The 113,590-nt window shown below is 64.7% G+C and carries 103 protein-coding genes and 5 tRNA genes (3 of these 108 only partly in view); 76 read left to right on the forward strand and 32 right to left on the reverse strand.

Going from position 1 to position 113,590, the window contains the following annotated elements; genetic code table 11:
- A protein-coding gene (locus E1956_RS07785; RefSeq protein WP_134748086.1) for a DNA recombination protein RmuC crosses the window boundary here: on the forward strand, nt 1-347 show its end. Its footprint begins 1,195 nt before the window's first position; the window shows 347 of its 1,542 coding nt (coding positions 1,196-1,542); its start codon lies off the left edge, out of view; its stop codon occupies nt 345-347.
- Between the two features lie 96 nt (nt 348-443).
- Here the strand turns inward: E1956_RS07785 and E1956_RS07790 are convergent, their stop codons facing one another.
- From E1956_RS07790 to E1956_RS07820, 7 genes are all read right to left on the reverse strand, one after another.
- The gene (locus tag E1956_RS07790; RefSeq protein WP_134748087.1) at nt 444-941 is read right to left on the reverse strand and encodes a GNAT family N-acetyltransferase; all 498 of its coding nucleotides are present in this window, start codon (nt 939-941) and stop codon (nt 444-446) included.
- Nucleotides 941-1,216, reverse strand: coding sequence for a DUF3566 domain-containing protein (locus tag E1956_RS07795; RefSeq protein ID WP_027817320.1), 276 nt, complete (start codon nt 1,214-1,216; stop codon nt 941-943). Before E1956_RS07795 ends, E1956_RS07790 begins: the two co-directional genes overlap by 1 nt.
- 85 nt (nt 1,217-1,301) lie before the next feature.
- Entirely contained in the window at nt 1,302-2,672 is a 1,371-nt protein-coding gene (moeA, locus tag E1956_RS07800) for a molybdopterin molybdotransferase MoeA (RefSeq protein WP_134748088.1), read from the reverse strand.
- A 102-nt stretch (nt 2,673-2,774) separates the two neighbouring features.
- Complete coding sequence (gene mobA / locus E1956_RS07805; RefSeq protein WP_134748089.1) at nt 2,775-3,410, reverse strand: molybdenum cofactor guanylyltransferase MobA; 636 nt, start codon at nt 3,408-3,410, stop codon at nt 2,775-2,777.
- A gap of 7 nt (nt 3,411-3,417) precedes the next feature.
- The gene (gene moaA, locus E1956_RS07810) at nt 3,418-4,530 is read right to left on the reverse strand and encodes a GTP 3',8-cyclase MoaA (protein ID WP_134748090.1); all 1,113 of its coding nucleotides are present in this window, start codon (nt 4,528-4,530) and stop codon (nt 3,418-3,420) included.
- Between the two features lie 151 nt (nt 4,531-4,681).
- Nucleotides 4,682-5,449: a L,D-transpeptidase gene (locus E1956_RS07815; RefSeq protein ID WP_167759983.1), complete on the reverse strand. Its 768-nt coding sequence runs from the start codon at nt 5,447-5,449 to the stop codon at nt 4,682-4,684.
- Between the two features lie 434 nt (nt 5,450-5,883).
- Complete coding sequence (locus tag E1956_RS07820; protein WP_134748092.1) at nt 5,884-9,213, reverse strand: Rne/Rng family ribonuclease; 3,330 nt, start codon at nt 9,211-9,213, stop codon at nt 5,884-5,886.
- An 896-nt stretch (nt 9,214-10,109) separates the two neighbouring features.
- On the opposite strand from E1956_RS07820, the gene E1956_RS07825 reads away from it, so the two are divergent.
- The 4 genes from E1956_RS07825 to E1956_RS07840 all read left to right on the forward strand — a co-directional run bounded on the left by E1956_RS07825 (nt 10,110) and on the right by E1956_RS07840 (nt 13,415).
- Nucleotides 10,110-11,147: an RluA family pseudouridine synthase gene (locus tag E1956_RS07825; RefSeq protein ID WP_134748093.1), complete on the forward strand. Its 1,038-nt coding sequence runs from the start codon at nt 10,110-10,112 to the stop codon at nt 11,145-11,147.
- 156 nt (nt 11,148-11,303) lie between these two features.
- Entirely contained in the window at nt 11,304-11,963 is a 660-nt protein-coding gene (locus E1956_RS07830) for an HAD-IIIA family hydrolase (protein WP_134748094.1), read from the forward strand.
- Nucleotides 11,960-12,373 (forward strand): Rieske (2Fe-2S) protein, encoded by a 414-nt coding sequence (locus E1956_RS07835; protein ID WP_134748095.1) that lies wholly within the window; start codon nt 11,960-11,962, stop codon nt 12,371-12,373. The genes E1956_RS07830 and E1956_RS07835 overlap by 4 nt, the downstream gene beginning before the upstream one ends.
- Before the next feature lie 16 nt (nt 12,374-12,389).
- Complete coding sequence (locus E1956_RS07840) at nt 12,390-13,415, forward strand: S49 family peptidase (RefSeq protein ID WP_134748096.1); 1,026 nt, start codon at nt 12,390-12,392, stop codon at nt 13,413-13,415.
- Nucleotides 13,416-13,520: 105 nt separating this feature from the next.
- Here the strand turns inward: E1956_RS07840 and E1956_RS07845 are convergent, their stop codons facing one another.
- Together E1956_RS07845 and E1956_RS07850 are read right to left on the reverse strand one after the other, a co-directional pair.
- Nucleotides 13,521-14,243, reverse strand: coding sequence for an SAM-dependent methyltransferase (locus tag E1956_RS07845; RefSeq protein WP_134748097.1), 723 nt, complete (start codon nt 14,241-14,243; stop codon nt 13,521-13,523).
- Entirely contained in the window at nt 14,240-14,887 is a 648-nt protein-coding gene (locus E1956_RS07850; RefSeq protein WP_134748098.1) for a Maf-like protein, read from the reverse strand. The genes E1956_RS07845 and E1956_RS07850 overlap by 4 nt, the downstream gene beginning before the upstream one ends.
- A 458-nt stretch (nt 14,888-15,345) precedes the next feature.
- Between E1956_RS07850 and E1956_RS07855 the strand changes: the two genes are divergently transcribed.
- The 22 genes from E1956_RS07855 to nagZ all read left to right on the forward strand — a co-directional run bounded on the left by E1956_RS07855 (nt 15,346) and on the right by nagZ (nt 35,999).
- Complete coding sequence (locus E1956_RS07855; protein WP_134748099.1) at nt 15,346-16,017, forward strand: YceD family protein; 672 nt, start codon at nt 15,346-15,348, stop codon at nt 16,015-16,017.
- A 132-nt stretch (nt 16,018-16,149) separates the two neighbouring features.
- On the forward strand, nt 16,150-16,329 hold the full coding sequence (gene rpmF / locus E1956_RS07860) for a 50S ribosomal protein L32 (protein WP_018441573.1): 180 nt from the start codon (nt 16,150-16,152) through the stop codon (nt 16,327-16,329).
- Nucleotides 16,330-16,476: 147 nt separating this feature from the next.
- The gene (plsX, locus tag E1956_RS07865; protein ID WP_134748100.1) at nt 16,477-17,622 is read left to right on the forward strand and encodes a phosphate acyltransferase PlsX; all 1,146 of its coding nucleotides are present in this window, start codon (nt 16,477-16,479) and stop codon (nt 17,620-17,622) included.
- Entirely contained in the window at nt 17,622-18,611 is a 990-nt protein-coding gene (locus E1956_RS07870; protein WP_134748101.1) for a beta-ketoacyl-ACP synthase III, read from the forward strand. The genes plsX and E1956_RS07870 overlap by 1 nt, the downstream gene beginning before the upstream one ends.
- Before the next feature lie 122 nt (nt 18,612-18,733).
- Nucleotides 18,734-19,672: an ACP S-malonyltransferase gene (gene fabD, locus E1956_RS07875; protein ID WP_134748102.1), complete on the forward strand. Its 939-nt coding sequence runs from the start codon at nt 18,734-18,736 to the stop codon at nt 19,670-19,672.
- 41 nt (nt 19,673-19,713) lie between these two features.
- Entirely contained in the window at nt 19,714-20,463 is a 750-nt protein-coding gene (gene fabG / locus E1956_RS07880; RefSeq protein ID WP_134748103.1) for a 3-oxoacyl-ACP reductase FabG, read from the forward strand.
- Between the two features lie 168 nt (nt 20,464-20,631).
- Nucleotides 20,632-20,871 (forward strand): acyl carrier protein, encoded by a 240-nt coding sequence (acpP, locus tag E1956_RS07885; protein WP_004197638.1) that lies wholly within the window; start codon nt 20,632-20,634, stop codon nt 20,869-20,871.
- A 195-nt stretch (nt 20,872-21,066) separates the two neighbouring features.
- A complete protein-coding gene (gene fabF / locus E1956_RS07890) occupies nt 21,067-22,308 on the forward strand; it encodes a beta-ketoacyl-ACP synthase II (protein ID WP_134748104.1) in 1,242 nt (413 codons plus the stop codon).
- Between the two features lie 25 nt (nt 22,309-22,333).
- A complete protein-coding gene (locus E1956_RS07895; protein WP_134748105.1) occupies nt 22,334-22,837 on the forward strand; it encodes a protein YgfX in 504 nt (167 codons plus the stop codon).
- Between the two features lie 237 nt (nt 22,838-23,074).
- A complete protein-coding gene (gene rpoE, locus E1956_RS07900; RefSeq protein ID WP_028215987.1) occupies nt 23,075-23,674 on the forward strand; it encodes an RNA polymerase sigma factor RpoE in 600 nt (199 codons plus the stop codon).
- Between the two features lie 88 nt (nt 23,675-23,762).
- The gene (locus tag E1956_RS07905; RefSeq protein ID WP_134748106.1) at nt 23,763-24,416 is read left to right on the forward strand and encodes a sigma-E factor negative regulatory protein; all 654 of its coding nucleotides are present in this window, start codon (nt 23,763-23,765) and stop codon (nt 24,414-24,416) included.
- Between the two features lie 5 nt (nt 24,417-24,421).
- A complete protein-coding gene (locus tag E1956_RS07910) occupies nt 24,422-25,492 on the forward strand; it encodes a MucB/RseB C-terminal domain-containing protein (RefSeq protein ID WP_134748107.1) in 1,071 nt (356 codons plus the stop codon).
- Between the two features lie 25 nt (nt 25,493-25,517).
- Nucleotides 25,518-27,053: a DegQ family serine endoprotease gene (locus E1956_RS07915; RefSeq protein ID WP_134748108.1), complete on the forward strand. Its 1,536-nt coding sequence runs from the start codon at nt 25,518-25,520 to the stop codon at nt 27,051-27,053.
- Nucleotides 27,054-27,058: 5 nt separating this feature from the next.
- Nucleotides 27,059-27,403, forward strand: coding sequence for a glutaredoxin family protein (locus E1956_RS07920; RefSeq protein ID WP_134748109.1), 345 nt, complete (start codon nt 27,059-27,061; stop codon nt 27,401-27,403).
- Nucleotides 27,404-27,577: 174 nt separating this feature from the next.
- The gene (lepA, locus tag E1956_RS07925) at nt 27,578-29,371 is read left to right on the forward strand and encodes a translation elongation factor 4 (protein ID WP_134748110.1); all 1,794 of its coding nucleotides are present in this window, start codon (nt 27,578-27,580) and stop codon (nt 29,369-29,371) included.
- A 21-nt stretch (nt 29,372-29,392) separates the two neighbouring features.
- Nucleotides 29,393-30,286, forward strand: a complete 894-nt coding sequence (gene lepB, locus E1956_RS07930) for a signal peptidase I (RefSeq protein ID WP_134748111.1) — start codon at nt 29,393-29,395, stop codon at nt 30,284-30,286.
- Between the two features lie 141 nt (nt 30,287-30,427).
- A complete protein-coding gene (gene rnc / locus E1956_RS07935) occupies nt 30,428-31,714 on the forward strand; it encodes a ribonuclease III (protein WP_134748112.1) in 1,287 nt (428 codons plus the stop codon).
- A gap of 61 nt (nt 31,715-31,775) precedes the next feature.
- Complete coding sequence (era, locus tag E1956_RS07940) at nt 31,776-32,681, forward strand: GTPase Era (RefSeq protein WP_134748113.1); 906 nt, start codon at nt 31,776-31,778, stop codon at nt 32,679-32,681.
- 18 nt (nt 32,682-32,699) lie between these two features.
- On the forward strand, nt 32,700-33,686 hold the full coding sequence (gene recO / locus E1956_RS07945; RefSeq protein ID WP_418789212.1) for a DNA repair protein RecO: 987 nt from the start codon (nt 32,700-32,702) through the stop codon (nt 33,684-33,686).
- Nucleotides 33,683-34,450, forward strand: coding sequence for a pyridoxine 5'-phosphate synthase (pdxJ, locus tag E1956_RS07950; protein WP_134748114.1), 768 nt, complete (start codon nt 33,683-33,685; stop codon nt 34,448-34,450). The genes recO and pdxJ overlap by 4 nt, the downstream gene beginning before the upstream one ends.
- 22 nt (nt 34,451-34,472) lie before the next feature.
- Nucleotides 34,473-34,880 (forward strand): holo-ACP synthase, encoded by a 408-nt coding sequence (gene acpS / locus E1956_RS07955; protein WP_134748115.1) that lies wholly within the window; start codon nt 34,473-34,475, stop codon nt 34,878-34,880.
- A gap of 78 nt (nt 34,881-34,958) precedes the next feature.
- On the forward strand, nt 34,959-35,999 hold the full coding sequence (nagZ, locus tag E1956_RS07960; RefSeq protein ID WP_134748116.1) for a beta-N-acetylhexosaminidase: 1,041 nt from the start codon (nt 34,959-34,961) through the stop codon (nt 35,997-35,999).
- 119 nt (nt 36,000-36,118) lie between these two features.
- Here the strand turns inward: nagZ and E1956_RS07965 are convergent, their stop codons facing one another.
- The 4 genes from E1956_RS07965 to earP form a co-directional block, all read right to left on the reverse strand.
- Nucleotides 36,119-37,504, reverse strand: coding sequence for a sigma-54-dependent transcriptional regulator (locus E1956_RS07965; RefSeq protein ID WP_134748117.1), 1,386 nt, complete (start codon nt 37,502-37,504; stop codon nt 36,119-36,121).
- Between the two features lie 434 nt (nt 37,505-37,938).
- On the reverse strand, nt 37,939-38,148 hold the full coding sequence (locus E1956_RS07970) for a CsbD family protein (protein ID WP_134748118.1): 210 nt from the start codon (nt 38,146-38,148) through the stop codon (nt 37,939-37,941).
- A 312-nt stretch (nt 38,149-38,460) separates the two neighbouring features.
- Nucleotides 38,461-39,018, reverse strand: a complete 558-nt coding sequence (efp, locus tag E1956_RS07975; RefSeq protein ID WP_133194717.1) for an elongation factor P — start codon at nt 39,016-39,018, stop codon at nt 38,461-38,463.
- Nucleotides 39,019-39,158: 140 nt separating this feature from the next.
- Nucleotides 39,159-40,436, reverse strand: a complete 1,278-nt coding sequence (earP, locus tag E1956_RS07980) for an elongation factor P maturation arginine rhamnosyltransferase EarP (protein ID WP_134748119.1) — start codon at nt 40,434-40,436, stop codon at nt 39,159-39,161.
- A gap of 196 nt (nt 40,437-40,632) precedes the next feature.
- Between earP and uvrC the strand changes: the two genes are divergently transcribed.
- The 5 genes from uvrC (at nt 40,633) to E1956_RS08005 (ending at nt 44,271) form a co-directional block, all read left to right on the forward strand.
- On the forward strand, nt 40,633-42,963 hold the full coding sequence (gene uvrC, locus E1956_RS07985; protein WP_134748120.1) for an excinuclease ABC subunit UvrC: 2,331 nt from the start codon (nt 40,633-40,635) through the stop codon (nt 42,961-42,963).
- Nucleotides 42,964-43,078: 115 nt separating this feature from the next.
- Nucleotides 43,079-43,669: a CDP-diacylglycerol--glycerol-3-phosphate 3-phosphatidyltransferase gene (gene pgsA / locus E1956_RS07990; protein WP_134748121.1), complete on the forward strand. Its 591-nt coding sequence runs from the start codon at nt 43,079-43,081 to the stop codon at nt 43,667-43,669.
- Nucleotides 43,670-43,847: 178 nt separating this feature from the next.
- A tRNA-Gly gene (locus E1956_RS07995) sits at nt 43,848-43,923 on the forward strand.
- A 74-nt stretch (nt 43,924-43,997) separates the two neighbouring features.
- Nucleotides 43,998-44,073 (forward strand) — tRNA-Gly (locus E1956_RS08000).
- Nucleotides 44,074-44,197: 124 nt separating this feature from the next.
- A tRNA-Cys gene (locus tag E1956_RS08005) sits at nt 44,198-44,271 on the forward strand.
- Nucleotides 44,272-44,353: 82 nt separating this feature from the next.
- On the opposite strand, the gene E1956_RS46645 is transcribed toward E1956_RS08005, so the two are convergent.
- Complete coding sequence (locus E1956_RS46645) at nt 44,354-45,367, reverse strand: conjugal transfer protein TraN (RefSeq protein WP_197732775.1); 1,014 nt, start codon at nt 45,365-45,367, stop codon at nt 44,354-44,356.
- 132 nt (nt 45,368-45,499) lie between these two features.
- On the opposite strand from E1956_RS46645, the gene E1956_RS08015 reads away from it, so the two are divergent.
- Entirely contained in the window at nt 45,500-45,772 is a 273-nt protein-coding gene (locus tag E1956_RS08015) for a DUF2164 domain-containing protein (RefSeq protein ID WP_134748122.1), read from the forward strand.
- An 82-nt stretch (nt 45,773-45,854) separates the two neighbouring features.
- Nucleotides 45,855-46,343: a GNAT family N-acetyltransferase gene (locus E1956_RS08020; protein ID WP_134748123.1), complete on the forward strand. Its 489-nt coding sequence runs from the start codon at nt 45,855-45,857 to the stop codon at nt 46,341-46,343.
- Between the two features lie 52 nt (nt 46,344-46,395).
- Here the strand turns inward: E1956_RS08020 and E1956_RS08025 are convergent, their stop codons facing one another.
- From E1956_RS08025 to E1956_RS08035, 3 genes are all read right to left on the reverse strand, one after another.
- Nucleotides 46,396-47,271 (reverse strand): cytochrome c oxidase assembly protein, encoded by an 876-nt coding sequence (locus tag E1956_RS08025; protein WP_134748124.1) that lies wholly within the window; start codon nt 47,269-47,271, stop codon nt 46,396-46,398.
- 167 nt (nt 47,272-47,438) lie between these two features.
- Nucleotides 47,439-47,897 (reverse strand): copper chaperone PCu(A)C, encoded by a 459-nt coding sequence (locus E1956_RS08030; RefSeq protein ID WP_232071054.1) that lies wholly within the window; start codon nt 47,895-47,897, stop codon nt 47,439-47,441.
- 119 nt (nt 47,898-48,016) lie between these two features.
- Nucleotides 48,017-48,619: an SCO family protein gene (locus E1956_RS08035; RefSeq protein ID WP_418789251.1), complete on the reverse strand. Its 603-nt coding sequence runs from the start codon at nt 48,617-48,619 to the stop codon at nt 48,017-48,019.
- 448 nt (nt 48,620-49,067) lie between these two features.
- On the opposite strand from E1956_RS08035, the gene otsB reads away from it, so the two are divergent.
- Together otsB and otsA are read left to right on the forward strand one after the other, a co-directional pair.
- The gene (gene otsB / locus E1956_RS08040) at nt 49,068-49,817 is read left to right on the forward strand and encodes a trehalose-phosphatase (RefSeq protein WP_134748126.1); all 750 of its coding nucleotides are present in this window, start codon (nt 49,068-49,070) and stop codon (nt 49,815-49,817) included.
- A gap of 108 nt (nt 49,818-49,925) precedes the next feature.
- Nucleotides 49,926-51,359 carry an alpha,alpha-trehalose-phosphate synthase (UDP-forming) gene (gene otsA, locus E1956_RS08045; protein ID WP_134748127.1) on the forward strand — a complete coding sequence of 478 codons (1,434 nt, stop codon included), beginning with the start codon at nt 49,926-49,928 and terminating at the stop codon, nt 51,357-51,359.
- 129 nt (nt 51,360-51,488) lie between these two features.
- Here otsA and E1956_RS08050 read toward each other — a convergent pair whose 3' ends face one another.
- Nucleotides 51,489-53,324 carry an ABC transporter ATP-binding protein gene (locus tag E1956_RS08050; RefSeq protein WP_134748128.1) on the reverse strand — a complete coding sequence of 612 codons (1,836 nt, stop codon included), beginning with the start codon at nt 53,322-53,324 and terminating at the stop codon, nt 51,489-51,491.
- A gap of 755 nt (nt 53,325-54,079) precedes the next feature.
- On the opposite strand from E1956_RS08050, the gene E1956_RS08055 reads away from it, so the two are divergent.
- The 4 genes from E1956_RS08055 (at nt 54,080) to E1956_RS08070 (ending at nt 60,189) form a co-directional block, all read left to right on the forward strand.
- Complete coding sequence (locus E1956_RS08055) at nt 54,080-55,144, forward strand: glycosyltransferase family 4 protein (RefSeq protein WP_134748129.1); 1,065 nt, start codon at nt 54,080-54,082, stop codon at nt 55,142-55,144.
- Nucleotides 55,145-55,454: 310 nt separating this feature from the next.
- Nucleotides 55,455-56,405, forward strand: a complete 951-nt coding sequence (locus E1956_RS08060) for a hypothetical protein (protein ID WP_134748130.1) — start codon at nt 55,455-55,457, stop codon at nt 56,403-56,405.
- A 107-nt stretch (nt 56,406-56,512) separates the two neighbouring features.
- The gene (locus E1956_RS08065) at nt 56,513-56,977 is read left to right on the forward strand and encodes a DUF2214 family protein (RefSeq protein ID WP_134748131.1); all 465 of its coding nucleotides are present in this window, start codon (nt 56,513-56,515) and stop codon (nt 56,975-56,977) included.
- A gap of 296 nt (nt 56,978-57,273) precedes the next feature.
- Nucleotides 57,274-60,189, forward strand: a complete 2,916-nt coding sequence (locus tag E1956_RS08070) for a CHAT domain-containing protein (RefSeq protein ID WP_134748132.1) — start codon at nt 57,274-57,276, stop codon at nt 60,187-60,189.
- 110 nt (nt 60,190-60,299) lie between these two features.
- Here the strand turns inward: E1956_RS08070 and E1956_RS08075 are convergent.
- From E1956_RS08075 to E1956_RS08090, 4 genes are all read right to left on the reverse strand, one after another.
- A tRNA-Val gene (locus E1956_RS08075) sits at nt 60,300-60,374 on the reverse strand.
- Nucleotides 60,375-60,423: 49 nt separating this feature from the next.
- On the reverse strand, nt 60,424-61,170 hold the full coding sequence (gene dnaQ / locus E1956_RS08080; RefSeq protein ID WP_134748133.1) for a DNA polymerase III subunit epsilon: 747 nt from the start codon (nt 61,168-61,170) through the stop codon (nt 60,424-60,426).
- A 73-nt stretch (nt 61,171-61,243) separates the two neighbouring features.
- A complete protein-coding gene (gene rnhA / locus E1956_RS08085; RefSeq protein WP_134748134.1) occupies nt 61,244-61,687 on the reverse strand; it encodes a ribonuclease HI in 444 nt (147 codons plus the stop codon).
- Nucleotides 61,684-62,517 carry a class I SAM-dependent methyltransferase gene (locus E1956_RS08090; RefSeq protein WP_134748135.1) on the reverse strand — a complete coding sequence of 278 codons (834 nt, stop codon included), beginning with the start codon at nt 62,515-62,517 and terminating at the stop codon, nt 61,684-61,686. The genes rnhA and E1956_RS08090 overlap by 4 nt, the downstream gene beginning before the upstream one ends.
- Nucleotides 62,518-62,538: 21 nt before the next feature.
- Here E1956_RS08090 and gloB point away from each other — a divergent pair, with 21 nt between their 5' ends.
- The 6 genes from gloB to E1956_RS08120 all read left to right on the forward strand — a co-directional run bounded on the left by gloB (nt 62,539) and on the right by E1956_RS08120 (nt 71,628).
- The gene (gene gloB, locus E1956_RS08095) at nt 62,539-63,381 is read left to right on the forward strand and encodes a hydroxyacylglutathione hydrolase (RefSeq protein WP_134748136.1); all 843 of its coding nucleotides are present in this window, start codon (nt 62,539-62,541) and stop codon (nt 63,379-63,381) included.
- 154 nt (nt 63,382-63,535) lie between these two features.
- Entirely contained in the window at nt 63,536-65,188 is a 1,653-nt protein-coding gene (locus tag E1956_RS08100; RefSeq protein ID WP_134748137.1) for a transglycosylase SLT domain-containing protein, read from the forward strand.
- Between the two features lie 631 nt (nt 65,189-65,819).
- Nucleotides 65,820-66,962, forward strand: coding sequence for a glutamine-hydrolyzing carbamoyl-phosphate synthase small subunit (gene carA, locus E1956_RS08105; RefSeq protein ID WP_134748138.1), 1,143 nt, complete (start codon nt 65,820-65,822; stop codon nt 66,960-66,962).
- 153 nt (nt 66,963-67,115) lie between these two features.
- Entirely contained in the window at nt 67,116-70,370 is a 3,255-nt protein-coding gene (carB, locus tag E1956_RS08110) for a carbamoyl-phosphate synthase large subunit (protein WP_134748139.1), read from the forward strand.
- A gap of 221 nt (nt 70,371-70,591) precedes the next feature.
- Nucleotides 70,592-71,068, forward strand: coding sequence for a transcription elongation factor GreA (greA, locus tag E1956_RS08115; RefSeq protein ID WP_134748140.1), 477 nt, complete (start codon nt 70,592-70,594; stop codon nt 71,066-71,068).
- Nucleotides 71,069-71,154: 86 nt separating this feature from the next.
- A complete protein-coding gene (locus E1956_RS08120) occupies nt 71,155-71,628 on the forward strand; it encodes a DUF4149 domain-containing protein (protein WP_134750448.1) in 474 nt (157 codons plus the stop codon).
- A 117-nt stretch (nt 71,629-71,745) separates the two neighbouring features.
- On the opposite strand, the gene E1956_RS08125 is transcribed toward E1956_RS08120, so the two are convergent.
- A complete protein-coding gene (locus tag E1956_RS08125) occupies nt 71,746-72,291 on the reverse strand; it encodes a YhbY family RNA-binding protein (protein WP_134748141.1) in 546 nt (181 codons plus the stop codon).
- 266 nt (nt 72,292-72,557) lie between these two features.
- Between E1956_RS08125 and E1956_RS08130 the strand changes: the two genes are divergently transcribed.
- The 11 genes from E1956_RS08130 (at nt 72,558) to phoR (ending at nt 85,230) form a co-directional block, all read left to right on the forward strand.
- Nucleotides 72,558-73,220: an RlmE family RNA methyltransferase gene (locus E1956_RS08130; protein ID WP_134748142.1), complete on the forward strand. Its 663-nt coding sequence runs from the start codon at nt 72,558-72,560 to the stop codon at nt 73,218-73,220.
- A 236-nt stretch (nt 73,221-73,456) separates the two neighbouring features.
- Nucleotides 73,457-75,346 (forward strand): ATP-dependent zinc metalloprotease FtsH, encoded by a 1,890-nt coding sequence (gene ftsH, locus E1956_RS08135; protein WP_028216028.1) that lies wholly within the window; start codon nt 73,457-73,459, stop codon nt 75,344-75,346.
- Between the two features lie 165 nt (nt 75,347-75,511).
- The gene (gene folP, locus E1956_RS08140) at nt 75,512-76,402 is read left to right on the forward strand and encodes a dihydropteroate synthase (protein WP_232071381.1); all 891 of its coding nucleotides are present in this window, start codon (nt 75,512-75,514) and stop codon (nt 76,400-76,402) included.
- Nucleotides 76,403-76,472: 70 nt separating this feature from the next.
- On the forward strand, nt 76,473-77,825 hold the full coding sequence (glmM, locus tag E1956_RS08145) for a phosphoglucosamine mutase (protein WP_134748143.1): 1,353 nt from the start codon (nt 76,473-76,475) through the stop codon (nt 77,823-77,825).
- A 443-nt stretch (nt 77,826-78,268) separates the two neighbouring features.
- A complete protein-coding gene (gene pstS, locus E1956_RS08150) occupies nt 78,269-79,300 on the forward strand; it encodes a phosphate ABC transporter substrate-binding protein PstS (RefSeq protein WP_134748144.1) in 1,032 nt (343 codons plus the stop codon).
- 254 nt (nt 79,301-79,554) lie between these two features.
- Nucleotides 79,555-80,541: a phosphate ABC transporter permease PstC gene (gene pstC / locus E1956_RS08155; RefSeq protein WP_134748145.1), complete on the forward strand. Its 987-nt coding sequence runs from the start codon at nt 79,555-79,557 to the stop codon at nt 80,539-80,541.
- A complete protein-coding gene (pstA, locus tag E1956_RS08160; RefSeq protein WP_134748146.1) occupies nt 80,538-81,434 on the forward strand; it encodes a phosphate ABC transporter permease PstA in 897 nt (298 codons plus the stop codon). Before pstC ends, pstA begins: the two co-directional genes overlap by 4 nt.
- Nucleotides 81,435-81,449: 15 nt before the next feature.
- On the forward strand, nt 81,450-82,286 hold the full coding sequence (gene pstB / locus E1956_RS08165; protein WP_028216034.1) for a phosphate ABC transporter ATP-binding protein PstB: 837 nt from the start codon (nt 81,450-81,452) through the stop codon (nt 82,284-82,286).
- Nucleotides 82,287-82,312: 26 nt separating this feature from the next.
- Complete coding sequence (gene phoU, locus E1956_RS08170) at nt 82,313-83,017, forward strand: phosphate signaling complex protein PhoU (RefSeq protein ID WP_134748147.1); 705 nt, start codon at nt 82,313-82,315, stop codon at nt 83,015-83,017.
- A gap of 82 nt (nt 83,018-83,099) precedes the next feature.
- A complete protein-coding gene (phoB, locus tag E1956_RS08175) occupies nt 83,100-83,801 on the forward strand; it encodes a phosphate regulon transcriptional regulator PhoB (protein WP_027817258.1) in 702 nt (233 codons plus the stop codon).
- Nucleotides 83,802-83,916: 115 nt separating this feature from the next.
- The gene (gene phoR, locus E1956_RS08180) at nt 83,917-85,230 is read left to right on the forward strand and encodes a phosphate regulon sensor histidine kinase PhoR (protein ID WP_134748148.1); all 1,314 of its coding nucleotides are present in this window, start codon (nt 83,917-83,919) and stop codon (nt 85,228-85,230) included.
- Nucleotides 85,231-85,325: 95 nt separating this feature from the next.
- Here the strand turns inward: phoR and ppk1 are convergent, their stop codons facing one another.
- Nucleotides 85,326-87,389, reverse strand: a complete 2,064-nt coding sequence (gene ppk1 / locus E1956_RS08185; protein WP_134748149.1) for a polyphosphate kinase 1 — start codon at nt 87,387-87,389, stop codon at nt 85,326-85,328.
- Between the two features lie 238 nt (nt 87,390-87,627).
- On the opposite strand from ppk1, the gene ppx reads away from it, so the two are divergent.
- The 4 genes from ppx to E1956_RS08205 all read left to right on the forward strand — a co-directional run bounded on the left by ppx (nt 87,628) and on the right by E1956_RS08205 (nt 93,735).
- Nucleotides 87,628-89,220, forward strand: coding sequence for an exopolyphosphatase (gene ppx, locus E1956_RS08190; RefSeq protein WP_197732776.1), 1,593 nt, complete (start codon nt 87,628-87,630; stop codon nt 89,218-89,220).
- Nucleotides 89,221-89,619: 399 nt separating this feature from the next.
- Nucleotides 89,620-90,846, forward strand: a complete 1,227-nt coding sequence (locus E1956_RS08195; RefSeq protein ID WP_134748151.1) for an SfnB family sulfur acquisition oxidoreductase — start codon at nt 89,620-89,622, stop codon at nt 90,844-90,846.
- A gap of 4 nt (nt 90,847-90,850) precedes the next feature.
- Entirely contained in the window at nt 90,851-92,212 is a 1,362-nt protein-coding gene (locus tag E1956_RS08200; RefSeq protein ID WP_134748152.1) for an LLM class flavin-dependent oxidoreductase, read from the forward strand.
- Between the two features lie 77 nt (nt 92,213-92,289).
- Complete coding sequence (locus tag E1956_RS08205) at nt 92,290-93,735, forward strand: APC family permease (protein ID WP_134748153.1); 1,446 nt, start codon at nt 92,290-92,292, stop codon at nt 93,733-93,735.
- 92 nt (nt 93,736-93,827) lie between these two features.
- Here the strand turns inward: E1956_RS08205 and E1956_RS08210 are convergent, their stop codons facing one another.
- Together E1956_RS08210 and sixA are read right to left on the reverse strand one after the other, a co-directional pair.
- Nucleotides 93,828-94,646, reverse strand: coding sequence for a GNAT family N-acetyltransferase (locus E1956_RS08210; RefSeq protein WP_134748154.1), 819 nt, complete (start codon nt 94,644-94,646; stop codon nt 93,828-93,830).
- Between the two features lie 284 nt (nt 94,647-94,930).
- Entirely contained in the window at nt 94,931-95,395 is a 465-nt protein-coding gene (gene sixA / locus E1956_RS08215) for a phosphohistidine phosphatase SixA (RefSeq protein WP_134748155.1), read from the reverse strand.
- Nucleotides 95,396-95,667: 272 nt separating this feature from the next.
- On the opposite strand from sixA, the gene E1956_RS08220 reads away from it, so the two are divergent.
- The 3 genes from E1956_RS08220 (at nt 95,668) to tmpB (ending at nt 97,671) form a co-directional block, all read left to right on the forward strand.
- Nucleotides 95,668-95,805, forward strand: a complete 138-nt coding sequence (locus E1956_RS08220) for a LuxR C-terminal-related transcriptional regulator (protein WP_167759984.1) — start codon at nt 95,668-95,670, stop codon at nt 95,803-95,805.
- Nucleotides 95,806-95,938: 133 nt separating this feature from the next.
- Nucleotides 95,939-97,081, forward strand: coding sequence for a 2-trimethylaminoethylphosphonate dioxygenase (gene tmpA / locus E1956_RS08225; protein WP_197732777.1), 1,143 nt, complete (start codon nt 95,939-95,941; stop codon nt 97,079-97,081).
- Nucleotides 97,078-97,671 (forward strand): (R)-1-hydroxy-2-trimethylaminoethylphosphonate oxygenase, encoded by a 594-nt coding sequence (gene tmpB / locus E1956_RS08230; RefSeq protein WP_134748158.1) that lies wholly within the window; start codon nt 97,078-97,080, stop codon nt 97,669-97,671. The genes tmpA and tmpB overlap by 4 nt, the downstream gene beginning before the upstream one ends.
- Nucleotides 97,672-97,799: 128 nt before the next feature.
- Here tmpB and E1956_RS08235 read toward each other — a convergent pair whose 3' ends face one another.
- Entirely contained in the window at nt 97,800-98,108 is a 309-nt protein-coding gene (locus E1956_RS08235) for a hypothetical protein (protein ID WP_134748159.1), read from the reverse strand.
- 175 nt (nt 98,109-98,283) lie between these two features.
- On the opposite strand from E1956_RS08235, the gene E1956_RS08240 reads away from it, so the two are divergent.
- From E1956_RS08240 to E1956_RS08265, 6 genes are all read left to right on the forward strand, one after another.
- The gene (locus E1956_RS08240; RefSeq protein WP_134750452.1) at nt 98,284-99,120 is read left to right on the forward strand and encodes an ABC transporter permease; all 837 of its coding nucleotides are present in this window, start codon (nt 98,284-98,286) and stop codon (nt 99,118-99,120) included.
- On the forward strand, nt 99,117-99,908 hold the full coding sequence (locus E1956_RS08245) for an ABC transporter permease (RefSeq protein ID WP_134748160.1): 792 nt from the start codon (nt 99,117-99,119) through the stop codon (nt 99,906-99,908). Before E1956_RS08240 ends, E1956_RS08245 begins: the two co-directional genes overlap by 4 nt.
- A gap of 19 nt (nt 99,909-99,927) precedes the next feature.
- Nucleotides 99,928-100,995 (forward strand): ABC transporter ATP-binding protein, encoded by a 1,068-nt coding sequence (locus E1956_RS08250; RefSeq protein ID WP_134748161.1) that lies wholly within the window; start codon nt 99,928-99,930, stop codon nt 100,993-100,995.
- Between the two features lie 223 nt (nt 100,996-101,218).
- Nucleotides 101,219-102,352 carry a porin gene (locus E1956_RS08255; RefSeq protein ID WP_134748162.1) on the forward strand — a complete coding sequence of 378 codons (1,134 nt, stop codon included), beginning with the start codon at nt 101,219-101,221 and terminating at the stop codon, nt 102,350-102,352.
- An 81-nt stretch (nt 102,353-102,433) separates the two neighbouring features.
- Entirely contained in the window at nt 102,434-103,543 is a 1,110-nt protein-coding gene (locus E1956_RS08260; RefSeq protein WP_134750454.1) for an ABC transporter substrate-binding protein, read from the forward strand.
- A gap of 202 nt (nt 103,544-103,745) precedes the next feature.
- A complete protein-coding gene (locus tag E1956_RS08265) occupies nt 103,746-104,612 on the forward strand; it encodes a LysR family transcriptional regulator (protein ID WP_134748163.1) in 867 nt (288 codons plus the stop codon).
- Between the two features lie 103 nt (nt 104,613-104,715).
- On the opposite strand, the gene E1956_RS08270 is transcribed toward E1956_RS08265, so the two are convergent.
- Nucleotides 104,716-105,321, reverse strand: a complete 606-nt coding sequence (locus E1956_RS08270) for a TetR/AcrR family transcriptional regulator (protein WP_167759985.1) — start codon at nt 105,319-105,321, stop codon at nt 104,716-104,718.
- A 265-nt stretch (nt 105,322-105,586) separates the two neighbouring features.
- Here E1956_RS08270 and E1956_RS08275 point away from each other — a divergent pair, with 265 nt between their 5' ends.
- Both E1956_RS08275 and E1956_RS08280 read left to right on the forward strand, forming a co-directional pair.
- Complete coding sequence (locus E1956_RS08275; RefSeq protein WP_134748165.1) at nt 105,587-106,711, forward strand: Rieske 2Fe-2S domain-containing protein; 1,125 nt, start codon at nt 105,587-105,589, stop codon at nt 106,709-106,711.
- A gap of 13 nt (nt 106,712-106,724) precedes the next feature.
- Nucleotides 106,725-108,461 (forward strand): FAD-binding protein, encoded by a 1,737-nt coding sequence (locus tag E1956_RS08280; protein ID WP_134748166.1) that lies wholly within the window; start codon nt 106,725-106,727, stop codon nt 108,459-108,461.
- A gap of 320 nt (nt 108,462-108,781) precedes the next feature.
- Here the strand turns inward: E1956_RS08280 and E1956_RS08285 are convergent, their stop codons facing one another.
- Together E1956_RS08285 and E1956_RS08290 are read right to left on the reverse strand one after the other, a co-directional pair.
- On the reverse strand, nt 108,782-109,537 hold the full coding sequence (locus tag E1956_RS08285) for an SDR family NAD(P)-dependent oxidoreductase (RefSeq protein WP_134748167.1): 756 nt from the start codon (nt 109,535-109,537) through the stop codon (nt 108,782-108,784).
- A gap of 45 nt (nt 109,538-109,582) precedes the next feature.
- Nucleotides 109,583-110,146 carry a VOC family protein gene (locus E1956_RS08290; protein ID WP_134748168.1) on the reverse strand — a complete coding sequence of 188 codons (564 nt, stop codon included), beginning with the start codon at nt 110,144-110,146 and terminating at the stop codon, nt 109,583-109,585.
- Between the two features lie 241 nt (nt 110,147-110,387).
- Between E1956_RS08290 and E1956_RS08295 the strand changes: the two genes are divergently transcribed.
- A complete protein-coding gene (locus tag E1956_RS08295) occupies nt 110,388-110,630 on the forward strand; it encodes a hypothetical protein (RefSeq protein ID WP_134748169.1) in 243 nt (80 codons plus the stop codon).
- Nucleotides 110,631-110,707: 77 nt separating this feature from the next.
- On the opposite strand, the gene E1956_RS08300 is transcribed toward E1956_RS08295, so the two are convergent.
- A complete protein-coding gene (locus E1956_RS08300; protein WP_134748170.1) occupies nt 110,708-110,920 on the reverse strand; it encodes a hypothetical protein in 213 nt (70 codons plus the stop codon).
- Nucleotides 110,921-111,262: 342 nt separating this feature from the next.
- On the opposite strand from E1956_RS08300, the gene E1956_RS08305 reads away from it, so the two are divergent.
- Nucleotides 111,263-111,895: an AbiU2 domain-containing protein gene (locus tag E1956_RS08305; RefSeq protein WP_167759986.1), complete on the forward strand. Its 633-nt coding sequence runs from the start codon at nt 111,263-111,265 to the stop codon at nt 111,893-111,895.
- 577 nt (nt 111,896-112,472) lie between these two features.
- Here the strand turns inward: E1956_RS08305 and E1956_RS08310 are convergent.
- A tRNA-Pro gene (locus E1956_RS08310) sits at nt 112,473-112,549 on the reverse strand.
- Nucleotides 112,550-112,805: 256 nt separating this feature from the next.
- Between E1956_RS08310 and imuA the strand changes: the two genes are divergently transcribed.
- Nucleotides 112,806-113,590, forward strand: partial view of a translesion DNA synthesis-associated protein ImuA gene (gene imuA / locus E1956_RS08315; protein ID WP_134748172.1) — the 5' portion only. 85 nt of this gene lie beyond the right edge of the window; only the first 785 of its 870 coding nucleotides appear in the window; it begins with the start codon at nt 112,806-112,808; the stop codon falls past the right edge of the window.
- Nucleotides 113,560-113,590 carry the start of a Y-family DNA polymerase gene (locus E1956_RS08320; RefSeq protein ID WP_418789252.1) on the forward strand. The gene runs 1,613 nt beyond the window's last position, so the window shows 31 of its 1,644 coding nt (coding positions 1-31); it begins with the start codon at nt 113,560-113,562; the stop codon falls past the right edge of the window. The genes imuA and E1956_RS08320 overlap by 116 nt, the downstream gene beginning before the upstream one ends.

A 113,590-nucleotide genomic window follows, 5' to 3' on the forward strand; every position in this document is an offset into this window, starting at 1 on the left:
TCACCGACGTCTTGCAGCGAGATTTTCGCGTGAGCGTCGCGGGCCCGACCACGCTGACGGCGCTGCTCAATAGCCTGCAGATGGGCTTTCGCACGCTTGCCATCGAGAAGCGTTCGAGCGAGGTCTGGCAGGTGCTCGGCGCGGTGAAGACGGAGTTCGGCAAGTTCGGCGACGTGCTCGCGCGCACGAAATCGCAGTTGGAGACGGTGACGCGCTCGATCGAAGCCGCCGAAGTCCGCACGCGAGCGATGAGCCGCAAGTTGCGCGACGTCGAGGCCTTGCCCGGGGAGGCGGCGTCGAACCTGCTCGGCGACGTGCTGCACAACGCAGAGAACGGCGACGAGTGACGCAGACGCAGCGCGATTGCGCGAATTGAGCGGGACACAAAAAAACGGGCCGTCCGCAGATTGCTGCGAACGGCCCGTTTTTCTTGCCGCAGGGGCTTAGCTCGCGACCCGCTCGGCCGGTGTCGCAAGCTGGTCGAGCGCGTCGCCGGTCACGCGCACCACGCGCCAGTCGGGCAGGACGGTTGCGCCCATCTTCTCGTAGAAGCGGATGGCCGGCTCGTTCCAGTCGAGCACGGTCCACTCGAAGCGGCCGCACTGGCGCTCGACGGCGATGGCCGCGAGCGCGCGCAGCATGGCCGTGCCGAGTCCCGTGCCGCGCTGCGAAGGCTGCACGTAGAGGTCTTCGAGATAGAGCCCGCGGCGTCCGAGGAAGGTCGAGTAGTTATGGAAGAACAGCGCATAGCCGACGATGAGGCCTGCCTCTTCAGCCACGAGCGCCTCGGCCGACGGCCGCGCGCCGAAGAGCGCGTCGGTGAGCCCCTCGGGCGTGCCGGTGAAGAGGTGCGTGAGCTTTTCGAATTCGGCGAGTTCGTACATCAGCGCGTGCATGGCGCTGACATCGGCGGGCGTGGCTGCGCGGATCGTGGCGCTCATCACGCTTCCTCCGGGACATCGGAGAGATGGATCTCGATGCCGCCGAAGCGCGAGGCGACCCAGTTGTACAGATGGCAGGCGATCCACAGCAGCACGAAGCCGACGATCGCATTGAGGATCAGCGCGCTGAATACGGTGCCGAGCTCGAAGGTGCCGTAGCGGAAGAACGCGACCACCGCGACGAGCAGCACGACCGGCACGCTGAAGGTCAGGTACACGAGGATGAGGGCCTTCGCAGTCTGCCCGGCGGCGATAAACGAGATCTGTTTTTTCATGTGAGTCGGTCCGTAGGTCGATGGGACGTCGCTGATCGACGTTGAATTGTGTTGAACGTTGCGGTGGCTGGCCATGCGCGCCGCGCTAGACGAGACCGTCGAAGAGCATGATGTCGACGGCGTCGCCGGCATCGAGGTCGGCGCTTTCGTGGGCGAGCACGATGAAGCAGTTCGCCTCGCTCATCGTGCTGAGCGCGCCGGAGCTTTGCGAGCCCGTGGGCGCGACGCGCCACTGGCCCTGCGCATCGCGTTCGGCAATGCCGCGCTGGAATTCGGTGCGGCCCGGGCGCTTCCTGATGGGCGCGTCGCAGCGTGCCGGGATGAGCGGCACCGGCTGCGGCGTTGCGCCCGACATCGCGATCAGGGCGGGACGCACGATCTGATAGAACGCGACCATCGTGGCGACGGGGTTGCCTGGCAATCCGAACAGGAGCGCCGCGCGCCCTACGCCCGGGTGGCCGCCCGACCAGATGCGGCCGAACGCGAGCGGGCGGCCCGGGCGCATGGCGAGGCCCCAGAACGACACGTCGCCGAGCGTCTGCAGTTGGGTGCGCGTGAAATCGGCTTCGCCGACCGAGACGCCGCCCGAGGTCAACACGACGTCGGCGCTTTCGGCGGCTGCCTTGAGCGTGGCGGCCAGCGATTCGGGGTCGTCGCGCACCACGCCGAGGTCGATCGGCTCGACGTTCAGGCGCTGGAGCATCGCGCCAAGCGTGTAGCGATTGCTGTCGTAAATGCAGCCGGCGTCGAGCGGCTCGCCGGGCGAGCGCAATTCGTCGCCGGTCGAGAAGTACGCCACGCGCAGGCGCCGCCGCACCGCCACGTCGACGATGCCGAGCGAGGCCAGCAAGCCGATGTCGCTCGCGCGCAGCACGCGGCCCGCACGCAGCGCCGCGTTGCCGCGCGCGAGATCTTCGCCCTTGCGGCGGCGGTTCGCGCCGGGCGTCACGGTGTCGGCGTGGAAAGTAATCGATTCGGTGACGGGTTCAGTGAGCGACTCCGCGGCGGCGGCTGCTCCCTCCGTGCTCCCGCTGCGCTCCACGCGCTCCTGCGGTACGACGGTGTCGCAGCCCGCGGGCATCGGCGCCCCGGTCATGATGCGCACGCACGCGCGCGGCGCGAGGGCGCCCGTGTACGGATGGCCGGCAAATGCCTTGCCTGCCACGTCCAACGTGAGCGTCGCGCCACTGGGTGCGGCATCGTGTAACAGCAGCGACGCGCCGTCGAATGCGTAGCCGTCCATGGCCGAGTTGTCGTGCGCGGGCACGTCGATCGGCGAGATCACGTCCCCGGCGAGCACGCGCGCGAGCGCATCGCGCAACGGCACGCGCTCGCTCTGCACGAGCGGCGTCACCCACTGGAGCACGATGGCCTGGGCGGCGCTGACGGGCAAGGCTTGAGGATCGAACTGGCTAAGGCTTCCTGCGCTACCGGAAATACTGTTAAGCGTGGTCATGGAGTGGAGAAGCGTCGCATCCGCACGATGGGTGCGGCGATCGTCCTGGGGGACGTGCATCAGGCCGGTGGCGGGCGGTGGCGGTCAAGCCGGTGGCGCTCGTCAGGCACGGTCGAGGTCGGCAAGTTCCTGTAAGGAATTGACATTGTAAAACGCACGCTCGTCGGCAAAGGCCACTTCGGCCGCCGTGTGGCGCGCGTACCACGCACGCACCTTGCGCTCGCCCGCGTCCAGAAACGCCGCGAGGTCGCTGGCGAGCGAGGTGTGGACGAGCGCGAAAACGGGGTGCAGGCTCACTTCGCCGGCCGCGTTCGCCGTCGTTGCCGTGGCGATCAGCGTGTCTTGCGCGCGGGCCGCTTCGGCCAGCCTCGCACCGAGGTCGGCAGGCAGCCAGGGCGAGTCGCAGGGTGCGCTCAACAGCCATTCGGTGCGGGCCGCACGCAGGCCGGCAAGCAGTCCCGCGAGCGGGCCGGGGTAGTCGGGCAGCGTATCGGCGATCACCTGCGCCTGCCACGGTGCGCCGAGTTCGGCATAGACATCGCGGTTGCGGTTCGCGCTGATGGCGAGGGCGCCCACCTGAGGCGCCAGGCGCGCCAGCACATGCGCGGCGAGCGGCTTGCCGTGCAGGCGCTGCAGGCCTTTGTCGACGCCGCCCATGCGCTGGCCGCGGCCGCCCGCGAGCACGAGGCCGGTGAGGGCGGCGGCGGGGATGGCGGGGGCAGGCGAGGTCGCGGGCATCGGCGTATCAGCCGCCGATATAGGACATTTCGATGCGGCGCTCTTCGCCCACAGCCGGGGCGGCGTCGCTGCCACGCAACTGCGAATAGCGGTCGGCACGCTGCTCCCAGATCTGCGCGATCGCGGCCGAGATGGCGGCGTCGCTCGCCTCGCCGCGCAGCAACGCGCGCAGGTCGTAGCCCATCGTGGCGAACAGGCACAGATACAGCTTGCCTTCGGTCGAGAGGCGCGCGCGCGTGCAGTCGCCGCAGAACGCACGCGTGACGCTCGAAATCACGCCGATTTCGCCGGCGCCGTCCGAGTAGCCCCAGCGCTGCGCGGTTTCGGCGGCGTTGTGCGCTTCGAGCGGAACGAGCGGGAAGTGCTCGGCGATGCGTGCGACCACGTCGGCCGACGGCAGGACCTCGGTCATGTTCCAGCCGTTCGAGGTGCCCACGTCCATGTACTCGATAAAGCGCAAGGTCACGCCCGAGCCGCGGAAGTGGCGCGCGAGCGGCACGATCTCGCTGTCGTTGGTGCCGCGCTTGACGACCATGTTGACCTTGAGCGGCGAGAGCCCCACGGCTTGCGCGACGGCAATGCCTTCGAGCACGTCGGCGACCGAGAAGTCGGCGTCGTTCATGCGGCGAAAGAGGGCGTCGTCGAGCGCGTCGAGGCTCACCGTGACACGTGTGAGGCCCGCGTCGCGCAATGCGCGCGCCTTGCGTGCGAGCAGCGAGCCATTGGTCGTGAGCGTGAGGTCGAGCGGCTCGCCCGCCGGCGTGCGCAGCTTCGCGAGACGCTCGATCAGGAATTCGATGTTCTTGCGCAGGAGCGGCTCGCCCCCGGTCAGGCGAATCTTGGTGACGCCATGCGCGACGAAAAGCCGCGCAAGACGTTCGATTTCTTCGAGCGAAAGCAGTGCGGAATGCGGCAGGAACGGGTAGTCCTTGTCGAAAACCGCGCGCGGCATGCAGTAGACGCAGCGGAAGTTGCAGCGGTCCGTCACCGAGATGCGCAGGTCGTGCAGCGGTCGCGCGAGGGTGTCGAACAGCTCGCCGGACGGCGCGCGCACGGCCTCCGCGGCCGGGCTGGGCGGCAGCGAACGGACGTCGGCAACAGGGATGATGCGTCGGGACATGGTGGGCTCGTACTCGCGATAGCTCGATTTTAGCCCAACCGCGCTTCGCCCATGACCAATTTGATATATCAGCTGGAGCCTGGTTGTCGGCAGCGATGCTCACGGTTCCCGGCGGCGCATCAACCTCGCGGCGACGCCCTGTCACGCGCCTTCAGGTGCGATAGACGAATACCCGTGTCCCTTTGGGGCTGGTGTCCCAGAGTCGCTTCATGGCGGCTTCGGAACCCACGCCCATACATCCGTGGCTTGCCCCGTAATAGCCTTCCGACTGGAACTGGTATGACAAATGGAAGGCTTCACCGGTGGCGGGGGAGGCGTCCCACGAGATAAACATCGCATACGGCATGGGCGTGCCATAAATGCTGGACACGTGATGACGACTCTTGTGGGTAATCCGGCCGTAGCCTTCGCCCGTCAGATATCGGGGACCCCGCGCGTCCCCCGGACGAATGTAAAACGCCCATTGCGGCTTGCCGCCTTCATACACCGTGGCGGTATAGGTGGTTTTATCGACGCAAACGATCCGCTTTGCCTTGGTGCACTCGCTCGGCGCAGTGGCAGGCGGGCTTGCCGCGCTAAAGTCAAAACCCACCGGAAGGACCGGGGGACCACCGAGCGCGTCGTGCGGCTCTACGGCCGGGTTTGCGGCGAGCGCAATGGTCGCTTGATCCTGGATCATTTTGATCGCGTCGGGCATGGGCGTCCCGGCGGGAGGCAGCGTCACCCGGGCCGGTGTCATAGCTTGGGTCGTGGGCGGCGCAGGGGTGGCCAAGGCATCCGCTGTTGCGATCTTCGAGTTGGTGGGGAGGGCCTCTGCACCAGGCGACGGAGAGGTTGCCGTTACGGCGGGAGGCGTGATGCCAGGGGGTGTCTTGTCGGCGCGATATGCCGCCGGTGAGTTACCGGCACCGATCGCCATGACGGCTACGGCTCCTGTCGCCACGAGCGTACCCGCCACCATGCCCCGACGAATCCATGTGTGCCCCGACATTGAACCTCCAAACGCGGGACTTTCAGCGCCGCATCGTCACTTTTCCAGAAATGGGCGCGTCATGTGACGCTAGCCTCACCAGGCGCCATGGTAGGTGTTTCGACTCGCTTTCACGACCGCATACGAAGGATTGCTGGCTATGTGTCAAGCCAGTTGCAATCCGAGTTGCCCGGATCCTGTGTCACACAGTCGCATTTGGGCTTGCCCGCATTCCAGGCTGTTGTGTCTTTCGCCTGGTTGCTGGTCCGTCCTTCCAATGAAAAACACCCCAAAGGTTGGGCCGATGGCCAACTTTTGGGGTGCAGATCAGCATGGCTGGCTGCCTGCGCCGTCAATCGGCCCAGGCAGCGTTCGCGCGGTGCTTACGGCTGGCGGGTCGTCTCCACCTGTTGCATCGGTGCGCTGTCGGCCGGCGGCAGCGGCTTGCGCTCGCGCGGTACACGCGCGGGCTTCACCACTTGCGCGGCGGCGTCCTGCGCGGCGCGCAGCTTGACGACGTCGGTGTTGACCCACTCGAGGCCAGCCGATTCCAGCATCGGACGCAGCGTGTCGGCCGTGACGGCCGCGCCGGCTTGCGTCTGACGCTGGGTCGCGGTTTCGACAACCACCGTTGCGGTTTCGGCCTGCGCCACAACCGCTTCGACGCGCGTTTCGACCGGCTCGGGTTGAGCGACGACAGCCGGCTCGGCAGCCGGTGCGGCCGGCGCTTCGACGCGGTCTTCGCGAACGGGCAGCGCTTCGGCAGCAGCGCTTTCCACGACGGGCGCCGCAGGCGTTGCGGCTTCGGCCACCGGCGCAGCGACAGGCTGGGCCGGCTCGGCTTCAACCGGCGTGACAGCAGCAACCGGCTCGACGACCGGCGCAACCGGCGCGACAGCAGGCGCCACCGCTTCGGCAGCAGCCTCAGCCTGGGTCTCGACCGGCGCGACCGGCGTGGCCGTCACGGCGACCGACGTTTCGGCGGACGACGTTTCGATCACTTGCGCCGGTTGGGCCGGCTGCTCCGCTTGTGCGGCTTCGGCAGCGGCGGCGGTTGCGACCGGCAGGGTGGTCACGACCACAGCTTCGGCACCGGAAGCGTGAACGACGGCTTCCGGCGCACGGGCTTCAGCCTGGGCTTCGACGTGCTCGGCAGCATGCTCGCCCGCAGGCGCTGCAACAGCCGCTTCGTCGGTGCTTTCGTCGCTGCCTTCATCGGCGTCAGCGGCGCCTTCGAGCCCTTGCGTGCCTTCCGCATCGCGCTCGCGGCGACCACCGCGGCGGCCGCGGCGGCGGCGGCGGCGCTCTTCACCTTGCGGCGTTGCGCCGTCGTCCTCGGCACCGGCGTGGGTCACGCCGTCGGTGAGGGCGGCCTGGGCTGCTTCCGCGGTGTCGGCTTCAGTGCTGGCGGCGTCGAGGCGTGCTTCCTGCGCCTCGGCGGCTTCGGCCGGCTGCTGGCGTCGGCGTTCGCCACGCTCGGCGCGTTCGCCGCGCTCACGGCGCTCGCCTCGCTCCTGGCGCTCGGCGCGCGGAGCGGCTTCTGCGGTCTCGCTGCGTTCCTGACCGCGCTCGACGCGCTCGATGCGCTGCTCGCGCTCGGCGCGGGGCTCGCGGCTTTCGCGTGCCTCACGCGATTCGCGTTGTTCGCGCGGCTCACGGGATTCACGTGCCTCACGTGCCTCGCGGGGTTCACGCGGCTCGCGGGTGGCGCGGCCTTCACGGCCTTCGCGACCCTCACGGGCTTCACGCGGCTCGCGTTCTTCGCGGCGCGCCGACGGCTGGCCGGTGCGCGTGCCGCCCGCGGCCTCGCCACGGCCGGCCGCGTCGCGGCCGCCGCTGCGGCGGTTGCGGTTGCGGTCGGCGGAGCCGGCCCCAGCGCCGGCTTTCTCGCCGCGCTCGGTGCGGGCTTCGCGTGCCGGACGGGCGGCCTTTTCCTGCTGCTCGACCGGAGCCGGAGCGGGGGCTGCAGCCGGTGCGCCGCCAAAGAGACGCTTGATGAACGCGAAGAAGCCGCCGCCGCCTGCCGGCGCGGCTGCAACCGGCGCGCCCACGGGAGTGGCTTCGACCGGTTTGACCTGTGCGGTGGGTGCCGGACGCTCGGGCGTGATGCCCTTCACCGCGGCTTCCTGCTTCGGCTTGGCTTCGGCGGTGCGCTTGCTGTAACCGGTCTCCGACTCGAGCTCGCGCGCGGCCTCTTCAGCCATCTTCCAGGAGGCGCGCGGGTCGTCGAGGCGGGTGTCGTCGTGACGCAGGCGCTCGAGCTTGTAGTGCGGCGTTTCGAGGTGCTTGTTCGGGATCAGGACGACGCCGACCTTGAAGCGCGACTCGATCTTGTTGATCTCGGCGCGCTTTTCGTTGAGCAGGAAGGCGGTCACTTCGACCGGCACCTGGCAGTGGATCGCCGCGGTGTTTTCCTTCATCGCTTCTTCCTGGATGATGCGCAGGACCTGAAGCGCCGACGATTCCGTATCGCGGATATGACCCGTGCCGTTACAGCGCGGGCAGGTGACGTGGCTGCCTTCCGAGAGGGCCGGGCGCAGGCGCTGACGCGAGAGCTCCATCAGGCCGAAGCGCGAGATCTTGCCCATCTGCACGCGGGCGCGGTCGTGGCGCAGCGCGTCCTTCAGGCGCTGCTCGACTTCGCGCTGGCTCTTGGCCGACTCCATGTCGATGAAGTCGATCACGATCAGGCCGCCCAGGTCGCGCAGACGCAGCTGGCGCGCGACTTCGTCGGCGGCTTCGAGGTTGGTGCGCGCGGCGGTTTCCTCGATGTCGGCGCCCTTGGTGGCGCGCGCCGAGTTCACGTCGATGGCGACCAGTGCTTCGGTGTGGTCGATCACGATCGCGCCGCCCGAGGGCAGCGGCACCGTGCGCGAGTACGCCGTCTCGATCTGGTGCTCGATCTGGAAACGCGAGAACAGCGGCACGTCATCGTGGTACCGCTTCACCTTATTGACATTGTCCGGCATCACGATATCCATGAAGGCGCGTGCCTGGTCATAGATCTCGGTGGTGTCGATGAGGATTTCGCCAATGTCGGGCTGGAAGTAGTCGCGGATCGCGCGAATGACGAGGCTCGATTCCAGGTAGATCAGCATCGGCTGGCCAGACTGGCCGGCCTGCGACGCGGCTTCGATGGCGCGCCACAGTTGCAGCAGGTAGTTCAGGTCCCACTGAAGCTCTTCGGCGGAGCGGCCGATGCCGGCCGTGCGCGCGATGATGCTCATGCCCTCGGGCAGTTGCAGCTGCGCCATGGTTTCGCGCAGCTCCTGACGGTCGTCACCCTCGATGCGGCGCGAGACGCCGCCGCCGCGCGGGTTGTTCGGCATGAGGACGAGGTAGCGGCCGGCGAGCGAGATGAAGGTGGTGAGGGCGGCGCCCTTGTTGCCGCGCTCTTCCTTCTCGACCTGGACGATCAGTTCCTGGCCTTCCTTGAGGGCGTCCTGAATGCGCGCGCCGCGCATGTCGATGCCTTCGCGGAAGTACTGGCGGGCGACTTCCTTGAACGGCAGGAAGCCGTGGCGGTCCTCGCCGTAGTTGACGAAACACGCTTCGAGCGACGGCTCGATGCGCGTGACGATGCCCTTGTAAATGTTGCCTTTGCGCTGTTCGCGCCCGGCGGTTTCGATGTCGATGTCGATGAGCTTCTGTCCATCGACGATGGCGACGCGCAGCTCTTCCTGCTGCGTCGCGTTGAACAACATTCGTTTCATTGAACGGCTCCAGTGCGGCAACGCGCGCGGCCCTGGCCCTTTGAGGCGCCCGACGCTTCGACGGGCAGCACAGGGACGGGCAGCGGCAAGCCGCGCCTTATGGTGTTTTCACAAGCACGCTGGAGCAGGAACGATGGCGGGGAGAATTGCCTTTCGGGCGCCCGGTCTGGCGTTGCGTTGCCAGGGACGGGCCGCGTGGGCTCATGCGAAATACGTCTTCAACAAGCGACAAGACGTGCCGCGGAAAGAACGACGGCACTGGCTTCCTGCGCTTCCGATCCGCCCGCCGCCTGGTCGCTATGGGTTGCGTGCGCAGGCGGCAAAGCGCGCCATGCACGACCACGACAGGCCATGGGCCGCAGCCGCGAACTACGCGCGCTGCCGGCTGGATCTGCTTTGCGGCATCAAGCATCAAGCACATGCCGCACACGGGAAGCTTTCAGGAACGCCCGCCTTCCCCCTCGGGATGTCTCGCCACTTTTGACGTCGCCATGTCCCGCACATTGCCGGGACGCTTCGGGCGCTCGCCGTATTTTCGCCACCGGCGCGTCGGGCTGCGGTCGCTTCGAATCATGTCGACCGCGCGGCGCGACGCACCGGATGAATTCTTTATACCAACCTTCCGTTACCGTCGGAGTCCGTCTCGACCGAACGTGCCTGTGGGCGCCGTCCCTGCCGTGCGCGGATTTCCGTGCGTGCAACTCGTTGCATCTCTTCAGACGGGGTGAGCAACCAGCCCCGGGCGCAAGTAAAATATCCGTTTATCGCTTGCCGCCTGCGCATGCTGCGCGGTTCAAGATCCCGAAGAACTGCCCTTGGGTATGAGTCGGGCGAATCAGGAACTTTTTGGCCGTTTGGCCTGCCGTCGCGTTAGCGCTGGGCAAATTATATTCAGAATGAAAGAGTTAGGCAAAATATCCCAGAATCAGGTCGCGAGCGACCAGGTTTCGTTCGTCGAGATCGACGAAGGCGCCGCCGGTCAGCGGATCGACAATTTCCTGCTGCGCGTCTGCAAGGGCGTGCCGAAGAGCCACATCTATCGCATTCTGCGCAGCGGGGAAGTGCGCGTGAATAAGGGGCGAATCGACGCGCAGTACCGGCTCGAACTCGGCGATCTCGTGCGCGTGCCGCCCATGCGCGTGGCGCAGCCAAGCGAGCCCGCGGGCGCGGCGAGCGTGCCCGCGGCGGAATTCAGCGTGCTTTACGAGGACGATGCGATGCTCGTCATCGACAAGCCCGCTGGGGTGGCCGTGCATGGCGGCAGCGGGGTGGCCTTCGGCGTGATCGAGCAGTTGCGCGAAGCGCGGCCGAACGCCAAATTTCTCGAACTCGTGCACCGGCTCGACCGCGAGACTTCCGGCGTGCTGATGCTCGCGAAGAAGCGCTCGGCACTGGTCGGCCTGCACGAGCAGATGCGCGAGAACAAGACGGACAAGCGCTATTACGCGTGCGTCCACGGGGAATGGGCAAGCGACTGGGGTCGCCGGCGCGCCGTCAAGGAGCCGCTCCATAAGTATCTGACCCCGGAAGGCGAGCGCCGCGTGCGCGTGCAGCCCGACGGGCTGCCGTCACATACAGTGTTCAATCTCGTCGAGCGCTGGCCCGGCTACGCGCTCGTCGAGGCCGAGCTCAAGACCGGCCGCACGCATCAGATCCGCGTGCACCTGGCCCATCTGGGCCTGCCGATCGTCGGCGACGCCAAGTACGGCGACTTCGCGCTCAACAAGGCGCTCGCGCGCAACGGCGCGAAACCCGGCGTCAAGCGCATGTTCCTGCATGCGCACCGGCTCAAGCTCACGCACCCGATCACGGGCGCGCCGCTGCAATTCGAGGCGCCGCTGCCGCCCGAGCTGCGCCGCTTCGTCGGCGAGCTGCGCGCGCAGCGCGAAGCGACGGGAGAAGGCGAAGGCCACGCCACTGCGCTACCTGAATGAGGGCACGGCGAAGCGCTGATCGAAGCGGCGATCGAAGCGGCGCGCGGCGTTACGCTGGACATCACGCCCGGCGCCGCCATGAACGGCACGAGCGGCGCCACAATGAACCGGGGAGCAAACCGGACTCAAGAACAACAGTGTTTGGAGAAGGACCGCATGGCCCGAGAGCAATTTGACCTGATTGTGTTCGACTGGGACGGTACGCTGATGGACTCGACCGCCCACATTACGCGCAGCATCCAGGCCGCATGCCGCGACCTGGGGCTGCCTGTGCCCGGTGACGAGGCCGCGAGCTACGTGATCGGCCTGGGCTTGCGCGAGGCGCTGCAGATCGCCGCGCCCACGCTCGATCCCGCCGACTATCCGCGCCTCGTGGAGCGCTACCGCATCCATTACCTGCTGAAGGATCAGCAAACCGAGCTGTTCTCGGGCGTGCGCGAGATGCTCGCCGAACTGCGCGACACGGGCTATCTGCTCGCGGTGGCGACCGGCAAGAGCCGGGTCGGGTTGAACCGCGCGCTCGCCGACGCCAGGCTCACGAGCCTGTTCGACGGCACGCGCTGCGCAGACGAGACCTTCTCGAAGCCGCATCCGGCCATGCTGCAGGAACTCACGCGCGAATTGGGGCAGGATCTTCACCGCACGGTGATGATCGGCGACACGACCCACGATCTGCAGATGGCCGCGAACGCCGGCGCGGCGGGCGTGGGCGTGGCCTACGGCGCCCATTCGTCGGGTGCGCTGGAGGTGCTCGCGCCGCGCTACATCGCGCCGGACGTGGCGGCGCTCGCCACCTGGCTGAGGGAGCACGCATGAGCGCGCACCCGCAGACGAATGCGACGGCGCAGCATGCCCCCGTGCGCGTGTGCGCCGCCGAAGAGCTCATCGAGGGCGGCGCCGGCCAGCGCATGAACGCGAGTTACGTGGGTGGCGACGCCGTGGTGTTCTTCGTGCGGTACGGCGGTGAGGTGTACGGTTACCTGAACCGTTGCGCGCATGTGCCGATGGAGCTTGACTGGGTCGAAGGGCAGTTCTTCGAGTCGTCGGGGCTCTACATCATGTGCGCGACGCACGGCGCGATCTATCAGCCCGACACGGGCAAGTGCGTGGGCGGCCCGTGCCGCGGCGCGCGGCTGCGCCCGGTTCGTGTCGAGGAACGCGACACGCCCGAGGGCCGTGCGGTATTCTGGTTGCCGGACGACGATTTGAGTCCGACCCCATCCTGATCTCCATTGCCCACGCATGTCCGACAATCTGACCCCTGATCCCAACGAGCCGGCGCGTCCCGCGCCCGCCGGGAAGTCCGGCAGCGCCCCAGGCGCCGACGGTGGCAAGCCCGGCTGGGAGCGCGAGGCGCTCGAGCGCATTGCGCTAGCCGCGATCAACGAGCAGCGCGCGGCGCGGCGCTGGAGGATCTTTTTCCGCTTCGCGTTTCTTGCGGTGCTGGCGGTGATCGCGTGGAGCCTCCTCGATCTTTCCGGCGCGCGCGTGGACAGCGGCGGCCGCCACACGGCGCTCGTCACGCTCGACGGCGAGATTTCGTCGGATACGCAAGCCAACGCCGACGACATCAACAGCGCGCTCGACAGCGCCTTCGACGACGACGGCACCGCTGGCGTGATCCTGCACATCGACAGCCCCGGCGGCTCGCCGGTGCAGGCAGGCATCATCAACGACGAGATCCACCGGCTGCGCAAGAAATACCCGGCCATTCCGCTTTACGTGGTGGTGGGCGACATGTGCGCTTCGGGCGGCTATTACGTCGCCGCCGCGGCCGACAAGATCTATGTCAACAAGGCCAGCATTGTCGGCTCGATCGGCGTGCTGATGGACGGCTTCGGCTTCACGGGTCTGATGGACAAGCTCGGCGTCCAGCGCCGCCTGCGCACCTCGGGCGAGAACAAGGGCTTCTACGACCCGTTCTCGCCCGATACGCCGAAGATGGACGCGCATGCGCAGGAGATGCTCGACCAGATCCACCAGCAGTTCATCGACGCCGTGAAGGCGGGCCGCGGCCAGCGCCTGAAGGATTCGCCGGACGTCTTCTCGGGCCTCTTCTGGACCGGCCAGAAGAGCGTCGAGCTCGGCCTCGCAGACGGCTTCGGCGACAACGACTACGTCGCGCGCGAAGTCATCAAGGCGCCGGACATCATCGATTACACGGTCAAGCAGGGCATCACCGACCGCGTGGCGAAGCGCTTCGGCGCGAGCATCGGCTCGGCGGCCGTGCATTCGCTGATCTCGGCCGGAAAGGTCTCGCTGCACTGATCCGCCGCTTTGGGGCTCATGCCGATGTAAAAACGGCCGCTGTCTGATACACAGCGGCCGTTGCGTTTTCAGCAGGCGTGGACTCGATCAAGCGCCGATGTGCGCTCAGTTCGCCAGCATCAGGAAGATCGCGGGCCGCTTGTGCAGCTCGGGCGCCGGTTTCTTCTTCCATTCGGACACGGCACGGCTCACGATCGTCTCGGTGGGCAGCGTGAGATCGACGGCCACGCACACGAGCGTGGAGGGTGCGCAGGAAGCGAGCAGCGCGTCGAGCAGCGTGCGGTTGCGATAGGGCGTTTCGATGAAGATCTGCGTCTGCTTCGCCTTGCGTGAGGTCTGTTCGAGCTCGCGCAGCTTCTTCGTGCGCTCGTTCGCATCGACGGGCAAGTAGCCGTGGAACGCGAAGCTCTGGCCGTTCAGGCCCGAGGCCATCAGCGCGAGCAGGATCGAGCTCGGCCCGACCAGCGGCACGACCTTGATGCCGCGCTCGTGCGCGCGCCGCACCAGCAGGGCGCCCGGATCGGCCACGGCGGGCACGCCGGCTTCGGAGACAAGCCCCGTGTCGATGCCGGCCAGGAGCGGCGCGAGCAGCTTGTCGATCTCGCCCGCGGGCGTGTTGACGTTGAGCTCGCGAATCTCGATCTCCTGGATCGGCCGCGTGGTGCCGACGCGCTTCAGGAACGCGCGCGTGGTCTTGGCGTTCTCGCCGATATAGCTCGCCAGGGTGCCCGCGCGCTCGCGCACGGGCGCGGGCAGGACGGCGGCAAGCGCGGCGTCGTCGCCTTCGCCGAGCGTATTCGGGATCAGGTAGAGCGTGCCCGTGGTCATGGCTGAGCCTCCTGAGGCGCCAGTAGCGGATAGCCGGCGGCGAGCAGCATGCGCGTGAGCGCGATGAGCGGCAGGCCGATCAGGGCAGTGGGATCGTCGGACTCGATCGCTTCGAGAAGCACGATGCCAAGCCCCTCCGATTTCGCGCTGCCCGCGCAGTCGTAGGGCTGCTCGGCCCGCAGATAGGCGTCGAGCGCCGCGTCGGGGAGGTCGCGAAAGCGGACTTTGGTCACGACATCGACGGTATCCGTTTGGCCAGTAGCGGTGTCGAGCAGACTGAGCGCACTATGGAACAACACTTCGCGGCCGCGCATGGCGCGCAGTTGTTCGAGCGCGCGCTCGTGCGTGCCCGGTTTGCCGATCTGGTGTCCGTCGAAGGTGGCCACCTGGTCGGAGCCGATCACGAGCGCGCGCCCGGCGCCGGCCGGCAGGGCGGCGGCCACGGCGCGGGCCTTGGCCTCGGCGAGGCGCAGCGCCGTGGCTTCGGGCGTTTCGCCGGGCTGCGGCGTTTCGTCGATGGCGGGCACGGCGGTCTCGAAAGGAATGCGCAGGCGCTCGAGCAGCTCGCGGCGGTAGCGCGAGCTGGAGGCGAGAATCAGCACGGGGCGGCCCGTCTGTGGGACAGGTGCGGCGGTATCCTGCATGATGGTCGGATCGTGAGAATGGGTCGTAGGGCGGCGGCTCGGGGGCAAGGCATTCGGCAATCGCTTTCGCAACAGGCGCGGTTAAAAACGGGGGCGGATTTCGTTGCGCCCCGTCCGGCCTTGCTGATGATTTTGCCTAAATACTCAAGCCGCACAGAGGCTTGCGAGCGTGAGCTTAAGTGTTTGACTCGCAAAGATAAAGACGTTATGATTTTGGGCTTTTCATCGGTACGCTCGCTTCGCGCGTCTTGAGTAAGCGCTGGTCAACACCTTTGGCCAATGTCTGAAACGTGCGTTAAAAGAGAGCGGCAATCCGTGGCTCGGCGTTCCTGAGCGTACCGGAGCCGATTGAAGCAGGTGCTGCAAGCGGGTAGATCAAGAATGCAGCTTGGCAGCATGGTCTGGCTTTTTGCGCCTGCCATGGTCTGCAGGCCGTACTTCTGGAGCAGGAGAGCGCAATGACCGAACATCCTGGCAAGCCTGCCGGCGCCGCATTGGAAAAGGGCGCGCAGGACAAGAGCGCACTCAATCCGCGCGATCTCGATATCTTCGAATTCGCGCGTAGCGGCCGCAGTGCCTCGGGCACGGTGCGTCTCTCGCAGCTGCCGCGCATGCTAAACGAAGTCCCGGCCGAGGCGCCAGACCGCGACACCGCGTTCACGTGGCAGGCCGAAGGCTTCAAGCAACAGGAATTGCAGGACGACGGCACCGAGGGGCCGCAGCCGTATCTGCGGCTCGCGATTCACGGTGGCGCATGGCTTACGTGTCAGCGTTGCCTCGCTCCTTACGAGCAGGCGTTCCACGCGGACACCGTCTTCCGCATCGTCCAGACGGAAGAAGAGGCGGACGAGTTCCCGCTCGACCACGATGAATTCGATGTGATTGTGGGCTCGCGCCATTTCGATCTCGTCGACTTGATCGAAGAGGAGTTGTTGCTCTCGCTGCCGCTCGTGCCGAAGCACGAAGTTTGTCCGGAAATTCACGAAAGCCTTGCCTCGGGTGCCGACGGCGCGGAGGGCGTGGATTCCGTCGACGACGTGCCGGAGCAGGAAATCGAGCCGGAAGAGCGCGTCAACCCGTTTGCGGCGCTCGAATCGCTCAAGAAGGACGGTCCCGGCAGCAAGCACTGAGTTTTTACTGAGTGGCTGCAGGTGGCGTGCAGTATCAATTCGTGGGCCCAGTCCCGGAGTCCGGCTATCCCCCAAGGGTGGCGGCGGCCGGATCGGGCTGTGTTAGAATTCGGAAAATTTTCAGGAGTTATCATGGCAGTTCAACAAAACAAGAAGTCGCCGTCGAAGCGCGGTATGCACCGCTCGCACGATTTCCTCACGGGCGCACCGCTGGCTGTCGAGCCGAGCACGGGTGAAGTGCATCTGCGTCACCACATCAGCCCGAACGGCTACTACCGCGGCAAGAAAGTCGTCAAGACCAAGAACGACTAATCGTTCCAGCGTGCGGCGCGGCAACCCGGAAACGGGTTTCCAGGCAGCGCCGCACATGGCGATTCTGTTCGCTTGACAATTTTTCGGCTCGGCAAAAAAGGCGGCATTCAACTGCCGCTTTTTTGTGCCTGAAATCCGTCGCATTCCATGACTGTTACGCTCACGATAGATTGCATGGGAGGCGACCACGGTCCGTCCGTAACGGTCCCTGCCGCAGTCAATTTCGTCCGCTCGCATCCCGACGCGCGACTGCTACTGGTGGGCATCGAGACGGCGATCCGCGCCCAGCTCAAGAAGCTGAAGGCGCTGGACCTCCCCGCACTTTCCGTCGTTCCCGCCACCGAGGTCGTCGAAATGGACGATCCGGTCGAAGTCGCCCTTCGCAAGAAGAAAGACTCGTCGATGCGCGTCGCGCTCAATCGCGTGAAAGAGGGCGAGGCGCAGGCCTGCGTCTCGGCCGGCAACACCGGTGCGCTCATGGCCGTCTCGCGCTACGTGCTCAAGACGCTGCCCGGCATCGAGAGGCCGGCCATCGCGTTCGCGTTGCCCAATCCGCGCGGCTACACGACGATGCTCGACCTCGGCGCGAACGTCGATTGCGAACCTCAGCACCTGCTGCAATTCGCCGAGATGGGCCACGCCCTCGTTGCCGCGCTCGAAGGCAAGGAGCGCCCGACCATCGGGCTCCTGAATATCGGCGAAGAAGTCATCAAGGGCAACGAGACCATCAAGCGCGCGGGCGAACTGCTGCGCGCGAGCACGCTGAACTTCCGCGGCAACGTGGAAGGCAACGACATTTACAAGGGCACCGTCGACGTCATCGTCTGTGACGGTTTCGTTGGGAATGTCGCGCTGAAAACGTCGGAGGGCCTCGCGCAGATGCTCAACGACATGATCAAGGAAGAGTTCGGCCGCTCGTGGCTCACGAAGCTCATGGCGATCACCGCGCTGCCGGTGCTCATGCGCTTCAAGAAGCGCGTCGATCACCGCCAGTACAATGGCGCCGCGCTGCTCGGCCTGAAGAGCCTCGTCTTCAAGAGCCATGGCTCCGCCGACGCCTATGCGTTTGAGTGGGCGATCAAACGCGGGTATGATGCCGTCAAAAATGGCGTGCTGGAGCGTCTCGCGCGCGCCATGGAAGAAAACGCCAGTTCACTCGAACAGGCGGCCGGCGGCCAGAACAGTGCCGCCGCAAGGGCTCCCGAGGAGCCGTCCGCGAGTCCATCCGCGAGCTCACCCGGTCAGACGGCGGGCGGTTTGCCGCCCGGCGCCGCATCATCCTCGAAGGCATAATGGCTCAATCGACTCTCTATTCCCGCGTGCTTGGCACGGGCAGTTTCCTTCCGCCCGAGCGCGTCACCAACCAGGATCTGGCCGAACGGCTTGCCGCACAAGGCGTCGAGACGAGCGACGAGTGGATCGTCGCCCGCACGGGCATTCACGCGCGCCACTTCGCGGCGCCCGACGTCACGACCAGCGATCTGGCGCTTGCCGCTTCGCAGCGCGCGATCGCAGCTGCCGACGTCGACCCGCAATCGATCGATCTCATCATTGTCGCCACTTCCACGCCCGATTTCGTATTTCCGAGCACTGCCTGCTTGCTGCAGAACAAGCTCGGCATTCGTAATCACGGCGCGGCGTTCGACGTGCAGGCCGTCTGCTCGGGCTTCGCGTACGCCGTTTCGGTGGCCGACAGCCTGATTCGCAGTGGCCAGCACAAGACGGCGCTCGTGGTGGGCGCGGAAACCTTCTCGCGTATTCTCGACTTCAAGGACCGCACGACCTGTGTGCTGTTCGGCGATGGCGCGGGCGCGATCGTGCTGCAGGCTTCTGATGAACCGGGCGTGCTTTCGAGCGCGCTGCACGCGGACGGCAGCTACGCGCACATCCTCTGCACGCCGGGCAACGTGAACGGCGGCGTGATCGCCGGCAACGCGTTCCTGCATATGGACGGCCAGGCCGTGTTCAAGCTCGCCGTGAACGTGCTTGAAAAGGTCGCGATCGAGGCGCTCGAAAAGGCGCAACTCACCGCCGACCAGGTCGACTGGCTGATCCCGCACCAGGCCAACATCCGCATCATGCAGGGCACCTGCCGCAAGCTCGGCCTGCCTGCCGAGCGCATGGTGGTCACCGTTGGCGAGCACGGCAATACCTCGGCGGCTTCGATTCCGCTCGCACTCGACGTCGCGGTGCGCGACGGCCGCATCAAGCGTGGCCACAACGTGCTGATCGAAGGCGTCGGCGGCGGCTTTACCTGGGGCGCCTCCGTCATCCGCTTCTGACCCGACCCTGGAAGGGGCTTTCGCGCTCCCGCATTCAAAGGCCGCGCGTGCGATGCGCGCGGCTCGAGAGCGGTAGATCGGAGCGCATCGCCCATCCGTATTGATCGAATATTGGGGACGTTATGAAATTCGCGTTCGTTTTTCCCGGACAAGGCTCGCAGGCCGTCGGCATGCTCGACGCCTTTGGCGACACCGCCATCGTGCGCGAGACGCTCAAGGAAGCGTCCGACGCGCTGAACCAGGACCTCGGCAAGCTGATCGCCGAAGGCCCCGCCGAAGAACTCAATCTCACCACCAACACGCAGCCGGTCATGCTCACCGCCGCCTACGCCGTCTATCGCGCGTGGCAAGCGGCGGGCGGCCCGGCGCCGGCAATCGTCGCGGGCCATAGCCTCGGCGAATACACGGCGCTCGTGGCCGCAGGCGTGCTCGCGTTCCGCGACGCCGTGCCGCTCGTGCGCTTCCGTGCGCAGGCGATGCAAAGCGCGGTGCCGGTGGGCGAGGGCGGCATGGCCGCCGTGCTCGGCCTCGACGACGACACCGTGCGCGCCGTTTGCACCGAAGCTGCCGCGGCAAGCGGCGGCGTGGTCGAAGCCGTGAACTTCAACGCGCCGGCGCAGGTCGTGATCGCCGGCCACAAGGGCGCGGTCGAAAAGGCCTGCGAGATCGCCAAGAGCAAGGGCGCCAAGCGCGCGCTGCCGCTGCCGGTTTCGGCGCCGTTTCACTCGTCGCTGCTCAAGCCCGCTTCGGACCAGTTGCGCGAGTACCTCGCGAACGTCACGCTCAACGCACCGCAAATCCCGGTCGTGAACAATGTCGACGTGGCTTTCGAAACCGATCCCGCGAAGATCCGCGATGCGCTGGTGCGTCAGGCCGCGGGCCCGGTGCGCTGGGTCGAGTGCGTGAAGGCGATTGCCGCGCAGGGCGCGACGCACGTGATCGAATGCGGTCCCGGCAAGGTGCTCGCGGGCCTCACCAAGCGTATCGACGGCAATCTGGCCGGTGCCTCGGTGGCCGATCCGAAGTCGCTCGAGGAAGCGCTCGCGCTGCTCAAGGCCTGAGCCGCAGCATCGAAAAGCATCAAACGCAACGGATTCGAACGATGGAAAAGACTCTCGACAATCAAGCCGCGATCGTGACCGGCGCATCGCGCGGCATCGGCCGGGCGATCGCGCTCGAACTGGCGCGCCAGGGCGCGACGGTGATCGGCACGGCAACGAGCGAAGCCGGCGCGCAGGCCATCACCGCAGCCTTCGAAGAGGCCGGTGTGAAGGGCCGCGGCGCGGTGCTCAACGTCAACGACGCGGCTGCGGCCGAAGCGCTCATCGACGCGACGGTCAAGGAGTTCGGCGGCCTCGCGATCCTCGTCAACAATGCCGGCATCACGCAGGACAACCTGGCGATGCGCATGAAGGACGACGAGTGGGACGCGGTGATCGACACCAACCTGAAGTCGGTGTTCCGCCTCTCGCGCGCCGTGCTGCGCCCGATGATGAAGGCGCGCACTGGCCGCATCATCAACATTACTTCGGTGGTCGGCTCCTCGGGCAACCCGGGCCAGGCCAACTACGCGGCGGCCAAGGCTGGCGTCGCGGGCATGACGCGCGCGCTCGCGCGCGAGATCGGCAGCCGCGGCATCACGGTGAACTGCGTGGCGCCGGGCTTCATCGACACCGACATGACCAAGGATCTGCCCGCCGAGCAGCAGACGGCGCTCAAGCAGCAGATTCCGCTGGGGCGCCTCGGCAGCCCGGAAGACATCGCGCATGCGGTCGTCTTTCTCGCCTCGCCGCAGGCAGGCTATATCACGGGCACTACGTTGCACGTAAATGGCGGGATGTATATGTCTTAACCGGATTCAGGTACTATCCGCGCCTTGATGCACCTGTGTGAATAATCTCGCCAGGCGCTCTCGCGAATAGCCGTTCCGGAACAGCGAGCGCCGCTTTTCAGCCAGGTCAAACCTGATAAAATGCGCGCACTCGCATTTATGAACTGACTTTTTTCCCTTGGAGGGGTAATGGACAACATCGAACAGCGCGTCAAGAAGATCGTCGCCGAGCAACTGGGCGTCGCCGAAGCTGAAATCAAGAACGAAGCTTCGTTCGTGAACGATCTGGGCGCAGACTCGCTCGACACCGTGGAACTGGTGATGGCCCTCGAAGACGAATTCGGCATGGAAATCCCCGACGAGGAAGCCGAGAAGATCACGACGGTTCAGCAAGCGATCGACTACGCTCGCGCGAACGTCAAGGCCTAAAGCGCCATCTTCCTGCCCGGGCCCGCGCGCGTACAAGTTGCACGCTAGCGGCCCGCGAGGACGCTTGCCCGTGAAACCGCGAACGCCCCGCAACCGCTGCGGGACATCTGCCGGTCAACTAGCCACAGGGCTCACAGGAGCATTTCCTGTGGCCTCTGTGGCTTTTGTTTTGTCATCTATGGAAAAGGGGTTACCGTGAGCCGCCGTCGAGTTGTTGTTACAGGCCTGGGGCTGATTTCGCCTGTTGGCAATAATGTTGCCGACGGGTGGGCCAATCTGGTCGCCGGGAAGTCCGGCATCGCCAACATCACGAAGTTCGACGCTACGAACTTCTCGACCCGCTTTGCCGGCGAAGTGAAAGGTTTCAACGTCGAAGATTACATGCCGGCGAAAGAAGCACGTCATATGGATACGTTCATCCATTACGGCATTGCTGCGGGTATCCAGGCGATGCAGGACAGCGGCTTCGAGATCACCGAAGAGAATGCCGAGCGCGTGGGCGTGGTGGTGGGCTCGGGCATCGGTGGCCTGCCCATGATCGAAATCACGCAGACCGAGTTGCTCAATCGCGGTCCGCGCCGGATTTCGCCGTTCTTCGTGCCGGCCTCGATCATCAACATGATCTCCGGCCACCTGTCGATCAAGTACGGCCTCAAGGGCCCGAACCTCTCCATGGTCACGGCCTGTACGACCGGCCTGCACTGCATCGGCGAAGCCTCACGTCTGATCGAGTACGGCGACGCCGACGTGATGATCGCGGGCGGCGCGGAATCGACCGTTTCGCCGCTCGGCATCGGCGGCTTCGCGGCGGCGCGCGCGCTCTCGCAGCGCAACGACGACCCGGCAACGGCAAGCCGTCCGTGGGACAAGGACCGCGACGGCTTCGTGCTGGGCGAGGGCGCCGGCGTGATGATCCTCGAAGAGTACGAGCACGCGAAGAAGCGCGGCGCGAAGATCTACGCGGAAGTCGGCGGCTACGGCATGAGCGGCGACGCGTATCACATGACCGCACCGCTCGAAGACGGCGACGGCGCGCGCCGCTGCATGCAGTACGCGATGCGCAACGCGGGCGTGAACCCGACCGAAGTGGACTGGGTCAGCGCGCACGGCACGTCGACGCCGCTGGGCGACATCGCGGAAACCACCGCGATCAAGCGCGCGTTCGGCGACCACGCGAAGGACATCGTCGTGAACTCGACCAAGTCGATGACCGGCCACTTGCTGGGCGGCGCGGGCGGCCTCGAGTCGGTGTTCACGGTGCTCGCCGTGCACAACCAGATCTCGCCGCCGACGATCAATATCTTCAACCAGGATCCGGCATGCGACCTGGACTACTGCGCGAACACCGCGCGGGACATGAAGATCGACGTCGCGCTGAAGAACTCGTTCGGCTTCGGCGGGACGAACGGCACGCTGGTTTTCAAGCGCCACGCTTGAGCCGCATTCAAGCGGTAAGCCGAACGTGATCGCCACGCGCGACACAGCGGCCGCGCCGGCGCAGTTGCACGCGCCGGCCGGCCGCAACCCCCTTTCCGATGCGCGGCGCGTGCATGCGCCGCGCGTTGCCCTGCGCCCGTCCCGGGCGCTGCAGGCGCTGCTGCTCGCGGGCGTCCTGATTGCCGCTGCAGCACTCTTTACGACGCTCTCGCCCTGGCTCGGCGGATGGCGCGCATTGCCGCCGACGCTCGCGCTGGGCGCGGCCGGGCTGCTCGCTTTCCAGGCATGGCGTCGCGCGCAGCCGGCTTTCATCGAAATCGGGACTGATCACTTCGCCGCCATTGCGCGCATGGGTGAGTGCCTCGTCGATGGGCGCCTGGTAGGCGCAGCACAGTGGGGCGCTGCGTTGCTCGCGCTCGTGGTGGAGGCGGGCGGGCGCCGCAAGACCTTGCTCGTGGCCGCCGATTCCCTCGATGCCGAGACGTTCCGCATCCTCGCCGTGAGCGCCCGCGGCGCGTCCGGCCGATAAGCGCGACTGCCGTATCGCGCTAAAGCGCCTGCGCGGCGCTTCGCGTACCCGCATTTCTCCTCATTGCCGGCATCGTCCGCATTGTCTTTCGCCGCATCGTCCCCATCTAAGTGCGTCCTGCGCCTGCCAGAGCGCTGTAACGACTGTAACGGCTGTTACGCGCATAACGTGGCACCGTGGCGGTAACGCTACAATGGTGCCCCCGCGTCCACTTCCATGAGCTAACGGATTTTTCAGGTGAGCGAAAAAGAAATCGACCAGGTGCTGGTCGAACGCGTGCAAAAAGGCGACAAGGCCGCGTTCGAACTGCTGGTCTCCAAGTACCACCGCAAGATCATCCGCCTGATCTCGCGCCTCGTGCGGGACCCCGCGGAGGTCGAGGACGTGGCCCAGGATGCCTTCATCAAGGCGTATCGGGCACTGCCGCAGTTTCGTGGCGAATCCGCTTTCTATACGTGGTTGTACCGAATTGCCGTCAATACGGCGAAGAACTACCTTGCGACCCAGGGAAGACGCGCCCCCACATCCACCGAAGCAGATGCTGAAGAAGCGGAAACTTTCTCGGACGCCGATCAACTAAGGGATATCAACACGCCAGAGTCGATGTTGATGAGCAAGCAGATCGCCGAGACGGTCAATGCTGCGATGGCGGTTTTACCGGAAGAGTTGCGCACCGCCATTACTCTTCGTGAAATTGAGGGGTTGAGCTACGAGGAAATCGCCGAAATGATGGGTTGCCCGATCGGCACCGTCAGATCGAGAATTTTCCGCGCTCGCGAAGCCATTGCGGCAAAATTGCGTCCGCTGCTGGACACACCGGAAGGCAAGCGCTGGTAACTGGCCAGTCTCGCGCCGGGCACGGACGCAATTCACCAGAATGTGGGTGTGTGTCACTACGGGGCTCTGTAAGGAAATGGGGAGCATCATGGGGTCGGTTTCGATGCAATCGGTGTCAAGCTCGCGCGGCGAGCAACTGTCCGCCTTCGTCGACGGCGAAATGGCCGGCGATGAACAGCATCTGAACACTATTTTTTCTGGACTCGATCAAGAAGGCCGTATGGCCTGGTCGAGCTATCACCTGATCGGCGACGTACTGCGCTCGGACGACCTGGCGATGAGCCCGGCCGCGAGCCAGTCGTTCATGGCGGGCTTCGCGGCACGCTTCGAGGCCGAGCCGCACGTGCTGGCGCCGGCGGCGTTGCCCGCCGCGTCCGGCCAGGCCGCCACGCATAACGGCCGCGTCTCGCGCATTCTTGCGCTGCGCCGCCGCGTCGTGCCGTCACTGGCCGTGGCCGCCGCGGCTGCCACGCTCACGTGGATCGTCATGCCGCAGATGCGCGGCGTCGGCATGGCCGGCGCGCCGCAGATCGCTTCGGTGCAGTCCGCCGGCGACAACGTTCAGCGCGTGGCCATGAATACGGCACCGGTGCAGACGGCTGCCGTGCAAGACGGCAACATCATCCGCGACGCGCGCCTGGACGAATATCTCGAGGCGCACCAGCAGTTCGCGCAGCAACCGGTCATGTCGGATTCGATGCCGTACATCCGCTCCGCTGCCCTTACCACGCAAGGCCAATAAGTCTGATGCAGATAGCGCGGTTGAATAAAACGACATTCTGGGGGCGGCTGCCGGCACTTCTGTGTTGTGCGGCCGTAATGTTCACCGCGCTGTCCGCCGCCACGCACGCACACGCGCAAGGCGCGTCGGCCACCGACCCGGCCACGCGCCAGAGCGCCGCGCAGTGGCTCGACCGCATCCAGCAGGCCGCACAGCAGCTGAACTACACGGGCACCTTCGTTTATCAGCGCGGTGCCTTCGTGCAGTCCTCGCGCATCACGCACTACGCCACGAAGAACGACGGCGAATACGAGCAGCTCGAGAGCCTCGATGGCAAGCCGCGCAAGATGCTGCGCCATAACGACGACCTCTACACGTTCGTGCCCGAGCGCAAGCTGTGCGTCGTCGAAAAGCGCCAGAACAAGGAAGCTTTCCCGGCGCTGCTCTCCACGAGCGGCGAGCAGGTGCTCGCCGTCTACGATCCGAAGATGCTCGGCAACGACCGCGTGGCCGGCATCGACAGCCAGGTGATCGAACTCGATCCGAAGGACGCCTGGCGCTTCGCCTACAAGCTGTGGGCCGACGCGAAGACGGGGCTGCTGCTGCGCGCGCAGACGCTCGACCCGTCGAATGGTCAGGTACTCCAGCAGCTCTCCTTCACGCAGGTGAGCATCGGTGTGCCGGTGGACAAGGCGCCGATCGCCGCCGCTATACGTAACATCGGTAACACCGCCGGCTGGACGGTCGTGCGTCCGCCGCTGCAGCCGGTCGACATGGAGGCGCAGGGCTGGACCTTCGCGCAGACCGTGCCGGGCTTTCGGAAGATCCGCGAACTGCGTCGCCCGATGGCCGCGCGCGACGCCAACGATCCGCCCATTCCCGTCGATCAGGCCGTGTTCTCCGATGGGCTGTCGGCCATCTCCGTCTTTGTCGAGCCAGTCGAGCACAATAGCCGCAAGGAAGGCTCGGGTAGCAGCGGCGCAACCCACGTGCTCGTGAAGCGTAGTGGGGATTACTGGATCACCTTGCTCGGCGAGGTGCCCCAGACCACGTTGCAGCAATTCGCGTCTGCCATAGAATACAAGGCTCCCAAGTAACTTCTACGCTACGGCCGATTTCGATATGACGATCCTCCCGCTGCGCAAATTCTTCGCGGCCGCGGTGGTGGCGGCGTGCCTGCCGTTCGCCCCGCACACGGCATCGGCGGCGCCTGCCGCCAATCTGCCGGACTTCACAGATCTCGTGGACAAGGTGGGGCCCTCCGTCGTCAACATCCGCACCACCACGCGCGTGACGCTCTCGCAGCGCGGGCTGCCGCCGGGGATGGACAACGGCGACATGTCGGAATTCTTCCGCCGCTTCTTTGGCATCCCCTTGCCGCAGGCACCTCAAGGGCCCCAGGGCGGCGATCAGTCGCCGCGCGGCGGCCAGGGCGGCGATCAAGGTGGCGGTCAAGGCGGAGGACAGGACTCCGGGCCGGACAGCGGCAACGACACCGAGCAGAGCAGCGGCGTGGGCTCGGGCTTCATCATGACGAGTGACGGCTACGTGATGACCAACGCACACGTGGTCGACGACGCGGACAGCATTTACGTCACGCTCACCGACAAGCGCGAGTTCAAGGCCAAGCTGATCGGCGTGGATGACCGTACCGACGTGGCAGTCGTGAAGATCCAGGCGAACAACCTGCCGGCCATCACGATCGGGGATTCGAACAAGGTGCGCGTGGGCGAGTGGGTCGTGGCGATCGGCTCGCCGTTCGGCCTCGAGAACACTGTCACCGCCGGCATCGTGAGCGCGAAGGGCCGCGACACGGGCGACTATCTGCCGTTCATCCAGACCGACGTGGCCGTGAATCCCGGCAACTCGGGCGGTCCGCTCATCAACATGCAGGGCGAGGTGATCGGCATCAACTCGCAGATCTATAGCCGCACCGGCGGCTTCATGGGCATCTCGTTCGCGATTCCGATCGACGAGGCGATGCGCGTGGCCGATCAGCTCAAGGCCACGGGCAAGGTCACGCGCGGCCGGATTGCCGTGGCCATCGGCGAGGTGACCAAGGACGTGGCCGATTCGCTCGGTCTGCCGAAGGCGCAGGGCGCGCTGGTGTCGAGCGTCGAGCCGGGCGGTCCGGCCGACAAGGCGGGCATCCAGCCCGGCGACATCATCCAGAAGTTCAACGGCCAGACGGTCGACGCGGCCACCGACCTGCCGCGCATGGTGGGCGACACCAAGCCGGGCACCAAGGCGACCATCACGATCTGGCGCAAGGGCACGACGCGCGATCTGCCGATCACGATTGCCGAGATGCAGTCGGACAAGAGCGCGAAGGCCGACCAGAAGAAGGCGCCGGAGCCCAAGCCGCGCCCGTCGAACGCACTGGGCATCTCGGTGACGGATCTCTCCGCCGACCAGCTGAGCCAGCTCAAGATCAAGGGCGGCGTGATGGTGGATTCGGTGGACGGCCCCGCCGCGCGCGCCGGTTTGCAGAAGGGCGACATCATCCTGCGGGTGGGCGACACGGACATCACGAGCGCCAAGCAGTTCCAGGATGTCGCGTCGCACCTGGACCCGCAGAAGATGGTGGCGATCCTCGTGCGCCGTGGCGAGAACACGCAGTTCGTGCCGCTGCGCCCGCGCAATTCGGGGCAGAAGTAAGCACGATGAGCGCCCCTGCGCGGACATCGACCGCCACTGAGCCGCGCGCGGGCGCGCAGCTGGTGCTGTATGGCCGCGCGTGGTGCCATCTGTGCGAGGACATGCGCGCGGCGCTGGAGCCGCTCGCGGCGGCGGCGGGGGCGCGCATCGAGTTGATCGATGTCGACTCCGACCCCGCGCTGCAGGCGCGCTACGACGAGCTCGTGCCGGTGCTGGTATGCGACGGCGTCGAGCTGTGCCACTACCGGCTCGACGAGGCGCGTGTGCGCGCCGCGCTGGGCTTGAGCGCCGACGTATCGGATGTGGCGGGTGCGCAAACCGTGCTGCCGCCCGCGTCGAGCAGCGCGTGAAACGCCCGTCCAGCATCGCGCCCGACGCGCCCCATGCGCATGACACATCCGTTACATCACAGGACGGTTCGCCCGTGGGACCCCTTTTCGGCTAAAATACTGCGGTTTTTCATCTATTTACGAGGCGTGCCCAGCAAAGTTTGGGGCGCGCCTTTTTCGCTTGATCGGTACTGAATGGATCATATTCGTAACTTCTCGATCATTGCGCACATCGACCATGGCAAGTCGACGCTCGCCGATCGCATCATCCAGTTGTGCGGCGGCCTGTCCGACCGTGAAATGGAATCGCAGGTGCTCGACTCGATGGATCTCGAGCGCGAGCGCGGCATCACGATCAAGGCGCAGACCGCTGCGCTCAGCTACAAGGCGCGTGACGGCAAGGTCTACAACCTGAACCTGATCGACACGCCGGGACACGTCGACTTCTCGTACGAAGTGAGCCGTTCGCTCTCCGCGTGCGAGGGCGCGCTGCTCGTGGTGGACGCGAGCCAGGGCGTCGAGGCGCAGACGGTGGCGAACTGCTACACCGCGATCGAGCTCGGCGTCGAAGTCGTGCCGGTGCTCAACAAGATCGACCTGCCCGCGGCGAATCCCGAGAACGCCATCGCCGAGATCGAGGACGTGATCGGCATCGACGCCACCGACGCCACGCGCTGCAGCGCGAAGACCGGCCTCGGCGTCGAGGACGTGCTCGAATCGCTGATCGCCAAGGTGCCGCCGCCCAAGGGCGATACGGAAGCGCCGCTGCAGGCGCTCATCATCGACTCGTGGTTCGACAACTACGTCGGTGTGGTGATGCTCGTGCGCATCGTCAACGGCACGCTGCGTCCGAAGGACAAGATCAAGCTGATGGCCACCGGCGCGCAGTATCCGGTCGAGCACGTGGGCGTGTTCTCGCCGAAGTCGCGCAATCTCGAGCAGCTTTCGGCGGGGCAGGTGGGCTTCATCATCGCGGGCATCAAGGAGCTCGCCGCGACCAAGGTGGGTGACACCGTCACGCTCGCCACGAAGCCGGCGCCGGAACCGCTGCCGGGCTTCAAGGAAGTGAAGCCGCAGGTGTTCGCGGGCCTTTATCCGGTCGAGGCGAACCAGTACGACGCGCTGCGCGAATCGCTCGAAAAGCTCAAGCTCAACGACGCTTCGCTCCAGTACGAGCCGGAAGTTTCACAGGCGCTCGGCTTCGGCTTCCGCTGCGGCTTCCTGGGTCTTCTGCACATGGAGATCGTGCAGGAGCGTTTAGAGCGCGAGTTCGACATGGACCTCATCACCACGGCGCCCACCGTGGTGTACGAAGTCGTGCAGGCCGACGGCACCCTGATCAAGGTCGAGAACCCGGCGAAGATGCCGGAGCCCTCGAAGATCGCCGAGATCCGCGAGCCGATCGTGACCGTGAACCTGTACATGCCGCAGGACTATGTGGGTTCGGTCATTACGCTCTGTACGCAGAAGCGCGGCAACCAGATCAACATGCAGTATCACGGCCGCCAGGTGCAGCTCACCTACGAAATCCCGATGGCGGAAATCGTGCTCGACTTCTTCGACCGCCTGAAGTCGGTCTCGCGCGGTTACGCGTCGATGGACTACGAGTTCAAGGAATACCGCAGCTCGGACGTCGTGAAGGTCGACATGCTGATCAACGGCGACAAGGTCGATGCGCTGTCCGTGATCGTGCACCGCACGCAGTCGCAATATCGCGGCCGCGAAGTGGCGGCAAAGATGCGCGAGATCATCCCGCGCCAGATGTACGACGTGGCGATCCAGGCGGCCATTGGCGCGCACATCATCGCGCGCGAGAACATCAAGGCGCTGCGCAAGAACGTGCTGGCCAAGTGCTATGGAGGCGACATCACGCGCAAGAAGAAGCTTCTCGAGAAGCAGAAGGAAGGCAAGAAGCGGATGAAGCAGGTTGGCTCTGTCGAAATTCCGCAAGAGGCATTCCTCGCGATTCTCCGTGTCGAAGACAAATAAGCCAGAACAACGGATCTCTACATGAATTTTGCGCTGATTCTTTTTGTGCTCGTCGTGCTGACGGGTATCGCGTGGGTTGCAGACAAGCTGGTTTTCATGCCGCGCCGGCGCCTCGCCGCCGATGCGGCCGTCGCCGAGTTCGACCGGCAGCAGGCGCGTGTGGGTGAGCGCTTCGCCGACGAGAACGCGCCGGTGACGCGTCAGAACCTGCGCAACGAAAAGCTGCGCCAGCCGTGGTGGCTCGAATACACGGCGAGCTTCTTCCCCGTCATCCTGATCGTGTTCCTCGTGCGCTCGTTCGTCGTGGAGCCGTTCAAGATTCCGTCGGGCTCGATGGTGCCCACGCTGGTCGTGGGCGACTTCATCCTCGTGAACAAGTTCGACTATGGTCTGCGCCTGCCGATCACGAACACGAAGGTCACCCAGGGCCGTCCGCTCGAGCGCGGCGACGTGGTGGTGTTCCGCTATCCGAAGGACGAGTCGGTCGACTACATCAAGCGTGTGATCGGCCTGCCGGGTGACGTGGTCGCGTATCAGGACAAGCAGCTCACGATCAACGGCAAGCCGGTGCCCGAGACGCCGCAAGCCGATTACTTCGATGAAGAGCGCATCGGCTACGCGAAGCAGTTCACCGAAGACCTCGGCGACCGCAAGAACAACATCCTCAACAACCCCGCGGTGCCGCCGTTCATCGTGGGCGCCGAAGATTATCCGTATCGCGACAACTGCCAGTACAACGCGCGCGGCGTGATCTGCAAGGTGCCGCCGGGCCACTACTTCATGATGGGCGATAACCGCGACAACAGCGCGGACAGCCGCTATTGGGGCTTCGTGCCGGACGCCAACATCGTCGGCCGCGCGTTCTTCATCTGGATGAACTTCAGCAATCTGAAGCGCATCGGTTCGTTCGAGTAAATGCGTGCGCGTCGATGCGTGTGATTCGCAGCGCATCTTCGCACGCTACTTGAAGAACCGGCGGTAACGTCGCTTCATCACGGTTTTTCGCCCGCCGCCCCGCGTTTTCGCCGGGGGCGGCGGGCGCGTTATACTCTCCCCATGCCCCTATCTCCGTTGGAAAGCCGTTTGCGCTACGAATTTCGCAATGCGGAATTGCTGCGCCAGGCTTTGACCCACCGCAGTCACAGTGCCACGCATAACGAACGCCTCGAATTCCTCGGTGATTCGGTTCTGAATTGCGCGGTGGCGGCCCTATTGTTCCAACGTTTTAGCAAGCTGGACGAAGGCGACCTCTCGCGCGTGCGCGCGAATCTGGTCAAGCAGCAGTCGCTCTACGAGATCGCTCAGGCCCTCAATATCGCCGACGGCCTGCGGCTCGGCGAAGGCGAGCTGCGTAGCGGGGGCTTTCGGCGCCCGTCGATCCTCGCGGACGCGCTCGAAGCGATCTTCGGCGCAATCTTCCTCGACGGCGGCTTCGACGCCGCCCAGACGGTCATCAAGCGCCTCTACGTGCCGATCCTCGATCACATCGATCCGCGCACGCTCGGCAAGGATTCCAAGACGCTGCTGCAGGAATATCTGCAGGGGCACAAGATCGCCCTGCCGACCTACACGGTCGTCGCGACGCATGGTGCGGCGCACAATCAGCAGTTCGAAGTCGAATGCACGGTGCCCAAGCTCGACGTGAAGGTGTCGGGTTCGGGCGCGAGCCGCCGCGCGGCCGAGCAGGCCGCCGCGAAAAAGGCGCTCGACGAGGTGATGGCCGCCGCGCCCGCGCTGGTCGCCAAGCCGCGGCGCTCGAAGGGCGCACGCGCGCCCAAGACCGAGCCCGAGGTCGTACCTGGCGTGACGGGCGTGCAGGGCGCGCTTGATCTGCGCACGCCGGAGCGCCGCGCGCGCGGCGAGCGTGCGGCGGCCACGAGTGCACACCATGCCGTTGCGGCGGGCGATGAGGCGGGCGACCGCGCTGCCGCCGCCACCGCCACTGTACTGGCGGCGCCGCTCGCGGTGATCCGCGCGGCGCACGTGCAGGAGCGTGGCGTGGAGAAGGGCGGCGACAAAGCCCCGGAAAAGCCGGTTGAAAAAACCGAGCGCGCCGCCGCGGAGAAGCACGCCGAAAAGCCTGCCGATAAATTCGACTCCGTGCCGTCCGCCGGGTCAATCGCGCCGCGTGTGGCGCGCGGCCGCGATCCACAACAGAATGGCGGACAGCACGGTACGGCCAGTAATGGCGCAAGCGGTGCAAGCGGCACAACCGGCGCGACCAGCGCAGGCAACGACGCGTCGCCGGACGCGCTGTCCAGCACAGCGTCTGGCTCCACCGCGGGCGCCAGCGCCGAAGCGGGTGCGGCAGTCCCCGTGCGCGCCGCCGACGCCGGCCACTGATTCAACCCGTGCGCGCGCCGTTTCAACCGTGCGCGCGCCGCTCTCATAATCCGGTCCGATCATGAACGCTCCCACTTCCACTCCTGCCGGTTTTCGCTGCGGCATGGTCGCGATCGTCGGCCGTCCGAACGTCGGCAAATCCACGCTGATGAACGCGCTCGTCGGCCAGAAGATCAGCATCACGTCGCGCAAGGCGCAGACCACGCGCCATCGCATCACCGGCATCAACACGGTCGACGACGCGCAGTACATCTTCGTCGACACGCCGGGCTTCCAGACGCGCCACAGCACCGCGCTGAACCGCTCGCTGAACCGCGCCGTTACCTCTACGCTGAGCTCCGTCGACGCCGTGCTGTTCGTGATCGAGGCCGGCAAGTTCGGTCCCGACGACCAGAAGGTGCTCGACCTGATTCCGCCGAACGCGCCCACGATCCTGATCGCGAACAAGATCGACCGCGTGACCGACAAGGCCACGCTCTATCCGTTCATCCAGGAAGTGCAGAAGCTGCGCGAGTTCCGCGAGATCATTCCGCTCTCGGCCAATAATCCCGACGACATCAAGCGCCTGCTCGCGACGCTCAAGCCGTATCTGCCCGAAGGCGAGCCGATCTACGGCGAAGACGACCTGACCGACCGCAGCGAGCGCTTTCTCGCCGCTGAGATCCTGCGCGAGAAGGTGTTCCGCTGGACCGGCGACGAGCTGCCATACACGAGCACCGTGCTGATCGACAAGTTCGAGCAGGAAGGGCGCTTGCGCCGCATCTTCGCGACGATCCTCGTCGAGCGCGACACCCAGAAGGCCATGGTGATCGGCCAGAAGGGCGCCAAGCTCAAGCAGATCAGCACCGAGGCGCGCCTCGACATGGAAAAGCTGTTCGACGGTCCGGTCTACCTCGAAACCTTCGTGAAGGTGAAGAGCGGCTGGGCCGACAACGAGGCCGGCCTGCGCGCTTACGGCTACGAGTGACCCGCTACGAGTGCCAGGATGAGTGACGGCGCAGCCGGAACCCTGAACGACGACCGGCCCGCGCCCGACGCGGGCATGAACGCCGACGACGCCGACTTCGAGTCGCCCGTCGGCGCTCGCTCGCGTGCGAAGGCTGCGCCATCGCGCAGCCGGCGCGCGAAGTCCTCTGCGACAGACAGCGACTTGACCGAAGGCGCAGACGCCACGCTCGAGCGCACCCCGACATCGCACGCACCGCGCAAGACCAGCGCGCGCTCGACACTGCCGCGCGCGCCACGCAGCGCGACGCCCGACTATCGCGTCGCCGAGCAGCCCGCGTTCGTGCTGCACAGCTATCCCTGGCGCGAAACCAGCCTCATCATCGACGTGCTCACGCGCGATCACGGCCGCGTCGCGCTCGTCGCGAAGGGCGCCAAGCGTCCGCACTCGGCGCTGCGCGGCGTGCTGCAGACCTTCCAGCCACTCACGCTCTCGTGGACCGGCAAGGGCGAAGTGCGCACGCTCACCGGCGCCGAATGGGTGGGCGGCATGCTGCCGCTCACCGGCGACGCGCTGCTGTGTGGCTTCTACGTGAACGAGCTGCTCGTGAAGTTCTGCGCGCGCGAAGACCCGCATCCTCCACTGTTTCGCCACTACGTCGTGACGATGACACGTCTCGCGCACGACGAGCCGCCCGTGCAGGTGCTGCGTTCATTCGAGCGCGTGCTGCTGCGCGAGACCGGCTACGCGCTCGCGCTCAACCGCACGGTGAACCGCAAGGCCGTGGTGCCCGAAGGGCGCTACGTGTTCGATCCCGAGCGCGGCGTACGTGAGGCTTCCGACGAATGGCCCTCGCAATGGCCCGTGCTTTCCGGCCAGACGTTGCTCGATATGGAAGAGGACGATTACCATCGACCCCAGACCGTCGCGCAGAGCAAGGCGCTGATGCGTTTCCTGTTGCACACTTACCTTGGCGGCACGCCGCTTGCGACGCGCCAGATCCTGATCGACCTGCAGAATCTATGAGCTTCTTTCTCACTTCGCCTAACGTGATCGACCTCGGCGTCAACATCGACCACGTCGCTACGCTGCGCAACGCGCGCGGCACGGCCTATCCCGATCCCATCCGCGCAGCACTGCTCGCCGAAGAGCAGGGCGCCGACGTCATCACGCTGCACTTGCGCGAGGATCGCCGTCATATCGTCGACGCGGACGTGCGCAAGCTGCGCCCGCTGCTCAAGACGCGCATGAATCTCGAGTGCGCGGTCACGTCCGAAATGCTCGACATCGCGTGCGAGATCAAGCCGCAGGACGTCTGCCTCGTGCCCGAGAAGCGCGCGGAGCTGACGACCGAAGGCGGTCTCGACGTGGCGGGGCAGTTCGACGCCGTCGCGTCCGCTTGCCGGCAACTTGCCGATGCGGGCATCCGCGTGTCGCTGTTCATCGACCCGGACGAGACGCAGATTCGCGCGGCGCACGAAACCGGCGCGCCCGTGATCGAGCTGCACACGGGCCGCTATGCCGAAGCGCACGAGGCCGCCGAGCAGCAGCGCGAATTCGAGCGCGTGGTGCTGGGCGTGAACTGCGGCATCGGCCTCGGGCTGAGGGTCAACGCGGGCCATGGGCTGCACTACACGAACGTGCAGCAGATCGCCGCGATCGACGGCATTCACGAGCTCAACATCGGCCACGCGATCGTCGCGCATGCGATCTTCGCGGGCTGGGAAAACGCGGTGCGCGAGATGAAGGCGATCATGGTTGCGTCGCGCCTCGCCGCGACGCGCGCGTGACCCACCCGGCGACGAGGACGGCATGGCGATCTACGGCATCGGTACCGACATGATCCAGGTGAGCCGCGTCGCGGCAGTCATGGAGCGCACGGGCGGCCGCTTTGCGGCGCGCGTGCTGGGCCCTGACGAGCTCGCGGTCTACGAAGCGCGCAAGGCGCGCTCGGAGAAGCGCGGGCTCGCGTACCTGTGCACGCGCTTTTCCGCGAAGGAAGCGTTCTCGAAGGCCATCGGCCTCGGCATCCGCATGCCGATGACCTGGCGTGCCGTGCAGACGCTCAACGCGCCCGGCGGCAAGCCGTACATGGTGGCTTCGGGCGAGCTCGCGCAATGGCTCGAGGCGCGCGGCATCACCACACAAGTGTCGATCACCGACGAGCAGGACTATGCCGTCTCGTTCGTGATCGCCGAAACCAGCCAACCCACTCGCTGATTTCCATCCGGTCGCGCGCGGCAGATGCTGCGCGCGGCGGCCGTTACCTACAATCAACGCCCATTCAACGCCCGATCGATGAAGAGAATTCCCGGACCGGTCATGCTCGACGTGGTCGGCACGACGCTCAACGACGACGACGTGCGCCGCCTCGCGCATCCCTCAACCGGTGGCGTGATCCTGTTTGCGCGTCACTATGAAAACCGCGCGCAGCTCGTCGCGCTCACGGACGCCATCCGCGCGGTGCGCGAGGATCTGCTGATCGCCGTCGACCACGAGGGCGGCCGCGTGCAGCGCTTTCGCACCGACAGCTTCACGGTGCTGCCCGCGATGGGCCGTATCGGCGCGCTGTGGGACAAGGACGTGCTGCTCGCCACCAAGCTGGCCACGTCGGTCGGCTATATCCTCGCGAGCGAGCTGCGCGCGTGCGGCATCGACCTGAGCTTCACGCCCGTGCTCGATCTGGGCTACGGCCAGTCGAAGGTGGTGGGCGACCGCGCGTTCCATCGCGACCCGCGCGTCGTCACGCTGCTCGCCAAGAGTCTGAACCACGGCCTCGCGCTCGCGGGCATGGCGAACTGCGGCAAGCATTTCCCGGGACACGGCTTTGCGACCGCCGATTCGCACGTTGCGGTTCCGGTGGACGAACGTCCGCTCGAATCGATCCTCGGCGAGGACGCGCAGCCTTATGACTGGCTCGGCCTCTCGCTCACGGCGGCCATGCCGGGCCATGTGATCTATCCGAAGGTCGACGCGAAGCCGGCCGGTTTCTCGCGTATCTGGGTGCAGGAGATCTTGCGCGAGCGCTTGCGCTTCACGGGCGCCGTCTTCAGCGACGATCTCTCGATGGAGGCCGCGCGCCAGGGCGGCACGCTGACCGAGGGCGCGCGCGCGGCGCTCGATGCGGGCTGCGACATGGTGCTGATCTGCAACCAGCCCCATGAGGCGGAGAAGGTGCTCGACGCGCTGCGCACCGGAGAGCCCACGCGCGCCGCGCAGGCGTCGGCGAAGCGCATCCGGCGGCTGCGTCCGCGCGGCAAGGCGCTGAGCTGGGAAAAACTCGTGGCCGATCCAGCGTATCAGTCCGCACAGACGTTGCTGCGTACCGTGCTCCCCTGAGCACCTGCGCGGAGCGTGTTACGTTACATCGCGTGCGCACACGGCCCAAGAAATCGTAACGGCGGCCCTTCGAATTCGAAGGGCCGCCGTTTTTCACGCGCAAAAGATGGGGTGGGGCGTCAGTTCAGCCGCATGCGCTGAAGCTTGTTGTAGAGCGTCTTCGGACTGATGCCGAGCAGCGACGCCGCGCGGTGGCGCGTGCCGCCCACGGCGTCGAGCGTGGCGCGGATCAGCATCTCCTCGACGTCGGCGAGCGGCGTGCCGACCGTGACCTGCACACGGCCGCCATTGACTTCGCGCGGCGCAACGCCGTTGGTTTCCTCGCCGTGCAAGCTTTCGAGGATGTCGCCGGACGCGTGCCACGCACGCTCTACGCGCTCGTGCAGCTCGCGCACGTTGCCGGGCCAGTCGTAAGCGAGGCACTCGCGCACGAACGACGGCGAAACGAGCCGCGTCGTGCCGGTGAGGCCGCGTGCGTGGGCCTCGAGATTGAGCTCGTCGACGCGTGCCGCGGCGAGCAGTGCCGCATCTTCTTCGCGTTCGCGCAGCGGCGGCAGCTGGACCGACGCGGCGTCGAGGCGCATCCACAGGTCCTCGTGCAGCATGCCCTGCCGGACCGCCTCGCGCGGCACGGCGCGCGTGGCCGCGACCAGGCGGAAATCGGTGCCCACTTCGCTACTGCCGCCCACCCGCATGAAGGTCTGCGAGTCGAGCGCGCGCAGCAGCGCTTCCTGCTGGGGGCGCGGCAGTTCGGTGAGCTCGTCGACGAACAGCGTGCCGCCGCTCGCCTGATCGACGAGGCCGGGCTCGCGCTGCTCCGCGCCGCTGAACGCACCGCGCTCGTGGCCGAAGAGCTGGCTCGCGATGGGCCGCCCGCTGGCGGCCTCGGCCGTGAGCGCGCGCACGTCGCAGACGACGAACGGCCCCTTGCGCCGGCGGCTCAACTGATGCAGCGTGCGCGCCGCCACTTCCTTGCCGGTGCCGGCCTCGCCGTGCACGAGGATCGCCGATTCGGTGGGCGCGAGCTGCTCGAGTGCGTCGTAGACATGCTGGATCGCATTGCTGCGGCCAACCATCGGGCCGAAGCGGCCGAGCTCGCGCAGCGTCGCGCGCAGCATCCGGACTTCCTCGGTGAGCTCGTATGGGCGCGGAATGCGCGCGAGCAGGCTGCGCAGGCGCGGAATGTTGACGGGCTTGAGCAGGTAGTCCCAGATGCCATGGCGCAGGCCTTCGATCGCGCTCTCGACGGTCGCGTTGCCGGTCATCACGATCACGGGCAGCGCGCCCCCGGGCGACTGGGCAGGCAGAAGCGGAAGCAGCTCGAGGCCGCTGCCGTCGGGCAGGTTCAGGTCGACGAGCACGACATCGGGAATGAAGCGCGTGAGTGCGGCGCGCGCGTCGGCCAGCGTGGCGGCCGTATCGACGGAAAAACCGTCGGCAGCCAGGATGGCCGAAAGGCCGGACAGGCTGTTGGGATCGTCTTCGACAATCAGGGCGTGTGGCATGGCTGAATGCGGCTTACGGATGAACGCAGGTGCGCCGGGCAGGCGCGCTCGCGTGCGCGCAGCCCGGGCGGCAGGCAGACCGGCCGGCAGGCGCGACGATGCGGCGCGCCGCGGCGCGGCACGATACGGAGGTTTTTACCGAGATCACCACGGTGTCTCGAAGCATGTTATTCAGTTCCGGTCCTCCCAGATTGGCGGCTGGCGCACAGCGGTGCGTCGGGCTGTGCCGACCGCGAGCGGTGCGCGCGTGCGGGCGGCACCCGCGGGGCATCTGCCCGTGCGGATCGTCCTTGCCCAACGTCACCGTCGCGCTGCGTCGCGTGCCGCGCGGGCTTGCTGCGCCGCGATGCGTTACGCGCAAGCCGTACTACCCCCATGCTGCATGCAAGCTGCCTCGTTCAAGGGCGAAGCAAGCCGCGTCGTGAGCCATCCGGTCAGTGGTGTGGCCCGTGTGTATCGAGCCAGCGCCGCACCTCACGCTCGGCCTCGTCACGCGTCTTGCCGTAACGCTCCTGGATCAAGCCGACGAGGCGTTCAGCGTGCCCTTCGACCTTCACAAGCTCATCGTCCGTGAGCTTGCCCCAGGCCGTCTTGGCCTTGCCCAGCAACTGCTTCCACTTGCCTGCAGCGATGTCGTTATTCATCGTGTCTCTCCTGGTTCAGAGAAGAGAAATACTCGCGGGTTGCTCCATGGCGCGATGTATCTCGAAATAGAACCAGCAGGAACCATGCCATGAGTGTTGTGCCTTACCGCTGCAAGCCGCGCCTGATTTGCGCACCTGAATAACCGGTAAGGATTTCCCATGGAGTCACAAACATACACGTTCGGGAATAAAAGAAAAAGCGCCCCGAAGGGCGCTTTTATTTTTGCATCCACCACGCATCGAGATGGCCTTGCGCGCGCTTGCAGATCGTTGCGGATGCACTCACGCGGCTGGCGCATGCAATCGAACGCGTTACGCGCGGCTGCGGTACTCGTTCGTGCGCGTGTCGATTTCGATCTTGTCGCCGATGTTGCAGAAGAGCGGCACTTGCAGCTCGAAGCCGGTGGTCAGCTTGGCCTGCTTCATAACCTTGCCCGACGACGTGTCGCCCTTGACAGCCGGTTCCGTGTAGATGATCTCGCGCACCAGCGTGGTCGGCAGTTCGACCGAGATGGCTTTCTCGTTGTAGAACACGACTTCGCACGGCATGCCGTCTTCGAGGTAGTTCAGGGCGTCGCCCATCATCTCGCCTTCGACTTCGAACTGGTTGTAGTCGGCGTCCATGAACACGTACATCGGGTCGGCGAAGTACGAGTAGGTCACTTCCTTGCGATCGAGCACGACGACGTCGAACTTGTCGTCAGCCTTGTACACGGTTTCCATGCCCGAACCGGTCAGCAGGTTCTTGAACTTCATCTTCACAACGGCGGCGTTGCGGCCCGACTTGTTGTATTCGGCCTTCTGCACGACCATGGCGTCGTTGCCGATCATCACGACGTTGCCGACGCGGAGTTCCTGTGCGGTCTTCATAAAAAACAGTCCTGTCCAGATATTAAATAGCTTCAAGTGTGCGCGACGGCAAACGTCGCAAGCGGGTCGGATGGTATGTCCCCTTGATGATCGGGGCACAGGAATCGAAGCGCTTGAGACGGCTGCCGTCGGGTAACCGCTTATTTTAACTGAGTTTTTGCGAATTCGGCTAGATTTCCGCCGAGATCGCCGACTCGCGCCAGTTCGTCCGCCCAGGCCCGCGCCCGCGTCCTGAACGCGGGCAAATATTGCGCGAAATCGCGCCAGTCGGGCGCAGGCCGAGGCGATGCATCGTGGGGCTGGCCGGGCGCACCGTCGGGGCTTCCGGCCGTCGTTTGGGCGCCGTTGCCGTTCCATGCGTGCCAGAAACGCGCGAGCGCTTTGCGCGGCGCCTCGGCGAGCGTGCGCGTGTAGTGCTCGAGCGCCGCGTCCAGCTTGGGCAGATGGGCGTCGTCCGCCTGCGGATAGATCTGCCAGACGAACGGCCGGGCCGCCCATTGCGCGCGGACAAACGAGTCTTCGCCGCGCACGAAGTTGAGGTCGCTTGCCCACAGCAGGGCGTCGTAGTCGCGCTGCTCCGTGAAGGCGAGGCCGTGCGCGCGCAGCGACCCGCGTTCGGCGAAGGCGCGGGCATCGAACGACGGGACGCCGAAAAAGCGCGCGAGCGCGCCGGAGATGCGGCCCTGCGGCACGAGCAGCACGATCGGCGTCGGGCTGTCGCGCCATTGCTCGAGCAGGGCGTCGACGGCGGGGTTCTCGTAAGCGAAGAGCGAGATCACCGTGGCATCCGGGCCCGGCGGCGGGCCACCGGTCGCGCTTTGCCACCATGCGGTGCGCGCGTCGGCCGAGCGCTCAAACGCCGCGCGCGCGGCGTCCAGGTCGCGCTCCTTGAGCACGCCGCCCGTGCCCGGACCAAGGCCGGGGAAAAAGAAGTGCTTGAGCAGCGGGTAGCGCGGATGCGGCGAAGGGCGCAGATGGAAATCGGCAACCCAGTCCTCGGCGCTCAGATATTCGAGGTTCAGCCACACGGGCGTGCGCTCACGCTGCGCCATCGCGCTCAGGTAGACGCCCGGCAGCTCGCAGGCGAACGCTTCGATCACCACATCGGCGATCTGGAGCGTCTCGCCCGCGTGCTCGGGCTCGTGCCAATGTTCGACCACGACCCCTTCGACGCTCTGCGTGGCGCGTTCGAGCTCGAGCGCGGGGCAGAGCCGCTGAAAGGCGTGCAGGTCGTCGACGAAGAGACGCACCTCCCAGCCGTGCTCGTGCGCAAGCTGGCGCGCGAGGCGCCAGCACACGCCGATGTCGCCGAAATTGTCGATCACGGCGCAGAAGATGTCGCAGGCGATGCGCGATTCGGCTGGGCTTGGCGCGGCGTCGCGTTTGCTGGTTGCTGCGGGACGTTTGCTGTGTGGCATGGAGGGGAAGAGAGCGCAGGTGCGGGATCGTGAGAATAGCCATCAGGCCATCGTGCCGCGCGGCCCGCAGGCCATCCGGCCGATGCTCCAGCGGGTTCGGCCCCGCGCGGAATGATCTAAACTTGCGATTCTAAGACACCCGCACGGCGGCGTCGCGAGAGGCGGCGCGGCTTGCCACCCGACGCCCCCAGACTGGATGACCGCTTCCACCGCTCCCGACGTTTTCGACCCGAAAGAGGTCCTGGCGCAGCTCCCGCATCTGCCCGGCGTGTATCGCTACTACGACGCGCAAGGCGCCGTGCTCTACGTGGGGAAGGCGCGCGACCTGAAAAAGCGCGTGTCGAGCTATTTCACGAAGACGCAGCTGTCGCCGCGCATTGCCATGATGGTCACGCGCATCGCGCGCATCGAGACCACGGTCACGCGCTCCGAGGCTGAGGCGCTGTTGCTCGAGAACAACCTCATCAAGGCGCTCACGCCGCGCTACAACATTCTGTTTCGCGACGACAAGTCGTATCCGTTCCTCAAGCTCACGGGCCACACGTTTCCGCGCATGGCGTACTACCGCGGCGCGGTCGATCGCAACAACCAGTACTTCGGGCCGTTCCCGAGCGCCTCGGCGGTCCGCGAGAGCATCCAGATCCTGCAGCGCGTGTTTCAGTTGCGCACTTGCGAAGACTCGGTCTTCAACAACCGCACGCGGCCCTGCCTGCTGCATCAGATCGCGCGCTGCACGGCGCCGTGCGTGGGCGCGATCAGCGCGGACGATTACGCGCGCGACGTGAGCAACGCCTCGCGCTTCCTGCTCGGCCGGCAGAACGAGGTGATGAAGGAGCTGGAGACGAAGATGCACGCGTTCGCCACCGAGCTGAAGTTCGAGCAGGCGGCGGCGGTGCGCAACCAGATGAGCTCGCTCTCGACGGTGCTGCATCAGCAGGCCATCGAGACCGGTGGCGAGAGCGACGTCGACATCCTCGCGGTGGTGGCGCTGGGCGGCCGGGTCTGCGTGAATCTGGCGATGGTGCGCGGCGGGCGCCATCTCGGCGACAAGGCGTATTTCCCGGCGCACGTGGAGCGGGCGCTGACCGACGAGGAGGGCGGTGTCGCCGAAGAGATCGACGGCGAGACCGTGCTGGCGGCATCGGCGCTGAAGTCGCTGCCGTCGCTCGCGCGCAAGGCGATGGTGTCCGCGGCGGGTGCGCAGGCCGGCTATGAAGGCGAAGAAGGCGGCGATGAGTGCGCGCAAGCCGATGAAGGCGCCGCGCCCGATCCGCTCGCGCTCGCGGTAGATCTCGCGAATGAGGCAGAAGGGCCGGACGGTGCGGCCTCGGCTGCCGGGAGCGAAGCCGGTGATGTGGAAGACGAAGGCGATGCCGGGTTGGCGGCAGGCACCGGCTCCGCGCCATCCGCTAAACCGGCAGCGCGCGGCAAGCGCGAGATCGGCATCGAATCCGAAGTGCTCGACGCCTTCATCGCCCAGCATTACTTCGGCAATCGCGTGCCGCCGGTGCTGGTGGTGAGTCATCCGCCGGCGAACCGCGAACTCGTCGACGTGCTCAGCGAGCAGGCCGGGCACAAGGTCACGCTGCTGCGTCAGCCGCAAGGCCAAAAGCGTGCCTGGCTCGCCATGGCCGAGCAGAACGCGCGGCTCGCGCTCGCCCGCCTGCTCTCCGAGCAGGGCTCGCAGCAGGCGCGCACGCGCTCGCTCGCGCAGATGCTCGGGCTCGAGCTCGACGACCTCGCGCATCTGCGCATCGAGTGCTTCGACATCAGCCACACGATGGGCGAGGCGACCCAGGCGTCGTGCGTCGTCTATCACCATCACAAAATGCAGTCGGGCGAGTACCGGCGCTACAACATCACGGGCATCACGGGCGGCGACGACTACGCGGCCATGCGCCAGGTGCTTACGCGCCGCTATGAAAAGATGGTCGCGCAGTCGGCGCGCGACGAGGCGGACGAAGCGCAGGCCTTGCCTGCGCCCGAAGCTGCAGGTGACGCTGTAGCCCCAGACACCTCCGAAGCCGCCGATACCGGCGCGGTGCCGCCCGAAGGCGCGGAGCCCGTTGCGACCGGCGGCACGCTGCCGAACATCGTGCTGATCGACGGCGGCAAGGGCCAGGTCGAGATCGCGCGCCAGGTGTTCGACGAGCTGGGGCTCGACCCTGCGATGCTGGTGGGCGTGGCCAAGGGCGAGGGGCGCAAGGTCGGCCTCGAGACGCTCGTGTTCGCCGACGGCCGGCCGCCGCTCGAACTGGGCAAGGAGAGTGCGGCCCTGATGCTGGTCGCGCAGATCCGCGACGAGGCGCACCGTTTCGCCATTACGGGCATGCGCGCGAAGCGCGGCAAGACGCGCCAGACCTCGCGGCTCGAAGAGCTCGAAGGAGTGGGCGCCAAGCGCCGCCAGCGCCTGCTCGCGCGCTTTGGCGGCCTGCGCGGCGTGATGGCCGCGAGCGTGGAGGATCTGGCGAGCGTGGAAGGGATCTCACGCTCGCTCGCCGAGCAGATCTACCAGCAGCTTCATTGAACCCGCTGCCGCGCCACTGGCCTCGCCACCTTACGTTTGCTTGTGGCAGGTCCGGTGACGCGGCACAATTGCATCTCCCATTATTGCAATCTCCTCTGACAGACTGCGCCGCACGATGCCGTTCAATATTCCGATTCTCCTGACGTGGCTGCGGATCGTGCTGATTCCGCTCGTGGTTGGCGTGTTCTACCTGCCGCAGACGATGTTGACTCCGATGCAACAGAACACGGCCGCCATGGTGATCTTCGTGCTCGCAGCGCTGACCGACTGGTTCGACGGCTATCTCGCCCGCAAGTGGAATCAGACCTCGTCGTTCGGCGCGTTCCTCGACCCGGTGGCCGACAAGCTCATGGTGACGGCCGCGCTGCTCGTGCTCGTGCATCTGCAGCGCCTCGACGCCGTGATCGCGCTCGTGATCGTGGGCCGCGAGATCGCCATCTCGGCGCTGCGCGAATGGATGGCGCAGATTGGCGCGTCCAAGAGCGTCGCGGTCAATCAGCTCGGCAAGTTCAAGACGGCGTGCCAGATGGTGGCGATCCCCATGCTGCTGTTCTATGCACCGCTGACGATCGGCGGGCTCACGCTGTTCGACTCGCGCGTATGGGGCACCTGGCTCATCTACGTGGCGGCCGTGCTGACGATCTGGTCGATGCTCTACTACATGAAGCTCGCGTGGCCGCAGATCCGCGAGCGGGGGAGCCTGTAAGCGGCGCAGCCGTACGCCCCTCGCCAATCTTTTTTAAAAAGATCATGCGAAGGGGTTGACACGATTCTGCGGGTTATACATAATCTCACTTCTCCGCTGCACGACAAGCAGCAAACGAAGCAGATGCGGTGGAGATCGCTGAAGATAAGCGGTAAATCAGCGGCGATGCAGTAAATATGCGGGAGTAGCTCAGTTGGTAGAGCGCAACCTTGCCAAGGTTGAGGTCGCGAGTTCGAGACTCGTCTCCCGCTCCAGATTTTAGGTGCGACGTTTTGCAGCAGTGTGAAACGAGGTGCCGGAGTAGTAGAAGCAGTGCGGCAGTAAAAATGCGGGAGTAGCTCAGTTGGTAGAGCGCAACCTTGCCAAGGTTGAGGTCGCGAGTTCGAGACTCGTCTCCCGCTCCAGAATTCAGGGGAAGCAGCGCTTCCCTTTTTGTTTGGCAGGCCGCAAGGCCGCCGCAAAGAATCTGTTCGGTGGTTGTGGGCGCAAGCAGTACGGTGTGCCAGAAGCATCGAATAGTCCGCTTTTGGCGCGATAGCAAAGCGGTTATGCAGCGGCCTGCAAAGCCGTGTAGGCCGGTTCGACTCCGGCTCGCGCCTCCAGGTAAGACGAGAAAAGCCACCTTCGGGTGGCTTTTCTTTTTTCAGCGTCTGTCTGATTGCGGGACGATGTTCCCGCACGTCTTTACGTTTGCTTCCTGCCGATCCAGCCGATCGTATGGCGTGCCCGCGAAGCGCGGGTGAGTGCTCTGGGCGTTTGCGAAGATCTAACGCCGGCCATCGATAGTTGCACTGCGCGACTGTTCGATCGCCAAGGCCGCCGATGCCGCAAAGCCGCGTTTAGTTGCTCGATACCTTCATCGACGCGAATGCCTTTCGCGCGGAGTCGGAGATCCGTTTTTTGCTGCGCTTTAGCACTACGACCTCGGATTTCCTCAATAGAACGGAACCCGACGAGGTAGTGTGCTTCATCGGCCGAGAGCGCTCGAGGTTCGATGTTGAATGTTTCGCGGATTTCATTGCCCAATCCCCTTGCTTCCAGTGTCACGATGGTTTTCGGGTTTGGATACAGTCTACCAGAGCGACTTGCATTGACCAGGACGACGGCTGCAACTGGATTGCCGCCGCCACGCTGAATAAAGTCGGACAAATCGCACAGTGTTCCACCAAGGGTCGTAACGTCGTCCACTAGCACATAGCGCATTCCCCGTTCAATTTTGCCGTGGAACGACGCGCGCGCATTCAGGCGCTCCATCGGGTCTGCGCCTGTGTGATAGACCTTGGTGGTCTGGACGATCTCTTCGTCGAGGCGGCCACCGCCAATAGAAAGCAGCGCGGCGAGCACCTGTGGAATCGCGTTATCGCCAGACGCTTCCCGGGCGTGTGGCGCAACCAGAACATGGTTTAGTGGTATCTCTCCGCTTTCTATCTTGTCGACGAACGCGTTAAAGAGGGGAACCGCGAGATCGTAGACCAGTGCAATTGCCGCATCGCTGTCGCCGCTTTTGGCTTCCTTGTAGCGATGGTGTGCCTTGAGTATCTGATCGGAGCTAAAGGCAAAGAGCGGTGCTTGAATCGCCGTTGGAAAGCCGAACTCACGAAGTGGAGCAGGGGCAGGGGTTGCCTGCCCCGCAAGCGACACCTTCTGAGGGACGGCCCGTTCTGCTTCCGGGCTTGCCGCATGCGTTCGACTGATCATCAAACGAGCATAGCGTCATAGCCAACGCGAGCTTCCGGCTAGCCACGTGAGCAGCCGTACCAGGTCAAATGAATGATGTGCTGTCCCACAGACTCGCGCACAATCCCCGGATCGCATCTACCGGACCCCACCATGACCATCGAACTCTCCGAAGACATACGCGCTGCCGCGATTGCGTCGATCCAGCGTTACTTCGACGCCAACATGGATGAGCCGATCGGCAATATCGCCGCGGGCGGCCTGTTGAGCTTCTTTCTCGAAGAAATCGGGCCCGCCGTCTATAACCGGGCGATTGCCGATGCGCAGGAGAGCATGCAGGCGCGCATCGTCGAACTCGATATCGACTTGCACGAAGAGCCGTTCCAGTACTGGCGCAAGTTCGAAGCGCCGCGCCGGCGCAAGTGAAAGCCGGCTCCATGGGCGCGTTTGTGCCGCGCTCACGCTGCAAGGCATAATCGACGTTTCAGCACGCTTTGACGGAAATCCCATGACTGCGCAGTCTCCCGCATTGCCGACAGCCCAACTCGATTGGCAATGGAACGCATTCGAGTCGCTTTCCTCACGCGATGTCTATGAAATGCTCAAGCTGCGTTCGGCCGTGTTCGTGGTCGAGCAGAACTGCGTGTACGGCGACATCGACGGCCTCGACGGCGACGCCTGGCATCTGTTTGCATGGGGCGAGCGGTTCGGCAAGCGCGAGCTCGCGGGCTATCTGCGAGTGCTGCTGCCCGATGCAGAGGACCCTGACGTGCGCATCGGCCGTGTGGTGACTTCAGCAAACTTTCGCGGCATCAAGCTCGGCAACGGCTTGCTCGAGCGCGCGATCGGGCACATCGCGCAGCAATGGCCGGGCGTGCCGATGCGGCTGCATGCCCAGGCGCATCTGCAAAAATTCTACGGTGCGTTCGGCTTCAAGCCGGTATCGGAGATTCACGACGAGGACGGCATCCCGCACGTGTGGATGCGCTCGGCGTAGTGCATCGCCGCCGTGCGCCGCATTGACGCCTCGCGCGTGCGGCGCCCTCCACTCAGGTGTGCTGCACGTCGTGCTGGTGCGCGGCGCGTGTGGGTTTGCGCGTGCCCTGTGCGCGCTTGAGGCGCCCGCGCGCCGAAAGCCGCATCCAGTGACGCAGCGCAATCAAGGCGCCAATCACGCTCATCATCGATCCCGGAATCCATAGCAGCAGGCCGCCGATCTGCTGATCGCGCATTGGCGAGAGCCAAGTGAATGCGCGTCCGCAAATCGAATAGACGGGATAGAGCTCGTGTGACGTGAAGAAGATGAAGGCGCCGAGCACGATCTGCGGCGGGATCGCCGCGATCACCACCAGCACGCGCTTGCCCGGGGCGAGACGCGCGGGCGGCGCAGGGCGCGGATCGAGCACGAGCCACCAGAACAGCAGGCCGTCGATCACCATGCTCCAGTTCATCACGCGATAGAGCCGCCAGTCGAGCATCGCGATGAAGTGGATCGGCGAAAGCAGCCAGAAGTAGATGAGCCCCACGAAGAGCGTCACGGCGACGACCGGATGCATGACGACGTCGAGCATCGCGCGCACTGGCCGCGCGTTCAGCATCGGGCGCACGAAGCGTTGCCGCCACATGAACGGGATGCCTGCGCGCAGCGCCGCGCCCGGATACGCGAGCGCGATGAAGAACGGCCCGAGATGGTGCAGCACCAGATGCTGCGCGCGGTGCATGAAGAACTCATGCTCGAAGAAGTAGTCGAGCCGCGTATGCAGCGCGACATAGAGCGCGCCGAGCCCGAACCAGAACGAGATCTGGCGCGCCAGCGAGACCCTCGCGTGGCGCTTGCCGCGCACGAACAGCACCGCCGTCACAATCACCGCGATCACGACGGTTGGCGAGGGCTCCCACGGGTCGAGCCAATAGAGCGGGTTCATCGCGGACATCCAGGCAGGTTCATCGCGGACATCTGAACAGGTTTATCGTGGACATCCGGGCGGCTTCTTCGCGGACATCTACTGAGGTTCTTCGTGGGCCTTCGCACGGGTTCATCGCCGGCTCCTCCCCGAAGGCCATGGCGCGCTTCTTCGTGCTCAGGACACCGTCAATGTTGCGACGGCGGCTTCACCGCAAACGGCGTGTCCAGCGTCGCGCCGTCCGAGAACTGCAGTTTCACCTTCACCGTGTCGCCGGGCGCGATCTTGTGCTTCGCGTGCTCCAGCATCAGGTGATAGCCGCCCGGTGCGATCGACAGCGTGCCGTGCGCGGGGACCGTGGCCTTGTCCACCATGATCATCTTCTGCGTCGAGCCGTTCGAGACGGTCTGATGCAGCATCACCATGCCGTAGTCGTCGCTCGACACGTTCACGAGCTCGACCGGCTTGTCGCCGTCGTTCTTCAGCGTGACGTAGCCCGCTGCCGGCAAATCGTTCGGCAGCCAGCGGACCCATGCGTTCTGTGCGGTGAGCGCGTCGCCGGCCGCGTGCGCCGCGGGGGCGAACGCCGCGAACGTGCAGGCGAGGGCGCAACCGAGTGTGGCGCCCAGTCGGCTGATAGGGCTCATGCGAGTAACGCGGCGGGACTTCATTTTCATCGTCATGGCAGTTCCTGTTGCGGGTGGTGCTGAAATCGGTGCTACGGATTGCGTGGGTGCACAAGCGCTCCGGCGAAGCCTGGCGGCAATTACGCCGCCGAGCCGATCACGCGGCGCACGTCGTGTGCAATGGCGTCGGGCGAGTCCTTGTCGGTTGCGAGCAGGCGCGCGTGGCCTTGTGCGTCGAACACGTAGACGGCCGAGCTGTGCGTGACTTCGTAGCTGCCGTCGGGATCGCGCTTTTCCATCTGGTACGCCACGCGATAACGCTTTGCGAGCGATTCGATCTGCGCGTCGGTGCCGGTCAGGCCGAGCGCATGCTCGGCGTCGAACGCGCCCACGTAGGCATGCAGCGCCTGTGGCGTGTCGCGTGCCGGATCGACGCTGATGAAGAGTATCCGCACATGCTGCGCGTCGGGTCCGAGTTTCTCTATGACCTGCATCAGACGCGCCATCGTTTCCGGGCAGACGTCCGGGCAATGCGTGTAGCCGAAGTACACGAGCGTCGTATCGCCGTGCAGGTCCGCGCCCGTAATGGGCTTGCCTGTATCGGCGGTGAGCGCGAACGTGAGGTCGGGCAGATGGCCGCTCACATTAGTGAGTTGCCACGGCTCAGCCGGATGCGAACAGGCGCTGAGCAGCGCGGCACCGGCGGCAAGCGTCAGCAGTGCCGCGACACGTACGCCGTGCAGGGCACGGCGCAGGTGGGCCGGGCGGACCCGGCGGACTACGGCGCGCAGTGCGAAGCGTGACGAACGTGAAGCGTCGATCTCGGGGAACAAAGGCTCTCTCGTTAACTCGATTTACAAGGGCATGACCGTGGCCGGCTCACGCCATGTCGCTGGACTGTAGCAAAATTGGGGGCTCACTGCCGCGCACGGTCGGCTGAGTCGGGGTGGCAGGGGCAATTTGCCGCATCGGTCTTGCCGATATCGCGCTGGTGGCAAGTCGGCAGTGCAAAAAAGCGTCTGAACACTTCGAGCCGATACGGCGTAGGTCGCAACCTACCAGGCCGGCCCATGAAGGCTGCCGTTCTCGAAAATCAGCACGATGCGCGGTAAGATGCGCACACTTTCTGCGTCGGGCGAGCGCTCGCCTGACCCATACCCGGCCGGTGCGCCGAGGGACGAAACGAACGTAATGCAAGTACTTCCGGCTGAATTGCCGTTCGACAAGACGGCGTTTTTCTTCGACTTCGACGGCACGCTCGTCGACCTTGCGCCCACGCCAGACGGCGTGCTGGTGCGCCCCGACATGCTCGCGCTGCTCGCCGCCTTGCGTCGTGCGACGCACGGCGCGGTGGCGATCGTCTCGGGGCGCGGCATCGAGAGCATCGACAAGTTCCTTGGCATGCCCGATCTGCCGGTCGCGGGCCTGCACGGCGCCGAGCGCCGCGACGCGAACGGCGACACGCAACGCGTCGGATTCAACGATCAGCGTCTGCTGCACATGGAGCAGGTGCTGGCCGAAGTCGTGCGCACGCACGCGGGCATGCTGCTCGAGATCAAGGGCGCGGCGCTCGCGCTGCACTACCGCAACGCGCCCGAGCACGAGGGCGCTGCACGCGCGGCTACCGAGAAGCTCGCGGCCGAATTCGCCGACGCCTATGTGCTGCAGCCGGGCAAGATGGTCTACGAGATCAAGCCGAAGGACGTCGACAAGGGCCGCGCGCTGCGCGCCTTCCTCGACGAGCCGCCGTTCGCGGGCCGCACGCCCGTATTCGCTGGCGACGATCTAACCGACGAGAAGGGCTTTGCCGTGGTCAACGCCCAGGGCGGCCTCTCGATCAAGGTCGGCGGCGGCGATACGATCGCGAAGACGCGTGTCGAGTCGGTCGAGGCCTTGCTCGCATGGCTCGATGCGCTCGTCGCGCCGCTGCGCGGCGCCTGAACCTGGCGCGCGCCGGTCGGCCCCCATGCGGCGGCGCTGCCTGCGTTGCCCTTCGGCCCTGCCCGCACGGCCGCGTCTAACTTCTTTTCTGCACGGAACCTGCATCTCATGAGCCGACTGATCATCGTGTCGAACCGGGTCGCGCCGATCTCCGAAGGCGGCCCGGCCGCGGGCGGTCTCGCGGTCGGTGTCTACGACGCGCTCAAGGAAACCGGCGGCATGTGGTTCGGCTGGAGCGGCGAGGTGCTTTCCTCCGGGCAGCCGCAGATCCAGCTCGAGGAACGTGGCCCGGTCACCTTCGCGACTATTGGCCTGCTGCGCCGCGACTACGATCAGTACTACCGCGGCTTCTCGAATGCCACGCTCTGGCCGGCGTTCCACTATCGCGCCGATCTCGTGCAGTACGACCGCAACGAATACGCCGGTTATTGCCGCGTCAACGCGTGGCTCGCGCAGCAACTCGTGCCGCTCTTGCGCGACGACGACGTCATCTGGGTCCACGACTATCACCTGATTCCGTTCGCCGAGGCGCTGCGCGCGGCGGGCGTCAAGAATCGCATCGGCTTCTTCCTGCACATCCCGTTTCCGGCCTCGCAGGTGCTGCTGGCGGTCCCGCCGCATCGCGAGCTGGTGCAGGCGCTGTGCTCGTTCGACTTGCTCGGTTTCCAGACCAAGCCCGATGTGCGCGCGTTCTGCGACTACATCGTCAACGAGGCGGGCGGCACGGTCGAAAAGCGCGCCGACGGCCTCACGCAGATCGAGGCGTTCGGCAAGACCCTGTGCGCGAACGATTACCCGATCGGCGTCTATCCCGACGAAGTCGCCGAGCTCGCCAAGGCCGGCGAGCGCGACAAGCCGGTGCGCACGCTCAAGGCCACGCTGCACGGCCGCAAGGTGATCATGAGCGTGGACCGGCTCGACTACTCGAAGGGCCTCGTCGAGCGTTTTCGCGCCTTCGAGCGTTTGCTCGAGCACACGCCATCGCAGCGCAACAAGGTGTCGTTCGTGCAGATCGCGCCGCCCACGCGCGCCGACCTGCACGCGTACCAGGACATCCGCCTGCGGCTCGAGGCCGAGTCGGGCCGCATCAACGGCCGTTTCGCCGAGCTCGACTGGACGCCCATCTGGTACATCCATCGCCAGTACGAGCGCGCCGTGCTCGCGGCGCTGTTTCGCGCCTCGCACGTGGGCTACGTCACGCCGCTGCGCGACGGGATGAACCTCGTCGCGAAGGAGTACGTCTCGGCGCAGGACCCCGAGAATCCGGGCGTGCTGGTGCTCTCGCGCTTCGCGGGCGCCGCGCAGGAGCTGGGCGGCGCGCTGATCGTGAATCCGCTCGATATCGACGGCATGGCCGACGCGCTCGGCAAGGCGCTCTCGATGCCGCTCGCCGAGCGTCTCGCGCGCTACAACGACATGATGGTGCAATTGCGCGAGAACAACGTCTCGGTCTGGCGCGACCGTTTCATGCGCGACTTGACGAGCATGGCCGCGCAGGTTGGCGTGTCGTTGCCGGCGTCCGTCGAGCCGGCGCAGCCATAGCAGGGCAGAGCCAGCCGGGTCCGGCCTCGCGCGAAGGCGCATCGAAGCGCCTCGAGCCGCGCCGAAAACGAAAAAGCCGCTTCACGAACGAAGCGGCTTTTTCTTTGGGTGCGGGCCACGCGCCCGGCGTCAGGCCACGTGCTTTTCGTCGGCCTTTTTGCTGCCCAGATGCAGCGTGGACGGCTTGCCGTACTGCTTGGAGAGCAGGTCGCGGTACAGGCCCGGGCGGTTGCGCAGCTCCTCGGGGCTGCCGTCGTCGATCACCTTGCCCGCGCTCATCACGATGATGCGGTCGAAGTTGTGCAGCGTGGAGAGCCGGTGCGCGATCGCAATCACGGTGCGGCCGACCATGAGCCGGTCGAGCGCCTGCTGGATAGCTTCCTCCGAAGCGCTGTCGAGGGCGGAGGTGGCCTCGTCGAGCAGCAGGATCGGCGAATTCTTGAGGATCGCGCGGGCGATCGCGATGCGCTGACGCTGGCCGCCCGAGAGCTTCACGCCGCGGTCGCCCACGAGCGTGTCGTAGCCTTCGGGCATGGCCTCGATGAAGTCGGCGCAGCGCGCCTCGCGGGCCGCGGCGAGCACTTCCTCGCGGGTCGCTTCGGGGCGGCCGTAAGCGATGTTCTCGTAGATCGAGCGGTGCAGCAGGGAAATGTCCTGCGGCACGAGCGCGATGGCGTGGCGCAGGCTGTCCTGCGTGACATGGGCGATGTCCTGGCCGTCGATCTTGATCGCGCCGCCCTGGGTGTCGTAGAAGTGCTGCAGCAGCGCGAGCACCGTGGTCTTGCCCGCGCCCGACTTGCCGATCAGGCCCACGCGCTGGCCCGCCTCGATACGCAGGTCGAAGTGGTCGAGGATCGGTTTGCGGTGCGGGTACGCGAAGGTGACGCCTTCGAAGTCCACCCGGCCGCCCTGGGCCACGAGCTCGCTGGCGTCGTCGCGGTCGGGCATGCCGTGCGGCTCGAGCAGCGTCTGCACGGCTTCGGCCAGACGCGCGACGTGCTGCGTGACGTCCACGAGCGCCACGGCCAGATCGCGCGTGCCGTGCAGGATCGTGAAGCCAAGCGAGCTGACCAGCACGATGTCGCCCGAGGTGGCCTTGCCCTGGTTCCAGAGCCACAGCGCCCAGCCCAGCAGGCCGGCCGAGAGCATCGCCGTGATGACGGCGTGCAGCAGGCGCAGCTTCTCCAGATAGAGCAGGCTCGAGCGGCGCGCGTCCAGTTCGGCCTTGACGGTCGAGCCGAAGCGCTTTTGCTCGCGCACCGTCATGCCAAAGGCGCGCACGAGCGCCATGTTGCCGATCACGTCGACGAGCTCGCCGTCCACGGCGGCCGCCTTGGAGGCGAACGTGTGGTGGCGCGCCGAGCCGCGCCCGGCCAGCTTGAAGAGAATGATCGAAAGAATCGCCGAGCAGAGCAGCAGGCCCGCCGCCATCAACGGATTGACCGAGATGATCATGACGATGGCGCCCGCCACGGCGATGCACGGCGGCAGCACGTTCCAGGCGGTGGTGTTCTCGGCGGTGTAGACGGCGTTCGAGGTGGCGGTGATCCGGCTCGCGAGCGTGCCGGGCTGCTTTTCCGCGTAATACGTGTTCGAGTGGCCGCTCAGGTACTGGAACAGGTCGCGCCTCAAGTCGCCCGTGACGGCGACGAAGGTGTGCGCGGCGAACCAGCCGCCGACACGCCAGAGCAGGTTGTCGGCCGCAATCAGGCCGACGAGGATCGCGAACGCGGTCCACAACGGGCCTGGGTGGTGGCGGCCTGCGCCGAGCACGTCGATCAGATGCTTGATCGCGTATTGCGAGGCGAGGGCGCAGCCCACGGCCGCGAACACGCTCGCGAGCACGACGGCATGGGCGAAAGGATGGCGCTTGATGTAGCGGAAAAGGAACGCAAGTGGCCGTCGCGCATAGCTCGCGAGCTTTGCGTTGTGGGCGTTACGCTGGGCGATGGTCAGATGTTCCAATTGATCGGTGGTCGGTCTGACGGAGCTTCGTCCGTGCAAGGTAGAAAAAGAGGCAAAAAGGCGCGCAACGGCAAACCTGGCGGCATTCCCGCATTGTAAACACCCCACGCGCGAGCCGCATGGCTCGTGCCCGGCGGGACGCGCATCTTATCGCGACTATGTCACAGGGAGGGCCCCTTACCGACATGTTGTCGCGCCGGAGGTTAAACGGGTTTTCACGATCGTTTTCGAGATACAATTATGGATTGCGTTCAAGCTCGCCGTATGCACACATCACGCGCCGTACCGCAGGCGCGTCCGCAAGCCTCCCGAGCCGCGAGATCCAGTAAATCAGGGCCAGATAATAAAGCATGGTGTCCCTGGATCTAATGCCGCGCTGCCCGGAAACGAACCCCCAATCTAGAACGGGCTTAAAAAACAAGGGGTTGCGGAGTGTTTCCGCTTTGTAACAATGTAAAGAGTTTGAAATCTCGTAGCCGGCTATGGGTGCAAACCCCGATAATGCCGACTCGAACAGCGTAGGGAATTTGACAGCATGACGTCAACGACCGCGAACCCTGCGCGTTTACCGCCTGAGCCGCCGCTTGTGTCAACCCAAGACATCACAACTGCGTCGGTCAGTGTGCCGGGCTTCCGGCGCGGTTAGCGGTATGGACGCCTGGTAGGGCGCGCGGCACAGAGGCCGCAGCTCGCGAGGTCGATTGTCAAAATTGCAGTACTTTGCCCGATTTATTACGAGGAAGGAGTTCACCACTATGCGAATCGCTCAAATCGCTCCGTTGCACGAGGCGGTTCCTCCCAAGCTGTACGGCGGCACGGAACGGGTGGTCTCCTACCTGACCGAAGCGCTGGTCGAGCAGGGCCACGACGTCACGCTCTTCGCCAGCGGCGATTCGATCACCTCGGCAAAGCTCGAAGCATTCTGGCCGCAGGCGCTGCGCCTCGACCCGACGATTCGCGACGTGATGGCTCCGCACATGCTGCTGCTCGAAGAAGTGCGCCGCCGCGCGCATGAATTCGACGTGCTGCATTTCCACATCGACTATTACCCGTTCTCGCTGTTCCAGCGCCAGGACGTGCCGTTCGTCACCACGATGCACGGCCGTCTGGACCTGCCGGAACTGCAGCCGATCTTCAACGCGTTCAGCGACGTGCCGGTCGTCTCGATCTCGGACAACCAGCGCATCCCGCTCCAGCAAGCCGCGTGGCAGCAGACCGTCTATCACGGCCTGCCGGAAGACGTGCTCAAGCCGATTCCGAACGTCGAGCCCGGCTACCTCGCCTTCCTCGGCCGCGTCTCGCCGGAGAAGGGTCTCGACAAGGCGATCCGTATTGCCGGCCAGGCGGGCATGAAGCTCAAGGTCGCCGCCAAGATCGACAAGGCCGACCGTGCCTACTACGAAGAAGTCATCAAGCCGCTGATGGCGCTGCCGCACGTCGAGTACATCGGCGAAATCGGCGAAGCCGAAAAGCGCGAGTTCCTCGGCAATGCGCATGCGCTGGTGTTCCCGATCGACTGGCCGGAGCCCTTCGGTCTCGTGATGATCGAAGCCATGGCCTGCGGCACGCCGGTTATCGCGTTCAAGCGCGGCTCGGTGCCGGAAGTCATCGACAATGGCGTGTCGGGCTTCGTCGTCGAAGACGAAATCAGCGCGGTCGCAGCGGTCAAGCGCCTGTCGACGCTGTCGCGCGAGAAGGTGCGCGGCGCGTTCGAGGCACGCTTCTCGTCGAAGGTGATGGCGCGCAATTACGTCGCCGTGTACGAAGAAATGCTGCGCCAGAAGCGCCGCACCGTGCTGCGCGAAGTCAACGCCGGCTAAGCGGCCAGCGCATCGGCAAGGCAGGCAGCTAGCAAGGCTGCCGCCGCCCGGGACGCGCCGCAGCGCGTTCCCCGCCGCTCCAATCCCCCAACGCCCCGGTGCCCTGCACCGGGGCGTTGTCGCATTTGCGCCGCATTTGGTCTCGGGACAAGGTAAACACTACCGGCGAGCGTGAGGGGCGGCGGCAATGTCCCTATAATGGCCGTTCCGCGAAATCCGCAATTTTTTCACGACCGCAGCGCGCGAAAAGCGCGCAAGACGACTGCGCATGACCACAGCGCAAGACCCACGCCACCTGAGGAGAAGTGCCTTGGCGAGATCTCGACCGACGCGCGCCGCCACCGTTCCCGGTGCCGGAAAGATGTTTGCGCTGCGTGCAATCGGTCTCGTGATCCTTGCGCGCTGGCTCCACTCGATGGGGGACATGAATTTCCTCCCGGCGCTGCGGGGCATGGCGTCGTCGCCGGTTGCGTGCCTGAATCTGGTGTTCCTGTTTCTGCTGATCGTGCTGCCCGGCGCGAAGGCGCGCGTCGAGCGGCCGTTCCATCCGCTGCCTCAATGGCTGCGCCAGGCGTTGCGCATTTTCGGCGTGCTCGGCTGTCTGTTCGCGCTCTGGTCGATCGGCCTGTTTGTCTGGGACGCCGGCTGGCGCAGCGCGGTGCAGGCGATCGAGTCCACCAACGGCTGGCTCGTCGTGGCGCCCGCGCTCTACGCGTCCGTGGTCTGGATCTGCCGTCCGCGCGCGTTGTGGCGCACCAATGTGGCGGCGCGGCGTTTCGCGATCGGACGCTATGCGGTGTCGATCGACGCCGCGACGCGCACGACCATCGTCTGGCTCGAAAGCCGCAAGGTCGGGCAGTACGATGCGCGCGAACTGTCGGTGCGCGGGCCGGCGGGTATCGAGCCGGCCGCCGCCACGCCGCGTTCCGCGCCGGCGGACGCACGGGCCGATGCGCCAGCGGCTGACGCGACGCCGGCCGAACCCGGCGCCGTTGCGCAGACTGCAAGCCCGGCACCGGGCGCGCCGACGATATCGGCCACCGCGGTCGAGCCGGCTGCGAGCGACGTGCCTGCCGCACCGGCGCCGCCGCGTCATGCGGCGCCGGCGCGCACCGCCGGGCGCTATCCCCGGATCGAATTGCTGTGGGACTCGCCGGCAGCGGCGGGACACAATCGTCAAACCGTCATGCGCGTACGACTCGTCACCGAAGGCGACCGCGTCGCCGCGCGCGCACTCGACACCGCACTGAAACAGGTCTAGCGCGCCGCGCTGGCCGAGCCGTCTGGCAGCACCGCTTAAGGCCGTTCCTGCGCGGAGTGCGCTTCGCGCAAGCTTGTCGATCCCGTCGTCGTTTCGAAGGAGTCGCGATGCTCATACGCTGGTTGCTTGCCGCCATTCACCTGCTGGCCTTCGGCTTCGCGCTCGCCTCGATTCTGCGGCGCACGCGCGGACTGCGCCGCTGCACGTCCACCGAGGCGTTGCCCGCGATCTTCGGCGCCGACAATGGCTGGGGCGGCTCGGCGCTCGTGCTGATCGTGACGGGGGCGATGCGCGCGTTCGGCGGGTTCGAGAAAGGCGCTGACTATTACCTGCATGAGCCGCTCTTTCACGTGAAGATGGGCGTGCTCGTCCTGATCCTGCTGCTCGAGATCGCGCCGATGAGGGCGCTGTTGCGCTGGCGGCTCGCCGTGCGCCGGGGCGACGTGCCTGATCTCACCGGCGCGCCGACGTATGCGCGGATCGGCGCGTGGCAGACGGTGCTGCTCGTCGTGATGGTGTTCGCCGCGACGGGCATGGCGCGCGGAATTGGCCTCGATACGGGGGGCGCCTAGCGAGGTGCGCCTGGCGGTGGGCGCGTAGCGGGGCGGCGGCAAGCACGCTTCGAATCAGGCGCTCAAGGCGCGCCATCCCAATGCTCTGATGAATGTTGTCGCCGCGCGGGAGCGCTGGCGCACATAGCAGGCGCATCGGCGCTCGGCCCGCGGCGCGCGTGGCATTAAGATCGACTCGCGCCGGGCAACGGCAGGAAACAGAAGGCCGGTGAGGCAGGCGAATACCATGCGTGCGGGCGTCGCAGGACGGCTCGCCGCTCGTCTCAGACATGTTGCGCTGCGAGGGGAGACGCATCATGGGCTTGCAGGGATCGCGTGCGCGGATGGCCGCGCGCTGTCTCGCGGCGGTGGCACTCGTGTTGCTGTGCGCGGGGTGCCAGGCGCCGGACGGGGATACGGACCTCCATGCGGGAAAGGGCCATCACAAGGGCATGCATGGTGGCCGTCGCGAGGACGACGAGGCGCTCTCGCAGGCGCAAGTGCAGGCCCAGACTTCAGCGCAAGGGCAGGTCAATGCGTCGTCGCCGACCCCGTCCCAGGCGCCGCTCCCACTCGACGAACGTACGCTCAAGGCCCGGCTTGCCGAGATGCCGGACGGCCGGGCGCGCCTCGCGCTGCTCGACCGTCTCGCCCGCGCGGACGCGCGCGAAGGGCACATCAACGACTACTTCCACGTGCTCGATCTGATCGCGAGCGACAGCGGCATTGCGCCGGGCCGCCGCTCGCTCGCGGCTTCGGAGCTCGCCACGGCGTATGCTTACGAGAAGGACTTTGCGCGCAGTCACCGGGCGCTCGACGACGCGAAGTCCTTCGCGGCCGAGACGAAAGACGCCGATCTCGATGCCTTGCCCGCTAATCCGGCTTACGCGGTGCTGCGTGCCGAAGCGGTGCTCGCATGGCGTTACCGGGGGCAATTCGACGTGGCGCTGCGCCTGAACCGCGAAGCGACCGATCTCGCCTGGCGCGACCTCGGCAATGCGTCGCTCAGCCCCGCACGGCGCCATGCGGCCGCCAACGAACTGATCAGCGATCTGCCCACGCAAACCAATCTGCTGATCCGCTGCAATCGTGCGACGGAGGCGCTCAGCTACGTCGAAGAACTCCGCTGGGATCTCGACAATGGCCCGCAACTCCATCCCACGACGGCCCAGCGTGCGCAGGTGGCGCGCGCACGGGCGCTGGCGCTGACCTCGTTCGACGACTACGACGCGGCGCTTGCTTCGATCGACGAGGCCATCGACGGTTTTCGCGAGGCCGGCATGTCGCCCGTCGCCTCGCCGTACGCCGAGTCGCTGCGCCTGCGCTTGCTGATCGCGCTTGCGATGGGCCGCATCGGCGACTATCGAACCGACGTGGCGGGCTGGCAGACGGCGCTCGCGTCGAACCCGACGCTGGGATTCGGCGCGGAAGAGGGCGCATCGCTCGCGTTCGCGGCTGGCGGCAATTGGCGTGAAGCGCAACGGAGCATTGACGAGAACAATGACCCTGAAAGAATTCATCGGCACAAACGCAAGCGTTCCTTGCGCAGAGGAACCGACAATCCAGCTGCCAAGTTCGATTCGGCGCTGGCAATGCTCTATCGCCTCGAAGACCCGCAGGGCGACCTGAGCGAGGCGGATATCGCGAGCTACGTCGAGCCCTCGCTCGGCAGCGACGACGAGTGGGACGACGAGGGCACACGCGGCGGCATCATCGACGATGGCGTGCTCGCGCTCTCGATGGCTCGCCTCATGAACGATGGCGCGACTGGCCAGGCGCTGGCGTTTCGCATCGCCGAACTGTTCCATATGAACGCCACGCAGGGCGCCATGAATGACGGCGCGACGCGGCTCGCCGCGCAAACGCCGGCCTTACGCGCACTGATCGAGCAGGAGGCGGCGCTGCGCTACCAGCTCGAGACGAGTGCATCGTCGTCCTCGGATGCAGAGGACAAGCTGCGCGCGCTGCGGCGCGAAATTGCATCGCAGTTTCCGCGCTACCGGGAGCTGGTTGCGCCCGCGATTCCAACGCCCGAAGCGGTCGGCGCCGTCCTGCACGCAGGCGAAGTCTACGTGGATCTCTACGCGGGCCGCGAAGCGAGCTATGCGTTCGTGGTGCGCCCGGACCACACGCTCCATGCCGTCGTGTTGCCGGTGACACGCGCGACGCTCGCCAAACAGGTGGCGGCGCTGCGCGCCGGCTTCGACGCAGGCATGCCGCCCACGCAGCCGGGCGACCTTGCAGGCTTCGATCTGAACGCCGCGGCCGGGCTCTATCGCGCGCTCATCGCGCCGATCGAGGCGGACGTGCAGGGCGCGAAGACGGTCTATCTCTCGACGAGCGGGATTTTGTCAAGCATTCCTTATGAAGTGCTGCTGCGACGCCCGGCATCGAGCCTGGCCGACGCCGACTGGTGGCTCGACAGCACGACGCCGGTGCGCATGCCGAGTGCGTCGGCGCTCGTGAGTGCGCGCGCGGAACGTGTGGCGCACGCGAGCGAGCCACTGGTCGCGTTTGCGGACCCGAGTTTCGACGGCCGCGCGCAGGCGCCGCAAGAGGGCGCAGCGCCGGCCACCGTGGTGGGCGCACGTGCATTTCCCATCGATGCGCGCACGCTTTCGTTCGACTACCGGCGCGTGACGCCGCTGCCCGAGACGCTCGATGAGGCGAACGCCATCGCCGTGGCGCTGGGTGCTTCGCCGCAGCAGAGCGTGATTTCGGGGCTCGCGGCATCGCGCACCCACGTGCTGGGGGAGAACCTCTCGAACGATCGGGTGGTGCTGTTCGCGACGCACGGCGTGATTCCGGGCGAGGTGCCGGGGCTGCGCAAGGCGGGGCTCGCGCTGGCCTACGAAGGGCGGGGGCTGCCCGATTCGATCCTCACCGCCGACGATATCGTGACGCTGCGCCTGAACGCGGATTGGGTCGTGCTTTCGGCGTGCAATACGGGGCTCGCGACTGGCGATGCGGGCGATTCGGTGTCGGCGCTCGCTCGGGCTTTTTTTGCGGCCGGAGCGCGCAGCCTGCTCGTGACGCAGTGGGCGGTCGAGTCGAAGTCGGCCGCGCTCGTCACGAGCGGGCTGTTCGATGCCTACGCGGCGAATCCGGCGCTTTCGAAGGCCGATGCGCTTGCCCAGACCGAACGCGCAATGGCAGCCGGGAAGGAGGGTGCTTTGTATCGGCATCCTTATTATTGGGCTGCGTATTTTCTGGCGGGAGATGCGCAGCGATAAGCGGACGCCCCTTTTCGGGGCGCGTCGCCCTGCGCCGGAAATGAAAAGCCCCGTTGCGTACGCAACGGGGCTTTATCTTCGGTGCTTGTCTTTACCAACACCAGAAATCCTGGTGGGTAGTACTGGGATCGAACCAGTGACCCCTGCCGTGTGAAGGCAGTGCTCTACCGCTGAGCTAACCACCCGAAGAGATTGAAATTATGCCGGGCGTTTCCGATCTTGTAAAGACCTTTTTTAAGTATTTTGCGCAGTGGCCGCATTCTCCTCAGCGGGAGCCGGTTGCGTGCGCCACACCGAGGTGCCTTTCATCGCCTTGTCGAGGCCATCGAGCAGCGCTTCATGTGCAGCGAGCTCTTCTTCGCTTGCGGCGATCACAGGCAGCGCAAGCGTGTCGAACTTCACGCGCGGCGTCGCCACGCTGCCGCTAGCCTCGGTCGCGCTCGTCATGTCGATAACGAGGCTTTCCTGGCCGCGCGTCATCGCCAGATAAACTTCGGCGAGCAATTCCGAGTCGAGCAGTGCGCCATGCAGCGTGCGGTGGGCGTTGCTGATGCCGAAGCGGTCGCACAGCGCATCAAGAGAATTGCGCTTGCCGGGGAATATCTGCTTGGCCTGCACCAGCGTGTCGATCACCTCGCCGCAGTGCTCCTTGAACGCCGGCTTGCCGAGCAGCGTGAGCTCGGCGTCGAGAAAGCCGATATCGAACGGCGCGTTGTGAATGATGATGTCGGCGTCGCGCACGAAGTCGAGGATCTCGTCCGCGACCTCGGCGAACTTCGGCTTGTCCGAGAGGAACTCGGTGGTCAGGCCGTGCACGGCCAGTGCGCCCGGATCGCTGTCGCGCTCGGGGTTGACGTAGAAGTGCAGGTTCTTGCCCGTCAGCCGGCGATTGACCAGCTCGACGCAGCCGATTTCGATGATGCGGTCGCCTGTGCGGGGGTTCAGGCCGGTGGTTTCGGTATCGAGAATGATCTGGCGCATGTCGTTTGCAGCGTGATGGTATGGAGGCGGGGACAGCGCGTTCGACGGAACACGCTGCACGCGCCGCTCAAATTCAGGCGAGGGTGGCGACGCCGCGGTTCGCGAGCGCGTCGGCGCGCTCGTTCTCGGGATGGCCGGCGTGGCCCTTGACCCAGCGCCACTCCACCTCGTGTTGGGCGACGAGCGCGTCGAGACGCTTCCACAGGTCGTCGTTCTTGACGGGCGTCTTCGCGGCTGTCATCCAGTTCTTCTTCTTCCAGCCGTGGATCCACTCGCTGATGCCTTTCTGCACGTATTGCGAGTCGGTGTGCACGATCACCTTGCACGGGCGCTTGAGCGCGTCGAGCGCGGCGATCACCGCCATCAGCTCCATGCGGTTGTTGGTCGTGCCGGGCTCGCCGCCGAACAGTTCTTTTTCCTGCGCGCCGAAGCGCAAGAGCGCGCCCCAGCCGCCGGGGCCGGGGTTGCCCTTGCAGGCGCCGTCCGTGAAGATTTCGACGAAGTCGGGTGAGCTCATGAGTCCTTGTTGCGAGTAGGGGAGGGAGTGGTGGCGGCGGCCTTCAGGCTGGGCGCCAGCACCGGCTTCTTGACCTTCAGCGGGCCGACGAGGCGCATGCCGCGCACGCGCTTGGTGGCCGACACCATATAGATGGCGCCGAAGATCGGCCACCAGCGGTCGCCGGCGGCCTCCATGAATGCGTAGCGCCCGAGCCATTGCTCGGTGGCGAGCGGCGGACGATAGCAGCCGAAGCGTCCGCGTTCAAGCTCGAAGCCGAGCAGCTTGATCCAGTCTTTCAGGCGCGTGAAGGCGATCAGGTCTTCGCGCGCGGGCAGAAACGGATGCCCCGTGAGCTTGGCCACCGACTGGCGCGCGCCCCACAGCGAAAGCGAATTGAAGCCGACGATCAGCAACTGCCCTTCGGGCATCAGCACGCGTTCGGCTTCGCGCAGCAGGCGGTGCGGATCGCTCGTGAATTCCAGCGTGTGCGGCATCACGATGAGGTCGACGCTCTGCGCCTCGAACGGCAGATCGAGATGGTCGCACCAGACCGTGCTGCGCCCGGCCGGCGCGTGGGGTGCGGGCGGGAGCTGCAAATCGGACGGCGCGTGGGCGCCCGGCACGGTATACGGCGCGCTCGACGCGCTGGCCGCGTCGAGCACGAGGCCGCGGCACGGCATGCGGTTCTCGCGCAGCGCGTCGAGCTGCGGCAGGCCGAGCTGCAGCGCATGGTAGCCGAACATGTTCGACACCACGCGGTCGAGCTGCTCCTGCTCCCACCCCAGCACGTACTTGCCTGCGGGCGATCCGGTCCAGGCGGGCCAGTCTATAATCGTTCGGTTAGACATGTCGAAAAAGTAGGCCGCCCCATGAAGAGTCCGCTTGAGCACGCATCCGTGCCAGCCGCCACGCTTGCCGCACTCGAATACGTACCGGTTCCGGCTTTTGAAGATAACTACATCTGGGTCGTGTCGGACGGCCGCAATGCCGTTGCCGTCGATCCGGGCGACGCCGCGCCGGTTCGCGCGTATCTGGCGAAGCGAGGCTGGCGGCTCGTCGCTATTTTACTCACCCATCACCACAACGACCACGTCGGCGGGGTGGCCGACCTCCTTTCGGATGAGCGCGTGCCCGTGTACGGCCCGGCCGGCGAGGCGCTCGGCCCGCTCGATGCGTTCGTCACGCGCGTGAAGGGCGGCGATGCGCTCCATCTGGATGCGCCCGAACTCGACTTCAAGGTCATGGACGTGCCGGGTCACACGCGCGGCCATATCGCGTATTTCCAGGCCGCCGATGCTTCGGGCACGCCGCATCTGTTTTGTGGGGACACGTTGTTCGCCTGCGGCTGCGGGCGCCTCTTCGAGGGCACGCCCGCGCAGATGCTCGCTTCGCTCGATTCGTTCGCGGCGCTGCCGGGCGCCACCGAGGTCCATTGCGCCCACGAGTACACGCTCTCGAATATCCGTTTCGCGCTGGCCTGCGACCCGGGCAACGCTGACTTGCGCGACTGGAGCCGGCAGGCACAAGCGTTGCGCGAAAGCGGCATCCCCACCTTGCCGACTACAATTTTGCATGAGCGCGCCGTTAACCCATTCATGAGGGCCGGCGATCCGGCCGTGCAGGCGACGCTCGCCGAGGCGCTCCATGAAACGGTGCCGGATCGACTGACCGCCTTTACGCTGATGCGCGAATGGAAGAATCGGTTCCGCTGACCCAACGGCTTACGCGGGTATCCTCATCCCAAAAGTATGGAACGTCGTCCAAGCTGCGGATTTTCATGGTTTTTTTCCAATTATTCCGATTGACGGAAACGTGTGCGGCCCGTACTATCGGCTCCAAATTCCCGCCATTTGCAAGTAGACGTTCATGCGATTTATCCTAAGCGCGCTGCTGGTTCTCATGCTCGCCGCCTGTGCGAGCGGGGGACCTGCTGCGAATTCAGCCAACTCGCTTGCCCCAGCAGATCCCCAGGCGCGCGCCGACGCCATCCGCAAGACCTCCGCAGCGAAAGAAACCATCAACGTCGACCAGGGCTCGGTCGACCAGCTCACGAGTCCCGACGCCGACTTGTGGGGTCGAATCCGCCGCGGCTTCCAGATGCCCGACCTGCAGAGCGATCTGGTCGACATGAACGCCCAGTGGTATGCCGAGCGTCCCGACTACGTCGCGCGCATGACCGAGCGGTCGCAGAAATATCTGTACCACATCGTCGAGGAGCTCGAGGCGCGCCATATGCCGACCGAGCTTGCGCTGCTGCCGTTCATCGAGTCCGCGTATAACCCGCAGGCGCTGTCGGTCGCGAAGGCGGCGGGCATGTGGCAGTTCGTGCCCGGCACGGGCCGCACCTATAACCTGAAGCAGAACATGTGGCAGGACGAGCGCCGTGACGTGCTCGCCTCCACCAGCGCGGCGCTCGACTATCTGTCGCGCCTGCATGACATGTTCGGCGACTGGTATCTGGCGCTCGCGGCCTACAACTGGGGCGAGGGCAATGTGCAGCGCGCCATCGCGCGCAACCAGGCGGCCGGTCTGCCGACCGACTATCAGAGCCTGCGCATGCCGAATGAGACACGTAACTACGTGCCCAAGCTGCAGGCGGTCAAGAACATCGTGATGAACCCGCAGCAATACGGGCTCACGTTGCCTTCGATTCCCAACCACCCGTATTTCGTCACGGTCACGACGTCGCACGATATCGACGTGGACGTCGCGGCCAAGCTCGCGAACATGACGCCCGACGAGTTCCGCTCGCTCAACCCGTCGTTCAAGAAGCCGGTCATTCTCGGCGCGACCGACCCGCAGATCCTGCTGCCGTTCGACAACGCGAGTGCCTTCGAGCGCAACCTCAAGTCGTATTCGGGCCAGCTTTCCTCGTGGACCGTCTACACAACCGACTCGCGCACGACGCCGTCGGCGATCGCGCAGAAGATCGGCGTGGATGCGGACACGCTCATGTCGGTCAACAAGATCCCGGCGGGCATGCGCCTGAAGGCGGGCTCGACGCTCGTGGTGCCGCGCACCGACGACGGCGACGACGAGGACATCAGCGCCGACGTCGCCGAAAGCGCCGTGCTGGCCATGGAGCCGGACGTGCCCGACACGCGCAAGATGCTGATTCGCGTGCGTCGCAAGCAGTCGATGGATGCGGTCGCGGGGCGCTATGGCGTCTCGGTCGGCCAGCTCAAGGCCTGGAACAAGACGCGCCGCGACCTCGTGACGCCTGGCCAGGTGCTCGTGCTGCACGTGCCGGTCGGCAAGGCGATGCCGAGCGAGCCGGGGCCGGAGCGTCTGGCAGCCAATGTGTCCGGTGGCGGCGTGGAGCGCATCGGCACCCGGGTTGCAGACACGGGTTCCAAGTCGCGCTACGATAAGAAACACGGTCGCGCGCGCACCGAGGTCGTCAAGGTTTCCGAGCCAGTCAAGGAAAAGGCTTCCGGCGCAGCGCCCAGCAAGGCGTCGAAGGGTGCGGCAAGCCGCCCGAAGGCCGAAACCCACACGCAGAAGCACAAACCCAAATAGCGGCTGGCGTAGGGTGCTCAATCGTGCGCTGCGGGGGCAGTGCACGATGTTTCGCTCCGATCACTTTTGCCACTTGGTTTCTCGCGCCGTCACCCCGCCAGGTGGCGGCGTTTTCATTGGCGGGCAGTAAATTGGGGCGCCCGGCATAGGGGCGCCCGACTTAGGGGCGAACGTCGCGCCGGCACGCCTAGATGGCGGTTGCCGCGCTTGCCGGGCGCGGTTCGGCGCCTATAGTGGAAAGGGCGCCGCCGCGGCCTGCATCGGCGCGCCGCCCGCTGGGCGTCATCCCGAAATTTGAAAGAAAGGGCGTTTTCGCGCTATAATTTCAAGGTTTGAGCTTATCAACCCGCACCCTAGCGCCTACCTCCTTCCCCCCGTTCATCCGCCGCCCGCGCTTTCTGTTTCTACTGGCTGGCTGCCGCCCGATCGAGCGTCACAAACGCACCTTCGCGGCCCGGCGCCCGACACCCGGTCAAACACGGAAGGTCGCGTAACGAGCAGACTGCAGAGCGAGCCGCGCGCGCGTCCTTGTCGCCCCCGATCAGGACGCCGACGCCGCAGCCGCTCCCAGGTCCAAGATCGCAACGTCGGATAACAGGTCGGCACAGGGTGCTCCCCCAAGGAGTCTCCCGTGTTGCCGTCATTCTCTCCCGCTCTGCTCGCGCTCGCCGACGGCACGGTCTTTCGTGGTTACTCGATTGGCGCGCCGGGTCATACGATCGGTGAAGTCGTGTTCAACACGGCCATCACCGGTTATCAGGAAATCCTGACAGACCCGAGCTACGCTCGCCAGATCGTTACCCTGACGTATCCGCATATCGGCAATGTCGGCGTCAACGCCGAAGACGTCGAAGCCACGAAAGTCCATGCCGCCGGTCTGATCATCCGCGACCTGCCGACGCTCGCCTCGAACTTCCGCATGGAGCGCACGCTCGGCGATTATCTGAAGGACGAAGGCGTGGTGGCGATCGCCGGCCTCGACACGCGCAAGCTCACGCGTATCCTGCGCGAGAAGGGCGCGCAGAACGGCGCGATTCTCGCGGGCTCGGACGACGAGGCCAAGGCCATCGAACTCGCGCGCTCGTTCCCGGGCCTCGCGGGCATGGACCTCGCGAAGGTCGTCTCGACCGACAAGCCCTACGAGTGGACGACCACCGAGTGGCGTCTGGGCGAAGGCTACGGTACGCAATCGGCGCCGAAGTACAAGGTCGTGGCGTTCGACTTCGGCGTGAAGCAGAACATCCTGCGCATGCTGGCCGAGCGCGGCTGCCATGTCACGGTGCTGCCGGCTCAGGCCAAGGCCGAAGATGCGCTCGCGCTGAACCCGGACGGCGTGTTCCTCTCGAACGGCCCCGGCGATCCGGAGCCGTGCGACTACGCAATCAAGGCTACGCAGGAATTCATTGCGCGCGGCATTCCGACCTTCGGCATCTGCCTGGGCCACCAGATCATGGGCCTGGCCGTTGGCGCGAAGACGCTGAAGATGAAGACGGGCCACCATGGCGCGAACCATCCGGTGAAGGATCTCGGCGACGGCCGCGTGGTCATCACGTCGCAGAACCACGGTTTCGCAGTGGACGCCGACACGCTGCCCGCGAACACGCGCGTCACGCACGTTTCGCTGTTCGACGGCACGCTGCAAGGCTTCGAACTCACCGACAAGCCCGCGTTCTGCTTCCAGGGCCACCCGGAAGCATCGCCGGGTCCGCAGGACATCGGCTATCTGTTCGACCGTTTCACCGCGTTGATGGACAGCGCGAATGCCGGCAAGTAAGGCATAGCCGGCGCAAGAGCAGAGCAGGGCACGCAGCGAGCCGGGTTCCGGCCCACGCGCGCGCCCGACGGCGAGCGGCAAGGCGTGATTCGGTAGACGAAGCACGTGCCTCGCGCCGGGAGTCAAGACACAGGAATATTTAGCGAGAGCGTTATGCCCAAGCGGACAGACATCAAGAGCATTCTCATCATCGGCGCGGGGCCGATCATCATCGGCCAGGCCTGCGAGTTCGACTACTCGGGTGCGCAGGCGTGCAAGGCGCTGCGTGAGGAAGGCTACAAGGTCATTCTCGTCAACAGCAATCCGGCGACGATCATGACCGACCCGAACACGGCCGACGTCACCTACATCGAGCCGATCACGTGGGAAGTGGTGGAGCGCATCATCGAGAAGGAGCGCCCCGACGCGATCCTGCCGACGATGGGCGGCCAGACCGCGCTGAACTGCGCGCTCGACTTGCACCACCACGGCGTGCTCAAGAAGTACAACGTCGAACTGATCGGCGCGTCGCCCGAAGCGATCGACAAGGCCGAAGACCGCCAGAAGTTCAAGGACGCGATGACGAAGATCGGCCTGGGCTCGGCGAAGTCGGGCGTCGCCCACTCGATGGAAGAGGCGCTCAAGGTGCAAGGCGAGATTTCCGAAGCCACCGGCACCGGCGGCTATCCGGTCGTGATCCGTCCGTCCTTCACGCTCGGCGGCTCGGGCGGCGGCATCGCCTACAACCGCGAAGAGTTCGAAGAGATCTGCAAGCGCGGTCTCGACCTCTCGCCTACGCGCGAGCTCTTGATCGAAGAGTCGCTGCTCGGCTGGAAGGAATACGAGATGGAAGTGGTCCGCGACAAGGCGGATAACTGCATCATCGTCTGCTCGATCGAAAACCTCGACCCGATGGGTATCCACACGGGCGACTCGATCACGGTTGCGCCGGCACAGACGCTGACCGACAAGGAATACCAGATCCTGCGCGACGCCTCGCTGGCCGTGCTGCGCGAGATCGGCGTGGATACGGGCGGCTCGAACGTCCAGTTCTCGATCGACCCGAAGACGGGCCGCATGATCGTGATCGAAATGAACCCGCGCGTGTCGCGTTCGTCGGCGCTCGCCTCGAAGGCCACGGGCTTCCCGATCGCCAAGGTGGCGGCGAAGCTGGCCGTGGGCTACACGCTCGACGAGCTGAAGAACGAAATCACGGGCGGCGCGACGCCGGCCTCGTTCGAGCCGACGATCGACTACGTCGTGACGAAGATTCCGCGTTTCGCGTTCGAGAAGTTCCGCGAAGCCGATCCGCGCCTCACGACGCAGATGAAGTCGGTGGGCGAAGTGATGGCTATCGGCCGCACCTTTCAGGAGTCGTTCCAGAAGGCGCTGCGCGGTCTCGAAGTCGGCGTCGACGGTCTGGACGAAAAGACCACGAGCCGCGACGAGATCATCCGCGAGATCGGCGAAGCCGGCCCGGACCGCATCTGGTTTGTGGGCGACGCGTTCCGCGTGGGCATGACGCGCGAAGAGATCTTCGAAGAAACCGCGATCGACCCGTGGTTCCTCGCGCAGATCGAAGAGATCATCAAGAAGGAAGCGGCCGTCCGCGGCCGCACGCTCGAGAGCCTTTCGAAGGACGAACTGCGTTACCTCAAGCAGAGCGGTTTCTCGGATCGCCGTCTGGCTAAGCTGCTCGGCGCGAACGCCGCCGACGTGCGCAAGCGCCGTATCGAGCTGAACGTGCGCCCGGTCTACAAACGCGTGGACACCTGCGCGGCCGAGTTCGCGACGAAGACCGCCTACATGTACTCGACCTATGAGGAAGAGTGCGAGGCGAATCCGACGAACAACAAGAAGATCATGGTGCTGGGCGGCGGCCCGAACCGGATCGGCCAGGGTATCGAGTTCGACTACTGCTGCGTGCATGCCGCGCTCGCCATGCGCGAAGACGGCTACGAAACGATCATGGTCAACTGCAACCCTGAGACCGTTTCGACCGACTACGACACGTCCGACCGTCTGTACTTCGAGTCGCTCACGCTCGAAGACGTGCTCGAAATCGTCGACCTGGAAAAGCCGGTTGGCGTGATCGTGCAGTACGGCGGCCAGACACCGCTGAAGCTCGCGCTCGACCTTGAAGCGAACGGCGTGCCCATCGTCGGCACCTCGCCCGACATGATCGACGCGGCCGAAGACCGCGAGCGCTTCCAGAAGCTGCTGCAGGACCTGGGCCTGCGCCAGCCGCCGAATCGCACTGCGCGTGCGGAAGACGAAGCGCTCAAGCTCGCTGACGAAATCGGCTATCCGCTCGTCGTGCGCCCGTCGTACGTGCTGGGCGGCCGCGCCATGGAAATCGTCCACGAGCCGCGCGACCTCGAGCGCTACATGCGCGAGGCCGTGAAGGTGTCGAACGATTCGCCGGTGCTGCTCGACCGCTTCCTGAACGACGCGATCGAATGCGACGTGGACTGCATCTCCGACGGCGATGACGTGTTCATCGGCGGCGTGATGGAGCACATCGAGCAGGCAGGCGTGCACTCGGGCGACTCGGCTTGCTCGCTGCCGCCGTACTCGCTGTCGAAGGAAACGGTCGACGAACTCAAGCGCCAAACCGCCGCGATGGCCAAGGCGCTGAACGTGATCGGCCTGATGAACGTGCAGTTCGCGATCCAGCAAGTGCCGCAGGATGACGGTTCGAAGAAGGACATCATCTACGTGCTGGAAGTGAACCCGCGCGCTTCGCGTACCGTGCCGTACGTTTCGAAGGCGACCAGCTTGCCGCTCGCGAAGATCGCGGCGCGTGCGATGGTCGGCCAGAAGCTGGTCCAGCAGGGCGTGACGAAGGAAGTCGTGCCGCCGTACTTCAGCGTGAAGGAAGCGGTGTTCCCGTTCATCAAGTTCCCGGCTGTCGACCCGGTGCTCGGACCCGAAATGCGTTCGACCGGCGAAGTGATGGGCGTGGGCAAGACCTTTGGCGAAGCGCTCTTCAAGTCGCAGCTCGCGGCCGGTTCGCGCCTGCCGGAGTCGGGCACCGTTTTCATCACCGTGATGGACGCGGACAAGCCCAAGGCCGTCGAAGTCGCGCGCATGCTGCACGAGCTCGGCTATCCGCTCGTCGCGACGCGCGGCACGGCTGCGGCGATCGAGGCGGCCGGCGTGCCGGTGAAGGTCGTGAACAAGGTGAAGGACGGTCGTCCGCACGTGGTCGACATGATCAAGAACGGCGAGATTGCGCTCGTTTTCACGACGGTCGACGAAACCCGCGCGGCGATCGCCGATTCGCGCTCGATCCGCATGAGCGCGCAGGCGAACAAGGTCACGTACTACACCACGATGTCGGGCGCACGCGCCGCCGTCGAGGGCTTGCGCTACCTGAAGAACCTGGAAGTCTATGATTTACAAGGCCTCCACGCTCGCCTAAACTAAGGCTTCGATTGTCTGTCCAATACTGAACAAGGCAGGCAAACAGGCTGAATACAAAGCTGAATGTGCCGCGGTTAAGCGGCGTCCCAACAGGGTTTTCAGGCTGCGCCAGTGGGCGCCGCCGCCCTCTCGGGATGCACTTAACCGCGGTGATTTTTTTTATGGCCGCAACGAATTTATTCGTGCGGCATCAATACGGCCCCAAGCGGCTGAATGAGTTGTTTATGAGCACGATTCCCTTGACCAAGCGCGGTGCAGACCAACTCCGCGAGGAACTGCAACGCCTGAAGTCCGTCGAGCGACCGGCGGTCATCAATTCGATCGCCGAAGCGCGCGCGCAAGGCGATCTGTCGGAAAATGCGGAATACGACGCAGCGAAGGAAAAGCAGGGCTTCATCGAAGGCCGCATCGCTGATATCGAATCGAAGCTGGCTGCGGCACAGATCATCGACCCGGCATTGCTTGAAGCCGATGGCCGCGTGGTGTTCGGCTCGACCATCGACCTCGAAGACCTCGACTCGGGCAAGTCGGTCACGTACCAGATCGTCGGCGACGACGAAGCCGACCTCGAGCACGGCCTGATTTCCGTGAGCTCGCCCATCGCGCGCGCGCTGATCGGCAAGACCGAGGGCGATGTGGCCGAAGTGCAGGCGCCGAGCGGCGTGCGCGAGTACGAGATCATCGAGGTGCGCTACGTCTGACGCGTGGCGTGCCCATTGACGTACTTAGTGACCTGCTCAGTGACGTGAATACATCCCAGAATTTGCTCAGCCCGGCCCCGCCGCTCGTGGCGCACCGCGTGTTCGCGCTGCTCGCCATGCTGTGGGTGGGCAGCCAGTTGACGATCGGCTATGCGGTCGCGCCTGTCCTGTTCGCCTCGCTGGACCGCATGGTGGCCGGTTCGCTCGCCGCGCAGCTGTTCCGCATCGAAGGCATGCTCGGGCTCGTGAGCGGCGTGCTGCTGCTCGGGCTCGCGAACGTGCTGATCCGCCGCGGCGAGACGGGGTATCGGCGCCTGCGCTGGCTGCTGATCGGCATGCTGTTGTGTGTGCTGATCGGCTATTACGCGCTGCAGCCGTTCATGAACGCGATGCGCATGAATGCCATGCAGGCGGGCGTCGACATTGCCCATTCGGTTTGGGCGAGCCGTTTTGGCATGCTGCACGGCGTGTCGAGCGTGTTCTATCTGGTCGAAAGCCTGTTGGGCGCCTGGCTCGTCTGGCTGTTGCCGTCGGCGCGGGGTGCGCGCGCGCAGCGCTGAAGCGCTGCCCGGGTAGCGCACCTGTTCCCGGGTAGCGCACCTGTTCAAGCCGTCGCCGTTAACTTTTCCGTCAGGCTGGAAGCGAAAAAAAAGCGCGGCAAACTGGCCGCGCTTTCCTTACTTCGAGCCTTGATGGACTCGCTTCGAGCTGGTCTGGCGTTTCTTGGCGCGCTTGATGTTGCCGCCTTGCGTGACGCGCTCGTTGCCCTTGACGGTGACCTTCTGCGACTTGGGCTTGCGCATCGGGTTGTCGGACGCCTTGACGACCTTGACGACGCGCGGCGCCGCACCGCGCTTGCCCGCTTCGCGCGCGCTCGGCACGTCGCCGGCGGGGCGCGTCACGGTGCCGCGTGCGCCGGCGCGGGCACGGGTGGTCGTCGGCTTGGCTTCCTCGGGCTTGTAGATCACGAGCAGCTTGCCGATGTGCTGGATGGGCGCCGCGTTCAGGCGGTCGCAGATCTCTTCGTAGATCGCGAGGCGCTCTTCGCGCTCGTCGCCGAACACGCGCACCTTGATGAGCTGGTGCGCGTCGAGGTGAACCTGGATTTCCTTGAGGACGGCGTCGGTCAATCCCTCGGCGCCGATGAGCACGACCGGTTTGAGCGCGTGAGCCGCAGAGCGCAGTTCGGAGCGCTGTTCGGCAGTAAGTGTGAGGGCGGGCATGGGATGTGGCAGACTCGACTAAAATGACGGCGCCCGCCAGTCAGCGTGGAATGCCGGCATGACAGGCCTCACAACGAGGGGCCGCCAGGCGGGAAGCGCGTCGAAACAATGGAAAAACCGTGGAGAACGGCGTGGCGCGGGCTGATGCCGGCGAGCGAGGCGGTGAGAACCGCGCGCCTTGAGCCGGACGGGCCGCGACGGCCGCACGAATTAAACGCGTATTATCCGCTAAAAGCGCGACATCACGCAGCAAGAGTTCATCTTTAATGGCAAAAAACCGCTTCAATCAGTCGTGGCTGCACGACCATATAAACGATCCGTACGTGAAGATGGCGCAACGGGAGGGTTACCGTGCCCGCGCCGCGTACAAGCTGAAGGAAATCGACGAGCAGGACAAGCTGATCCGCCCGGGCATGGTGATCGTCGATCTCGGCGCCGCGCCCGGCAGCTGGAGCCAGTACGCGCGCAACAAGCTCGCACAGAGCACGAAGCGCGATGACCAGCGCCAGGGCGGGATCGACGGCACGATCATTGCACTGGACCTCCTGCCGATGGAGCCCATCGCCGACGTGCAGTTCCTGCAGGGCGACTTCCGCGAGGACGATGTGCTCGCGCAACTGGAAGAAGCTGTGGGTGGCCGGCCAGTAGACCTTGTAATTTCGGACATGGCGCCCAATCTGTCAGGGGTGGCGTCGGCCGATGCCGCGCGTATCGAACACGTCTGCGATCTCGCGCTCGAGTTTTCGCAGAATCATCTGAAACCCGATGGTGCCCTTTTAGTAAAATGCTTTCACGGCAGTGGTTACAGCCAGATCGTCGAGAAATTCAAGCATCAGTTCAAGGTCGTGGCCGCGCGCAAGCCGAAGGCTTCGCGTGATAAATCGTCCGAAACGTTTATATTGGGTAAACATCTGAAGCGACCCGGCTGATCCCCGAGGCCAGACAGGCTCGGGTATCGCAAAGAATCGGCTCCAGCGTGGCGAGCGCGTTGCCAGGACTGTAAAGATCGTCCCGAATCGGCTTCGGGAGGCAGTCCGGACAAGGCGCTCAGGCTATTTCCGCCTTAGCGAAACGTTATGGCGAGGCCCTGCGTACTGGATTAGAATGCTTTGATGGTGTCGCAAGGCAAATGTAGGCGCACGTCTATGAGTGAAGGAGTGGTGCTTTGAACAACAACATGTTTTCCAAGGCAGCGGTGTGGCTGGTTATCGCACTGGTGCTGTTTACGGTGTTCAAGCAGTTCGACAAGCCCCGTGTCCAGGAAGGCGTTTCGTACTCGCAGTTCATGGACGACGCGAAGGCCGGCAAGGTCAAGAGCGTCGTGGTGCAGGGGCGGAACCTCACGGTCACTCCGGCCGACGGCCAGAAGTATCAGATCGTCTCTCCGGGAGACATCTGGATGGTCGGCGACCTGATGAAATACGGCGTGCAGGTGAGCGGCAAGGCTGACGAAGAGCCCAATGCGCTCGTTTCGGCGCTGTATTACCTTGGACCGACGATCCTGATCATCGTGTTCTGGTTCTACATGATGAGACAGATGCAGGGGGGCGGCAAAGGCGGGGCGTTCTCGTTCGGCAAATCGCGCGCCCGTCTGATCGATGAGAACAACAACGCGGTCAACTTCTCCGACGTCGCGGGCTGCGACGAAGCCAAGGAAGAAGTGTCCGAGCTCGTCGACTTCCTGCGCGATCCGCAGAAATTCCAGAAGCTGGGCGGGCGCATCCCGCGCGGCGTGCTGCTGGTAGGCCCTCCGGGTACCGGTAAGACGCTGCTCGCGCGTGCCATCGCCGGCGAAGCGAAGGTGCCGTTCTTCAGCATCTCGGGTTCGGACTTCGTGGAAATGTTCGTCGGCGTGGGCGCGGCCCGCGTGCGCGACATGTTCGAGCAGGCCAAGAAGCATGCGCCGTGTATCGTGTTCATCGACGAAATCGACGCGGTCGGTCGTCATCGCGGCGCCGGCATGGGCGGCGGTAACGACGAGCGCGAACAGACGCTGAACCAGATGCTCGTGGAGATGGACGGCTTCGAAGCGAACTCGGGTGTCATCGTGATCGCGGCAACCAACCGTTCGGACGTGCTCGACAAGGCGCTGCTGCGTCCGGGCCGCTTCGACCGCCAGGTCTACGTGGGTCTGCCGGACATCCGTGGCCGCGAGCAGATCATGAAGGTGCACCTGCGCAAGGTGCCGATCGCCAACGATGTCGACGCAGCGGTCATCGCGCGCGGCACGCCGGGCTTCTCGGGCGCCGATCTCGCGAACCTCGTGAACGAGGCGGCCCTGTTCGCGGCGCGCCGCGGCAAGCGCATCGTCGAGATGCAGGACTTCGAGGACGCGAAGGACAAGATCTTCATGGGTCCGGAGCGCAAGTCGGCGGTCATTCGCGAAGAAGCGAAGCGTGCGACGGCTTACCACGAGTCGGGCCACGCGGTCGTCGCGAAGCTGCTGCCGAAGGCCGATCCGGTGCACAAGGTCACGATCATTCCGCGCGGCCGTGCGCTGGGCGTGACGTGGCAGTTGCCGGAGCACGACAACGAAACGTACTCGAAGGACTATCTGCTCGATCGTCTGGCGATTCTGTTCGGCGGCCGTGTGGCGGAAGAGCTGTTCATGAACCTGATCAGCACGGGCGCCTCGGACGACTTCAACAAGGCAACGCAGACGGCTCGCGCAATGGTCACGCGCTTCGGCATGACCGATGCACTGGGACCGATGGTCTACGCCGACGACGACAACGACGGCGGCGCATTCGGCAAGGGCTTCACGCGCGCGATTTCGGAAGCGACGCAGCAGAAGGTCGACGCGGAAATCCGCCGCGTGCTCGACGAGCAGTACAGTCTCGCGAAGCGTTTGCTCGACGAGAACCGCGACAAGGTCGAAGCCATGACCGCCGCGCTGATGGAGTGGGAAACGATCGACGCCGATCAGATCAACGACATCATGGCCGGCCGTCCGCCGCGCTCGCCAAAGAGCTCCCCGTCGGCGGGCGATGCGCCTTCGTCGGGTGGCAGCACGGGTACTGAGGTCAAACCCGGCAGCGCCACCGCACCGGCCTGACCGGCCACAGTGCGCCAGATCGAGTAAAGTTGCGGGCCGGTGTGATGTTCACATCGGCCCGTTTTGCATTTCTCGACGCACCTCGCGTTTGGGCCGCTTCGGCGGCCACATTGAGTTACATATCTGACGTTTCTTGACGTGCCCAATCTGACTTCGCAGGGTAATCTGCCCAATGCGCTAGCCCACGCGGTTGCGCCCGAACCGCTCGTGTGCGGCCGTTTCACTCTGACTTTCGAGCGTCCTCTCGTGATGGGGATACTCAACGCCACGCCGGATTCGTTTTCCGATGGCGGCCGCTATCTCGCCTTCGACGATGCGCTGCGCCGCGCCGAGCACATGCTGCTCGACGGCGTGGACATCATCGATATTGGGGGCGAGTCGACGCGGCCGGGGGCGCCCCCCGTTGCGCTAGACGAAGAGCTCGAGCGGGTGATTCCGCTCGTCGAGCGGCTCAAGGGCGCGAACGTGCCGCTTTCGGTCGATACCTACAAGCCGGAAGTGATGCGCCACGCGCTCGCAGCCGGCGCCGATCTGATCAACGATGTCTGGGGCTTTCGCATGCCGGGCGCGATAGATGCGGTGCGAGAGAGCCAGTGCGGGTTGTGTGTGATGCACATGCTCGGCGAGCCGCAGACCATGCAGGTGGGCGAGCCCGATTACGCGGATGTCGTGCGCGAGGTGCGCGAGTTTCTGCAAGCGCGCTGTGCCGAACTCGAAGCTGCAGGCGTGGCGAAGGCGCGCATTAGCGTCGATCCGGGCTTTGGCTTCGGCAAGACGGTGGTCGAGCACAACTACGCGTTGCTCGCGCATCTGCGCGAGACGGCGCCGCAGGTGACGGCCGGCGTCGCGCCCTATCCGATCCTGGCGGGCATGTCGCGCAAGTCTATGCTCGGCGCGCTCGTGAACCGGCCCGCCCCCGAACGCGTGGCGGCCAGCGTGGCCGCGGCGGTGTGCGCGGCGCAGCAGGGCGCGGCCATCATTCGCGTGCACGACGTCGCGCCGACAGTCGATGCGCTCAAGGTTTGGGGCGCCATGCGCGACGCCGCGCGTCGGTAAGGGAACAGCGCGCAAAGAGAACAGGGCGCGAGCACGCGCCGCAAAACAGAACCAATGAGAGGTTTGAATTATGGGTCGTCGCTATTTTGGAACCGATGGGGTTCGCGGCAAGGTTGGCGAAGCGCCGATCACGCCGGATTTCGTGCTGCGTCTCGGCTACGCGGCGGGCAAGGTGCTGGCAGGCGCTGCGACGTCCTCGGGTCCGCGCCCGTCCGTGCTGATCGGCAAGGACACGCGCATTTCCGGCTACATGCTCGAAGCGGCGCTCGAGGCGGGGCTTTCCGCCGCCGGCATCGACGTGATGCTTGCGGGCCCGATGCCCACGCCCGGCATTGCTTATCTCACGCGCGCGCTGCGCCTCTCCGCGGGCGTCGTGATCAGCGCCTCGCACAATCCGTACTACGACAACGGCATCAAGTTCTTCTCCGCCGACGGCAACAAGCTGCCCGACGAGGTCGAAACCCAGATCGAGGAGCAACTCGACCAGCCGCTCGACTGCGCACCGTCCGAGCGCCTCGGCCGCGCACGCCGTCTGGATGACGCGCGCGGACGCTACATCGAGTTCTGCAAGAGCACCTTTCCGCAGGCGTTCACGCTGCGCGGGCTCAAGCTCGTCGTCGACTGCGCGAACGGCGCGGCCTACGACATCGCGCCGCATGTGTTCCACGAGCTGGGCGCCGATGTCGTGCCCATCGGCGTCTCGCCGAACGGCTTCAACATCAACGACGGCGTGGGCGCCACCGCGCCCGACGCGCTCGTGCGCGCGGTGCGCGCGAATCACGCTGACCTCGGCATCGCGCTCGACGGCGACGCGGACCGCCTGCAGATCGTGGATGCGCAGGGCCGCCTCTACAACGGCGACGAGCTGCTCTACGTGCTCGTGAAAGACCGCATGGCGACCGACGGCAAAGTGGATGGCGCGGTCGGCACGCTGATGACGAACCTCTCGGTCGAGCAGGCGCTGGATCGCATCGGCGTGCCGTTCGTGCGCGCCAATGTGGGCGACCGCTACGTGCTCGAGCAGCTGCGCGAGCGCGGCTGGTTGATCGGCGCGGAGGGGTCGGGGCATATTCTGTCGCTCGATCGCCATACGACCGGCGACGGCATCGTCTCGGCCTTGCTCGTGCTCGCCGCGATGAAGCGCAGTGGCCAGACCCTCGCACAACTGCTCGATGGCGTGACGCTGTTCCCGCAGAAGCTCATCAACGTGCGTATCGCGCAGGGCGCCGACTGGAAGAGCGATGCCGCGATCCAGAAGGCGATCGCAGACGCCGAGGCCGAGCTCAAGGGCCGGGGCCGCGTGCTGATTCGCGCCTCGGGCACGGAGCCGGTGCTGCGCGTGATGGTCGAGGCACGCGACGAGCGCGACACGCTCCAGTACGCCGAATCGATCGCCGAGACGGTCAAGCGCTCGATCGCCTGACGCGGGCGTTCCGGCCCGCGCCAGAACCGGTGCGGCAGGCGAGTCCTGCCGCCACCCCCTCCCAGACGAACGCGGCGCTTGGCAGGCGCCAGGGCGCCGCGTTCCGTATCGCCAGTCTCGAGCCAGAACACATCTGGGCGTTCCCCTTTTTCTGTTGAAGCAAACGTTTCACTTTTGCTTCAGAGGCCGCTCGCGCATTCAGCGGGCATCCTGCGCTTTCGACCCTCTAACGCCACGCAATGCCCGGCGTGCGCTTTGCCGCGCTCGAGAGCCCCAACTGGCGGGGCGTGCGCGCCTTCCGAACACTCGTACCCTTCACGATCCTTTCGCCTTTCAGGCGGTAATCATATTGTCACGATTGCTTCACGAATCGTCACGGTACTGTCACAGAGAGCCCCTATTCTTCGCGGTGTCGTTCATCCGCTCACACACCTGGAGGCCACATGAAATTGATGCAAACCGCGCTCGCTGGCGTTGCTGGCGCGCTTTTCGCGATCGCAGCGCAAGCTGCTGATATCACCGGCGCGGGCAGCACCTTCGCAGCACCGATCTACACGAAATGGGCAGATGCCTATCAGAAGTCGGGCGGCGGCAAGGTCAACTACCAAGGCATCGGCTCGTCGGGCGGCATCAAGCAGATTCAGGCGAAAACGGTCGACTTCGCGGGCTCGGACGCCCCGCTGAAGGACGACCAACTGGCCAAGGACGGCCTGTTCCAGTTCCCGACGGTGGTCGGCGGCGTCGTGCCGGCGATCAACGTGCCCGGCGTCAAGGCCGGCGAACTCACGCTGTCGGGCCCGGTGCTCGGCGACATCTACCTCGGCAAGATCAAGAAGTGGAACGATCCGGCCATCGTCGCGCTGAACCCGAAGGTCAAGCTGCCTGATCTGGACATCGCCGTGGTTCGCCGCGCCGACGGTTCGGGCACCAGCTTCATCTGGACGAACTACCTCTCGAAGGTCAACCCCGACTGGAAGAGCAAGGTCGGCGAAGGCACGACCGTGGCCTGGCCGACGGGCACGGGCGGCAAGGGCAACGACGGCGTCGCGGCCTTCGTGCAGCGTCTGCCGGGCGCGATCGGCTACGTCGAGTGGGCCTACGCGAAGCAAAATCACATGGTCTACACTGCCATGAAGAACGAGTCGGGCGCGGTCGTTCAGCCGGCCACCGAAACGTTCAAGGCCGCAGCGGCTGGCGCGGACTGGAAGAAGTCGTTCTACCAGATCCTGACGAACGAGCCGGGCAAGGACGCATGGCCGGTCGTCGGCGCGACCTTCGTGCTGCTGCACACGGCGCAGGACAAGCCGGAGCAGGGCAAGGAAACGCTCAAGTTCTTCCAGTGGGCCTTCAAGAACGGTTCGGGCGCGGCTAACGATCTCGACTACATCTCGCTGCCGGATTCGGTCGTGGGCGAAATCGAGTCGCAGTGGAAAGCCAAGGTGAAGGACGCCAGCGGCAAGCCGGTTGCCGAGTAAGGCGGACTAGCCGGGTTGCATGACCGGGGCAATGCGAGGGCCGCCGCGCACACCGCGCGCGGCCCGTTCTGCTTCCCGGCTGGTGGTGCAACCCGGTCCTCGCAGTCACGCGGTAGGCAGTACCGCACGTAACACACCCGCTACGATTTGCCGTTCGAAGTCCCGCCGCAAGGCCGGAGGCCGGGCGGCCGGCGGTTTCGGAACCGCATCAATGTCGCGAGCCTGATGCTCGCGGCCACTGGATACAGCTCATCATGTCCGACGTCCCACTCGTCTCGAACCCGCCTGGCAGCGCCGCGCAGCAGCAAGCGCCCAGCCCGGCAGGGGACATCATTTTCGGCGGCCTCGCACGCGGTGCCGCCATCGTCACGTTGTTGCTGCTTGGCGGCATCATCGTGTCGCTGATCGTCGCTTCGATGCCGACGATCCAGAAGTTCGGCCTCTCATTCCTCTGGACTGCCGACTGGGATCCACCCAGCGAGCAGTTCGGCGCGCTCGTGCCCATCTACGGCACGATCGCCACCTCGCTCATCGCGCTCATCATCGCCGTGCCCGTGAGCTTCGGCATCGCGCTGTTTCTGACCGAGCTTTCGCCCGCCTGGCTGCGCCGCCCGCTCGGCATCGCCATCGAGTTGCTCGCGGCGATCCCGTCGATCGTCTACGGCATGTGGGGCCTGCTCGTGTTCGCACCGATCTTCGCGCAGTACTTCGAGAAGCCGATCGGCCAGTTGCTGGGCGGCATGCCGATCATCGGCGCGCTGTTCCAGGGCGCGCCCATCGGCATCGGCATGCTGTGCGCGGGCGTCATTCTCGCGATCATGATCATTCCGTACATCGCCTCGGTGATGCGCGACGTGTTCGAAGTCACGCCCGTGCTGCTCAAGGAGTCGGCCTACGGGATCGGCTGCACGACGTGGGAAGTGATGTGGAAGATCGTGCTGCCGTTCACCAAGACCGGTGTGATCGGCGGCGTGATGCTGGGTCTGGGCCGCGCGCTCGGCGAGACCATGGCCGTCACGTTCGTGATCGGCAATACGAACCTGCTCGATAACGTGTCGCTGTTCTCGCCCGGCAATAGCATTACCTCGGCGCTCGCCAACGAGTTCGCCGAAGCGGGCCCCGGTTTGCACACGGCCGCGCTGATGGAGCTCGGCCTCATTCTGTTCGTGATCACGTTTATCGTGCTCGCGATCTCGAAGCTGCTTCTGCTGCGTCTTGAAAAGTCGGAGGGCGCACGATGAGCGAACCGACGATGAAGATTCCGGGCGCGGCCTACGGCCCCGAACTGGAGCGCATGCGCGCGAAGTTGCAGAGCCGCCGCAAAGTGGTCAACGCCATTGCGCTGACGTGCTCGCTCGCCGCGATGGCCTTCGGCATCATCTGGCTCGTGTGGATTCTCTACACGACGCTCTCGCTCGGCATTGGCGGCCTTTCGGTGCAGCTGTTCACGCAGTCGACGCCGCCGCCGAACACCGATGGCGGCGGTCTCGCCAACGCGATCGTCGGCAGCCTGATGCTGGTGGGCATCGCGACCTTCGTGGGCACGCCGATCGGCATTCTCGCGGGCGTCTATCTCGCCGAGTACGGCCAGAAGAGCTGGCTCGCGGGCGTGACGCGCTTTATCAACGACATTCTGCTGTCGGCGCCGTCGATCGTCGTGGGCCTGTTCGTCTACGCGCTCGTGGTCGCAAAAATGGGCCACTTCAGCGGCTGGGCCGGCGCGATTTCGCTCGCACTGCTGCAGATCCCGATCGTGATCCGCACGACCGAGAACATGCTCAAGCTCGTGCCGAACAACCTGCGCGAAGCGGCTTTCGCGCTTGGCACGCCGAAGTGGAAGATGGTGCTCTCGATCACGCTCAAGGCGTCGATCGCGGGCATCGTGACGGGCGTGCTGCTCGCGATCGCGCGTATCGCCGGCGAGACCGCGCCGCTGCTCTTTACCGCGCTGTCCAACCAGTTCTTCAGCGCGGACATGAATCAGCCGATGGCGAACCTGCCGGTCACGATCTACAAGTTTGCGATGAGCCCGTTTGCACAGTGGCAGTCGCTTGCCTGGGCCGGCGTTTTCCTGATCACGCTGGGCGTGCTGGGTCTGAATATCCTCGCGCGCAGCATCTTTTCGAAAAAGTAAGGGCGGAGTCATCCGATGAATATGGCAGAGAGTCACTTGAACACTACGGCCCCGTCGGGCTTCGACCCCGCCCAGGGCAACCGCAGCCCCTTGTCGGGCCCGCCGAAGATCGAAGTGAAGGACCTGAACTTCTTCTACGGCAAGTATCACGCGCTCAAGAACATCAACTTGCAGATTCCCGAAGGCAAGGTGACGGCGTTCATCGGCCCGTCTGGCTGCGGCAAGTCCACGCTCTTGCGCACGTTCAACAAGATGTACGCGCTCTATCCGGAGCAGCGCGCCGAAGGCGAAATCCTGATGGACGGCGAGAACCTGCTCACGACGCGGCGCGACATCTCGCTGTTGCGCGCGCGCATCGGCATGGTGTTCCAGAAGCCGACCCCGTTCCCGATGTCGATCTACGACAACATCGCGTTCGGCGTGAAGATGTTCGAGAAGCTCTCGCGCCCCGAGATGGACGACCGCGTGGAGTGGGCCCTCACCAAGGCCGCGCTCTGGAACGAGGTGAAGGACAAGCTCGGCCAGAGCGGCTACGGACTTTCGGGCGGCCAGCAGCAGCGTCTGTGCATTGCGCGCGGCATTGCGATCCGGCCTGAAGTGCTGCTGCTCGACGAGCCGTGCTCGGCGCTCGACCCGATCTCGACGGGCCGCATCGAAGAGCTGATCGCGGAACTGAAGAGCGATTACACGGTGGTGATCGTGACCCATAACATGCAACAGGCCGCGCGCTGCTCGGACTACACTGCGTACATGTATCTTGGCGAGCTGATCGAATTCGGCGACACCGAGAAGATCTTCATCAAGCCGGTCCGCAAGGAAACGGAAGACTACATCACCGGCCGCTTCGGCTGATCCGTCGCGCCGAGAAGGGGAAAAACATGTCCGACAAGCATCTGTCCAGCCAGTTCGATGCCGACCTGAACCTGATTTCGTCGAAGGTGCTCGAGATGGGCGGCCTCGTGGAATCGCAGATCATCACGGCGATGCAGGCCTTGAACGAGTTCGATGGCGAAGCCGCCGAGCGCGTGATCATTGCCGAAGACCGCCTCAATACGATGGAAGTCGAGATCGACGAGGAGTGCAGCAACATCATCGCGCTGCGCCAGCCGGCCGCGCGCGACCTGCGCCTCGTGCTCGCGATCTCGAAGACCATCACGAACCTCGAGCGTGCGGGCGACGAGGCCGAGAAGATCGCCAAGCGCACCAAGCGCCTGATGGAAGACGGCGCCTCGCGCAGCGTGAATATCGCCGAGATCAAGGTCTCGGGCGAGATGGCCGTCTCGATCCTGCGCCGCGCGCTCGACGCGTTCGCGCGTCTCGACACGGTGGCCGCCGCGCAGATCGTGCGCGACGACAAGGCCATCGACGAGGAATTCCGCGCGTTCGTGCGCAAGCTCGTGAGCTACATGATGGAAGATCCGCGCACGATTTCCGTGGGCCTCGACTATCTGTTCATCGCCAAGGCGATCGAGCGCATCGGGGACCACGCGAAGAACATCGCCGAATTCATCATCTACATCGTGAAGGGCACCGACGTGCGCCACAAGTCGCGCGACGCGCTCGAACGCGAAGCGCTGAGCTAAAGCGCGATTCAGGCGCGCATGGATGAACATACTCAAGCGCGCGTTTAACCGTATTAACAGGTCTTAAGGTCAAGAGGTGCCGATGCCCAGCAGCATACTCGTCATCGAAGATGAGCCCGCAATTTCCGAGCTGATTTCCGTGAATCTGCAGCACGCGGGTCATTGCCCGATCCGTGCCTACAACGCCGAGCAGGCCCAGAACCTGATCAGCGACGTGCTGCCCGATCTCATCCTGCTCGACTGGATGCTGCCGGGCAAGTCGGGGGTGAATTTCGCGCGCGATCTGCGTAACAACGAGCGCACGAAGCACATCCCGATCATCATGCTGACCGCGCGCGGCGACGAGCAGGACAAGGTGCTCGGCCTCGAGATCGGCGCCGACGACTACGTGACGAAGCCGTTTTCGCCCAAGGAATTGATGGCGCGCATCAAGGCGGTCCTGCGCCGCCGCGCGCCGCAGCTCACGGAAGATGTGGTCGCCATCAACGGGCTGAAGCTCGATCCGGCTACGCACCGCGTCGCCGCCCATGCGGAAGGCTCGGAGATCAAGCTCGATCTCGGCCCGACCGAGTTCCGGCTGCTGCACTTCTTCATGACGCACCCCGAGCGCGTGCATAGCCGCACGCAGTTGCTCGATCAGGTGTGGGGCGATCACGTGTTCGTGGAAGAGCGCACCGTGGACGTGCATATCAAGCGTCTGCGCGCCGCGCTCAAGCCCGCGGGGTGCGATGCTATGATCGAAACGGTGCGCGGCAGCGGCTACCGTCTCGCGAAGAGTGCCTGAAGCCCGCTTGTTTGAAGCACGGCAGTAACACGCTGGCGCGGCGTTATATGCGGCGCCGGCGCTCCGAATCCGCAGCGCCCCGGTCCGGACCGTCATTCTCTTCGATCGCTGGAACATGAACATCATCTGGGCGCGCGCCCTCGTATCGATCGTACTGCTCGCGCTCGTCTGCGCGGGTATCGGTGCGCTCGTCGGCGTCAAAATCGCACTGGCCGTCGCTGTGGTAGCGCTGATCGGCCAGATGCTCTTCAGCACCTTCCACAAGCAGCGCCTCTGGCGCCTGCTCGACGCACCCGTCTACGGCGAAGTGCCGAGCGCTCCCGGCATCTGGGGGGAAATCTATTACCGCCTGCACAAGCTCGCCAAGCGCTGGCACGCCCAGGTGCGCCAGGTGGAGCAGCAGCACTCGCGCTTCATCCAGGCCATCCAGGCGTCGCCCAACGGCGTGGCCATGCTCGACGACCACGACCAGATCGAGTGGTGCAACGCGATCTCCGAGGTGCATTTCGGCCTCGACGCGAAGCGCGACCTGCGCCAGCACATCACCCATCTGGTGCGTCAGCCCGACTTCGTGCGCTACCTCAATTCGCACGACTACAAGGACATGCTGATCATGCGCGGCATGGGGGCGAAGCGCCAGAACGTGATCTCCGTGCAGGTGTTTCCGTACGGCGAGAGCCGCAAGCTCGTGCTCTCGCAGGACATCACGGAACTCGAGCGCACCGACGCCATGCGGCGCGACTTCGTCGCCAACGTTTCGCACGAGCTGAAGACGCCGCTCACCGTGCTCTCGGGCTTTCTCGAGACGATGCGCGAGCTGCCGCTCTCCGAGGACGAGCGCGAACGCTACTTCGATCTGATGGAGCAGCAGGCGGCGCGCATGCGCCATATCGTGACCGACCTGCTCGTGCTGGCGAAGCTCGAAGGCGAGGCGCGCGAGCCCGACGATCAGATGATCGACATGCGGGCCGTGCTCGGCCACGTGCGCGAGGACGCGGAAAGCCTCTCGGGCGGCCATCATCGCATCACGGCGGAGTTCGACGACGGCTTGAGCGTGACTGGATCGGAGACCGAAATACTGAGCGCGCTCGGCAATCTCGCGACCAACGCGGTGCGCTACACGCCGGAGGGTGGCACGGTGCAGATGTCGTGGCGCCCGGAAGCCGGCCAGGCGGTGTTCTCGGTCACGGACAGCGGCTACGGCATTCCGGCGAGCGACATTCCGCGCCTCACCGAGCGCTTTTATCGTGTGGACCGCAGCCGCTCGCGCGACACGGGCGGCACGGGGCTCGGTCTCGCGATCGTCAAGCACGTGCTGCAACGCCATGACGCGGTGCTCGAAGTGAAGAGCGAGGAAGGGCGGGGCAGCACGTTTACGGTGCGCTTTCCGGCCGCGCGTACGACACGCCGGCAACCGGCGCCGGCGTGAGGCGCATGCGTCGCGTGTTGCGCGTTTTGCTCAGGCTTGCCGAATAAAAAATGCCGCTTCATCGAAGCGGCATTTTTGCATCTATCACCGAACCATCACGGACAGAACTTCGCCAGCAGGCTCATTTGCGCATTGCGCACGGACTTGCCGGCGCGCCGGCGGCGGTAATGGCCATCGCTCTGCATGAGCCACGCACACTGGTTGTCGCCGAGGAACGTCGAGAGGCCCTCGGCGATCACGCGGCGCTTCAGGCGCCGGTCGTGGATCGGGAACGCGACCTCGACGCGGCGGAACAGGTTGCGGTCCATCCAGTCGGCGCTCGACAGATAGACGTGTTCCGCGCCGCCCGCGTAGAAGTAGTAGATGCGGTGATGCTCGAGAAAGCGCCCGACGATCGAGCGCACCGTGATGTTGTCCGAGAGCCCCGGCACGCCAGGCTGCAGCGAGCACACGCCGCGGATGATCAGATCGATCTTCACCCCGGCCTGCGACGCTTCGTAAAGCTCGTCGATCACGGTGGGCTCGAGCAGCGCGTTCATCTTCGCGACGATGCGGGCCTTCTTGCCGGCGCGCGCGGCGTCGGCCTCGGCGCGGATCGCCTCGACCAGCTTCGGATGCAGCGTGAACGGCGACTGCCACGTCTCGTGCAGCTGCAGCTCGCCGCCGATGCCGGTGAGCTGCTGGAACACGTGGTGGACGTCCTCGCACATCTTCGGCTCGGAGGTCATGAGGCCGAAGTCGGTGTACAGGCGCGCCGTGCGCGGATGGTAGTTGCCGGTGCCAAGGTGCACGTAGCGGCGCAGCATCATGCGGCCGTTCACGGGCGTGCGGCGCACGATCAGCATCATCTTGGCGTGGCACTTGTGGCCCACCACGCCGTAGACCACGTGCGCGCCCACGGCTTCGAGCTGCGAGGCCCAGTTGATGTTGGTTTCTTCGTCGAAGCGCGCGAGCAGCTCCACCACCACGGTCACTTCCTTGCCGTTGCGCGCGGCCTGCATGAGCGCGTCCATCAGCGGCGAATCGGTGCCGGTGCGGTAGATGGTCTGCTTGATCGCGACTACGTTCGGGTCGTTGGCCGCCTGCAGCAGCAGCTCGAGCACGGGCTGGAAGCTTTCGTACGGATGATGCAGCAGCACGTCGCCCTGGTCGATCACGTCGAACATGTTGCTGTTCGCCGCGATGCGCTGCGGAATCGCGGGCACGTGCGGCACGAACTTGAGGTCGGGGCGGTCCACCATCTCGGGCAGCTGCATGAGGCGCACGAGATTCACGGGACCATCGACGTAATAGCAGTCCTTTTCATTCAAACCGCTTTCATCGAGCAGACGCTTGACGAGCGGCAGCGGCGTCTCCGCCGAGACTTCCAGGCGCACCGCGTTGCCCAGGTGGCGCGCGGGCAATTCGCCCTGCAGCGCCACGCGCAGGTTCGTGATTTCGTCTTCGTCGACGAACAGCTCGCTGTTGCGCGTGATGCGGAACTGATTGCAGCTGCGCACGATGAGGCGCGGGAACAGCTCGCCCACGAAGCGCTGCAAGAGCGAGCCGAGCAGCACGAAGCCGTGCTGGAAGCCCGAGAGCTCCTGCGGCATGCGCACGAGCCGCGGCAGCGCGCGCGGCGCCTGCACGATGCCCATCACTGCCTGGCGCCCGAAGGCGTCCTTGCCTTCGAGCTCGACCACGAAGTTCAGGCTCTTGTTGAGCACGCGCGGGAACGGGTGCGCGGGGTCCAGCCCGATAGGCGTGAGCACGGGCAGCAGCTCGTCGAGGAAATACTTGCGCGCCCATGCGGTCTGGGCCTCGTTCCAGGCATCGGTGCCGTGAAAGTAGATGCCTTCCTGTTCGAGCGCCGGCAGCACGGTGTCGTGCAGCATGGCGTACTGGCGGTGCACGAGGCGCTGCGCGCGCTCGACCACGAGATCGTAAACATGCTGCAGCGACATGCCGTCGGGCGAGAGCGAGCCCGGGTTGTCGCGCATCTGCTCCTGCAGCCCGGCCATGCGGACTTCGAAGAATTCGTCGAGATTGCTGCTGGTGATGCAGATGAAGCGCAGGCGCTCCAGCAAGGGAACGGCGGGGTCGGCGGCCTGTGCAAGCACACGCTCGTTGAATCCCAGGATGCCCAGTTCGCGATTAAGAAGGGGATAGCGGATGGACATGGGTGTTGAAAGCGTAATTCCAGGGGGTGATTCGAACGGACGCTCGGAAAGTCTCACAGTTTTGTGACTTTATTATGAAAAATGGTGTGTCATAAATTTTACGTCCCATTTTCACGTATTCGACACTTCGCGTGGGAAAGATGCAGGGTGGGTCAGGGCGTCCCGAGCGGGGGCTTGCCGCTCTCTACTGGCCGCAACTGACGCGAGGAGCGACATGGAGAAGTCGGGTACGCTTAAAATGGCATATTTGGACAGCGCGGCGGCCGCCCAGCGAGACCGGATGGCCGCGTTCGCACGCATGGAGCCTGCCCCCTCGATGGTCACCAATCCGCAACTGCTTGCCGCAGTCGATCTCGGTTCGAACAGCTTTCGTCTGATTGTCGGCCGGGTCGAAGAAACCGATGCCGGCAGCCAGATCTATCCTGTCGATGCCCTGCGCGAGCCCGTGCGCCTCGCCGCCGGCCTCTCGAAGGAGAAGATGCTCGACCGCGCCTCGCAGGTGCGCGGCTGGGACGCGCTCAAGCGCTTCGGCGAGCGCCTGCGCGATTTCCACCCCGATCACGTGCGCGCCGTGGCCACCAACACGCTGCGCGTGGCCAAGAATGCGCGCGAATTCCTCGTCGAGGCGGAAAAAGCGCTCGGTTTCCCGATCGAAGTGATCGCGGGCCGCGAAGAGGCGCGCCTGATCTACGCGGGCGCCGCCCATTCGGTGCCGGCGAGCGCGGGCAAGCGCTTCGTGGTGGACATCGGCGGTGGCTCGACCGAGTTCATCATCGGCGCGCACTACACGCCGATCCGCATGGAAAGCCTCTATATCGGCTGCGTGAGCCATAGCCGCCAGTTCTTCCCGGCCGGCAATGTCGACGAGTACACGATGCGCCAGGCCGAGCTGGCCGCCACGCGCGAGATCCAGATCATTTCCGCCGACTATCGCAAGACCGGCTGGGACCAGGCGATCGGCTCTTCGGGCACGGCGCGTGCGCTGGCCGAGCTCGTCGAGGCCAACGGCTTCAACGACCCGGGCATTACGCACGGTATTTCGCGTGGCGGCCTCGAGCGCCTGAAGCGCGCGCTCATCAAGGCCGAGAACGTCAACCGCCTGAAGCTCGTCGCGCTCAAGCCCGACCGCATCCCGGTGCTCGCGGGCGGTCTCTCGATCATGATTGCGGTGTTCGAAGAGCTCGGCATCGATTACGTCGATACCACCGACGGCGCGCTGCGCCTGGGCGTGCTGTACGACCTGCTCGGCCGGTCGCAGCACGAGGACATGCGCACGGTGACCGTGGAAGGCTTCATGCGCCGCTATGGCGTGGACCGCGCGCAGGCCGGGCGCATCGGCGAGCTGGCGGTGAGCTTCTACGACCAGTTCGAGGAGCCCGACCAGGAGCGCCGCGAGGAAAACCGTATGTTCCTCGGCTGGGCGGCGTCGCTGCACGAGATCGGGCTCTCGATTTCGCACAGCGCGTATCACAAGCACTCGGCCTATATCGCCAGCAACGCCGACATGCCCGGCTTCTCGCGCACCGACCAGGCGCGGCTCGCCGCGCTCGTGCTCGGCCACGTGGGCAAGCTCGGCAAGCTCTCGCAGACGCGCGACGTGGAATGGCCGCTGCTGTTCTGCCTGCGCCTCGCGGGCCTCTTGAGCCGCCGCCGCGCCGACATCGGCCTGCCGCAGATCAAGGTGGTGCAGGAAGGCAACGGCTACGAAGTGCTGCTGCCCAATGCGTGGGTGCAGAACAATCCGCTGACCGATTACAACCTCGTCCAGGAAGCGGCGGAATGGGGCAAGGTTGGGATTCCGTATCGCGTGGTCTACACCGACGAAGCGTGAGCATTGGCCTCACTCGGCCGGACGCGGCGATGTGAAACCTGCATCGTCCGGCCTGGCGGCTGCGCCCGACAAAAGTAAAACAAAACCGGCGCGCATCCGCAAAAAATAAATTTGCATAAGGATAGGAAGACTCGATGGTAGGGCTTGACGCCGCGGTTTTTTAAACTGGCGTCAGGCAACCATCGACGCACTGCTTGCCGCAACATCCACCGTTGCGGCGAAACCCGATCGCCTGGCGAATCTCTCGACGCAAAGACTCGAGAGCATTGCACCGTGGCAATCGCCACGGTTTCGAACCCGCGCATCGTCTCGTAACCGGCCCACGCATATGAAGTCCGATGGATTGCATATGCATGCGTCACATAATAAGCATTACTGATAATTCATCGAAGGGCGCCTATGAGCACTGAGAATCTCGAACCTATTGAGTCCGCGGACGAGCTGCGGACCGTACCGGTCATTGGCTCCGACGCCGAAGCCTTGAGCGTGGCCCGTGAAGTCGCCGTCAAGCTCAGGAACAACGCCGAGCTGCGCGATCGCGAGCGCATCCTGCCGCACGACGAAATCGAAATCTTTTCGTCGAGCGGGCTCTGGGCCATCACCGTGCCGAAGGCCTACGGCGGCGCCGAAGTCTCGAACGTGACGCTGGCCGAGGTCATTGCGATCGTGTCCGAAGCCGATCCGTCGATCGGGCAGATTCCGCAGAACCACTATTGCCTGATCGAAGATATCCGCCTCGAGGGGACCGAGGAGCAGAAGCGCTTTTTCTTCGACCTCGTGCTCAAGGGGGCGCGCTACGGCAACGCGTTCTCCGAGGCCGGCGGCAAGAACGTGCTCGACATCCAGACGCGGATTCGCCGCGACGGCGACAGCTTCGTCCTCAGCGGCCGCAAGTTCTACTCGACCGGCACGGCCTTCGCGCACTGGATTCCGGTGCTCGCGCTCGATGAGCAGGATCAGGCCGTGCTCGCCTTCGTGGAGAAGGGCGCGCCGGGCCTCACCGTCGTCGACGACTGGAGCGGTTTCGGCCAGCGCACGACGGCGAGCGGCACCGTGATCGCCGAGAACGTGCGCGTGCGTCCGTTCAATATCTTCCATACGCAGCGCTCGTACGACCGGCCGACGGTCGCTGGCCCGTTCGCGCAGATCACGACGGCGGCGATCGACCTCGGCATCGCGCGCGCCGCGTTTCAGGACACGATCGCGTTCGTGCAGCAGCAGGCGCGCCCGTGGATCGACAGCGGCGTCGAGCGCGCGGCCCAGGACCCGCTCACGATCGTGCAGATCGGCGACATTGCATGGCGCATTCGCGCCGCCGAAGCGCTGCTTGAACGCTCGGGACGTTTCGTCGACCGCGCGCGCCGTGAGCCGGGCGAGGACACCGTGGCGCAGGCGGCGATCGCCGTGGGCGAGGCGAAGATCGCGACCACCGAGATCGCGCTGCTCGCCGCGAGCAAGCTGTTCGAGCTGGGTGGCAGCAAGTCGACGCTGGCCAAATACAACTTCGACCGCCACTGGCGCAATGCGCGCGTGCACACGCTGCACGACCCGGTGCGCTGGAAGTATCACGCGATCGGCAACTACTACCTCAATGGCGTCAAGCCCGCGCGCCACTCGTGGAATTGACGCCATGAGCAAGGAGATCCGGCTCAACGCCTTCACGATCAACAGTCCGGGCCATTTGTCCCCGGGCCTGTGGCGGCATCCCGACGACCAGTCGCATCGCTACACCGACCTGCGCTACTGGATCGAGCTTGCCAGGACGCTCGAGCGCGGCCTCTTCGATGGCCTGTTCATCGCCGACGTGCTGGGCGTCTACGACGTCTACGGGCAAAGCGCCGACGCCGCCTTGCGCAGCGCCGCCCAGGTGCCGATCAACGATCCGCTGCAGCTCGTTTCGGCGATGGCCGCGACGACGCAGCATCTCGGTTTCGGCGTGACGGCTTCGGTGTCGTTCGAGCATCCGTATCCGTTCGCGCGGCGCCTTTCGACGGCCGATCATCTGAGCGGCGGACGCATTGGCTGGAACGTCGTGACCTCGTATCTGGAGAGCGGCGCGCGCAATCTCGGCCAGGCGGCGCAACTGACGCACGACAACCGCTACGAGCTGGCCGACGAGTATCTGGAGGTCTGCTACAAGCTCTGGGAGGGCAGTTGGGAAGCCGATGCCGTGAAGCGCGACGCGGAACGCGGGATCTACGTGAATCCGCAGCAGGTGCACGAGATCGGGCATCGCGGCAAGTTCTTCACGGTGCCGGGCTTTCACTTGAGCGAACCTTCGCCGCAACGCACACCGGTGCTCTATCAGGCTGGCGCCTCGTCGCGCGGCAGGCAGTTTGCGGCGCGCCACGGCGAATGCGTCTTCGTCGCCGCGCCGACGCGCGGCATCCTGCGCCGCCAGGTCGACGCGCTGCGCGCCGAAGTCGTGCGGCAGGGCCGCTCGGGCGGCGACATCCTGATCTTCAACCAGATCACCGTCGTGCTCGCGCAAAGCGACGCCGAGGCCCGCACGAAATTCGACGACTACCGCCGCCACATCAGCCGCGACGGGTCGCTTGCGCTGATGTCGGGCTGGACCGGCATCGACCTGGCCCGCTTCGATCCCGAGCAGACGCTCGAGCATGTCGACAGCAACGCGATCCAGTCGGCTGTCGAGGCGTTCACGACGGCCGATCCTGGCCGCACCTGGACCGTCAACGAGATCGCCGATTACTGCGGCATCGGCGGCGACGGTCCGGTATTCGTCGGCTCGCCCGGCACCGTGGCCGATGCGCTGCAGGCGTGGATCGACGAGACCGGCGCCGATGGCTTCAACATCGGCGCGGTCGTCAATCCCGGCAGTTTTGCCGATATCGCCGATCTGCTCGTGCCCGAACTTCAGCGGCGCGGCGTCTACAAGCGCGCGTATCGCGAGGGCACCCTGCGAGAGAAGCTGTTTGGCCAGCAGGCCGGACTCAAGGACTCGCATTACGGCACGCGCTTTCGCGTCTGAATTTCTCGTCCGAATTTTTCGTCTGTACGGCGCCTTTGAACACCGACTCAACGTCACCCCGACAAGGAACAGCAATCATGACGCTTGAAGCAACGAACCTGTCAGCCGAGCTGGCGCCCGACGCTTCGCGGCCGCTCGGGTTGCGCCGCAACTATCTGAACCTGCCCGAGCTGATCGCACAGTCGATCGGTCTCGTCGGCGTATCGGGCGGCATTGGCGTGTTGATTCCCGCCGTCTACGCGACGGCCGGCAACGGCACCTGGCTCGCCTATCTGTTCGCCATCGTGGCGCTGCTGTTCTCTTCGTGGAGCATCTCGATCTTCGCGCGCGATTCGGCCTCGCCGGGCGCCCTCTATGCCTATGTGTCGGCAGGCATCGGACCGATCTGGGGTGCGATCTGCGGCTGGTCGCTGCTGATTGCCTATGCGGTGGCCGCAGCCGGCATCCTGCAAGGCACCATCAACACGTTTGTGGTGCTGGGGCGCGAAGTGGGGCTGTTCGGCGGCGCGGTATCGCTTTCATTGACGCTCGCGCTGACCGTCGTCACCGCGTTCGCGGCGTGGTACATCACGTTTCGCGACATCCGCCTGTCCACGCGCTTCACGCTGCTCGTCGAACTCGCGACGCTGCTGCTGATCGCCGTCGTCGTCGTGGGGACGATCGCGTTCGCCGGACACCCGGTCGACCGCGCGCAGATCACGCTCGAGGGCGTCAAGCCGAGCCAGTTGCAACTGGGCATGGTGCTCGCGTTCTTCAGCTTCACGGGCTTCGAAAGCGCGACTGTGCTCGGCGCCGAAGCGAAGAATCCGTTCAAGGCGATTCCGCGCGCCGTGCTGATCAGTGTGGTTGGCCCGGCGATCTTCTTCGTGATTGGCGCCTATGGGCTCGTCAGCGCGTTTCAGGGCCAGACGCCGACGCTCGATCACGTCGATGGTCCGCTCGCCGTGCTCGCGCATCGGCTCGGCGCGGGATGGATCGGCGTGCTGATCGACCTGGGCGTGTCGCTGAGCTTCTTCGCCGCGTTCTTCTCGTCGATCAATGCGGCCGCGCGCATCATCTACACGTTCGGGCGCCAGGGCGTCCTGCACGCTTCGACGGGCCGGGCGCACGAGGTCAACGCCACGCCCCATGTCGCCGTCGCGCTGGTGGCGTTGGGCTCGCTCGTGACAGCGCTGATCTTCACGGCGCACGGCACGGCGCTGCTCGACTCGTATGGCTACCTGAGCTCGATCGCGACCTACGGCTGGCTGCTCGCCTATGTGCTCGTCGCCATTGGCGCGCCGCTGTACCTGCGCCGCCAGGGCAAGCTCAAGCCCGTGCACGTGCTGGTCAGCATCGTTGCCGTCGTGCTGCTCGCGATCCCGCTGGCGGGCAGCGTCTACCCGGTGCCGGACGGTGTCTATGCGCGCCTGCCGTATGTGTTTCTCGCGCTGCTTGCACTCGGGCTCGCCTGGTTCTTCGTGCTGCGCGTGCGTTACCCCGAACGCCTGCGTGAACTCGAAGACGATCTGCTGGCGAAGTAACGCTGCGCTTGCAGTGCCTTGCATAGGGTCGGTCAGGACGACTGACCGACCCTATACCGATTTGTGCGTCGCTTCGCGCGTGCCCGGCAGGCTTAGCGCGCCGCGGTCTCGCCGAGGAAGTGGCGCGCGTAGCGTTCGTTGATGTCCGAAAGACGGAACAGCGTGAGGAAGTCGGCACAGTTGAAGTCAGGGTCCCAGGCCGGCGCGCCGCAGATCTTCGCGCCCAGGCGCAGATAGCCCTTGATGAGCGGCGGCGGCACGGCGGACGCGCCCGTGCGCAGTTCCTCGACGGGCAGCGGCGTGTGCGGGAACGCGCGGTATTCGGGCGCCGTGAGGGCATTCGCGCCGAGCGAGGCGTAGAGATTGGCGGCGTAGTGGCCGCCGTCGACCATTGCGACGCTCGCGCAGCCGAGCATCGTCTCGTAGCCGTTGTGCGTCATGTAGGCGCCGAGTCCGCCCCACAGGCACATGATGACCGCGCCGCTGCGGTAGTCGGGGTGCACGCAGGAGCGGCCGACCTCGACCATCTTGGGGCGCAGGTGCGCGAGGCGCGACACGTCGAATTCGCTTTCGGCGTAGAGGCGGCCGATGCGCGCGGCCTGGTGCGGCGGCAGCACGCGGTAGGTGCCGACGACCTTGAGCGTATCGAGGTCGCGCACGAGCAGGTGATCGCACCAGGTGTCGAAGGCGTCGACGTCGAGGCCCGCCGGGCCCGAGAGACGTGCGCCCATTTCCTCGGCGAACACACGGTAGCGCAGGCGCTGTGCCTCGCGCAGCTCTTCGTCGCTGCGAGCCCAGGCCACTTGCAGCCGATGCTGCGCGGTGACCGTTTCTTCGGCGCGCGGCAGATGCCGGTTCGACTCGAAGAGACTCGAGGCGAATGGCAGGGAGGGCGTCGGCAGATCTCGCATGGGGCGTCCTGGTCGGAAGTAAGAGAACTTTTCCGGCAATTTAGTAATACGCGGTTACGTTTCCATGAAAACGCAATGACGATTCAATGACGCGCTGTAAGGGGGACGGAGGCGAGGGCCGCTCGGGAGGCGTGCGACGGCGGTTTGCGCCGCGCCGGGCGGCGTGTGGGAGGCGGCGCGGCGGGAGCGTGAATGACTGTGGGGAGGGGGCGTTTATCGGCAAGTATCGGCGCAACGTGCTGGCACCAATATGCCGATGCGCGTCGATGCGCGCCGATACGGCTCTAGACGAGATCGGGCGTGATGGCGGCGAGCAGGACGGCTTCGCCGTCGCCGTTGCGCTCGCGGCTCTTGATCCAGAAGACGCCGGCTTTCTTTACGGCCCAGCTACGGCGGTCCTCTTCATTCGACAGCAGGCGCGCGGCCACTTCGCCAAGCGTCGGCTGATGGCCGACCACGAGCACCGTGGGCGCGATGCCTTCGGGCCAGCCGACGGCGGCGAGCACGTCTTCGACGCTCGCGTTGGGCGCGAGCTCGCGCACGACGCGGTACTGGTCGGTGAGCGCCTCGGCGGTCTGGATCGTGCGCGCGGCGGGGCTTGCGAGGATCACGGCGTCGTCGGGCAGGCGCGCGCGCAGCCAGCGCGCGACGTTCTGTGCCTGCTTGCGCCCGCGCGTGGTGAGCTGGCGGGCGAGATCGCTCGCGGCGATGTCTTCAGCTTCGGCGTGGCGCCAGAGGATCAGGTTCATATGGCGTCTCTCCAGGGGGTAAGGCGGAACTTTCTCATTGTAGGTTCCGCGTGGGGGCTGGAGGACGAGATTGGCCGTTATCGGCGCGCGCTTCAATGAAAAAGGGGTTATAAGCCATCGGCTCGTAACCCCTCGAATTTTGTGTGCCGCGATCGGCGCAGTGTCAGCTCAGTCAGATCAGGTCTGCTTTGGGCGTGAAGATATCTTTCTGTTGCAGGGGGCGCGCAGCAATGCCTGCGAAGCCATCGCCCGCGACATAGGTGATGCACGGGATGTCGATCGACGAGGCCGGCGAGGCGATGGGCATACGCCGCAACACGGTGCGCTCGCATCTGCGCTCGATCTTCTCGAAGCTCGGCATTACGCGCCAGTCGGAGTTGCTGCTGCTCGTGTTCCGCAGCTTGCTCTAGCGCGTTTGTTCGGGGGCTTGGCAAGGTGACCCATAAGGGATTTGAGGTCTAGTCATCCGTAATGGTTGCTTGTCGTTATGGCAGGAGCAGGATGAAATGTCGTCCGTGATTCAATCAATGCAAGGACGGCGTGGTGGAAGCAGCGAAAATTCTGGACGAAGGAAAAGCGGTTAGCCTCACTTTCCCGGGCGGTGTCGAGCAGCGCTTTCACGCGATCTGGTTGCGTGATAACGCCTGGGACGAGTCAACGCGTGCGCAAGGCAATGGACAGCGCCTGATTACCCTCGCGGAGATCTCACCGGAAACCCGCGTGGTTGCCGCCAGGACGAATGGACATAAGTTGCAGATCACGTTCGATCCAGGCGCGCACGAAGTCTCGTACGACATCGACTGGCTGGCCGAGCGTGCCTATGATGGCGTTCGCCCACGTGTGGCCGGGTGGACGGCGCCGGGAATCGAGACGTGGGACGCGGAACTGGGCGAGCGTGTTCCCTCGGCGGAGTTTGCAGCCGTTCGCGAGAACGATGCCGCGCTAGGCGATTGGCTGTCCGCGATTCACCGTTTTGGTTTTGCCAAGCTCGTGGGTGGTCCCGTGAGAAGTGGCGCGCTTCTCGAAGTTGTCGAGTGGTTCGGCTTCGTTCGCGAAACTAACTACGGCAAGATTTTCGAAGTTCGCACGGAAGTCAATCCAAACAATCTGGCGTTCACCGGGCTTGGCCTTCAGGCTCATACCGACAATCCCTATCGCGATCCTGTTCCTACCCTGCAGCTGCTCTATTGCCTCGAGAATTCCGCATCGGGTGGCGAGAACATGGTGGTCGACGGCTTTCGCGCCGCTCAGAGACTCAGGAACGAAGATCCGCGCGGCTTTGATCTGCTGACGCGCTACTGCGCGCGCTTTGAGTATATCGGTGGCACGGGCGTCTGCCTTCGATCGCGCCGCCCGATGATCGAGTTGATGCCCGACGGAGAACTCGTCGGCGTCAGATTCAACAACCGCTCGGCCAGTTCGATCGTCGACGTGCCTTATGACGATATGGACGACTACTATTCGGCTTACCGGCGACTTGGCGAACTGATCGATGCGCCGGATATGCAGGTGACCTTCAAGCTTCAGCCTGGAGAATGCTTCATCGTGGACAACACGCGCGTTTTGCATGCTCGCAGAGGTTACTCGGGCGAGGGTTCACGCTGGCTTCAGGGGTGCTATGCGGACAAGGACGGACTGCTTTCGAAGCTGGCGGTTCTCCAGATGCAAGGGGAGCATGCGCAATGAAACCAGCGATTGAGGCACAACTGAACAGGGATAACATCGTCGCGTTTCTCGGTGACATCTTCGCGCGCCGCGGCGGCGAGGAATACCTTGGCGAGGGCGTTACGATGGCCGAACATATGCTGCAAGCGGCCTTCCTTGCGGAGCAGCGCGGCGAGAGCGACACGATTATTGTCGCGGCGCTCCTGCACGATATCGGTCACTTTGTGGGTGAGTTCGGTGCATTTTCAATGAGTGACACGCACGACAGGTATCACGAACAGGCGGGCGCCCAGGCACTCCAGCATTGCTTTCCGCGAGTCATTACGGACTGCGTTAGCCTGCATGTCGCTGCGAAACGCTATCTTTGCGCAGTCGATCCGAACTATTTTGACAAATTGTCGCCTGCGTCCGTGCATTCGCTCCGACTCCAGGGCGGTGCGATGAACGCCGCGGAGGTCGCCGAATTCAGTCAACGTCCCCATCTCCAGGATGCACTTACGGTTCGCCTTCTGGATGATGCGGCGAAGTCCCCGGGCCTGCGCACGCCGGACTTCGCGCATTACGCGCCATTGATCGAAAGCATCGTTAGCGCCCATTGTGGAAACGCTTGAGTCTGATTTGGCGGAGTTTTTATATTTATTTGAGCTCTAATAGGATTTAAATTTTCATCGCACTTCATTCAATCCTTTGATTCTAGAGAATTGATGGAGTGAACTCATTATTTTGCCGCCATCGCTTTTCAGGATTTTATGGAAAGCGATGGTGGCGCTTGCGCTTTAATACTTGATTCCGATAATTTCGTGGCGTAATTGAATGATGTCATTAAATTGCAATGCCTGAAGAATAATATTAGCCTTGATTTGTGGAGTGCGGTGCCAGCACGAAAATATGCAGTGACATTATTTTTCATGGAATGAGAGTGTGTTGTAAGGGGTTTGAAGTCGCCCGGCACGCGCCCCAGAAAATCAAAATTTATATCCACAGAATCAGTCGGGCTATGGTAGTAAGTTTGTTTTCTTTCCGCTTTCGATTCAATAAAATTTCCCATGTGATTTCGTCGCCAATCTTCAGGTGGCTCAAATGCAATGTATTAAATAAGGCATGCTAAATAAGGATTGGCGATGATCGGTTTCCTTAAAATGAAATCAACCCGTATGGAGGGCTGCGGTTTTCGCGGCGAGGCGCAGTCGTATCGCGCACCGGTCCGGGGACTCGCGCGCGAAATGGGCAACTGGATTGGGGTGCTTCCGTTCTTCATTTTTGCCCTGCTGTTCCTGATCCTGCCGACCGGCTTTCTCATCGTCGGTGCGTTCCAGGATCCGCAAGGCCACTTCACACTGGCCAATTTCCGCGAGCTCCTTCAGCCTGCGGTGCTGGACGCCTACTGGATCAGCTTCAAGGTGAGCGCAGCGTCAGCAATCGGCGGCGCCGTGATCGGCTCGCTGCTAGCGTGCGCGGCAATGCAAGGCAAATTGCCGGGCTGGATTCGGCCCACGTTGATGACGTTCTCCGGCGTCGCCTCGAATTTTGCCGGCGTGCCGCTCGCGTTCGCGTTCATCTGCACACTGGGACGCGTCGGTCTCGTGACCGTATTGCTGAAGAAGTATCTCGGCTTCAATCTGTACGCGACAGGCTTCAGCGTGCTGAGCTTCTCGGGATTGACGCTGACTTACCTGTATTTCCAGATTCCCCTGATGGTGCTGATCGTCATGCCCGCGCTCGACGGCCTGAAGCACGAATGGCGCGAAGCCTGCGACTGCCTCGGCGGTACGGCTTTCCAATACTGGCGCCACGTTGCACTGCCGGTGTTGTGGCCGAGCGTGCTCGGCGCGACGCTGCTGCTGTTCGCCAATTCGTTCGGTGCGGTTGCCACCGCTTATGCGTTGACCGGCAGCTCGCTGAACATCGTCACGATCCTGCTGTACGCGCAGATTCGCGGCGACGTGATGCACAGCCAGAACCTGGGCTACGCGCTCGCGCTCGGCATGGTGCTCGTGACGGGGCTATCGAACGGCGGCTACATCTGGCTTCGTTCACGCGCTGAAAGGGGGCGCCGATGAAAAGCCAATCGCGTGCGGGTGCGTGGATCGTGATGATCGCCGGTTCACTGTACTTTCTGATTCCGCTGCTTGCTACCTTCGAGTTCAGCCTGCGCATGAAGCGCAGCGTGTACAGCTTCGAGGCGTATAGCGTGGTGCTGAGCGATCCACAGTTTCAGGCCTCGTTCGGCTATTCGATCCTGATGGCGGTGCTGACGATCATTGTCGGTGTGTTGCTGGTGGTGCCGACTGCCTGTTACGTGCAGTTGCGATTGCCAAAATTGCGGCCGGTCGTCGAATTCATCACGCTGTTGCCGCTGGTGGTGCCGGCGATCGTGATCGTGTTCGGCTATCTGCGTATCTATAACAGCGGTTCGATTTTGCCGCTCACCGGCAACGAACGCGCGACCGATCTGCTGCTAGTGTTCGGCTACGTGACGCTCTCTCTGCCGTACATGTATCGCGCGGTCGACACCGGTTTGCGCGCGGTCGACGTGCGCTCGCTGACCGAAGCCGCTGAATGTCTCGGCGCGAGCTGGCCAACGATTCTGTTCAAGGTGATCTTCCCGAATATCCGCTCGGGCATCCTGTCCGGCACATTCCTCACTTTTGCGGTGGTGATCGGCGAGTTCACGCTGGCGAGTATGCTCGACCGCCCGGCGTTCGGCCCGTATCTGCAGTTGATCGGTGCGAACCGCGCGTACGAACCGTCGGCGCTCGCGATCATCGCGTTCGTGATGACGTGGGTGGCGATGGGGCTCATCCAGGTATTCGGCTCGGCGCGCGCGTTTGGCGGCCGTAAAATTTGACGGACTGAGGCTGTAAATCATGGCATTCCTTGAGATCGAAAATCTGCATAAGGCTTTCGGGGCGAACACGGCGCTGCACCATTTCGACATGAAGGTCGAACGCGGCGAATTCATCACGTTCCTTGGTCCGTCCGGCTGCGGCAAGACCACGGTGCTGCGGATGATTGCGGGTTTCGAAGCGCCCACGCGCGGCGTCATCCGGCTGGATAACAAGGACGTGACGCATGTCCGTACGCGTCAGCGCAATGTCGGCATGGTGTTTCAGTCGTATGCGCTGTTTCCGAACATGACGGTCGCCGAGAACATCGGCTTTGGACTGAAGATCGCGCACCGTCCGCAGGCGGAGATCAGCAGACGCGTCGAAGAGATGCTGCAGCTGATCAAGCTGCCTCAGCTCGGCGGGCGTTATCCGTGGCAGTTGTCGGGCGGTCAGCAGCAGCGCGTGGCGCTGGCGCGCGCGCTGGCCGGCAAGCCCCAGGTGCTGCTGCTCGACGAACCGCTCTCCGCGCTCGACGCGAAGATCCGCATTGCGTTGCGGCAGGATATTCGGGCGTTGCAGCGTGAGTTGGGTGTCACGTCGATTTTCGTCACGCACGATCAGGAAGAGGCGCTGTCGATTTCGGACCGCATCGTGGTGATGAACGAGGGGCGTATCGAGCAGATCGGCTCGCCTTCGGAGATCTACAACTATCCGCGCACGCGTTTTGTTGCGTCGTTTGTTGGCACGCTGAATATTCTCACGGGACATGTGATCGACCCGAAGGTCGGCAAGATGGTCGTCGACGGTCAGGAACTGACCACCTCGCAACAACTGCCGGCGGATGACGCGGGCAAGCAACGCATGCTGGCGCTTCGGCCCGAAGCGATCGTGCTGGAGCCGGCCGCACCGGGCCGCAACACGCTGAGCGCAATCGTCGAAGAAGTGAACTTTCTGGGCGCGGTGGTGCGCATCAGAACCCGCGTGAAGGATGCGGTAATTTCACTCGACGTGTTCAACGATCCGAATCGAGGCTTGCCCGAACGCGGTCAACCGGTGTCGCTGAGTTTCTCGCACGAGAATCTGCTGGTGCTGGAGGGCGCGCACTAAGCACTTGGCGAGGAGCCGGCTCGATACGAGAACACGGAATCCGGCAATCGTTTGATTAACCACCGTACACGGCGGCACGCCGTGACGGTCAAGAACAGGAGCCTGAAGCACACGGCACACTTCAAACGTGAAGTCGGGCTGTTAACGCGCTTAAAACCACACGTGCGATGCCAATGCGCTGGCATTTATAAAAACAGGTCAACGAAATAGCAAGGGTGATAAATTGAATCGTAAAGAAATATTTGGAGTACTAATAACATTAGGGGTCTTTGCGGCAAATGCACAAGCGCAAAGCAGCGTCACGTTATACGGGGTTATCGATGCGGGGATTACGTATGTGAACAACACGGGCGGATCGCACGTCGTGAAGTTCGACGATGGCGTGGCCTACGGTAACCGCTGGGGTGTTAAAGGCGTTGAAGACCTGGGCGGCGGACTCTCGGCGATTTTCGCCCTGGAAGACGGTTTTCACCTTGGGACCGGCAAGCTGGCTTTCGGCGGCGCCGAATTTGGGCGGCAGGCGTATGTGGGTTTGAAGAACCAATGGGGCACGCTGTCGCTCGGCAATCAACTCGACATGACCAATGAAATGGTGTCGAGTTACAACATTTCGGCATGGGGCAGCGGCTACGCCATTCATCAGGGCGACTTCGATCGCATGAACGGCGACCGGCTTCCGAACGCCTTGAAATTTGTGTCGAATGAATTTGGGGGATTCAAGTTCGGTGGCATGTATTCGTTCGGCGGCGTCGCCGGCGATTTCCATCAGAACAGCGCGTACAGCCTGGGCGCGCACTACGCAAACGGCTCGTTCACGATGGGCGCGGCCTATACGCAATTGAACAATCCGTCCGGCATCTACGCCTTCGATCCGTACGCGATGATCGGCACGAGCACGTTCCTCGGCCGCCCGACCATCAGCGTCAATCCCGGCACCGGTGCGATTACGGATCTGTATTCGAGCACCTCGTTCGCGGTAGACAAGCAAGGCACTTTCGGCGTGGGCGCCAGTTACGCGATCGGCAATGTCACGTTGAACGGTAATTATACGTACACGACGATCAAGGCGTACGGCAACTCATCGCATATGCAGGTGGGTGAGGGCGGGGCGATCTGGCAGATCACGCCCGCATTGAGCGCCGTGGGTGGTTACCAGTACACGAGCTTCGAAGCGCACCACTGGAATCAGGGCACGCTCGGGCTGCATTACCTGCTTTCGAAACGCACGGATGTGTATGTCTCGGGTGACTACCTGAAGGCGTCGAATGGGGTGAATGCGGTGATCGGCTATAGCTTTACCCCGTCCACGACCAGCACGCAGTCCGACGTGCGCATCGGCATGCGGCATTCGTTCTAAGCCACGCTGTGAATCGATCCGGGTGAAGTGCAATCGGAAAACGTATTTTTTAGGTGGAGAAACAGTATGAGCAGCAATTGGATGAATCGTCTGAGCGTCAGGATCATCGGCCTCTCCGTAGTGGGCGCGGCAAATTTGTTTGGCGCGGCGACAGCATCGGCCGAGCCTTCTGCGCAACTGGTTGCGGCAGCGAAGGCAGAAGGTCAACTGACGCTGATGGCGTTGCCGCGCGAATGGTGCAATTACGGGGAGATGATTGACGGCTTCAAGGCGAAGTACGGTATTGCGATTAGCGATCTGAATCCGGATGCCGGGTCGGGCGACGAGATTGAAGCAATCCGGGCAAACAAGGGCAATCGCGGCCCGCAAGCACCGGACGTGATCGACGTGGGCCTGTCTTTCGCGCCGAAGGCCAAGGCTGAAGGGCTGCTCGCACCGTACAAGGTTTCCACCTGGAGCACCATGCCGGCGCAGACCAAAGACGCGGATGGCTACTGGTACGGTGATTACTACGGCGTGCTGTCGTTCGAAGTCAACTCGGATCTGGTCAGCAAGGTGCCGACGGACTGGGCCGACCTGCAGAAACCTGACTACGCGAACGCGGTGTCGCTGGCCGGTGACGCGCGAGTGTCGAATCAGGCCATCCTTGGGGTGTTTGCCGCCGGCCTGTCGAGCGCGCATGGCGATATTTCCAAAGCGGGCGAGGCAGGTTTGCAGTACTTCGCGCAACTCAACAAGAGCAGCAATTTCGTGCCGGTGATCGGCAAACAGGCGACGCTCGCACAGGGTACGACGCCGATCATTGTGCGCTGGGACTATAACGCGCTGGGCGATCGCGATTCGCTGAACGGCAACCCCAAGGTGCAGGTGGTGGTGCCGAAGAGCGGTGTCGTGGCGGGCGTGTACGCCCAGGCGATTAGCGCGTACGCGCCGCATCCGAACGCTGCCCGGCTGTGGATGGAGTACCTGTATTCGGATCGGGGCCAACTGACGTGGCTGAAGGGATATTGCCACCCGATTCGCTTCAATGACCTGATGGCGAATCATAAGGTGCCTGCCGATATTCTGGCGAAATTGCCGCCGGCGGCTGCTTACGAGAAGGCCGTATTCCCAACCGTCGAGCAGCAGGATAGCTTTAACGCCGTCATCACCAAGCATTGGGATCGGGTGGTGGGCGCGAACGTCAAGTAAGCCCGGGGGAGGTCGAGGCGGTGACAAGGGGGCTACCCGCACCTTTCGTGACGGCCCAAACCTCCCACGAGTCCATCGTGAATGCTATCTTGCGGCGTGCGACAGGAATGCGCACAGATCAGCGCCCGGTGTCCGGGATTGGCAACCGTAGGCAAGCTGTGGAAATAGTGTGCCTGTTGTGTGTCGTGAGATTTGAATTCGGATGAACAAGCCTGCTATTCACCTGCCGCCCCTCGAGTGGGTTCGCGTCTTCGAAGCTGCCGGACGTCTCGGCAGCTTTACCGCTGCGGCGAACGAGCTCGGCTTGACGCAAGCCGCGGTGAGTCAGCGCATTCGTAACCTGGAAGTGCGGCTCGGAGCGCCGTTGTTTGACCGGCAAGCTCGTGGCGTCTCGTTGTCCATGCAGGGAGAGGCGTGGCTGCCGCACATTCAGGCCGCGCTGGCGCAATTGTCGAGCAGCACGGCGAACCTGTTCGAGTCGCCGCGCCGGAAGATCACCATTGCCGCGTCCGCATCGATCATCGAACTGTGGATCGCACCGCGACTTGCACGCATTGCCGCTGCGCTGCCGAGCGTCCAGCTCACGTTCGAAACGGTGCAACGGCTGCCCGACTACGCGTTGGCGGATGCCGACTATGAGATCCGGTTTGGCGACGGCCACTGGCCCGAACGGGCTGCGAAGCGGCTGTTCCAGGAAGAGCTCGCTCCGCTCGCAGCGCCAGCGTTACTGGGCAACGAAGCGGAGCGCTGGGAGCGCCTGCCGTATATCGCGACATCGGGGCCAAGGGTGGGCTGGCGTGACTGGTGTACGGTGAACGGGACTTCGTTGCCCCCGGTGCCTTTATTGCGCTTCGATACCTTTGTGTTCGCATTGCGGGCAGCGGAGGCTGGCGCGGGTATCCTGCTCGGTTCGCTTCCGCTCTGCCGATTCTCGATCGAAACGGGGCGGCTCCAGCGACTGACGGAGAACACGCTGCAGATGGAGAGCAGTTATTGGGTCACCTGGCGGGCCACGGAGCCCGACTATCCAGAACGTCAGACGTTGATTCGCTGCCTTACGGAATCGTGACCAGGCGCGAGAACTCGGCATTGCGCGCCAGTCGGAGTTGCGGCTGCTCGTGTTCCGCAGCTTGCTTTAGGGCCTGTTGCCGGTGTGAACAGGCCTTCGCGCATCACGCCGCTTTCGCCTTGCGTTTAGGCGCGGCCGGCGGCTCGGCCGGCTCGCGGCCGAACGTCCAGAGCATGCGCATTTGCGCGCGCAGCGCGGGCTCTTCCACGGGGACCAGACAATACGCGAGCCCGATACGGCTGATCAGCGCGATGATGTCGGCGAGCGGCGGGACCTGCGCTCCACGCGCGGCGACGTACTGGCGGTAAGGCTTCTCCAGCACGCGTTGCCACATGGGCGCGATGTCCTCGACGATGTAGCCGAACACCTCCGTCGACACGCTCTTGGCCAGGTAGTTGTGATGAAAGCCGCCGTGATGGCGGTCGCGGTATCGCACGGCAAAGCACACACAGGCCTCGCAGTAGGCCTCGAAGTCGTCTTCGAGGTCGGCCAGGCTGCGCTGCATCTCTTCGAAGAACGCGCCGTTCTCGACGCTGATCACCCCCTGGATCAGTTCCTTCTTGGTGCCGAAATAGCGGTACAGCGTGCGGCGCGAAATGTTCGCGCGCCGCGCGACGTCGTCGATCGAGAAGCCGTCGACGCCCTGTTCGATCATCGCATCGAGGGCCACGCGCAGGATCACGCTGCGCGCGTCGTTCGCGCTATCCATTCTGCTGGCGTCTCCCCAGCGCAATTGCCGATCCATATCCCGTCCTGTCCTGATCCATCGATTGAACACCTTGCGGGGCAATTTTCTCACGGGATGGCACAGAAATGGAATTTGTGCCATCATGCGTCACAAATTACGACTTTTGTGACATAGCACCGAAGCCAGGCCACCGGTCGCATCCGGTCGGTGGCGGCTGGCGCTTTCGCGGGCGGCGCCCGGCAATCAGGATGCCGAATCTTGCCCGCACCCACTCGAGGAGACACTCATGGCCGATTCCACCGTGCTCGATGGCAAGCACGCCGTTCACAAGATTCACGCCGCGCCCATCGAGGAGCGCTATGCGCGCGGCTGGCACTGCCTGGGCCTCGCCGACGACTACCGGGACGGCAAGGCGCACGGGCTGTCGATCTTCGGCACGCGCGTGGTCGTGTTCGAGGGCGAGGACGGGCAGTTGCGCGTGCTCGACGGCTACTGCCCGCACATGGGCGCCGACCTCGGCCAGGGACGTATCGAGGGCGACACGGTGGTGTGCCCGTTCCACGGCTGGCAGTGGGCCGCGGACGGCAAGTGCGCGGCCATTCCGTATTCGCAGCGGATCCCACCGAAGGCGCGCATCAAGGCCTGGCCGGTGATGGAACAGAACCGGCTGCTGTTCGTGTGGAACGACCCGGAAGGGAACGCGCCCGATCCCGCGGTGGAGATCCCGAAGATCAACGCGTGTTTCTCCGATGCCTGGAGCGACTGGGCGATCGTCAAATGGGTGATCAACACGAACTGCCGCGAGCTGATCGACAACCAGTCGGACATGGCGCACTTCGGGCCGGTCCATGGCGCGCCCATCGACTATTTCTGCAATACGTTCAGCGGCCACGTGGCGTATCAGAAGTTGCGCGGAGGCAGCCCGCGGCTTGCGGGCGACGGCGGCTTGACGGCCGATTCCGCCTACTTCGGTCCGGCCTACCACGTCACGCTGATGACCGGGGAGGCGCAGGGGCAACCGATCAAATCGGTCCTGCTCAACAGCCACGTGCCGATCGACACGAACAGCTTCGAGCTGCGCTTCGGCGTGATGGTCGAGAAGAACCCGGCGCTGACCGAGGAGCAGAACCGCGCGATGGTGGAAGGCTATGTGCAAGCCGCGCAAGCCGCTTTTCGCGAGGACGTGGCGCTTTGGGACACCAAGACGCGCGTCGACAATCCGCTGCTGTGCGAAGGCGACGGCCCGATCTACCGCCTGCGCGAGTGGTATCGGCAGTTCTATACCGACGTGGCCGCGCTGCCCGCGCAGCGCGCGGCTGTCGAGGTGCACGAGTACCGCCGCGAGGACGCGGGCTGGCGCAAGCGACCCGACGTGCCGGCCGAGGCCGTGAGCCGTCTTTCCACGATCTGAGGCGAGGACCATCATGCACGACGATCGACTTGATCCGCTCACGGATGCCACTTACGACGTGGTGGTGGTCGGCTCCGGCGCGGGCGCGATGACGGCGGCCCTGCGTGCGCGCGATCAGGGCCTGTCGGTCCTCGTCGTCGAGAAGAGCGCGGTGTACGGCGGCACGACGGCGGTGTCCGGAGGCGGCATCTGGATTCCCTGCAACGACCAGATCGCCGCGCTCGGCGGCAGCGATTCGTATGACGAAGCAATCACCTATCTGCGTGACGTCGTGGGCGAGGACTTCGACCCGAAACGTATCGACGCGTATCTCGAGAACGGGCCGAAGATGGTCGGCTGGCTCGCGAAGCACGCGCAGACGCACTTCCACGCGGTGCCGCGCTATCCCGACTACTACCCGGACCGCAAGGGCGGCAAGCCCGGCTACCGGACGATGGAGCCGGCGGCCTTCGACGCCGCGCGCCTGGGCGAGCACTTCGACGAACTGCGCGCGCCGTCACCGGCCACGCTAATTGGCGGCCGCATAACGATGACGCAGATCGAAGCGCACACGATCCTCGCCAAGGAGCGCGGCTGGCTGCGCCTGACCGCATGGCTGATGCTGCGCTACGCAACTGACTTCCGCTGGCGCCGGCGCACCTCGCGCGACCGCCGCCTCACGCTCGGCAATGCGCTCGTCGCGAGCCTGCGGGCCGCGCTCGCGCAGCGCGGCATCGAGCTCTGGCTCGGCACGCCGATGCGCTCGCTGCACGTGGACGGCACGCGTGTGGACGGCGTGATCGTCGAGCGCGAGGGCCGCCCATTCGGCATTCGCGCCACGCGCGGCGTGATCCTCGCATGCGGCGGGTTCGAAGCGAATCAGGCGATGCGCGAGCAGTATCTGCCCAAACCCACGCGCGCCGAGTGGAGCGCCGCGCCGCCGATCAACACCGGTGATGGCATTCGCGCCGGGCTCGCGCTGGGTGCCGACACCGCGTTGATGGATTTCGTCTGGGGCGTGCCGACGGTGCGCGTGCCGGGCGAGGAGAAGCAGCGCGCGCTGTTCGTCGAGCGCTCGGCGCCGCGCTGCGTGATGGTCAACCAGCTCGGGCGGCGCTTCATCAACGAATCGGCGCCTTACCCGGACGTGATCCACGCGATGTACGCGGACCATGCGCGCACCCAGGCGAACGTGCCCGCGTGGCTGATCTTCGACGCCGAGTACCGCAAGCGCTATCCATGCGGCGTGCTGCTGCCCGGCAGCGTGCAGCCGGACAGCAAGATCCCGGCCGGCTGGCTCGACAACGTCATCTATCGCGCCGACACGCTGGACGAACTGGCCGCGAAGATCGGCGTCGATGCCGGGGGCCTCGCGCAGACCGTCGTGCAGATGAACGGCTACGCGGCGAGCGGCGTCGATACCGAATTCGGCAAGGGCAGCAATGTGTTCGACCGCTACTACGGCGACTCGTCGTGCAAACCCAATCCGTGCCTTGGGCCGATCGAGCGCGCGCCGTTCTACGCGCTGCGTCTGGACCCGGGCGAGATCGGCACGAAAGGGGGCCTGTGCACCGATGCCCAGGCGCGCGTGCTGCGGCCCGACGGCTCGGTGATCGACGGTCTCTATGCGCTCGGCAACACGACGGCCGCGGTGATGGGCAAGACCTATCCGGGCCCCGGTTCGACGATCGGGCCGGCCATGACGTTTGGCTATGTCGCGGCCAATCACATCGCGGCCACGCGCGTCGAGGCTGAAGCCGTCAGTTCTTGAGCAGGAGTGTGTCGGGCGTTGCGACAGCGGAGTGGCTTTGCGCATCGCCCGGCACTTGAATCGGAGGGAGCTGGTCGTGAGCTTCGATGGGCCGCGTCTTGCGCGTTTCGCGCGCGAGAGGCTTCAACGGTTCCCCATGCCTGTCGCGCACAAGTTGCCGCTTGCCGAAGCCGGGCGTGCACACACGTTGATGGAGCGGGGCGGTGTTGGGGGGAAGATCGTGCTGGTGCCTTGAGTTTGGCCAGCGCGGTTCGTTCACCGTGTTGGCGCGCGACGCGCTCAGGCCGGCATTGCCGGCCTGAGCGCGACAGCGTCGACGATCAGTGGAAGGTCTTGCCGGCCAGCAAGCCGCCATCGACGATGAATTCCGAGCCCGTGCAGTAGGAGGACGCGTCGGAGGCGAGGAACAGCGCGAGATCGGCCACCTCCTCGGGACGGCCGATACGCGCGATCGGCAGCGAGTTGTAGATCGCGGACGGTTCGAAGTCGGCGTATTCGGGCGGCCGTGCCATCGCGGTATCGATGCCGCCCGGATGGATCGAATTGACGCGAATGCCAAGGTGGCCCAGCTCGAGCGCGGCAGACTTGGTCATGCCTCGAACGGCGAACTTGCTGGACGTGTAGGCCGTGCCGCCCGCGATGCCTTCCATGCCCGCCGTGGATGAAACGTTCACGATCGAGCCGCGGCCCGCCTTCTTCATGGACGGCAGCACGGACTTCATGCCAAGCCAGCAGCCCACCTGATTCACGTTGATGACCTTCAGGTAGTCGTCGAGCGAGCACGATTCCAGCGGCGCGAGCTTGAGGATGCCGGCGTTGTTGACCAGCACGTCGATGTTGCCGAAATGTTTTTCGGCGACTTGCACGGCGGCTTCCCATTGTTCCGGGCGTGTGACGTCCAGGTGCTGGAAGATCGCGGAGCCTTGCAGCTCATTGGCTAGACGCTCGCCGTCGGCATCCAGCACGTCGGCAATTACCACGCGTGCGCCTTCGGCTGCGAACAGTCGTGCTTCTGCAGCACCCTGGCCGCGTGCGCCGCCGGTGATCAATGCCACTTTGCCTTCCAGACGCTTCATCTCGATGTCTCCTGTTGTGAAATGTGTTGTGTTGTTCGTGGGGTGTCAGGGGTGTTCGGCGCTCGTGGTGTCGCTTGTTGCGTCGCTCATTGCGTCGATGACGTGGATCGGATTGGTGCCGTCCCAGTCGCGCGCGGCGGCGATGCCTTGCTGGATCATTTCGCGCATCCCGGCGCCATGGATGACCTCATAGCGGACACCGGGTTCGGATGCGTCTTCGAAATACGCGACTCGCGTTGCTGGGTTGCTTGCTTCGAACACCATTTGTAGGCCGTCGACGGTCATGAGTTTGATCGCGGCGTCGATGTCGTCGACCACCCAGGCTACGTGGTGCATGCCGAGGATCGGTTGGCCTTGAGCGTCACGGTAGGGGGAGGCGCTGTTGTTGGTGGCCTGGATCAGCTCGATCTGGGTATCGCCTTGATAAGCGAGGCCTACGTTCATCGTGACTGTGACGGGTTGGTTCAGGTAATGCCCTTGGAGAGTGACATTGCGGAAGACCATCCAGGGGCCTACGCCAAGCTGTGTCAGCCAACGTTCGATGCTCTGGTCGAGGTCGCTCACCAGATAGCCGATCTGGTCGATCGTGCCAAAACGTGCCTTTTTCATTTCGTCTCGCCCGTGGTGCTATGTCGCAAAAATAGGATTTGTGACGTAATGATGGCACAGATTTGTGGGTTTGTGACGTTGGGGTTGGGAGGCTTGTTAGCCTTAGGGACGCTGACGATATGGAGGCTCAGAAAGGCGTCACTGCGTCGAGCCGAATTTCATAGCTAGCGGGTGGGAGGCGGGCAGTCCGATCTTTGCTCCCTGAGAGCGGCGGCAGCGGTGGTCATTCCGGGACATCCTCGTGGTTATGCGCGGCGTGAAGATCGGCACCGCCCCGCACAACCGCGACCTCGCCGAGGCGCTGCATGCTACGGGCTGGCGCTGGGAGCGCGACCGGCGCGACAGAACGCACTGCCTTCGGTCGTGGTGGTATCTGCCCAGTGTAATGCCCGCCATCGATGCGCCAGTGCTGCACCCCGATTCGGTCAAGCGGCCGCTCCGCAAGCCGCGCAAGTTCGATCACGTTGCGCTGCCGCACCCGTAGGACTACCTACAGGCAGCACGCGCTACGCCGTTGTTTTGAGCCGAATGGGTTGTTTGGCAACGAAAGCCACGCTTCTCCTATCTGCGGTAGAGAGTTCCGTCGAACTCGTCGCCATCAATAAGTACTCGGATGGAGCCATCTCGGACATTTTTCAGGATCTGCACATCCGGCATGTAAGCGTAGTGGTAGTCGTAACTGGAGCAGACAAAAACCAGACCGTCAGTAAATGCGATGCGACGGTCGAAGTTACATCCATTGAATTCCCCGCTCACCTGCGTTTCTTCGATCACCCCGTACCCGTGCCGTGCAAGTTGCTCAAGGTCGGATCCATAGGCAGCTGTCGCCGCACAAAAAAATCAATGCACTCGCAAGAATCGATGCTTTCATGAGTCATGCCTCACTTCTGCGCCGTCAGGCACGTCACGCCGTACTTGGCACCAATCGAGTTGCATATGAAACGAGCGTCATATACGACGGAGGGAATGTTCGGCTGTCCGTTGAACGCAACGATCGTTATTGAATCGTCGTAAGTTGAAGTCGGAATCATCGCCCCGCCGTACGTCGTCGAGTGCGCCGTCCCATAAAACGAATTCCCCGCGACACTTCCGTTAGCGGTCGAATACGTTTGGGTCATGCTCCATGAGAGCTGGAAACCGACCGTATACGACGAAAGCCTTCAGGCGCGAATGGGGAATTCATACGCCACCCACACATTTCACATAGTACGGCACGCACTTCGACGCGAAATGCTTCTGGCGCTCATGCGAATTTGGGATACGAACAAGCAGGCGCTTCGAATGAGTGCCATTGCTGACAAACTGAAAAAGGTCGAATTCTTCAACGATCTTGTGGTCGTCCGGGCTAAAAGCAGAGGTTCATCAACGATCGATATGAGGAGCGCACTTGAGCCGAAGAGGGATAAGATCGTTGAACTGGTTCAAAAGTATTCAGCAAACGGTGACGGTTTCGCTGTATTCGAACGGGTCAAGACGCTGCGCCACGAACGACTGGCGCACCGACAGATAGGTCCGACACGGATGAAGCCGACAGATGCGGATGGCGCAAATGTCCCTGACAAGGAAATTGAAGTCTTCCACAACGACACTGTTGAGATTGTTCGGCTGCTGCTTAGCGTGGTACACGCTACCGCGTTTGATATTGCTTCGGATGGTGCGGGGGTCTACGAACACCACGCCAAGTTCTTTTGGGCGGCAGCGCGCGGAGAACAGACTGAGGGACATCCAAGCTACATGCCACCGGCCTGATTTGGCAATCGAAACTTCATCTGGCTAGCTAAGATCATTCGCCCGAGGGCGAACATGCATAGCGCCGAAGAAGCAAAAAGCATGGTCAACTCGGAGGTCACCGGGTCCGATCGGGACCGTATCACTGCCTTTCTCGCGCCGTAAGGCCAGCAAGTCGAGCGATGCGCCGAGTTGACGGTGCAAGTGATGATGAATTGGCAAGCGTTCGACGAGGCAGCGAGGCAAGATGAAAAGCGCGGGCGTATCACTCCCCATCACGCTCCGATTCCGCGTCACCGGTCGCAGCCAAACCAGCAGCTTGCAACATCGCAGTAGCGGCCGTCTCCATTGAATTCCGAACCGGCTCCATTCAGAGGCGTGCATAGATCGCCGTCGTCTGCGTCGATTTGTGGCCAAACGACCGTCCGGTCACCGATAGATTCGACCGGTCCAGACCTGAGCATCTTCGTTCGTTAGAGATTGATTGAGGCCATTGATGTCCGGCCTCGTTCGGGTGATTTTCCGGTAATGCAACGGTAACGGCGACGGAAAAGAAAAAGGGGTTACAGGCCAATGGCTTGTAACCCCTTGATTTCTTTGGTCGGAGCGATAGGATTCGAACCTACGACCCTCTGATCCCAAATCAGATGCGCTACCAGGCTGCGCTACGCTCCGACGAATCGTGGATTGTAGCGTTTCGTGGCATGCGCCGTCAAACCCCGGTTTGAAAACTTTTCTTCCGGACACCAACGCGCACGAACGCACGCGCACCAGTCACTCTCCCCACCGACACAACGCTTCCCAAAATCCCACCAGATACTGTATAAATATACAGGTAGCGGCGCGGCGTTTCACACCACGCCAACCACCCCGTCATGCCCCGTTTTCGTGTTGGGCAGGGCGACCTATTCCCTTTTTCCAGAGCGCAACCATGGCAGCACTCCAGCTTGCGCCGCTCACCGCGCACCTGCCGCCCCGGCTGCAAAGCCGGGTCTGGCAGGGCGACCAGCTCGCGCACGCGGGCGAGCGCACGGTGGCGAGCGGCCACACCGCGCTCGACGCCCAGTTGCCCGGCGCGGGCTGGCCCGCGGGCAGCCTGACCGAGCTGCTCGTCGAGCAGGGCGGCATCGGCGAGATGCGGCTCGTCGCACCCGCGCTGCGCACGCTCACCGCGCAGGCGGGGCGGCACGTGCTGCTCGTCGCACCGCCGTGGCAGCCGTACGCGTGCGCGCTCAAGGCGTGGGGCATCGCGCTCGAGCGCCTGATCTGGGTGCGCGCGAGCGAGGACGAAGCACCGTGGGCTGCCGAGCAGGCGCTCAAGCAGGACGGCATCGGCGCCGTGCTGCTCTGGCAGCCGAAGGCACGCGCCGACGCCCTGCGGCGTCTGCAGGTCGCCGCGCAGGATTCGCAGTCGCTGGCGTTTCTCATGCGGCCGCCCGCTGCGCGCAATCAGTCGTCGCCGGCGCCGCTGCGCATGGTCTGCACGCCGGTGCCGCCGCCCGAGGACGCGCGTCTGAACCGTCGTGAATGGATGCAGCTCACCGCCGTGTCCGTCGATATTTTCAAGCGTCGCGGGCCGCCGCCCGCCCAGCCACTCGTCATCACTTTGCCGCTGCAGGAGTCGGTGCTGCCCCAGCCGGGCGCATTGCCGACCGCGCCGTGGCCCGGGATCAATCATGTTGTGGATCGCCGTCACCTTGCCGTTGTTGCCGCTGG

The organism is Paraburkholderia pallida, from assembly GCF_004524855.1.
Lineage (GTDB): Bacteria > Pseudomonadota > Gammaproteobacteria > Burkholderiales > Burkholderiaceae > Paraburkholderia > Paraburkholderia oxyphila.

What these genes read in the sequence shown, in the direction of transcription:
- dnaQ (WP_134748133.1), bottom strand. Translation starts at nt 61,170, where the DNA reads ATGCGCCAGATCATTCTCGATACCGAAACCACCGGCCTGAACCCCCGC.
- pgsA (WP_134748121.1), top strand. Translation starts at nt 43,079, where the DNA reads ATGCCGTTCAATATTCCGATTCTCCTGACGTGGCTGCGGATCGTGCTG.
- mobA (WP_134748089.1), bottom strand. Translation starts at nt 3,410, where the DNA reads ATGCCCGCGACCTCGCCTGCCCCCGCCATCCCCGCCGCCGCCCTCACC.
- plsX (WP_134748100.1), top strand. Translation starts at nt 16,477, where the DNA reads ATGACTGTTACGCTCACGATAGATTGCATGGGAGGCGACCACGGTCCG.
- pstS (WP_134748144.1), top strand. Translation starts at nt 78,269, where the DNA reads ATGAAATTGATGCAAACCGCGCTCGCTGGCGTTGCTGGCGCGCTTTTC.
- phoB (WP_027817258.1), top strand. Translation starts at nt 83,100, where the DNA reads ATGCCCAGCAGCATACTCGTCATCGAAGATGAGCCCGCAATTTCCGAG.
- E1956_RS08065 (WP_134748131.1), top strand. Translation starts at nt 56,513, where the DNA reads ATGCTCATACGCTGGTTGCTTGCCGCCATTCACCTGCTGGCCTTCGGC.
- E1956_RS07915 (WP_134748108.1), top strand. Translation starts at nt 25,518, where the DNA reads ATGACGATCCTCCCGCTGCGCAAATTCTTCGCGGCCGCGGTGGTGGCG.
- E1956_RS08205 (WP_134748153.1), top strand. Translation starts at nt 92,290, where the DNA reads ATGACGCTTGAAGCAACGAACCTGTCAGCCGAGCTGGCGCCCGACGCT.
- E1956_RS08100 (WP_134748137.1), top strand. Translation starts at nt 63,536, where the DNA reads ATGCGATTTATCCTAAGCGCGCTGCTGGTTCTCATGCTCGCCGCCTGT.
- E1956_RS07790 (WP_134748087.1), bottom strand. Translation starts at nt 941, where the DNA reads ATGAGCGCCACGATCCGCGCAGCCACGCCCGCCGATGTCAGCGCCATG.
- E1956_RS07850 (WP_134748098.1), bottom strand. Translation starts at nt 14,887, where the DNA reads ATGCAGGATACCGCCGCACCTGTCCCACAGACGGGCCGCCCCGTGCTG.
- E1956_RS08070 (WP_134748132.1), top strand. Translation starts at nt 57,274, where the DNA reads ATGGGCTTGCAGGGATCGCGTGCGCGGATGGCCGCGCGCTGTCTCGCG.
- E1956_RS08285 (WP_134748167.1), bottom strand. Translation starts at nt 109,537, where the DNA reads ATGAAGCGTCTGGAAGGCAAAGTGGCATTGATCACCGGCGGCGCACGC.
- pstC (WP_134748145.1), top strand. Translation starts at nt 79,555, where the DNA reads ATGTCCGACGTCCCACTCGTCTCGAACCCGCCTGGCAGCGCCGCGCAG.
- E1956_RS08025 (WP_134748124.1), bottom strand. Translation starts at nt 47,271, where the DNA reads ATGAACCCGCTCTATTGGCTCGACCCGTGGGAGCCCTCGCCAACCGTC.
- lepA (WP_134748110.1), top strand. Translation starts at nt 27,578, where the DNA reads ATGGATCATATTCGTAACTTCTCGATCATTGCGCACATCGACCATGGC.
- E1956_RS08235 (WP_134748159.1), bottom strand. Translation starts at nt 98,108, where the DNA reads ATGGGAAATTTTATTGAATCGAAAGCGGAAAGAAAACAAACTTACTAC.
- E1956_RS07815 (WP_167759983.1), bottom strand. Translation starts at nt 5,449, where the DNA reads ATGGCGATCGGTGCCGGTAACTCACCGGCGGCATATCGCGCCGACAAG.
- E1956_RS08015 (WP_134748122.1), top strand. Translation starts at nt 45,500, where the DNA reads ATGACCATCGAACTCTCCGAAGACATACGCGCTGCCGCGATTGCGTCG.
- E1956_RS07840 (WP_134748096.1), top strand. Translation starts at nt 12,390, where the DNA reads ATGTCCGACAATCTGACCCCTGATCCCAACGAGCCGGCGCGTCCCGCG.
- acpS (WP_134748115.1), top strand. Translation starts at nt 34,473, where the DNA reads ATGGCGATCTACGGCATCGGTACCGACATGATCCAGGTGAGCCGCGTC.
- sixA (WP_134748155.1), bottom strand. Translation starts at nt 95,395, where the DNA reads ATGAACCTGATCCTCTGGCGCCACGCCGAAGCTGAAGACATCGCCGCG.
- pstA (WP_134748146.1), top strand. Translation starts at nt 80,538, where the DNA reads ATGAGCGAACCGACGATGAAGATTCCGGGCGCGGCCTACGGCCCCGAA.
- E1956_RS07820 (WP_134748092.1), bottom strand. Translation starts at nt 9,213, where the DNA reads ATGAAACGAATGTTGTTCAACGCGACGCAGCAGGAAGAGCTGCGCGTC.
- earP (WP_134748119.1), bottom strand. Translation starts at nt 40,436, where the DNA reads ATGCCACACAGCAAACGTCCCGCAGCAACCAGCAAACGCGACGCCGCG.
- E1956_RS46645 (WP_197732775.1), bottom strand. Translation starts at nt 45,367, where the DNA reads ATGATCAGTCGAACGCATGCGGCAAGCCCGGAAGCAGAACGGGCCGTC.
- E1956_RS08055 (WP_134748129.1), top strand. Translation starts at nt 54,080, where the DNA reads ATGCGAATCGCTCAAATCGCTCCGTTGCACGAGGCGGTTCCTCCCAAG.
- E1956_RS08270 (WP_167759985.1), bottom strand. Translation starts at nt 105,321, where the DNA reads ATGGATAGCGCGAACGACGCGCGCAGCGTGATCCTGCGCGTGGCCCTC.
- E1956_RS07965 (WP_134748117.1), bottom strand. Translation starts at nt 37,504, where the DNA reads ATGCCACACGCCCTGATTGTCGAAGACGATCCCAACAGCCTGTCCGGC.
- E1956_RS08125 (WP_134748141.1), bottom strand. Translation starts at nt 72,291, where the DNA reads ATGCCCGCCCTCACACTTACTGCCGAACAGCGCTCCGAACTGCGCTCT.
- E1956_RS07920 (WP_134748109.1), top strand. Translation starts at nt 27,059, where the DNA reads ATGAGCGCCCCTGCGCGGACATCGACCGCCACTGAGCCGCGCGCGGGC.
- era (WP_134748113.1), top strand. Translation starts at nt 31,776, where the DNA reads ATGAACGCTCCCACTTCCACTCCTGCCGGTTTTCGCTGCGGCATGGTC.
- nagZ (WP_134748116.1), top strand. Translation starts at nt 34,959, where the DNA reads ATGAAGAGAATTCCCGGACCGGTCATGCTCGACGTGGTCGGCACGACG.
- E1956_RS08210 (WP_134748154.1), bottom strand. Translation starts at nt 94,646, where the DNA reads ATGCGAGATCTGCCGACGCCCTCCCTGCCATTCGCCTCGAGTCTCTTC.
- phoU (WP_134748147.1), top strand. Translation starts at nt 82,313, where the DNA reads ATGTCCGACAAGCATCTGTCCAGCCAGTTCGATGCCGACCTGAACCTG.
- E1956_RS08090 (WP_134748135.1), bottom strand. Translation starts at nt 62,517, where the DNA reads ATGTCTAACCGAACGATTATAGACTGGCCCGCCTGGACCGGATCGCCC.
- tmpB (WP_134748158.1), top strand. Translation starts at nt 97,078, where the DNA reads ATGAAACCAGCGATTGAGGCACAACTGAACAGGGATAACATCGTCGCG.
- E1956_RS08220 (WP_167759984.1), top strand. Translation starts at nt 95,668, where the DNA reads ATGTCGATCGACGAGGCCGGCGAGGCGATGGGCATACGCCGCAACACG.
- E1956_RS07825 (WP_134748093.1), top strand. Translation starts at nt 10,110, where the DNA reads ATGAAAGAGTTAGGCAAAATATCCCAGAATCAGGTCGCGAGCGACCAG.
- uvrC (WP_134748120.1), top strand. Translation starts at nt 40,633, where the DNA reads ATGACCGCTTCCACCGCTCCCGACGTTTTCGACCCGAAAGAGGTCCTG.
- phoR (WP_134748148.1), top strand. Translation starts at nt 83,917, where the DNA reads ATGAACATCATCTGGGCGCGCGCCCTCGTATCGATCGTACTGCTCGCG.
- E1956_RS08305 (WP_167759986.1), top strand. Translation starts at nt 111,263, where the DNA reads ATGCTCCATGAGAGCTGGAAACCGACCGTATACGACGAAAGCCTTCAG.
- E1956_RS08280 (WP_134748166.1), top strand. Translation starts at nt 106,725, where the DNA reads ATGCACGACGATCGACTTGATCCGCTCACGGATGCCACTTACGACGTG.
- E1956_RS08195 (WP_134748151.1), top strand. Translation starts at nt 89,620, where the DNA reads ATGAGCACTGAGAATCTCGAACCTATTGAGTCCGCGGACGAGCTGCGG.
- E1956_RS08290 (WP_134748168.1), bottom strand. Translation starts at nt 110,146, where the DNA reads ATGAAAAAGGCACGTTTTGGCACGATCGACCAGATCGGCTATCTGGTG.
- E1956_RS08250 (WP_134748161.1), top strand. Translation starts at nt 99,928, where the DNA reads ATGGCATTCCTTGAGATCGAAAATCTGCATAAGGCTTTCGGGGCGAAC.
- E1956_RS08020 (WP_134748123.1), top strand. Translation starts at nt 45,855, where the DNA reads ATGACTGCGCAGTCTCCCGCATTGCCGACAGCCCAACTCGATTGGCAA.
- fabD (WP_134748102.1), top strand. Translation starts at nt 18,734, where the DNA reads ATGAAATTCGCGTTCGTTTTTCCCGGACAAGGCTCGCAGGCCGTCGGC.
- greA (WP_134748140.1), top strand. Translation starts at nt 70,592, where the DNA reads ATGAGCACGATTCCCTTGACCAAGCGCGGTGCAGACCAACTCCGCGAG.
- E1956_RS07795 (WP_027817320.1), bottom strand. Translation starts at nt 1,216, where the DNA reads ATGAAAAAACAGATCTCGTTTATCGCCGCCGGGCAGACTGCGAAGGCC.
- glmM (WP_134748143.1), top strand. Translation starts at nt 76,473, where the DNA reads ATGGGTCGTCGCTATTTTGGAACCGATGGGGTTCGCGGCAAGGTTGGC.
- rnhA (WP_134748134.1), bottom strand. Translation starts at nt 61,687, where the DNA reads ATGAGCTCACCCGACTTCGTCGAAATCTTCACGGACGGCGCCTGCAAG.
- pstB (WP_028216034.1), top strand. Translation starts at nt 81,450, where the DNA reads ATGAATATGGCAGAGAGTCACTTGAACACTACGGCCCCGTCGGGCTTC.
- E1956_RS08130 (WP_134748142.1), top strand. Translation starts at nt 72,558, where the DNA reads ATGGCAAAAAACCGCTTCAATCAGTCGTGGCTGCACGACCATATAAAC.
- ppx (WP_197732776.1), top strand. Translation starts at nt 87,628, where the DNA reads ATGGCATATTTGGACAGCGCGGCGGCCGCCCAGCGAGACCGGATGGCC.
- rpmF (WP_018441573.1), top strand. Translation starts at nt 16,150, where the DNA reads ATGGCAGTTCAACAAAACAAGAAGTCGCCGTCGAAGCGCGGTATGCAC.
- E1956_RS08200 (WP_134748152.1), top strand. Translation starts at nt 90,851, where the DNA reads ATGAGCAAGGAGATCCGGCTCAACGCCTTCACGATCAACAGTCCGGGC.
- carB (WP_134748139.1), top strand. Translation starts at nt 67,116, where the DNA reads ATGCCCAAGCGGACAGACATCAAGAGCATTCTCATCATCGGCGCGGGG.
- E1956_RS08240 (WP_134750452.1), top strand. Translation starts at nt 98,284, where the DNA reads ATGGGCAACTGGATTGGGGTGCTTCCGTTCTTCATTTTTGCCCTGCTG.
- recO (WP_418789212.1), top strand. Translation starts at nt 32,700, where the DNA reads ATGAGTGACGGCGCAGCCGGAACCCTGAACGACGACCGGCCCGCGCCC.
- E1956_RS07830 (WP_134748094.1), top strand. Translation starts at nt 11,304, where the DNA reads ATGGCCCGAGAGCAATTTGACCTGATTGTGTTCGACTGGGACGGTACG.
- E1956_RS08265 (WP_134748163.1), top strand. Translation starts at nt 103,746, where the DNA reads ATGAACAAGCCTGCTATTCACCTGCCGCCCCTCGAGTGGGTTCGCGTC.
- E1956_RS07905 (WP_134748106.1), top strand. Translation starts at nt 23,763, where the DNA reads ATGGGGTCGGTTTCGATGCAATCGGTGTCAAGCTCGCGCGGCGAGCAA.
- E1956_RS07855 (WP_134748099.1), top strand. Translation starts at nt 15,346, where the DNA reads ATGACCGAACATCCTGGCAAGCCTGCCGGCGCCGCATTGGAAAAGGGC.
- pdxJ (WP_134748114.1), top strand. Translation starts at nt 33,683, where the DNA reads ATGAGCTTCTTTCTCACTTCGCCTAACGTGATCGACCTCGGCGTCAAC.
- lepB (WP_134748111.1), top strand. Translation starts at nt 29,393, where the DNA reads ATGAATTTTGCGCTGATTCTTTTTGTGCTCGTCGTGCTGACGGGTATC.
- acpP (WP_004197638.1), top strand. Translation starts at nt 20,632, where the DNA reads ATGGACAACATCGAACAGCGCGTCAAGAAGATCGTCGCCGAGCAACTG.
- E1956_RS08245 (WP_134748160.1), top strand. Translation starts at nt 99,117, where the DNA reads ATGAAAAGCCAATCGCGTGCGGGTGCGTGGATCGTGATGATCGCCGGT.
- E1956_RS08030 (WP_232071054.1), bottom strand. Translation starts at nt 47,897, where the DNA reads ATGAGCCCTATCAGCCGACTGGGCGCCACACTCGGTTGCGCCCTCGCC.
- ppk1 (WP_134748149.1), bottom strand. Translation starts at nt 87,389, where the DNA reads ATGTCCATCCGCTATCCCCTTCTTAATCGCGAACTGGGCATCCTGGGA.
- E1956_RS08260 (WP_134750454.1), top strand. Translation starts at nt 102,434, where the DNA reads ATGAATCGTCTGAGCGTCAGGATCATCGGCCTCTCCGTAGTGGGCGCG.
- efp (WP_133194717.1), bottom strand. Translation starts at nt 39,018, where the DNA reads ATGAAGACCGCACAGGAACTCCGCGTCGGCAACGTCGTGATGATCGGC.
- moeA (WP_134748088.1), bottom strand. Translation starts at nt 2,672, where the DNA reads ATGACCACGCTTAACAGTATTTCCGGTAGCGCAGGAAGCCTTAGCCAG.
- rnc (WP_134748112.1), top strand. Translation starts at nt 30,428, where the DNA reads ATGCCCCTATCTCCGTTGGAAAGCCGTTTGCGCTACGAATTTCGCAAT.
- E1956_RS07845 (WP_134748097.1), bottom strand. Translation starts at nt 14,243, where the DNA reads ATGACCACGGGCACGCTCTACCTGATCCCGAATACGCTCGGCGAAGGC.
- moaA (WP_134748090.1), bottom strand. Translation starts at nt 4,530, where the DNA reads ATGTCCCGACGCATCATCCCTGTTGCCGACGTCCGTTCGCTGCCGCCC.
- otsB (WP_134748126.1), top strand. Translation starts at nt 49,068, where the DNA reads ATGCAAGTACTTCCGGCTGAATTGCCGTTCGACAAGACGGCGTTTTTC.
- E1956_RS07870 (WP_134748101.1), top strand. Translation starts at nt 17,622, where the DNA reads ATGGCTCAATCGACTCTCTATTCCCGCGTGCTTGGCACGGGCAGTTTC.
- fabG (WP_134748103.1), top strand. Translation starts at nt 19,714, where the DNA reads ATGGAAAAGACTCTCGACAATCAAGCCGCGATCGTGACCGGCGCATCG.
- E1956_RS07835 (WP_134748095.1), top strand. Translation starts at nt 11,960, where the DNA reads ATGAGCGCGCACCCGCAGACGAATGCGACGGCGCAGCATGCCCCCGTG.
- E1956_RS07970 (WP_134748118.1), bottom strand. Translation starts at nt 38,148, where the DNA reads ATGAATAACGACATCGCTGCAGGCAAGTGGAAGCAGTTGCTGGGCAAG.
- gloB (WP_134748136.1), top strand. Translation starts at nt 62,539, where the DNA reads ATGAAGAGTCCGCTTGAGCACGCATCCGTGCCAGCCGCCACGCTTGCC.
- otsA (WP_134748127.1), top strand. Translation starts at nt 49,926, where the DNA reads ATGAGCCGACTGATCATCGTGTCGAACCGGGTCGCGCCGATCTCCGAA.
- E1956_RS07910 (WP_134748107.1), top strand. Translation starts at nt 24,422, where the DNA reads ATGCAGATAGCGCGGTTGAATAAAACGACATTCTGGGGGCGGCTGCCG.
- E1956_RS08275 (WP_134748165.1), top strand. Translation starts at nt 105,587, where the DNA reads ATGGCCGATTCCACCGTGCTCGATGGCAAGCACGCCGTTCACAAGATT.